Origin of the sequence: Pseudomonas sp. ADAK18 (assembly GCF_012935695.1) — a bacterium.
Taxonomy (GTDB): domain Bacteria; phylum Pseudomonadota; class Gammaproteobacteria; order Pseudomonadales; family Pseudomonadaceae; genus Aquipseudomonas.
In genome coordinates, this window is the sequence record NZ_CP052859.1 from 5,893,707 (window position 1) to 6,009,049 (window position 115,343).

Annotated in this window: 100 protein-coding genes, 1 tRNA gene and 1 pseudogene (1 of these 102 only partly in view); 38 read left to right on the forward strand and 64 right to left on the reverse strand. The window is 59.0% G+C overall.

Translation table 11 applies throughout. The features are described from left to right. Both HKK55_RS26710 and HKK55_RS26715 read left to right on the forward strand, forming a co-directional pair. On the forward strand, positions 1-38 hold the final stretch of the coding sequence (locus HKK55_RS26710) for an amino acid ABC transporter ATP-binding protein (protein ID WP_169357334.1). The gene continues 739 nt to the left of window position 1, outside the view; 38 of the gene's 777 nt are visible here — the last part of the coding sequence; its start codon lies off the left edge, out of view; its stop codon occupies positions 36-38. Beyond that, positions 35-910, forward strand: coding sequence for a transporter substrate-binding domain-containing protein (locus tag HKK55_RS26715; RefSeq protein ID WP_169357335.1), 876 nt, complete (start codon positions 35-37; stop codon positions 908-910). The genes HKK55_RS26710 and HKK55_RS26715 overlap by 4 nt, the downstream gene beginning before the upstream one ends. A 118-nt stretch (positions 911-1,028) precedes the next feature. Here the strand turns inward: HKK55_RS26715 and HKK55_RS26720 are convergent, their stop codons facing one another. After that, on the reverse strand, positions 1,029-2,189 hold the full coding sequence (locus tag HKK55_RS26720) for an AAA family ATPase (protein WP_169357336.1): 1,161 nt from the start codon (positions 2,187-2,189) through the stop codon (positions 1,029-1,031). A gap of 116 nt (positions 2,190-2,305) precedes the next feature. Here HKK55_RS26720 and HKK55_RS26725 point away from each other — a divergent pair, with 116 nt between their 5' ends. The 4 genes from HKK55_RS26725 to HKK55_RS26740 all read left to right on the forward strand — a co-directional run bounded on the left by HKK55_RS26725 (position 2,306) and on the right by HKK55_RS26740 (position 9,862). Then, complete coding sequence (locus tag HKK55_RS26725; RefSeq protein ID WP_169357337.1) at positions 2,306-3,409, forward strand: efflux RND transporter periplasmic adaptor subunit; 1,104 nt, start codon at positions 2,306-2,308, stop codon at positions 3,407-3,409. Next, positions 3,406-4,476, forward strand: a complete 1,071-nt coding sequence (locus tag HKK55_RS26730) for an efflux RND transporter periplasmic adaptor subunit (RefSeq protein ID WP_169357338.1) — start codon at positions 3,406-3,408, stop codon at positions 4,474-4,476. The genes HKK55_RS26725 and HKK55_RS26730 overlap by 4 nt, the downstream gene beginning before the upstream one ends. Continuing rightward, positions 4,473-7,520: an efflux RND transporter permease subunit gene (locus HKK55_RS26735; RefSeq protein WP_169357339.1), complete on the forward strand. Its 3,048-nt coding sequence runs from the start codon at positions 4,473-4,475 to the stop codon at positions 7,518-7,520. Before HKK55_RS26730 ends, HKK55_RS26735 begins: the two co-directional genes overlap by 4 nt. 116 nt (positions 7,521-7,636) lie before the next feature. Beyond that, positions 7,637-9,862 carry a glycoside hydrolase gene (locus HKK55_RS26740; protein ID WP_237151299.1) on the forward strand — a complete coding sequence of 742 codons (2,226 nt, stop codon included), beginning with the start codon at positions 7,637-7,639 and terminating at the stop codon, positions 9,860-9,862. A 123-nt stretch (positions 9,863-9,985) separates the two neighbouring features. On the opposite strand, the gene HKK55_RS26745 is transcribed toward HKK55_RS26740, so the two are convergent. From HKK55_RS26745 to HKK55_RS26800, 12 genes are all read right to left on the reverse strand, one after another. Beyond that, positions 9,986-10,612 (reverse strand): bifunctional 2-polyprenyl-6-hydroxyphenol methylase/3-demethylubiquinol 3-O-methyltransferase UbiG, encoded by a 627-nt coding sequence (locus tag HKK55_RS26745; RefSeq protein ID WP_169357340.1) that lies wholly within the window; start codon positions 10,610-10,612, stop codon positions 9,986-9,988. Between the two features lie 108 nt (positions 10,613-10,720). After that, positions 10,721-11,365 (reverse strand): methionine ABC transporter permease, encoded by a 645-nt coding sequence (locus HKK55_RS26750; RefSeq protein WP_029299545.1) that lies wholly within the window; start codon positions 11,363-11,365, stop codon positions 10,721-10,723. Then, entirely contained in the window at positions 11,355-12,473 is a 1,119-nt protein-coding gene (locus HKK55_RS26755; RefSeq protein WP_169357341.1) for a methionine ABC transporter ATP-binding protein, read from the reverse strand. Before HKK55_RS26755 ends, HKK55_RS26750 begins: the two co-directional genes overlap by 11 nt. Positions 12,474-12,475: 2 nt before the next feature. After that, positions 12,476-13,285, reverse strand: coding sequence for a MetQ/NlpA family ABC transporter substrate-binding protein (locus HKK55_RS26760; protein ID WP_169357342.1), 810 nt, complete (start codon positions 13,283-13,285; stop codon positions 12,476-12,478). 157 nt (positions 13,286-13,442) lie between these two features. Next, positions 13,443-14,810: an LLM class flavin-dependent oxidoreductase gene (locus tag HKK55_RS26765; protein ID WP_272902576.1), complete on the reverse strand. Its 1,368-nt coding sequence runs from the start codon at positions 14,808-14,810 to the stop codon at positions 13,443-13,445. After that, on the reverse strand, positions 14,810-16,003 hold the full coding sequence (locus HKK55_RS26770; RefSeq protein ID WP_169357343.1) for an SfnB family sulfur acquisition oxidoreductase: 1,194 nt from the start codon (positions 16,001-16,003) through the stop codon (positions 14,810-14,812). Before HKK55_RS26770 ends, HKK55_RS26765 begins: the two co-directional genes overlap by 1 nt. A 41-nt stretch (positions 16,004-16,044) precedes the next feature. Continuing rightward, positions 16,045-17,286: an SfnB family sulfur acquisition oxidoreductase gene (locus HKK55_RS26775; protein WP_169357344.1), complete on the reverse strand. Its 1,242-nt coding sequence runs from the start codon at positions 17,284-17,286 to the stop codon at positions 16,045-16,047. A 186-nt stretch (positions 17,287-17,472) separates the two neighbouring features. Continuing rightward, complete coding sequence (locus HKK55_RS26780; RefSeq protein WP_169357345.1) at positions 17,473-18,249, reverse strand: hypothetical protein; 777 nt, start codon at positions 18,247-18,249, stop codon at positions 17,473-17,475. A 359-nt stretch (positions 18,250-18,608) separates the two neighbouring features. After that, a complete protein-coding gene (tcyN, locus tag HKK55_RS26785) occupies positions 18,609-19,355 on the reverse strand; it encodes an L-cystine ABC transporter ATP-binding protein TcyN (protein ID WP_169357346.1) in 747 nt (248 codons plus the stop codon). A 3-nt stretch (positions 19,356-19,358) separates the two neighbouring features. After that, positions 19,359-20,024 carry a cystine ABC transporter permease gene (gene tcyL / locus HKK55_RS26790; RefSeq protein ID WP_169357347.1) on the reverse strand — a complete coding sequence of 222 codons (666 nt, stop codon included), beginning with the start codon at positions 20,022-20,024 and terminating at the stop codon, positions 19,359-19,361. Further along, on the reverse strand, positions 20,024-20,818 hold the full coding sequence (gene tcyJ, locus HKK55_RS26795) for a cystine ABC transporter substrate-binding protein (RefSeq protein ID WP_169357348.1): 795 nt from the start codon (positions 20,816-20,818) through the stop codon (positions 20,024-20,026). Before tcyJ ends, tcyL begins: the two co-directional genes overlap by 1 nt. 172 nt (positions 20,819-20,990) lie before the next feature. Continuing rightward, positions 20,991-21,983 (reverse strand): D-cysteine desulfhydrase, encoded by a 993-nt coding sequence (locus HKK55_RS26800; protein ID WP_169357349.1) that lies wholly within the window; start codon positions 21,981-21,983, stop codon positions 20,991-20,993. 166 nt (positions 21,984-22,149) lie between these two features. Here HKK55_RS26800 and epsC point away from each other — a divergent pair, with 166 nt between their 5' ends. Continuing rightward, positions 22,150-23,076 carry a serine O-acetyltransferase EpsC gene (gene epsC, locus HKK55_RS26805; RefSeq protein WP_169357350.1) on the forward strand — a complete coding sequence of 309 codons (927 nt, stop codon included), beginning with the start codon at positions 22,150-22,152 and terminating at the stop codon, positions 23,074-23,076. Between the two features lie 429 nt (positions 23,077-23,505). Continuing rightward, the gene (gene betT / locus HKK55_RS26810; protein ID WP_169357960.1) at positions 23,506-25,467 is read left to right on the forward strand and encodes a choline transporter BetT; all 1,962 of its coding nucleotides are present in this window, start codon (positions 23,506-23,508) and stop codon (positions 25,465-25,467) included. 3 nt (positions 25,468-25,470) lie between these two features. Here betT and HKK55_RS26815 read toward each other — a convergent pair whose 3' ends face one another. Next, positions 25,471-25,722: a hypothetical protein gene (locus tag HKK55_RS26815; protein WP_169357351.1), complete on the reverse strand. Its 252-nt coding sequence runs from the start codon at positions 25,720-25,722 to the stop codon at positions 25,471-25,473. A 222-nt stretch (positions 25,723-25,944) separates the two neighbouring features. Next, entirely contained in the window at positions 25,945-26,676 is a 732-nt protein-coding gene (locus tag HKK55_RS26820; protein ID WP_169357352.1) for an SDR family oxidoreductase, read from the reverse strand. 125 nt (positions 26,677-26,801) lie between these two features. Between HKK55_RS26820 and HKK55_RS26825 the strand changes: the two genes are divergently transcribed. The 3 genes from HKK55_RS26825 to mgrA all read left to right on the forward strand — a co-directional run bounded on the left by HKK55_RS26825 (position 26,802) and on the right by mgrA (position 30,321). After that, entirely contained in the window at positions 26,802-27,707 is a 906-nt protein-coding gene (locus HKK55_RS26825; RefSeq protein ID WP_169357353.1) for a LysR family transcriptional regulator, read from the forward strand. A gap of 136 nt (positions 27,708-27,843) precedes the next feature. Next, positions 27,844-29,175 (forward strand): OprD family outer membrane porin, encoded by a 1,332-nt coding sequence (locus tag HKK55_RS26830; RefSeq protein ID WP_178128903.1) that lies wholly within the window; start codon positions 27,844-27,846, stop codon positions 29,173-29,175. 108 nt (positions 29,176-29,283) lie between these two features. After that, complete coding sequence (gene mgrA, locus HKK55_RS26835; RefSeq protein WP_169357355.1) at positions 29,284-30,321, forward strand: L-glyceraldehyde 3-phosphate reductase; 1,038 nt, start codon at positions 29,284-29,286, stop codon at positions 30,319-30,321. 66 nt (positions 30,322-30,387) lie between these two features. Here the strand turns inward: mgrA and tauD are convergent, their stop codons facing one another. The 7 genes from tauD to HKK55_RS26870 all read right to left on the reverse strand — a co-directional run bounded on the left by tauD (position 30,388) and on the right by HKK55_RS26870 (position 38,589). Then, positions 30,388-31,224: a taurine dioxygenase gene (gene tauD / locus HKK55_RS26840; RefSeq protein WP_169357356.1), complete on the reverse strand. Its 837-nt coding sequence runs from the start codon at positions 31,222-31,224 to the stop codon at positions 30,388-30,390. Positions 31,225-31,279: 55 nt separating this feature from the next. After that, a complete protein-coding gene (tauC, locus tag HKK55_RS26845; protein WP_169357357.1) occupies positions 31,280-32,116 on the reverse strand; it encodes a taurine ABC transporter permease TauC in 837 nt (278 codons plus the stop codon). Further along, on the reverse strand, positions 32,113-32,892 hold the full coding sequence (gene tauB / locus HKK55_RS26850; RefSeq protein WP_169357358.1) for a taurine ABC transporter ATP-binding subunit: 780 nt from the start codon (positions 32,890-32,892) through the stop codon (positions 32,113-32,115). Before tauB ends, tauC begins: the two co-directional genes overlap by 4 nt. Positions 32,893-32,910: 18 nt before the next feature. Then, on the reverse strand, positions 32,911-33,888 hold the full coding sequence (gene tauA / locus HKK55_RS26855) for a taurine ABC transporter substrate-binding protein (RefSeq protein WP_169357359.1): 978 nt from the start codon (positions 33,886-33,888) through the stop codon (positions 32,911-32,913). A 194-nt stretch (positions 33,889-34,082) separates the two neighbouring features. Beyond that, entirely contained in the window at positions 34,083-35,666 is a 1,584-nt protein-coding gene (gene gshA / locus HKK55_RS26860) for a glutamate--cysteine ligase (RefSeq protein ID WP_169357360.1), read from the reverse strand. Positions 35,667-35,881: 215 nt separating this feature from the next. After that, a complete protein-coding gene (locus tag HKK55_RS26865; RefSeq protein ID WP_169357361.1) occupies positions 35,882-36,265 on the reverse strand; it encodes a PaaI family thioesterase in 384 nt (127 codons plus the stop codon). After that, positions 36,265-38,589: a Tex family protein gene (locus HKK55_RS26870; protein WP_169357362.1), complete on the reverse strand. Its 2,325-nt coding sequence runs from the start codon at positions 38,587-38,589 to the stop codon at positions 36,265-36,267. Before HKK55_RS26870 ends, HKK55_RS26865 begins: the two co-directional genes overlap by 1 nt. A gap of 357 nt (positions 38,590-38,946) precedes the next feature. On the opposite strand from HKK55_RS26870, the gene ompR reads away from it, so the two are divergent. After that, entirely contained in the window at positions 38,947-39,687 is a 741-nt protein-coding gene (gene ompR, locus HKK55_RS26875; protein WP_003213175.1) for a two-component system response regulator OmpR, read from the forward strand. 116 nt (positions 39,688-39,803) lie between these two features. Continuing rightward, a complete protein-coding gene (locus HKK55_RS26880; protein WP_155585492.1) occupies positions 39,804-41,117 on the forward strand; it encodes an ATP-binding protein in 1,314 nt (437 codons plus the stop codon). A 135-nt stretch (positions 41,118-41,252) separates the two neighbouring features. Here the strand turns inward: HKK55_RS26880 and rimK are convergent, their stop codons facing one another. Beyond that, a complete protein-coding gene (rimK, locus tag HKK55_RS26885; protein ID WP_003187674.1) occupies positions 41,253-42,158 on the reverse strand; it encodes a 30S ribosomal protein S6--L-glutamate ligase in 906 nt (301 codons plus the stop codon). Further along, positions 42,155-42,604, reverse strand: a complete 450-nt coding sequence (locus HKK55_RS26890; RefSeq protein ID WP_178128904.1) for an ATP-dependent zinc protease — start codon at positions 42,602-42,604, stop codon at positions 42,155-42,157. The genes rimK and HKK55_RS26890 overlap by 4 nt, the downstream gene beginning before the upstream one ends. A 330-nt stretch (positions 42,605-42,934) precedes the next feature. Here HKK55_RS26890 and HKK55_RS26895 point away from each other — a divergent pair, with 330 nt between their 5' ends. From HKK55_RS26895 to HKK55_RS26905, 3 genes are all read left to right on the forward strand, one after another. Further along, positions 42,935-43,342, forward strand: coding sequence for an RNA-binding S4 domain-containing protein (locus HKK55_RS26895; RefSeq protein ID WP_169357364.1), 408 nt, complete (start codon positions 42,935-42,937; stop codon positions 43,340-43,342). Between the two features lie 108 nt (positions 43,343-43,450). Beyond that, on the forward strand, positions 43,451-44,353 hold the full coding sequence (gene hslO / locus HKK55_RS26900) for an Hsp33 family molecular chaperone HslO (RefSeq protein ID WP_169357365.1): 903 nt from the start codon (positions 43,451-43,453) through the stop codon (positions 44,351-44,353). 179 nt (positions 44,354-44,532) lie between these two features. Continuing rightward, positions 44,533-46,074, forward strand: coding sequence for a phosphoenolpyruvate carboxykinase (locus tag HKK55_RS26905; protein ID WP_169357366.1), 1,542 nt, complete (start codon positions 44,533-44,535; stop codon positions 46,072-46,074). 60 nt (positions 46,075-46,134) lie between these two features. On the opposite strand, the gene HKK55_RS26910 is transcribed toward HKK55_RS26905, so the two are convergent. Both HKK55_RS26910 and HKK55_RS26915 read right to left on the reverse strand, forming a co-directional pair. After that, the gene (locus HKK55_RS26910; protein WP_169357961.1) at positions 46,135-46,986 is read right to left on the reverse strand and encodes a DMT family transporter; all 852 of its coding nucleotides are present in this window, start codon (positions 46,984-46,986) and stop codon (positions 46,135-46,137) included. A gap of 114 nt (positions 46,987-47,100) precedes the next feature. Next, positions 47,101-47,478, reverse strand: coding sequence for a DUF1493 family protein (locus HKK55_RS26915; protein ID WP_169357367.1), 378 nt, complete (start codon positions 47,476-47,478; stop codon positions 47,101-47,103). A gap of 262 nt (positions 47,479-47,740) precedes the next feature. Here HKK55_RS26915 and HKK55_RS26920 point away from each other — a divergent pair, with 262 nt between their 5' ends. Beyond that, a complete protein-coding gene (locus HKK55_RS26920; protein WP_169357368.1) occupies positions 47,741-49,678 on the forward strand; it encodes an ATP-dependent DNA helicase RecQ in 1,938 nt (645 codons plus the stop codon). 23 nt (positions 49,679-49,701) lie between these two features. After that, positions 49,702-50,133 carry a thioesterase family protein gene (locus HKK55_RS26925; protein ID WP_169357369.1) on the forward strand — a complete coding sequence of 144 codons (432 nt, stop codon included), beginning with the start codon at positions 49,702-49,704 and terminating at the stop codon, positions 50,131-50,133. 41 nt (positions 50,134-50,174) lie between these two features. Here HKK55_RS26925 and HKK55_RS26930 read toward each other — a convergent pair whose 3' ends face one another. The 3 genes from HKK55_RS26930 to fdhD form a co-directional block, all read right to left on the reverse strand. After that, positions 50,175-50,651: a glycine zipper domain-containing protein gene (locus tag HKK55_RS26930; RefSeq protein WP_169357370.1), complete on the reverse strand. Its 477-nt coding sequence runs from the start codon at positions 50,649-50,651 to the stop codon at positions 50,175-50,177. Between the two features lie 219 nt (positions 50,652-50,870). Next, on the reverse strand, positions 50,871-53,219 hold the full coding sequence (locus HKK55_RS26935) for an FdhF/YdeP family oxidoreductase (protein WP_169357371.1): 2,349 nt from the start codon (positions 53,217-53,219) through the stop codon (positions 50,871-50,873). Next, entirely contained in the window at positions 53,216-54,055 is an 840-nt protein-coding gene (gene fdhD / locus HKK55_RS26940) for a formate dehydrogenase accessory sulfurtransferase FdhD (protein WP_169357372.1), read from the reverse strand. Before fdhD ends, HKK55_RS26935 begins: the two co-directional genes overlap by 4 nt. Positions 54,056-54,263: 208 nt before the next feature. On the opposite strand from fdhD, the gene lysM reads away from it, so the two are divergent. After that, on the forward strand, positions 54,264-54,704 hold the full coding sequence (gene lysM / locus HKK55_RS26945) for a peptidoglycan-binding protein LysM (RefSeq protein WP_169357373.1): 441 nt from the start codon (positions 54,264-54,266) through the stop codon (positions 54,702-54,704). 48 nt (positions 54,705-54,752) lie between these two features. On the opposite strand, the gene yrfG is transcribed toward lysM, so the two are convergent. Further along, positions 54,753-55,415 carry a GMP/IMP nucleotidase gene (gene yrfG / locus HKK55_RS26950; RefSeq protein WP_169357374.1) on the reverse strand — a complete coding sequence of 221 codons (663 nt, stop codon included), beginning with the start codon at positions 55,413-55,415 and terminating at the stop codon, positions 54,753-54,755. Between the two features lie 101 nt (positions 55,416-55,516). On the opposite strand from yrfG, the gene nudE reads away from it, so the two are divergent. Both nudE and cysQ read left to right on the forward strand, forming a co-directional pair. After that, positions 55,517-56,083 carry an ADP compounds hydrolase NudE gene (gene nudE / locus HKK55_RS26955; RefSeq protein WP_169357375.1) on the forward strand — a complete coding sequence of 189 codons (567 nt, stop codon included), beginning with the start codon at positions 55,517-55,519 and terminating at the stop codon, positions 56,081-56,083. Next, positions 56,080-56,916 carry a 3'(2'),5'-bisphosphate nucleotidase CysQ gene (cysQ, locus tag HKK55_RS26960; protein ID WP_169357376.1) on the forward strand — a complete coding sequence of 279 codons (837 nt, stop codon included), beginning with the start codon at positions 56,080-56,082 and terminating at the stop codon, positions 56,914-56,916. The genes nudE and cysQ overlap by 4 nt, the downstream gene beginning before the upstream one ends. Before the next feature lie 106 nt (positions 56,917-57,022). Here cysQ and HKK55_RS26965 read toward each other — a convergent pair whose 3' ends face one another. From HKK55_RS26965 to rfbB, 7 genes are read right to left on the reverse strand one after another with little or no spacing between them, the layout of a single operon-like run. Continuing rightward, positions 57,023-57,478, reverse strand: a complete 456-nt coding sequence (locus HKK55_RS26965) for a YiiD C-terminal domain-containing protein (protein WP_169357377.1) — start codon at positions 57,476-57,478, stop codon at positions 57,023-57,025. 33 nt (positions 57,479-57,511) lie between these two features. After that, a complete protein-coding gene (locus tag HKK55_RS26970; RefSeq protein ID WP_169357378.1) occupies positions 57,512-58,894 on the reverse strand; it encodes a sigma-54 dependent transcriptional regulator in 1,383 nt (460 codons plus the stop codon). Further along, a complete protein-coding gene (locus HKK55_RS26975) occupies positions 58,891-60,699 on the reverse strand; it encodes an ATP-binding protein (protein WP_169357379.1) in 1,809 nt (602 codons plus the stop codon). Before HKK55_RS26975 ends, HKK55_RS26970 begins: the two co-directional genes overlap by 4 nt. A 36-nt stretch (positions 60,700-60,735) precedes the next feature. Further along, positions 60,736-61,617, reverse strand: coding sequence for a dTDP-4-dehydrorhamnose reductase (gene rfbD / locus HKK55_RS26980; protein WP_169357380.1), 882 nt, complete (start codon positions 61,615-61,617; stop codon positions 60,736-60,738). Beyond that, the gene (rfbC, locus tag HKK55_RS26985) at positions 61,614-62,159 is read right to left on the reverse strand and encodes a dTDP-4-dehydrorhamnose 3,5-epimerase (RefSeq protein ID WP_169357381.1); all 546 of its coding nucleotides are present in this window, start codon (positions 62,157-62,159) and stop codon (positions 61,614-61,616) included. The genes rfbD and rfbC overlap by 4 nt, the downstream gene beginning before the upstream one ends. Then, positions 62,156-63,028, reverse strand: a complete 873-nt coding sequence (rfbA, locus tag HKK55_RS26990; protein ID WP_169357382.1) for a glucose-1-phosphate thymidylyltransferase RfbA — start codon at positions 63,026-63,028, stop codon at positions 62,156-62,158. The genes rfbC and rfbA overlap by 4 nt, the downstream gene beginning before the upstream one ends. Further along, the gene (gene rfbB / locus HKK55_RS26995) at positions 63,025-64,107 is read right to left on the reverse strand and encodes a dTDP-glucose 4,6-dehydratase (protein ID WP_169357383.1); all 1,083 of its coding nucleotides are present in this window, start codon (positions 64,105-64,107) and stop codon (positions 63,025-63,027) included. Before rfbB ends, rfbA begins: the two co-directional genes overlap by 4 nt. Positions 64,108-64,352: 245 nt before the next feature. Between rfbB and HKK55_RS27000 the strand changes: the two genes are divergently transcribed. The 4 genes from HKK55_RS27000 to HKK55_RS27015 all read left to right on the forward strand — a co-directional run bounded on the left by HKK55_RS27000 (position 64,353) and on the right by HKK55_RS27015 (position 70,035). Continuing rightward, on the forward strand, positions 64,353-67,262 hold the full coding sequence (locus tag HKK55_RS27000; RefSeq protein ID WP_169357384.1) for an aminotransferase: 2,910 nt from the start codon (positions 64,353-64,355) through the stop codon (positions 67,260-67,262). A gap of 327 nt (positions 67,263-67,589) precedes the next feature. Continuing rightward, the gene (gene aguB / locus HKK55_RS27005) at positions 67,590-68,468 is read left to right on the forward strand and encodes an N-carbamoylputrescine amidase (protein ID WP_169357385.1); all 879 of its coding nucleotides are present in this window, start codon (positions 67,590-67,592) and stop codon (positions 68,466-68,468) included. Positions 68,469-68,473: 5 nt separating this feature from the next. Continuing rightward, entirely contained in the window at positions 68,474-69,580 is a 1,107-nt protein-coding gene (gene aguA / locus HKK55_RS27010) for an agmatine deiminase (RefSeq protein ID WP_169357386.1), read from the forward strand. Positions 69,581-69,822: 242 nt separating this feature from the next. Further along, complete coding sequence (locus tag HKK55_RS27015; RefSeq protein WP_169357387.1) at positions 69,823-70,035, forward strand: hypothetical protein; 213 nt, start codon at positions 69,823-69,825, stop codon at positions 70,033-70,035. A gap of 133 nt (positions 70,036-70,168) precedes the next feature. Here the strand turns inward: HKK55_RS27015 and HKK55_RS27020 are convergent, their stop codons facing one another. Continuing rightward, positions 70,169-72,241, reverse strand: coding sequence for a TonB-dependent siderophore receptor (locus tag HKK55_RS27020; RefSeq protein WP_169357388.1), 2,073 nt, complete (start codon positions 72,239-72,241; stop codon positions 70,169-70,171). A 231-nt stretch (positions 72,242-72,472) separates the two neighbouring features. Between HKK55_RS27020 and HKK55_RS27025 the strand changes: the two genes are divergently transcribed. Continuing rightward, entirely contained in the window at positions 72,473-73,180 is a 708-nt protein-coding gene (locus HKK55_RS27025; RefSeq protein WP_169357389.1) for a DsbA family protein, read from the forward strand. Positions 73,181-73,460: 280 nt separating this feature from the next. Then, positions 73,461-74,747 carry an OprD family porin gene (locus HKK55_RS27030; RefSeq protein WP_169357390.1) on the forward strand — a complete coding sequence of 429 codons (1,287 nt, stop codon included), beginning with the start codon at positions 73,461-73,463 and terminating at the stop codon, positions 74,745-74,747. Positions 74,748-74,849: 102 nt separating this feature from the next. On the opposite strand, the gene HKK55_RS27035 is transcribed toward HKK55_RS27030, so the two are convergent. Next, positions 74,850-76,985, reverse strand: a complete 2,136-nt coding sequence (locus tag HKK55_RS27035) for a M48 family metallopeptidase (protein ID WP_169357391.1) — start codon at positions 76,983-76,985, stop codon at positions 74,850-74,852. Between the two features lie 213 nt (positions 76,986-77,198). Between HKK55_RS27035 and HKK55_RS27040 the strand changes: the two genes are divergently transcribed. Both HKK55_RS27040 and HKK55_RS27045 read left to right on the forward strand, forming a co-directional pair. Beyond that, positions 77,199-77,408 (forward strand): 4-oxalocrotonate tautomerase family protein, encoded by a 210-nt coding sequence (locus HKK55_RS27040; RefSeq protein WP_169357392.1) that lies wholly within the window; start codon positions 77,199-77,201, stop codon positions 77,406-77,408. A gap of 27 nt (positions 77,409-77,435) precedes the next feature. Beyond that, positions 77,436-78,146 (forward strand): SDR family NAD(P)-dependent oxidoreductase, encoded by a 711-nt coding sequence (locus tag HKK55_RS27045; protein ID WP_169357393.1) that lies wholly within the window; start codon positions 77,436-77,438, stop codon positions 78,144-78,146. Between the two features lie 3 nt (positions 78,147-78,149). Here HKK55_RS27045 and HKK55_RS27050 read toward each other — a convergent pair whose 3' ends face one another. The 11 genes from HKK55_RS27050 to HKK55_RS27100 all read right to left on the reverse strand — a co-directional run bounded on the left by HKK55_RS27050 (position 78,150) and on the right by HKK55_RS27100 (position 88,596). Further along, positions 78,150-79,727 carry a M48 family metallopeptidase gene (locus HKK55_RS27050; protein WP_169357394.1) on the reverse strand — a complete coding sequence of 526 codons (1,578 nt, stop codon included), beginning with the start codon at positions 79,725-79,727 and terminating at the stop codon, positions 78,150-78,152. Positions 79,728-79,742: 15 nt separating this feature from the next. After that, on the reverse strand, positions 79,743-80,108 hold the full coding sequence (locus HKK55_RS27055; protein WP_169357395.1) for a hypothetical protein: 366 nt from the start codon (positions 80,106-80,108) through the stop codon (positions 79,743-79,745). After that, positions 80,105-81,472 carry a CHASE2 domain-containing protein gene (locus HKK55_RS27060; protein WP_169357396.1) on the reverse strand — a complete coding sequence of 456 codons (1,368 nt, stop codon included), beginning with the start codon at positions 81,470-81,472 and terminating at the stop codon, positions 80,105-80,107. Before HKK55_RS27060 ends, HKK55_RS27055 begins: the two co-directional genes overlap by 4 nt. Before the next feature lie 276 nt (positions 81,473-81,748). Then, positions 81,749-81,874, reverse strand: a complete 126-nt coding sequence (locus HKK55_RS27065) for a DUF3077 domain-containing protein (protein ID WP_169357397.1) — start codon at positions 81,872-81,874, stop codon at positions 81,749-81,751. 9 nt (positions 81,875-81,883) lie between these two features. Then, on the reverse strand, positions 81,884-83,041 hold the full coding sequence (locus HKK55_RS27070; RefSeq protein WP_169357398.1) for an ATP-binding protein: 1,158 nt from the start codon (positions 83,039-83,041) through the stop codon (positions 81,884-81,886). A gap of 162 nt (positions 83,042-83,203) precedes the next feature. Beyond that, entirely contained in the window at positions 83,204-83,998 is a 795-nt protein-coding gene (locus tag HKK55_RS27075; RefSeq protein WP_169357399.1) for a hypothetical protein, read from the reverse strand. Between the two features lie 13 nt (positions 83,999-84,011). After that, a complete protein-coding gene (locus HKK55_RS27080) occupies positions 84,012-84,827 on the reverse strand; it encodes a phosphatase PAP2 family protein (RefSeq protein WP_169357400.1) in 816 nt (271 codons plus the stop codon). A gap of 37 nt (positions 84,828-84,864) precedes the next feature. After that, on the reverse strand, positions 84,865-85,707 hold the full coding sequence (locus tag HKK55_RS27085; protein ID WP_169357401.1) for a MipA/OmpV family protein: 843 nt from the start codon (positions 85,705-85,707) through the stop codon (positions 84,865-84,867). 72 nt (positions 85,708-85,779) lie between these two features. Then, the gene (locus HKK55_RS27090) at positions 85,780-86,814 is read right to left on the reverse strand and encodes a DUF1254 domain-containing protein (protein WP_169357402.1); all 1,035 of its coding nucleotides are present in this window, start codon (positions 86,812-86,814) and stop codon (positions 85,780-85,782) included. A gap of 168 nt (positions 86,815-86,982) precedes the next feature. Continuing rightward, positions 86,983-87,969, reverse strand: a complete 987-nt coding sequence (locus HKK55_RS27095; RefSeq protein ID WP_169357403.1) for an AraC family transcriptional regulator — start codon at positions 87,967-87,969, stop codon at positions 86,983-86,985. Positions 87,970-88,314: 345 nt separating this feature from the next. Next, the gene (locus HKK55_RS27100; RefSeq protein WP_169357404.1) at positions 88,315-88,596 is read right to left on the reverse strand and encodes a DUF3077 domain-containing protein; all 282 of its coding nucleotides are present in this window, start codon (positions 88,594-88,596) and stop codon (positions 88,315-88,317) included. Positions 88,597-89,600: 1,004 nt separating this feature from the next. On the opposite strand from HKK55_RS27100, the gene HKK55_RS27105 reads away from it, so the two are divergent. Then, entirely contained in the window at positions 89,601-90,578 is a 978-nt protein-coding gene (locus tag HKK55_RS27105; protein WP_169357405.1) for a hypothetical protein, read from the forward strand. Positions 90,579-90,727: 149 nt separating this feature from the next. Then, positions 90,728-91,036, forward strand: a pseudogene (locus HKK55_RS27110) (transposase); the annotation flags it as partial. Between the two features lie 146 nt (positions 91,037-91,182). On the opposite strand, the gene HKK55_RS27115 reads toward HKK55_RS27110, so the two are convergent. The 5 genes from HKK55_RS27115 to HKK55_RS27135 all read right to left on the reverse strand — a co-directional run bounded on the left by HKK55_RS27115 (position 91,183) and on the right by HKK55_RS27135 (position 95,807). Continuing rightward, positions 91,183-93,555, reverse strand: a complete 2,373-nt coding sequence (locus HKK55_RS27115) for a DEAD/DEAH box helicase family protein (RefSeq protein ID WP_169357406.1) — start codon at positions 93,553-93,555, stop codon at positions 91,183-91,185. 290 nt (positions 93,556-93,845) lie between these two features. After that, positions 93,846-94,160, reverse strand: coding sequence for a type II toxin-antitoxin system YafQ family toxin (locus HKK55_RS27120; RefSeq protein WP_169357407.1), 315 nt, complete (start codon positions 94,158-94,160; stop codon positions 93,846-93,848). Beyond that, on the reverse strand, positions 94,096-94,416 hold the full coding sequence (locus tag HKK55_RS27125; RefSeq protein ID WP_169357408.1) for a type II toxin-antitoxin system RelB/DinJ family antitoxin: 321 nt from the start codon (positions 94,414-94,416) through the stop codon (positions 94,096-94,098). The genes HKK55_RS27120 and HKK55_RS27125 overlap by 65 nt, the downstream gene beginning before the upstream one ends. A gap of 490 nt (positions 94,417-94,906) precedes the next feature. After that, positions 94,907-94,982 (reverse strand) — tRNA-Thr (locus HKK55_RS27130). A 93-nt stretch (positions 94,983-95,075) separates the two neighbouring features. Continuing rightward, complete coding sequence (locus HKK55_RS27135; protein WP_169357409.1) at positions 95,076-95,807, reverse strand: PA1136 family autoinducer-binding transcriptional regulator; 732 nt, start codon at positions 95,805-95,807, stop codon at positions 95,076-95,078. Positions 95,808-95,960: 153 nt separating this feature from the next. Between HKK55_RS27135 and hchA the strand changes: the two genes are divergently transcribed. Beyond that, positions 95,961-96,827 carry a glyoxalase III HchA gene (hchA, locus tag HKK55_RS27140; RefSeq protein ID WP_169357410.1) on the forward strand — a complete coding sequence of 289 codons (867 nt, stop codon included), beginning with the start codon at positions 95,961-95,963 and terminating at the stop codon, positions 96,825-96,827. Positions 96,828-97,175: 348 nt separating this feature from the next. On the opposite strand, the gene HKK55_RS27145 is transcribed toward hchA, so the two are convergent. The 5 genes from HKK55_RS27145 to HKK55_RS27165 all read right to left on the reverse strand — a co-directional run bounded on the left by HKK55_RS27145 (position 97,176) and on the right by HKK55_RS27165 (position 101,414). Next, the gene (locus tag HKK55_RS27145; RefSeq protein ID WP_169357411.1) at positions 97,176-98,399 is read right to left on the reverse strand and encodes a methyltransferase; all 1,224 of its coding nucleotides are present in this window, start codon (positions 98,397-98,399) and stop codon (positions 97,176-97,178) included. Then, the gene (locus HKK55_RS27150) at positions 98,380-99,069 is read right to left on the reverse strand and encodes an ABC transporter permease (protein WP_169357962.1); all 690 of its coding nucleotides are present in this window, start codon (positions 99,067-99,069) and stop codon (positions 98,380-98,382) included. Before HKK55_RS27150 ends, HKK55_RS27145 begins: the two co-directional genes overlap by 20 nt. A 38-nt stretch (positions 99,070-99,107) precedes the next feature. Further along, a complete protein-coding gene (locus HKK55_RS27155) occupies positions 99,108-99,803 on the reverse strand; it encodes an ABC transporter permease (RefSeq protein WP_155582971.1) in 696 nt (231 codons plus the stop codon). Positions 99,804-99,874: 71 nt separating this feature from the next. Continuing rightward, on the reverse strand, positions 99,875-100,627 hold the full coding sequence (locus HKK55_RS27160) for an ABC transporter substrate-binding protein (RefSeq protein WP_169357412.1): 753 nt from the start codon (positions 100,625-100,627) through the stop codon (positions 99,875-99,877). Between the two features lie 13 nt (positions 100,628-100,640). After that, a complete protein-coding gene (locus HKK55_RS27165) occupies positions 100,641-101,414 on the reverse strand; it encodes an ABC transporter ATP-binding protein (RefSeq protein ID WP_017738342.1) in 774 nt (257 codons plus the stop codon). A 555-nt stretch (positions 101,415-101,969) separates the two neighbouring features. On the opposite strand from HKK55_RS27165, the gene gabP reads away from it, so the two are divergent. After that, positions 101,970-103,361, forward strand: a complete 1,392-nt coding sequence (gene gabP / locus HKK55_RS27170; protein WP_169357413.1) for a GABA permease — start codon at positions 101,970-101,972, stop codon at positions 103,359-103,361. 150 nt (positions 103,362-103,511) lie between these two features. Here gabP and HKK55_RS27175 read toward each other — a convergent pair whose 3' ends face one another. Both HKK55_RS27175 and HKK55_RS27180 read right to left on the reverse strand, forming a co-directional pair. Continuing rightward, entirely contained in the window at positions 103,512-103,925 is a 414-nt protein-coding gene (locus HKK55_RS27175) for a hypothetical protein (protein WP_169357414.1), read from the reverse strand. A gap of 70 nt (positions 103,926-103,995) precedes the next feature. Further along, entirely contained in the window at positions 103,996-104,916 is a 921-nt protein-coding gene (locus HKK55_RS27180) for an alpha/beta fold hydrolase (protein ID WP_169357415.1), read from the reverse strand. 173 nt (positions 104,917-105,089) lie between these two features. Here HKK55_RS27180 and HKK55_RS27185 point away from each other — a divergent pair, with 173 nt between their 5' ends. Both HKK55_RS27185 and HKK55_RS27190 read left to right on the forward strand, forming a co-directional pair. After that, positions 105,090-106,055 carry an arsenic resistance protein gene (locus HKK55_RS27185; protein WP_169357416.1) on the forward strand — a complete coding sequence of 322 codons (966 nt, stop codon included), beginning with the start codon at positions 105,090-105,092 and terminating at the stop codon, positions 106,053-106,055. Positions 106,056-106,141: 86 nt separating this feature from the next. Beyond that, on the forward strand, positions 106,142-107,782 hold the full coding sequence (locus HKK55_RS27190) for a glycosyltransferase family 39 protein (RefSeq protein ID WP_169357417.1): 1,641 nt from the start codon (positions 106,142-106,144) through the stop codon (positions 107,780-107,782). Here HKK55_RS27190 and HKK55_RS27195 read toward each other — a convergent pair whose 3' ends face one another. After that, complete coding sequence (locus tag HKK55_RS27195) at positions 107,783-108,466, reverse strand: DUF899 domain-containing protein (RefSeq protein WP_169357418.1); 684 nt, start codon at positions 108,464-108,466, stop codon at positions 107,783-107,785. A 191-nt stretch (positions 108,467-108,657) separates the two neighbouring features. Then, positions 108,658-109,329 carry a hypothetical protein gene (locus tag HKK55_RS27200; RefSeq protein ID WP_169357419.1) on the reverse strand — a complete coding sequence of 224 codons (672 nt, stop codon included), beginning with the start codon at positions 109,327-109,329 and terminating at the stop codon, positions 108,658-108,660. Positions 109,330-110,057: 728 nt separating this feature from the next. On the opposite strand from HKK55_RS27200, the gene HKK55_RS27205 reads away from it, so the two are divergent. The 3 genes from HKK55_RS27205 to HKK55_RS27215 all read left to right on the forward strand — a co-directional run bounded on the left by HKK55_RS27205 (position 110,058) and on the right by HKK55_RS27215 (position 115,339). Next, positions 110,058-111,461 (forward strand): TolC family outer membrane protein, encoded by a 1,404-nt coding sequence (locus HKK55_RS27205; protein ID WP_169357420.1) that lies wholly within the window; start codon positions 110,058-110,060, stop codon positions 111,459-111,461. A 211-nt stretch (positions 111,462-111,672) separates the two neighbouring features. Then, positions 111,673-113,832, forward strand: a complete 2,160-nt coding sequence (locus tag HKK55_RS27210; RefSeq protein ID WP_272902577.1) for a type I secretion system permease/ATPase — start codon at positions 111,673-111,675, stop codon at positions 113,830-113,832. Positions 113,833-113,923: 91 nt separating this feature from the next. Then, the gene (locus tag HKK55_RS27215) at positions 113,924-115,339 is read left to right on the forward strand and encodes an HlyD family type I secretion periplasmic adaptor subunit (protein ID WP_169357421.1); all 1,416 of its coding nucleotides are present in this window, start codon (positions 113,924-113,926) and stop codon (positions 115,337-115,339) included. Positions 115,340-115,343: the final 4 nt, after the last annotated feature.

A 115,343-nucleotide genomic window follows, 5' to 3' on the forward strand; every position in this document is an offset into this window, starting at 1 on the left:
CACTGCCCAAAAAAACCAAGGAACTGGAGCTGTTATGAAAACTGCCAAGTCTTCACTGCTGTTACTGCCGCTGTTCGGCCTCGCGTTGCTGGCCGGATGCAACAAGCCTGACGAGCCTGCCAAACCTGCGGCTGCCGCACCAACTGCGGTGAGCTATATCGACAAGATCAAGGCCCGGGACAAGCTGATTGTCGGCGTGTTCACCGACAAGCCTCCATTCGGCTTTGTCGACGAAGCTGGCCGCTACGTTGGCTTTGATACCGACATCGGCCGTCGTTTTGCCAAGGATTTGCTGGGCGATGAGAACAAGGTCGAATTCGTTGCCGTGGAACCGGCCAGCCGTATTCCATTCCTGCAAAGCGATAAGGTCGACCTGATCCTCGCCAACATGACCGTGACCCCGGAGCGCAAGGAAGCGGTGGAGTTCACCAACCCCAACCTGAAAGTCGCGGTGCAGGCGCTGGTGCCCCAAGGCAGCGAAGTAAAAAGCCTGGACGACCTGGCCAGCCGTACCACCATCGTCACCACCGGTACCACCGCCGATATCTGGCTGACCAAGAACCACCCGGACTGGAAACTGCTCAAGTTCGAAAAAAATTCCGAGTCCCTGCAAGCCTTGGCCGGTGGCCGTGGCGATGCTTACGCGCAAGACAACCTGGTGCTGTTCAGCTGGGCCAAGCAGAACCCGGGCTACCGTGTGCTGGAGCAGAAGTTGGGCGATGAGGCGCCGATTGCGCCAGCGGTGAAGAAGGGCAATATCGAGCTGCGCGATTGGGTGAATACCGAGTTGGCGAAGTTGGGTGAGGAGAAGTATCTGCTCAAGCTGTATGACCAGTATGTGCGCAAGGAGTTGAGCGATGACACTAAGCCTGAGAGTGTGATTGTGGAAGGGGGTAAGTGGCAGGGTTGATCCCTTGTTTCTGCGCTGAATGTTACACCGCTTTCGCGAGCAAGCCCGCTCCCACATTTGGAATGCATTCCAAATGTGGGAGCGGGCTTGCTCGCGAAGAGGCCCTGTCAGGCGCCGCTTAACTCGGCCAGTGCCAGGCCGGTTGATCCAACACCTTCTGCCCAACAATCTGTGTCTGCCCCATCACCTTCTCCAGCACGATCGAGTTGCACCCTTCATCCTGCTGCAACGCCGCAATCAAGCGGCTGGCGTGGGACACCACCCACACCTGGCACTGCTCGGATGCCTTGATGATCAACCGTGCCAGCGCCGGCAACAGGTCTGGATGCAGGCTGGTTTCCGGTTCGTTCAGCACCATCATCGTTGGTGGCCGTGGCGTCAGCAGCGCCGCCACCAGCAGCAAGTAGCGCAAGGTCCCATCCGACAACTCCGCCGCCGACAATGGCCGCAACAAACCTTCCTGATAAAACTCTATGGCAAAACGTCCGCCTTGCAGCGGCTCGATATTCAGCCGTGCGCCTGGAAACGCATCACTGACGGCCTGCTGCAAGGCTTCGGGATCACCTATCTCGCGGATGGTCTGCAACGCCGCCGCCAGGTCGCGCCCATCGTGATGCAACACCGGCGTGCGTGTCCCCAGTTGCGGTTGGCGCACGGGCGCGTCGATGTCGCTGCGAAAGTGATCGTAGAAGCGCCAGCCACGAATGCTCTCGCGCAACAGCAACACCTCCGGCGAACCGCGCAGGCTGCCGACTTGATCGAACAGGCTGTTGTAGTTCGGTGTGTGCTGGGCCAGCACATCCCAGCCGCGACCGTCACGGGCACGCACCATTGGCCCCGAACGCTGCACCAGCAGGCTTGCCGGGCGATACACGTGGCCGGCCCAGATGCATTCCTTTTTGACTTCGGGGTCCAGGGAGAAAAATGACTCGCTGGGTTCGGGTAATCCCAGGGAAATGGCATAGCTGAAATCCTCTGCGGCAAAACCCAGGCGCAAGCGCTTGACGCCCTTGCGCACGGTCGGCTCTACCTCCACCTCGCCACTGAGCATGCGCCGGCTGATATTTTCCGGCCCGGCCCAGAAGGTCGAGTCCAGCCCGCCCTCACGGGCCAGCGCGTTGATCACCCCGCCCTGAGCTGTTTCCGCCAGCAGGCGCAGGGCGCGATAGAGGTTGGATTTACCGCTGCCGTTGGGGCCGGTGATCAGGTTCAAACGATCCAGCGGCACCACCAATTTATTGATCGAGCGGTAATTGGCCACCGCGAGGGTCTTGAGCATGGTCATCTTGTCTACTTGGGAACCCTCGGAGTATGGGATCCTTAATGCAGATAAGGAACCCTGATCTAAGCTCACAGTCGCATGATCACCGACGCGCAACCAAGCAAGGAGCCTGCATGGGCGGTCCCACCTCGACATTCATTTTCAGCCTTGCCCTCCTGGCATTGCTGACCGGTTGCGGCCAGGAAAAGGCTGTGCCCAAGGAGCATTCCCGGGTCTTTGTGCAAACCGTGAAATCAGCCGATTTTGCCGCCGCCGTGACCTTGACCGGTGACATCCAGGCGCGGGTGCAGACCGACCTGTCGTTCCGCGTCGGGGGCAAGATCATCCAGCGCATGGTCGATGTCGGCGACCGGGTGACAGCAAAGCAAGTGCTGGCCAAGCTTGATCCCAAGGATTTGCAGACCAACGTCGATTCCGCCCAGGCCCAGGTGGTGGCCGAACAGGCTCGGGTCAAACAGACCGCCGCCGCCTTTGTGCGCCAGGAAAAACTTCTACCGAAGGGTTACACCAGCCGCAGTGAGTACGATGCAGCCCAGGCTGCCCTGCACAGCAGCCAGAGCGCGTTGACCGCTGCCCAGGCACAGTTGGCCAACGCACGCGAGCAATTGAGCTACACCGCATTGGTCGCTGACGCACCGGGGGTGATCACCGCACGCCAGGCCGAAGTCGGGCAAGTGGTGCAGGCCACGGTGCCGATTTTCAGCCTGGCCCGGGATGGCGAGCGCGATGCGGTGTTCAACGTCTATGAATCCTTGCTGGTGGAGCCGCCGCCCGACGCAGCGATCACCGTCAGCTTGCTGGACAATCCGAACATCAAGGCCGTGGGCAAGGTCCGTGAAGTCACGCCGGCCGTGGCCGCCAACAGCGGCACTGTGCAAGTGAAGATCGCCCTGAGCGCCTTGCCGGCAGGCATGCAACTGGGCTCGGTGGTCAGCGCTACGGCCAATGCACCAGCCAAGGCCAGCGTCGAGTTGCCTTGGGCGGCGTTGACCAAAGACCTCGACGAGCCGGCCGTGTGGCTGGTGGACGACGACGGCAAGGTGCAGTTGCACAAGGTCACGGTCGCCCGTTATCTCACGGGCAAGGTGATCATCGGCGACGGCCTCAAGGGCGGCGAAAAAGTCGTGGTGGCCGGCGGGCAGTTGTTGCACCCCGGCATGATCGTGGAAATCGCCCAACCGCCGGATCAGGCCCAGGCGCAGGGAGTCCAACCATGAAGCGGTTGACGGTATTAGTGGCGTCCAGCGTGTTGCTGATGGCTTGTTCCAAGGAAGAACCGGCGCCCGAACCGGTACGTCCGGTGCTGTCGATTGAAGTGAAATCCGAGAATCAGGAAAACCTCGGCCGATTCGCCGGCACCGTCCAGGCGCGCTACGAAAGCAATCTGGGCTTTCGCGTGCCTGGCCGCATCGCGCGGCGCGCCGTTGACGTCGGCAGTGAAGTGGAGAAGGGCGCGCTGCTGGCTGTTCTCGATCCTACTGATCAACAGAACCAGTTGCGCGCTGCCCAAGGTGATCTGGCTCGGGTTGAGGCCCAGTGGATCAACGCCCAAGCCAACGCGCGGCGCCAACAGGAACTGTTCAACCGTGGCGTCGGCGCGCAGGCGCAACTGGACGTCGCCCAGACCGACCTGAAAACCACCCAGGCTTCTCTCGACCAGGCCAAGGCTTCGGTCAACCAGGCCAAGGACCAGCTCAACTACAGCGAGTTACGCACCGACCACGCCGGCATTGTCACCGCCTGGAACGCCGAGGCCGGCCAAGTGGTCAGCGCCGGCCAGCAAGTGGTGACGCTGGCCCGTCCCGACATCAAGGAAGCGGTGATCGACCTGCCAGCCGGCCTGGCCGAGCGCTTGCCGCCCGACGTGGTGTTTCGCGTCGCCGGGCAACTGGACCTGAACGTCAACACCACCGCCACCGTGCGCGAAATCGAACCCCAGGCCCAAAGCGCCACCCGCACCCGCCGCGCGCGCCTGACCCTGGCTGAGACACCCGCGGCCTTTCGCCTGGGCACCGCCATCAGCGTGACCTTGAGTTCGGCCATTGCCCCGCGTATCGAACTGCCCCTGAGTGCCTTACAGGAAACCGACGGCAAAACCCGCATCTGGGTGATCGATACCCAAAGCCAGACCGTGCAACCCCGAGACGTGACCCTCATCAGCCGTAACGCCGACAGCGCGTTGCTCAACGGCGGCGTCAAACCCGGCGAACGGGTGGTCAGTGCCGGCGTCAACAGCCTGAAGCCTGGGCAAAAAGTCAAAATCGACGAGGACAGCCCGCGATGAAAGGGAGTTTCAACTTATCCGACTGGGCCCTCAAGCATCAGTCCTTCGTCTGGTACCTGATGTTCGTTGCGCTGCTGATGGGCGTGTTCTCGTACATGAACCTCGGCCGGGAAGAGGACCCTTCGTTCACCATCAAGACCATGGTGATCCAGACCCGTTGGCCCGGTGCGACCCAGGAAGAAACCCTCAAGCAGGTCACCGACCGCATCGAGAAAAAACTCGAAGAGCTCGACTCCCTCGACTACGTGAAAAGCTACACCCGGCCCGGTGAGTCCACGGTGTTTGTGTTCCTGCGGGACACCACCAGTGCCAAGGACATCCCCGAGATCTGGTACCAGGTGCGCAAGAAGATCGATGACATTCGCGGCAGCTTCCCCCAAGGGTTGCAGGGACCGGCGTTCAACGACGAGTTCGGTGATGTGTTCGGTTCAATCTACGCGTTTACTGCCGATGGTTTATCGATGCGCCAACTGCGTGATTACGTCGAGCAAGTGCGGGCAGAGGTTCGTTCGGTGCCGGGGCTGGGCAAGGTCGAGATGATCGGCCAGCAGGACGAAGTGATGTACCTGAATTTCTCCACCCGCAAACTGGCCGCCCTGGGCATCGATCAGCGGCAAGTGGTGCAGAGCCTGCAATCGCAGAATGCGGTGACCCCGGCGGGGGTGATCGAGGCGGGGCCAGAGCGGATCTCTGTGCGTACTTCCGGGCAGTTCGCGTCGGAAAAGGACTTGGCCAACGTCAACCTGCGGCTCAACGACCGGTTCTATCGGTTGGCGGACGTGGCTGAAATCAGCCGCGGCTATGTCGACCCGTCGACGCCGATGTTTCGTTTCAACGGCAAGCCGGCGATTGGTTTGGCTATCGCCATGCAGAAGGGCGGCAATATCCAGTCCTTCGGCAAGGCCCTGCACCAGCGTATGGATGACCTGACTGCCGACTTGCCGGTGGGCGTCGGCGTGCACAAGGTGTCCGACCAGGCCGAGGTGGTGGAAGAGGCCGTCGGCGGCTTCACCAGCGCGCTGTTCGAAGCGGTGATCATCGTGTTGGTGGTGAGCTTTATCAGCCTGGGCATGCGCGCCGGGCTGGTGGTGGCGTGCTCGATTCCGCTGGTGCTGGCGCTGGTGTTTGTGTTCATGGAATACAGCGGTATCACCATGCAGCGGGTGTCGCTGGGCGCGCTGATTATCGCCCTCGGCCTGTTGGTGGATGACGCGATGATCACCGTGGAGATGATGATCACGCGGCTGGAAAAAGGTGAGACCAAGGAACAGGCGGCGACCTACGCCTACACCTCCACGGCGTTCCCGATGTTGACCGGCACCCTGGTGACCGTGGCCGGCTTCGTGCCCATTGGCCTCAACGCCAGTTCGGCGGGTGAGTACACCTTCACCTTGTTCGCGGTGATTGCCGTGGCAATGCTGGTGTCGTGGGTGGTGGCGGTGCTGTTCGCGCCGGTGATCGGCGTACATATCCTCAGCAGCAACGTCAAACCTCACAGCGCCGAGCCTGGGCGCATTGGCCGTGTGTTCAATGGTGGGATGCTCTGGGCCATGCGCAATCGCTGGTGGGCCATCGGCATCACGGTGGCGCTGTTCGTGGCCTCGGTGTTTTCCATGCAGTTTGTGCAGAACCAGTTTTTCCCGTCTTCGGACCGCCCGGAAATTCTCGTTGACCTCAACCTGCCGCAAAACGCTTCGATCAATGAGACCCGCAAGGCCGTGGATCGTCTGGAAGCGATCATCAAGGACGACCCGGACATTGCCCGCTGGAGCACTTACATCGGCCAGGGCGCCATTCGTTTCTACCTGCCGCTGGATCAACAGTTGGAGAATCCGTACTACGCGCAGCTTGTCATCGTGAGTAAGGGCCTGAAGGAGCGGGGCGCGTTGATTGCGCAGCTGCAGAAGCGCCTGCGGGAAGATTTTGTCGGTGTGGGCAGCTTCGTGCAGCCGCTGGAAATGGGCCCGCCCGTGGGTCGTCCGATTCAGTATCGAGTGTCCGGCAAGGACATCGACCAAGTGCGTAAACACACCATCGAACTGGCGACGATGCTCGACAAAAACACTCACCTCGGCGAAATCATCTACGACTGGAACGAGCCGGGCAAAGTCCTGCGCATCGATATCGCCCAGGACAAGGCGCGCCAGTTGGGCCTGTCTTCCGAAGACGTAGCGCAGTTGATGAACAGCGTGGTCAGCGGTGCCTCGGTGACTCAGGTGCATGACGATATCTACCTGATCAACGTGGTCGGCCGCGCCGAAGATGCCGAGCGCGGTACGCCTGAGACCTTGCAGAACCTGCAGATTGTCACGCCCAGTGGCACCTCGATTCCGCTGCTGGCGTTTGCCACGGTGCGTTACGAGCTGGAGCAACCGCTGGTGTGGCGTCGGGACCGAAAACCGACCATCACCATCAAGGCGGCGGTGCGCGATGAGATGCAGCCGACGGATCTGGTCAAGCAACTGGCACCTGAAATCGAAAAATTCAGCGCCAACTTGCCGGTGGGCTACAAGGTCGCCACCGGCGGCACCGTGGAGGAAAGCGGCAAGGCCCAAGGCCCGATTGCCAAGGTGGTGCCGCTGATGCTGTTCTTGATGGCGACCTTCTTGATGATCCAGTTGCACAGCGTGCAGAAGATGTTCCTGGTAGTCAGCGTCGCGCCGCTGGGGCTGATTGGCGTGGTGCTGGCGCTGATTCCCACGGGCACGCCCATGGGCTTTGTGGCAATCCTTGGGATCCTGGCGCTGATCGGCATCATCATCCGTAACTCGGTGATCCTGGTGACCCAGATCGACGCCTACGAGCGCGACGGCTACACGCCGTGGGACGCGGTGGTGGAAGCCACCGAACACCGGCGCCGGCCGATCCTGCTCACGGCGGCGGCCGCCAGCCTGGGCATGATCCCCATCGCCCGGGAAGTGTTCTGGGGGCCGATGGCCTACGCGATGATCGGCGGGATCATCATCGCCACCTTGCTGACGCTGCTGTTCCTGCCGGCGCTGTACGTGGCCTGGTACAAGATTCGCGAGCCGAAGAAAGAATAGGCCTGAGGTGTTCCCACAGGGATGTGGGAATACTCCTGAGAATGCCGGTTTGCGCCAGGCTTCGGATCAATTGGGTTAACCTCCGAGCCTGATCCTACTTGCCAAAGGCCCGCGTCATGATCCACTGCCTGCGCCACTCCCTGTTGGTTTGCGCTCTGTTGCTGTCGTCGATGGCCCACGCAGGGGCCGTGCTGGAGAACGCCCTCTGGCGCGTCGAGCTTGACCCGGCAACCCTGGCGATCCGTGTGGTCCCCGCGGATAAGCAGCCTGTGCAGGCCTCCATGGGCGTCGCCGCTCACCCTGTCAGCCAACTCACTCAAAGCGCCCAGCAGGCCTCTTGGCAATGGAGTGACGGTGTCTATCGCCTGAGCGCCAGCCTCGACCAACGTGACCTGGTCCTGACCATCACTGCCCGGGAAGCGGGTGAGCTGGATATCCTCCAGCAACCGGCCAGCGCCATGGGCCAAGGCCTGATCTGGCCCTTGGCCGAGGGGCATTACGTGCCCGCTGGCAACATGCTTTGGCAGGACTTCCTGCTGGAGCAGGGCGATGTGAACACCACCCAGGACCTCAGCCTGCCGCTGTGGGGTGTCGATCACGGCACGTTCACGCTCAATTGGCTGCTGACCAACCCCTACAACAATCGCCTGCACTGGCAAGCCGAGGGGCAGCGGCTGGCGCTGTCTGCTCGTCACGAGTTCACGGCGCTGGACCCCACTGCACCGATGACACTGCGCTTACACCTGGGCGATGCCGATCCGTTAGCCGGGGCCAAACGCTACCGGCAATGGTTGGTGGAGCAAGGGCATTACGAGCCACTGGCGGACAAGCTGCGACAGACGCCGGACGCAGAGAAGTTGCTGGGCGCGAGCCATATCTACCTGTGGGGCAATGACTTGCTGAGTGTTGGTGATGTGCGCGACTGGTCGCAATTACGCAAAGTGCTGCGCAGCGATCACGGCCTGGCGGGGGAGCTGCGAAGCCTGCTGGACAAGGAGTCGCTACAGGTCCTGCAGGTGACCCAACCGTTTCTTGATCGCTACCAGCAAACCACCCTGTTGCGTGGCTTGAACGCGGCGATCAATAAAAAGGCGCGTCAGGGTTGGCAAGCCGTTGCCGAACCGGACATGGAAAAACTCGCCGACGGCTACGGTGTGTTACGCGGTGAATTGGCTGCGGCGTTTTCCAGTGCCCTGACCGCAACTCCGCAAACGTGGGGCAGCACCTTGTCTGCAACCACCGTCAGCGCCTTGCAGGACGCCGGGCTCAAACGCCTGTTGCTGACCCTGGGCGAAGGCTGGGAGGGCGGGCTCTGGCACCCAGAGGCGGTACGGGCTGGCGTTGATGCCGGTTACTTGATGGCGCCTTATGACTCCTATGAAACGGCGTTATCCGCCAAGGAAAATCCGGACTGGACCACCGCGCACCTCGGCAGCAAGGTCCATCGTGACTGTGGAATCCTGCTGAAAAACGGCCAGCTCAAAACCGGCTTCCAGAAGTCCGGTTACTACACCGACCCGCGCTGCGTGCGACCACTGTTGGAGGCGCGGGTGAAGGCGGTACAGGCCAAGGCCGGCTTCAATGCCTGGTTCCTCGATGCCTACGCCACCGGCATGCTGTTCGACAGCTACGGCTCCGTCCTCAACATGACCCAGGCGCAGAACGCCGAAGGCAACATCGATGCCGCTCGTTGGATCAACAACGTACTCAAAGTGCCGGCAGGTTCAGAAGACGGTAACGCCGTCACTGCCCAAGGCGTTCTGTTTGCCCATGGCATGCAGACACCTGTGATGGGCTGGGGCGATCGGGACATGACCCAGGACAAGCAATCGCCCTACTACGTGGGCGCCTGGTACCCGCCGGAACAGCCTGCAGTGTTCTTCAAATCTGTGCCCTTGAAAGAGCCGTTTCGCACGGTCTACTTCGCCCCGTCGATGCGTCTGCCGTTGTACCAGGCGGTGTTCCATGGCTCGGTTATCACCACCCATCACTGGTTGTTCGATAGCCTGAAACTGAGCAATGTGCAGGCCGAAAATGAACTGACCCAACTGCTGTACAACGTGCCGCCGCTGTATCACTTGAGTGCGGCGACGCTTAAGCAACGCTTGCCGCTGATCCAGCGCCAGGACGGGTTTTTCCGGCCGTTGCACCAGCGTTTGGCGACCCAGGCCATGACGGATTTTCGCTGGCTGACGGTGGATCGGCAGGTGCAGCAGACCACGTTTGCCGATGGCACGCGGTTGGTGGCTAACTTTGCCGGGCAGGCGCGAGAGGGTTATGCGGCGCGCAGTGTGACGGCGTTGGTGGCGGGGGAGGAGCCGGTGGTGTATCAGGTGGATTAGCGGTGGCTTTGAGTCCTTCGCGAGCAAGCCCGCTCCCACACTCGACCGCGTCCCCTCAGGAGAAATGCGGTCGAATGTGGGAGCGGGCTTGCTCGCGAAGGCGTCAGTCCAGACAACAAAGACCTAAACCTTGCGCCACACACTCGCCAACCAAGGCTGCTGTTCCCGAGGCAACCCAGCCGGACGGTAGTAATGCTCCAGCTCCACAAAGCCCGCCGCCGCCAGTAACGCCTGCCAGGTTTCAAGATCATGGTAGGAACCATAACGAGGCCCATTCCAGCCTTCCTGGTTTTCACCCCGTGGATTGGAGCTGAACAACACACCACCTGCCTTCAGCGCGCCATGCAACTGCCCGAGAATGCGCGGCAGCTCTTGCTTGGGGATATGGAACAGCACCGCATTGGCGAAGATCCCGTCAAAGCGTTCGGCGGGTAGCTCGAGCTTCAAGAAGTCCTGCTGCAACACCTCGCAGCCGCTGTCGTCCCGGGCCATTTGGGCGAAGCGCTCCGAGCCATCGAGCCCGACGGCGATGTGGCCCCTGCGGGTAAAGGTCTGCAAATCCCGCCCCGGCCCGCAGCCGAAATCCAGCACGGTGAACGGAGCTTCCCCCTGGATATGCCGCAACAGCGCGTCGATGTTCTGGCTGACATCATGGTCGCGGGTGCCTTCACGGAAGTCCTCGGCCACCTGGTTGTAATGGCCGAGAGTGGTGGAGGTGATCTGGTCGAGGTCGTCGGGGGCGAGTTTCATGGCAAGCGGCACCGCAAAGAGAGATTGCCCGACTATACCCCACACTGATCATTCCCTGTGGCGAGGGGGCTTGCCCCCGTTGGGCTGCGCAGCAGCCCCGCTTCTTCTTCAGCGCTTATTCAACCCTCGCGCCAACCGATCCCCGCCCAACTGAATCACCGCCACCAGAATCACCAACAGCACGATCACCGTCAGCATGATCTGGCTGTCAAAACGCTGATACCCATACCGATAGGCAATATCCCCCAACCCCCCAGCGCCAATCGCCCCGGCCATGGCTGAAGAGTTGATCATCGTCACCAGGGTAATGGTGAACCCGCCGACAATCCCCGGCAGCGCCTCAGGCAACAACACATGCCAGACGATATGCCAGCGCCGGCAGCCCATGGCCTGTGCAGCCTCAATCAACCCATGGTCGACCTCACGCAGGCTGACTTCGGCTATTCGCGCAAAGAATGGCGTAGCGGCGATGGTCAGCGGCACCACGGCGGCCCACACACCGTAAGTGGTACCGACGATCAGCCGCGTGAACGGAATCAACGCCACCATCAAAATCAGAAACGGTATGGAGCGGAACAGATTGACGAACGCCCCCAGCACCCGGTTCAACGCCGGCGCCTGGTAGATGCCGCCTTTGTCGCTGGTCACCAGGAACACCGCCAGCGGAATGCCCACCAGCAGCGCGATCAACGACGACACACCGACCATCAACAACGTGTCGATGGCGCCCTGCAATAAACGATCAAACCACATAACCCAGCACCTCCACCTGTTGTGCCCAACGCCCGGCGCGGGTGCGCAATTCTTCAGCGCCCAGGGATGAACCGGTCACTGCCAACAGCAATTGCCCAAGGGCATGGCCCTGGATTCTTTCTACCCCACCTTGCAGCAGCCGCACCCGGCCACCGAGGGCGCTGAACAACGCGGCCAGGTCCGGTTCATCGTGGCTGGCACCGGTAAATTGCAGGCGCAACACCAGCGCCGCCTCTGCGGACGCGGGCTTGGCCTGCAAACGGCTTTGCAGCTCTTCCGGCAGCCCGTGTTGCAAGGGCGCCAGCAAGGTTTTGCTGACCTCGTGCTGCGGGTTGCCAAACACTTCCCACACCGGGCCTTGCTCGACGATCTTGCCGTGTTCCAGTACCACTACCCGGTCGCAAATTTCGCGGATCACTGCCATTTCATGGGTGATCAAAACGATGGTCAGACCCAGGCGTTTGTTGATATCGCGCAGCAGGCCGAGGATCGATTGCGTGGTCTCCGGGTCGAGGGCTGAGGTGGCCTCGTCGCACAGCAGGATCTGCGGGTCATGCACCAAAGAACGGGCGATGCCCACCCGCTGCTTTTGCCCTCCGGACAGCTGCGCCGGATAGGCTTTGTGCTTGTCTTGCAGACCCACCAGTTCCAGCAGTTCACGCACCTTTTTTTCGCGCTGCAGCTTGGGTACGCCAGCGACTTTCAGCGGTAGCTCGACGTTCTGCCACACGGTCTTGGCCGACATCAGGTTGAAGTGCTGGAAGATCATGCCGATGCGCCGACGCAGCGCCACCAGGTGGTCTTCGTCGAAGCCACCGATGTCCACCTGATCAATCAACACCCGGCCGCTGCTGGGCTGCTCCAGACGGTTGATGGTACGGATCAGCGACGACTTGCCAGCACCGCTGCGGCCGATGATGCCGAACACTTCACCACGCTGGATCGCCAGGTCGATGCCTTGCAGTGCTGGTACGGTTTGACCGTCGTAGGTCTTGCCCAGGTTGATAAACCGCACATGGGCGCGATTCAGGTCGGGGTGCAACTCGGTCTGTTCGGCGTCCTTGGGCGGCGTATCGAGGTCGCGCAATTGGGCATTGGCGGCACTCATGTTCAGCCTTCCCAGCCAGCTTGGTACAGCTTGCCGTGAGCCTTATCCAGGGCGGCGCGTACGACGGGCGAGTGTTGGTAGATGTCGACGAATTTGATCAGGCGCGGGTCGGTTTTGCTTTTCGGCTGGATCACAAACTGAATCACGTACTCCTTGTGGTCGAGGCCGTCGAACAGCAGCGCTGACTCGGCATCGAAGGTCTTGGACAGGCGAATATAGGCCGGGTAACCCTGCACCAGGTCGGCATCGTCATAGGCACGCACCAGTTGCACGGCTTCCACTTGCAGGATCTTCAGCTTCTTCGGGTTGGCGATGATGTCTTCTTCGGTGGCCTTGTAACCGACGCCTGGCTTGAGAGTAATCAGGCCGGCCTTGGCCAGCAGTTGCAGGCCACGACCGCTGTTGATCGGGTCATTGGCAATCGCCACGGTTGCGCCCTGAGGCAGCGCGTCGAAGCTTTTGTATTTTTTCGAGTAAAGACCGACGTTGTTGATGATTCCCGGGGCGAACGGCACCAAGTCAAATCCGGCGGCGGCCTTGGCGTTTTCCAGGAACGGGATGTGCTGGAAGTAATTCACGTCGATGTCGCCGGCGGCGAGGCTGACGTTGGGGGCGATCCAGTCGGTGAATTCCACCAGTTCGACTTTCAGGCCTTGTTTGCCGGCTTCCTCGACGGCAGCTTCCAGGGGAATGGCGAAGGCGGCGGTGGTGCCGACTTTCAGCGGTGCATCGGCGGCGAACACGGCCGAGCTAAACAACCCGAGGGCGAGAGCCAGTGCTTTGACTGGGTGGGTGAGGTGTGTGGTTTTCATATCGAATTTCCAGTCAGAAGTATTGGGTTGAGCGACGAAAATTAATGTGGGAGCGGGCTTGTGTGTGCGGGCTTGCTCGCGAATGCTGAGTGTCAGTTGATACATCGGGTGACTGATACACCGTATTCGCGAGCAAGCCCGCTCCCACATTTTTGGTTCAGTGGCGGTAGGTCGAACCGGTGTGCTGCTCAGGTAGATGCGCCGAGCCATGGAAAACCTTCTCTCGCAGCGTCCCTTGCTCATACGCGGTCTTGTACGACCCGCGCCGCTGCAACTCCGGAATCACCAGTTCGATGAAGTCCACATAGCTTTCCGGCGTGACGATGCGTGTCAGGTTGAAACCGTCCAGGCCGGTTTCGCTGATCCACGATTCCAGTTCATCGGCCACCTGCGCAGGCGAGCCCACCAGGGTGATGTAGCGACCGCCGAGGGCGTGTTGCTCCAGCAACTTGCGGCGGGTCCAGTCGTTGTTTTGCAGGTTCTTGGTGGCCGACTGGATGGCGTTGCTCTTCACGTACTGGATCGGCTCATCCAGTTCATATTGGGAAAAATCAATCGCCGTGGACGCCGAAAAATGCGCCACGCCGGCTTCGGCACTGGCGTAACTCAGGTACTCGGCGTGCTTGTCCCACGCGGCTTCTTCGGTGGCACCGACGATCACGTTCAGGCCCATGAACACCTTGATGTCATCGGGATTGCGTCCGGCTTCCACGGCGCTGGCACGCACCTTGTCCACCTGAACCTTGGTCGAGGCCTTGTTCTGCCCGCTGATAAACACGCACTCGGCATGGCGCCCGGCAAACAGCAAACCACGATCCGAACTGCCGGCCTGGAACAGCACCGGCGTACGTTGTGGCGACGGTTCGCAGAGGTGATAACCCTCCACCTGATAGAACTCGCCCTGATGCTCGACCTTGTGCACCTTGCCCGGCTGGGCATAGACCCGCGTCTTTGGATCGTTGAGCACCGCGTCGTCTTCCCAGCTGCCTTCCCAGAGTTTGTAGAGCACTTCCAGGTATTCGTCGGCCTGGTCATAGCGGCGGTCGTGTTCGACTTGCTCGCGCAGGCCCATGGCCTTGGCGGCGCTGTCCAAGTAGCCGGTGACGATGTTCCAGCCCACCCGACCACGGCTCAGGTGGTCGAGCGTGGACATGCGCCGGGCGAACAGGTACGGCGGTTCGTAGGTGAGGTTGGCGGTCAGGCCGAAACCGAGATTCTTGGTCACGGCGGCCATGGCCGAGACCAGCAGCAACGGGTCATTGACCGGCAGCTGGATCGACTCTTTGAGGGGCACGTCTACCGAGTTCTGATAGACGTCGTACACCCCGACGATGTCAGCGATGAACAAACCGTCGAACAGCCCGCGCTCCAGCAGTTGTGCCAGTTCGGTCCAGTATTCGATGGTTTTGTATTGAGTCGAATTATCCCGTGGATGAGTCCACAGGCCATGGTTGATATGCCCGATGCAGTTCATGTTGAAGGCATTGAGCAGGATTTTCTTTCTGACTTTTTCAAGAGCGGGCACTAGATAGTCCCCCGTAGCGGCGGGTTTTCATCGTTGAGGTAGTAGTTGCCCACCGCGTGGTACTTCCAGCGCACCGGGTCGTGCAGGGTATGCACCCGGGCGTTGCGCCAGTGACGGTCCAGGCCATGCTCGGCCAGGGTCGCCTGGCTGCCGGCCAGTTCAAACAGCACGCTGCCGGCGGCGAGGGAAATCTCGGTACTCAGGGCGCGCACTTCGGCGACCGCAATGGAGGCTGCCGCGACGGTCTCGGCAGTGCTGTTGGCCTGGGCGCGGTCGAGGAATTCGCCGGAACGTTCCAGCAAAGCCTCGGTGGCGTGCAGGCGAATACTCAAGTGGCCGAAGCTTTTGAGTGTCAGCGGATCTTCGGTGGCCTTGTCGCTGCCGGAATCAATCCACGGCCGGGTCTTGGTGCGTACAAAGTGCAGCGCATCTTCGAAGGCGGCGCGGGCGATACCTGTGTCGATGGCGGCGTGTAGGATCTGCGCCAGCGGGCCAACGGTGGTTGGGCGTTCAAAGGCGCTTTGAAACGGCAGTACGTCTTGAGCGGCGACCCACACGTTATCGAACACTACCGAACCACTGCCGGTGGTGCGTTGGCCGAAGCCGCTCCAGTCGTCGATCACCGTCAGACCCTCGCTGTCCCGAGGGACGAAGGCCAGTTGCTGAACGCCATTTTCATCCACGACCGAGGTAGGGATGCGTCGGGCGTAGATCGCGCCAGTCGAGTAAAACTTGCGGCCGGTGATGCGAAATCCGTCGCCGTCGCGGGTCAGTTTAGTGATGCGGTCATGGGCTGTCTTGGTGCCCAGTTCCGCTAGGGCATTGCCGAAGCGTTGGCCGTCCAGTACTTCGGCGTAGAGACGTTTTTGCTGCTCCTGACTGCCATTTACCCGCAGGACTTCCAGGGCGTAAAAATGGTTTTGCGGGATCTGGCCTAACGAAGCGTCAGCCTGGGCAATCAGTGCTGTGACCTTGGCCAGGGTGACATTGGAAACCCCCGCACCGCCGTATTCCTTGGGCACGCTGATGCCCCACAAACCGGAGCGGGAAAACACGTCGAGCTCAGGCAAAGGCAGGCGGCGCTCGCGGTCGCGCTGGGCGCTGTCACGGCGGAAGTCTTCAGCCAGATCGCTGGCGACAATAAGGGCTTGTTCGTCGCTGGTGATAACCGCGACGTGGTGAGAAAGGGTCATGAGTTTCTCCAGAAGCTTGTTCGAAAAAGTGTTCTGGTCGGTTAAATCCAGGAGTGTCGGGCCGGCAAAGTGCCGTTCAAGTGATAGGCGCCCACCGCGTGATACTTCCAGCGCACCGGGTCGTGCAGGGTGTGCACCCGGGCGTTGCGCCAGTGGCGGTCGAGGTTGAATTCGGCGAGGGTGGCGCGGCTGCCTGCGAGTTCGAACAGTTTCTCGCTGGCCAGCAGTGAGATCTCGGTGGTCAACACCTTGGCTTCGGCCACGGCAATCGAGGCCCGAGCGGCGGATTGCGCGGTGATCGGCGCGGCGCTGACTTGATCCAGCACTTGGCCGGCCTTGCGCAGCAGTGCTTCGGCCGCGTGCAGTTCGATTTTCAGTTTGCCGATATCGGCGATCACGTAGAGGTCGTCGCTGGCCCGTTCGACCTTGGCGTCGATCCACGGCCGCGAGCGTTCGCGCACAAAGCTGATGGTGTCGTCGAGGGCGCCACGGGCAATGCCGGCGTCGATGGCCGCCTGGATCAATTGCGAGACCGCACCCTGAACATTCGGGGTTTCTCCCAGACGCCAGTTCTCCACCACCAGTTCGGCGTCGACCGGGACGTGGTTCAGCAGCAAGGTGCCGCTGGCCGTGGTGCGTTGGCCGAAGCCTGACCAGTCATCAACGATGCGCAGCCCCGGCGTGCCGCGACGCACGAAGGCCATGACTTGTTGGCCGTTATCGTTCAGCGCCTTGACCGCCACCCAATGGGCAAACAGTGCACCGGTGGAATAGAACTTCTGGCCGCTGATGACGAAGCCGTCACCGTGGGCGGTGAGACGGGCCTTGAGTTCCAGCGTGTTTTTAGTACCGCGCTCGGGGCCGCCATTACCGATGCGCCAGCCGTCCAGCACGCTTTGGAACAGCTGTTTTTTCTGCTGTTCGCTGGCGACGCCTTGCAGCAGGTGCAAGATGCCGAAGTGGTTCTGAGGGATTTGCCCCAGGGCTGGGTCTGCGGCGCTGATGATTGCGAATACTTCGGCGAGGGTCTCGAAGGACACTTGCGGGCCGCCGTACTCGCGAGGAATGGAAATACTGCCCAAGCCGCTGGCAGTGAACTGCTCGATCTCGGCCCAGGGTAATTTGCGTTGCTGATCACGCCGCGCTGCTTGCAGGCGTGCCGCCTGAGCCAGCGTGTGGGCAGCATCGAGGGCCTCGGCGTTGTTGCGCAGCACCTTGGCGGGCAACAACAGCGGGGCAATGTCCAGATCACTCTGGAAGGGTGTTTCTGCCAAGTTAGACATCAGCGCCGCTCCTTGGCTGCACGCAATGCCCTGGCGTTACGCACCGGGGTAATTCTGACCATACCGACCTCGCATCCGTTGAAAAAATAAAAAAGAATCAGGAATGTCCGGTGGTCCGGTGCATATACCCTAAGCGTGTTTATTTTTTAAATAAACTAACTTTTAGGAATATGCATAGAAGGTCTGTTATCCAGGCTCACAAGGCGAGCCTGGGCGACGTGGTTGATAGGTCAATACGGTTCGGATTGATGCCTGAGGATTGGCGGCGGCGATCCGCAATGTTCGGGCGGGTGCCCAGCGTGAGTTGTTGCCGACCCGGTCGAGGATGCAATAGGTGACTTCCAGACGGTGATCGTCCCCAGCCTCCTGAATCAGCGTGGAGGGCACCCAGACCTGTATCGGTTGGCCGATGTCGCACGCGTGGATCGCCGGCAGGTCCAGACGTGCATCGCCCCAGCGCAGGGTAATTTCATCATCGGCCGCCATGTTCAGATACGGCTCGATGGCCAGCGGTACGCCGCGCCGGATCTGGCTGCTGTTGACGCCGTAACGACGGATCGTTTCAGGCAGGCTCACCGGTGCCAGGTTCTGGTTTTCATCGCTGCACAAGGCAGTGGGCTCTCCGCCCGGACAGTCGGTCTTTACTAGCACGCGAGCGGTGACTGATCGAGCGGGGCCATGTCCGATCTGCATGACTTGATAATGGATGCGCGCCGTCCCGCTGTGGATAAAGCTTTCCGGTACCCGCAAGCGAGTCGGCGTGCCGATTTTGCCGGCGGTTATGCGCCGGGAGGCGACAAAGCATTCGTTCCAGAACAGTTCGATCAGGTCGCCCTCGTCCATGCCGGGGTAGGGCGCGATATCGACCTGCAACTGCGTGGCGGCAAGGGCATTGATGCCTTGTCGATGTGCCTGGGGCAAGGTCGGGGCGGCGAGTGTGGCCCGGTTTGAAATACACGTCATAAGTACTCTCCTTGATGCAGCCAGCAGCCAACGTTCCGAACGTTAAGCGCGGGTGGGCGCGGTAGTCCGAAAGGAACGATTTAATGAAAAGCCAGGATAGGATCCAATCCTCTTGGCGTTAGATAAGAGGGTTGGTTAGTTGGCGTCAAGGGGGTGAAACGGCTAAAGGAGAAGTTACGATTTATTCAGAAGAATCTTACTGGGGGTGCGCTTGTTTGGGGGGGGTTATGGCGACTTTTACCCAATGAATATTGGGTATTTCCCAAAGGAGGCTTTGGCTGGAAGTTATCGAGCGAGAACTTTATAAAGCGAAATTTCTTACGAAATGCAGGAGCGAGAAATCTCGCTCCTGCAGGGTGTTAGTTGTTACGGAACTTGCTGAGAAACTGCCGTGTGCGTTCTTCCTTGGGGTTGGCAAACAATGCCTTGGCTTCGCCTTGCTCGACGATGATGCCTTTGTCGAAAAAGACCACCCGGTTGGCCACATCCCGGGCAAAACTCATCTCGTGGGTGACGATCACCATGGTGCGGTTTTCTTCCGCCAGGCTGCGGATGGTCGCGAGTACTTCACCCACCAGTTCCGGGTCCAGGGCTGAAGTGGGTTCGTCGAACAGGATTACTTCCGGCTCCATGGCCAGCGCCCGGGCAATCGCCACCCGTTGCTGCTGCCCACCGGACAGACGCCGTGGGTAGGCGTCTTCCTTGCCTGCCAGGCCGACCTTGGCCAACAACTTGCGCCCGAGGGCGTCAGCCGCTTCCCTGGGCATCTTCTTGACCACCAGCGGGCCTTCGATGACGTTTTCCAGCGCGGTGCGGTGGGGGAACAGGTTGAAGTTCTGGAACACAAAACCGACGTGTTGGCGCAGGCGCCGTACCAGGCTCTGTTGTTGGTTGAGCGGGCGGCTGCTGTCGATCTCGATATCACCGACCTTGATACGGCCGCTGGTGGGTTCTTCGAGGAAGTTCAGGCAGCGCAGGAAGGTGGTCTTGCCAGAACCGCTGGGGCCGATGATGGCGACGACTTCGCCTTCCTTGACCTCCAGGTCGATACCATTGAGCACCACCTGACCCTTGAATTGTTTGGTCAGTTTTTCAACCACGATCATGCTTCAAGACTCCTGGTCATGCCGATTGACCCGCGCTTCCATACGGTTCTGCACGTGTGCGAGGACACTGGCAAGAATCCAGTAGATCAATGCGGCGGACAGATACATGGTGAAAATTTCGAAGGTGCGGGCAGAGACCAATTGCGCCTGACGGAAGAGCTCGGGCACCTGGATGGTGGCGGCCAGCGCGGTGTCCTTGACCAGCGAAATAAAGCTGTTGCCCAACGGCGGCAAGGCCGTGCGCATGGCTTGCGGCAGGATGGCCCGGCGTAGGGTTTGCGCGCGGGTCATACCGATACTGGCGGCGGCTTCCCACTGGCCACGCTCGATTGAACTGATGGCAGCGCGCAGGATTTCACACGCGTAGGCCGCCATGTTCAGCGAAAAGCCGATCATGGCAGCCGGGATCGGGTCCAGCTCGATGCCCACTTGCGGCAAGCCGTAATAGATCAGGAACAGCTGCACCAGCAGTGGCGTGCCGCGAAAGAATGACACATAGACTCGGGCAAGGAAGCTCACCAGCTTGAAGCGCGAAAGGCGCATCAAGGCCAGGCCGAAGCCCAGCAGCGAACCGAAAAACATCCCGCCGAGGCTAAGAATCACCGTGTAGTACGCGCCCTTGAGCAGAAAGGGCGCGGAGTCCAGCGCGAGTTGGAAACCTGCTTCCATTATTGAGTGACGTCAGCGTTGAAGTACTTTTCGGACAGCTTCTTCAAGGTGCCGTCGGCGCGCAGCTTGTCGAGGGCCTTGTTCACGGCAGCCAGCAGTTCAGGCTCGCCTTTGCGCAGGGCAACACCGGCTTCCTGGCGGGAGAAGGCTTCGCCGGCTGCGGCGGTGTCCTTGGCTTTCTTGGCGTATTCCAGAGCAGCCAGGCGGTCGATCAGAATGGCGTCGACGCGGCCGATGCGCAGGTCCTGGAACTTGGTAGGGTCATCGTTGTAGGTTTTGACGATGGCTTTGGGTTGGTTTTCCTTGAGCCATTGTTCGTAGTTGGTGCCCAGGCCCACACCGATTTTCTTGCCGGCCAGGTCGTCGGCGGTCTTGATGGTGTCGACGTTTTTTGCCAGGGTCAGCGCCTGGATACCGGAGATAGTGTACGGCGTGGAGAAGTCGTACTTTGCCTTGCGCGCGTCGGAGATGGTCACCTGGTTGATCACTGCATCCAGGCGCTTGGACTCCAGCGCTGCGAGGATGCCGTCCCACGGGGTTGCCTGCAACTTGACCGTCACGCCCAGCTCTTTGGCCAGGGCTTCGGAGAGCTCCACTTCAAAACCGGTGAGCTTGCCACTCTCATCAACAAAGCTGAACGGCGGGTAGGTACCTTCCACACCGACTTTGAGCACGCCGGCTTTCTTGATATCAGCCAGCTGCTCGCCGGCAACCGCCTGGCTCAGCCAGCCAGCCCCCAGTGCCAGCCCCAATGTGCCGACCAGTAACGTGCGACGGAATACAGAAATAGTCATGACAAGCCCCTGTGTTTTTTATGTGAGCAAAGCAGGTGACAGCAGTAAACGTATCCTGCCTTAAAGCACCGTGTGCGTCTGCGCCTGTGGCGTGACTATAAAACGGGTTTTTAAGACTTGAAAATAATATAAAAGAATCCTGTTATTCCTTTATGGAATACCAAGGAGATATTCAAAACATCGAGTCATAAGCAAACAACGCCGGCGCGCCGCCGGTGTGCAGGAATATGATCGGCCCATCCTCGAAACGCTGGCGGCCAATGCCATCCAGCAGTCCGGCCATGGCCTTGCCGGTGTAGACAGGATCCAGCAACAGGCCTTCCTGGCTCGCCAGCAGTTTGATCGCCGCCAGGGTACCGGCGTTTGGCTCGCCATAGCGGGGGGCGAAGTACTCGTCCCACAAGGTCACCTTGAAGCTTGGCGGGATAGCCACGCCGAGCAGTTCGGCGGTGCGTTCGGCGAGGCCTTGCACCTTGGGTCGCTGGGCCTCGTCGGTGCGCGAGACGGTGACGCCGATTACCGGCAAGTCCGGCAGTACTTCACTCAGCGCCAATGCCAGGCCGCTGTGGGTGCCGGCGCTGCCGGACGCCAGGACCACGGCGGCGAATTGAATGCCACTGTCTTCAATCTGCCCGGCCAGCTCCAGCCCGGCGCGCACATAGCCCAGGGCGCCGAGGGCGTTGGAGCCGCCAATCGGTACCAGGTATGGCTTCTTGCCGTTGCTGCGCAGGCGGTCGGCCAGGGCGTTGAGTTGCAGGTCGACGTTATCCAGGTTTTCCACCAACTCGACCTTGGCGTCGAATAGGTCCAGCAACAGACGGTTGCCATTGCCCAGGTAGTTGGGGTCTTCGGTGCCGGTGGGGTTTTCCAGCAGGGCCACGCAGCCCAGGCCCAGCTTGGCCGCTAAAGCTGCGGTCTGGCGTACATGGTTGGACTGGATGGCGCCGGCGGTCACTAGGGTATCGGCCCCTTGGGCGAGGGCATCGGCTGCCAGGTATTCGAGTTTGCGCAGCTTGTTGCCGCCCATGGCCAGCGGCGTGGTGTCGTCGCGTTTGACGTAGATATCACGGCCCAGCCAGGCCGACAGGCGCTCGAGTTTTTCCAGGGCGGTGGCGCCGCCCAGCAGTTCCAGGCGGTTAAAACGGTCGAGCTGTTGTTTGATCATGGCTACGCACGGATGGTCAGAGATTAAGGGACTATAGGCAGGCACTTTTCATCGGGCAACCGTCAATCGCTTATGCCGAATAGTTCTTATCATCGCACTATTGGTTCTTAAGGACGCTCAGGTTTCATGCCGTAAAGTGATGGCCATTTCGTCAGGAGTGAAGACCGTGAGTGATCGTTCCAGTCATTGGCAGTTACAGACTATTGTCAGCCAGTTGCGCAGCGCCCGGGACCAGTGGCGTACCCGCAACGGCCGAGTCAGCGGTGAGCAAGGCGGGCGCGAACTGCCGTCGCGAGATGCCGTGGCGCAGATTCTCGAAGCCTTGTGTGGGGCGCTGTTCCCGATGCGCCTGGGGCCGGTGGATTTGCGTGAGGAGAGTGAAGACTTCTACGTCGGCCATACCCTGGATGTGGCGTTGAACGCTCTGTTGGCCCAGGCGCGGTTGGAGCTGCGTTACGCGGCACGGCAAGGCGGGCAACAGGACATCGAGGTTGATGCCAAGGCCATCCGCCTGATCCAGGATTTCGCCCTCGCATTGCCCGCGCTGCGCAGCCTCTTGGACACCGATGTGCTGGCCGCGTATCACGGTGATCCGGCGGCGCGCAGTGTTGATGAGGTACTGCTGTGCTACCCGGGGATCCTGGCGGTGATTCACCATCGCCTGGCTCACCATCTGTATCGTGCCGGGCTGCCGCTGCTGGCGCGGATCAGCGCGGAAATCGCCCACTCGGCCACGGGCATCGATATCCACCCGGGCGCGCAGATTGGCCCCAGTTTCTTTATCGACCACGGGACGGGTGTGGTGATCGGCGAGACGGCAATCATCGGTGAGCGGGTGCGCATCTACCAGGCCGTGACCCTGGGGGCCAAGCGCTTCCCGGCGGATGAGGACGGGCAATTGCAGAAAGGCCACCCGCGTCATCCGATCGTCGAGGATGACGTGGTGATCTACGCCGGTGCGACAATTTTGGGGCGGATTACCATCGGCAAGGGCTCGACCATTGGCGGTAATGTGTGGCTGACCCGCAGCGTGCCGGCGGGGGCGAACCTGACCCAGGCGAACTTGCAGCATGATGATGGGACGCAGAAGTAGGTTGCGAAACTGAGTATCAAGACAACACAGATCAAATGTGGGCGCTGGCTGCCTGCGATAGCGGTGTATCAGCAAACAGATGTACTGGCTGACTCACCGCTATCGCAGGCAAGCCAGCTCCCACAAGGGATCGCATTCCAAATTTAGCCACTTTTTCGTTCAATCATCGCTGAACGTTTTGCCATCCTCACCCCTCATACCTTTCCTTGAGCTAGTGTAGGAACAACCTACCGCTCGGCCCTGCGATTAGTCCAAAAACGCCTATCCATGTTTAACTTGACTGTTCGTTCAAGTTAAACCGGTGGTTCGCTGCCCGCTCACAACAGGAGGCTTACCTTTGCTGAGTCCGTTTTTTACAGCCACATCCCACACCCTTGAGGTGCGCCCTTCATGAGTGCATCGTCCACACCTTCCAGCGGTCTGGTCCGCATGAACCCGCCGGTGTTTTACTTCGCCGCGAGCTTCATTCTGCTGTTCGGCCTGACCGTTATCGCTATTCCCGAACAAGCCGGCGCCTGGCTATTGGCTGCGCAAAACTGGGCGGCCAATACGGTCGGCTGGTACTACATGCTGGCGATGACCCTGTATCTGGTCTTCGTGGTGGTCACCGCGTTATCTGGCTACGGCAAGATCAAACTCGGTGCCGACCACGACGAGCCCGAATTCAGTTACCTGTCCTGGGCCGGCATGCTGTTCGCTGCCGGGATCAGCATCACGCTGTTTTTCTTTTGCGTCTCGGAGCCGTTGACGCACCTGGTGCAACCGCCCCAAGGTGAAGCTGGTACTGCAGAGGCTGCGCGCCAGGCCATGCAGATCCTGTTTCTGCACTGGGGCCTGCACGGTTGGGGCGTGTTCGCCTTTGTCGGCATGGCCCTGGCGTATTTCGCCTACCGGCATAACCTGCCGCTGGCATTGCGCTCGGCGCTGTACCCATTGATCGGCAAGCGCATCAACGGCCCCATCGGCTACGCGGTGGACGGCTTCGGCATCATCGCCACGGTGTTTGGCCTCGGTGCCGACATGGGCTTTGGCGTGCTGCACCTCAACTCCGGGCTCGATTATTTGTTCGGCGTGGCTCACACCCAGTGGGTCCAGGTCGGCCTGATCACCCTGATGATGGGCGCGGCGATCCTGGTGGCCGTGGCCGGCGTCGACAAGGGCGTGCGGGTGATGTCCGATATCAACATGCTGCTGGCCTGTGCGCTGTTGTTGTTCGTGTTGTTCGCCGGTCCCACCCAGCACTTGCTCAACACCCTGATCCAGAATGTCGGCGACTACCTCGGTGCCTTGCCGACCAAGAGTTTCGACCTATACGCCTATGACAAACCCAGTGACTGGCTGGGCGGCTGGACTGTGTTCTATTGGGCGTGGTGGATCGCATGGTCGCCGTTCGTGGGCCTGTTCATCGCGCGTATTTCCCGTGGCCGCACCATCCGCGAATTCGTCTTCGGCGTGCTGTTGATCCCGTTGGGTTTTACCCTCGCCTGGATGTCTATCTTCGGCAACAGTGCCATCGACCAAGTGCTCAACCATGGAATGGTGGCCCTCGGTCAGTCGGCCATCGATGACCCGTCGATGAGCCTCTACCTGCTGCTGGAAACCTACCCGTGGAGCAAGACGGTTATCGCGGTCACGGTGTTTATCAGCTTCGTGTTCTTCGTTACCTCCGCCGACTCCGGCACCGTGGTGCTGTCCACCCTGTCGGCCAAAGGCGGCAACGCCGATGAAGACGGGCCGAAATGGCTGCGAGTGTTCTGGGGCGCGATGACCGCACTGGTGACCAGCGCCTTGCTGTTTGCCGGCAGTATTGATTCGCTGAAGTCAGCGGTCGTGCTGACCTCGCTACCGTTCTCGATGATCCTGCTGCTGATGATGTGGGGGCTGCACAAGGCCTTCCACCTCGAATCCCAGAAGCAGATCGCGCAACTGCATTCCTTGGCGCCGGTCTCGGCCTCACGCAAGGGGCGTGGCGGTTGGCGTCAGCGCTTGAGCCAGGCCGTGCACTTCCCGTCACGGGATGAGGTGTACCGCTTCCTCGAAACCACCGTGCGTCCGGCGATTGAAGAAGTGACGGCGGTGTTCGTCGAGAAGGGCCTGAACGTCGTCACCCAGCCTGACCCGGTCAACGACAGCGTCAGCCTGGAAATCGGCCATGGCGAAGAACATCCGTTTATCTATCAGGTGCAGATGCGCGGCTACTTCACGCCGTCGTTTGCCCGCGGTGGCATGGGTTCCAAAGAGATCAACAACCGTCGCTATTACCGGGCGGAAGTGCACTTGAGTGAAGGTAGCCAGGATTACGACCTGGTGGGCTATACCAAGGAGCAGATCATCAACGACATCCTCGACCAGTACGAGCGGCACCTGCAGTTCTTGCACCTGGTTCGCTAAGGCTCAGGCCCTGCTGATAAACAGGGCCATTGCCACCACTGGCGCACCGAACACCACACTGCCGATCACCAGCTCCGACATCAGGGGCTGGCCGGCGGTGATCACGCCGATTGCACCGTTAATCACCGATAACACCAGCCAGATCCCGACAAAACTGTAGGCGAGGATGTGCCGGCTGGCGCCCAGCTTTTGGCCGATAAACAGCATCAGTGCCAGCAGGACGAGGCCGAAGGTGATGATTAGGGCTGTATGCATGTTTGAAATGTCCACCTGTATGAAAGCTGGATTCAGCGTAGCAGCGGTCGAGTAGAACGAGGCCGCGTCCGAGGACGAAGTCCTCTTAAAACCTGACACAGCACGGTGGCTGATTCACGACTGCTGCGCAGTCGAACGCGGCCTCGTTCTACTCGACCGCTGCTACGTTAGAGGGGCCGCGGCGTCAGCAGATCTTGCAGGCCAACACCTGGCGCGGGTGTTTCAGACCAGCCCACCATTGGCCCGCAGGATTTGCCCGTTGACCCAGGCGCCCGCCGGGCTCACCAGGAACGACACCACGCGGGCGATATCTTCTGGTTGACCGAGACGTTCCAGGGGCGGCATTTTGGCGAGGGTCTGAATCTGCTCTTCGCTCTTGCCATGCAGGAACAGTTCGGTGGCAACCGGGCCCGGTGCGACGGCATTAACGGTGATACGCCGACCGCGCATTTCCTTGGCGAACACTTGGGTCAGGGATTCCACGGCCGCCTTGCTGGCGATGTACACCGCATAGCCCGGGAAGTTGAGGCCAACCGTGCTGCTGGAGAAGTTGACAATGCGCCCGCCGTCGTTCATGCGGGTGGCGGCTTCACGCAGGGCGTTGAAGGTGCCACGGGTGTGGATGTTGAACGTCTGGTCGTACAGCTCATCACTGTGCTGGGCCAATGGCAGCATCTTGAGAATCCCGGCGTTGTTGATCAACACATCGACCTTGCCCAGTTGCGCTTCGGTCTCGTCGAACAGGCGCTTGATGTCGGCGGGGCTGGCGACGTCGCCCTGGATCGCTATGGCTTGGTGTCCGGCCTGGCGAAGTTCGTCTACCAGTTTCGCGGCTTCGGTGGCGCTGCTGGCATAGTTGACGGCAACGGCATAACCGTCAGCGGCCAGCTGTCGGGCGATGACTGCACCGATGCCACGGGAGGCGCCGGTAACGATGGCAACTTGAGTCGTCATGTGGGGTTTCCTTGGGGAGTGATTGGGTGTGACGGCAGATTCACATGTTTACCAAGGTCGATAAATGGGCCAGAGTTGGCTTGACTGTTCAATAATCTCCAACAATTGGTGCCCAGGAGTGCTGCGTGGATCAAGTCAAAGCGATGCGGGTTTTCGTACGAATCTACGAGCGCAGCAGCTTCACCCAGGCCGCCGATGACTTGAATTTGCCTCGGGCAACCCTGACTCACACCCTCAACCAGTTCGAAGCCTGGCTAGGCACCCGCTTGCTGGAGCGCAGCACCCGTCGGGTCCGCCCGACCCTGGATGGCGAAGCCTATTACCTGCGTTGTGTGCAACTGCTGGCGGAGCTGGAAGAGGCAGAGTTGGCCTTTCGTTCAGTGGCACCCAAGGGGCGCTTGCGGGTGGACTTGCACGGCACCTTGGGCAAGTACTTTGTGGTCCCGGCGTTGCCGCAGTTCATGGCGCGCTATCCGGAGATCGAGCTGTCCATCAGTGAGGCGGACCGCTTTGTCGACCTGATCGCCGAGGGTGTGGATTGCGTGCTGCGGGCTGGCAACCTGGGAGACTCTGCACTGATCGGCAGGCGGGTCGCGACGTTACGCCAGGTGACCTGTGCGAGCCCCGCTTATTTGCGCAAATATGGCGAGCCGAAAACCCTTGCCGACCTGCGTGAACACCGTGCGGTGAATTACATTTCCCGTGCCACCAACAAGTTGTGCCCCTTCGAATTCATGGTTGATGGGCAGTTACAGGAAGTGCCCATCGAAGGAGCGCTATCGGTGTTTGGTGCAGAAATTTATTCCGCCAGCGCGGTGGCGGGATTGGGGATCATCCAGTGCCCGCATTACCGAATGGCTGAGCTGATTGCCCAAGGCGTGATGCAGGAAATTCTCACCGATACGCCACCGCCGCCGATGCCGGTTTCGGTGCTCTATCCGCACAACCGGCACATGTCGCCGAGGGTGCGAGTGTTTGTCGATTGGCTGGCCGAAGTGTTCGCCGAGGCCTCTGAACCGGGGCTTTCTTAAATTTAATTTCATCCGCCAAACCCCCGGTTTGACGCGTAACTGTCATCTGGCCACTCCCTAATTGTGTGAAGCGTTTGACGCTTTCATTTCAGAACAGTGACGGAGACCGGTACCAATGAAGACGTTATTAAGCCCCATGGTGGGTGCCGCCATGGCGAGCTTTATGCTGTCCGCCCATGCCGATTTTATCGACGACAGCCACGCCGACGTGACCCTGCTCAACCGCTATCTCAACCAGCAGGGGCGGGATGTGGCTGGCAGCACTGCCAAGGCCAAGAGCTATCGCGATTGGGGCCAGGGTTTTGAGTTCAACTTCAAGTCTGGCTACACCGAAGGCACCGTGGGTTTGGGCCTGGACCTGCAGGCGTTCTACGGTTTGAAGCTGGATTCCGGCGGCGACCTCAACGACAAAGATCACCAAGGCCGCTACCCCGGCAGCATGTTCCCGTTGGATAACGGTAAGTCCGCCGATCAGTTTGGCGTGCTCAGCCCAACCTTCAAGATGCGTTTTCTCAAGGACGAACTGCGGGTCGGCACCCTCTACGGGAACAACCCGGTATTGGCCAACACCGACGGGCGTCTGTACCAGCAAACCAACACTGGCGTGCAACTGGTCTCCAAGGACCTGACCGATTTCACCTTCACCGCTGGCGATATTTTCAAGACCAAGATCCGCAACGAAACCGCCGACACCGGCATGATCACCGCCGGCGGCACCAAAGAAAGCGATCGCTTCCTCTTCGGCGGCGCCGACTACACCGGTTTGCCGAACACCACCGTCAGCCTGTGGTACTCCAACCTTGAGGATTACTACCAGCAGGCCTTCCTTGGCGCCAAGCGTCATGACAGCTTGACGGTGGGCGCGATAGACAGTGACCTGCGCATGTTTCGCAGCCTCGGAACTGGCGAAAACACCGACGGCAACAAGGACTTTGCGGCGTCCGGTTTCTACGGTGACGGCGGCACCAAGGGCCGGATCAACCAGTCGACCATCAGCCTGATGGAAAGCTACAGCCTTGACGGCCACACCGTTGGCATCGGCGCGCAGAAGAACAGCGGCAACAGCGACTTCCCGTACCTCGACTCCGGCCTCAACAGCGGCGACGCTCGCCAAGGCCCGGGCTCGGGTGCCGACTCGCCGGCGCTGACTAACTTGCAGCTGAACAAATTCCAACACGCGGGCGAGCGCACCTGGCTGGCGCAGTACAAATATGACTTCGGCAAGGTTGGTCTCGACGGCCTGAAATTCGCCGCCACCTATGCCCATGGTGATCAGATCCGCACCCCGCAAGACAGCAACGCCAAGGAATGGGAACGTGACGTTTCCCTGGCCTACGAAGTGCCCACCGGCAAACTCAAGGGCCTGGGCGTTACCTGGAAAAACGCCCACGCCAGCCCGGACATCACCGGTGCGACCGTCCAAGATGAAAATCGCTTCTATGTGAGCTATGTCGTTCCACTCTGGTAGGTCTTTGCTGTAAAAAGAACGGGCACACTTAAGCGATTCAGCTGGTTAAAAGGCTTGGGAATATCGTTATTCCCAAGCCTTATTTGCCCCAAGCCCAGAGAGGATTCGATGACTTACATTGCTGCCGAAAACCGCTATGAATCTATTCCTTATCGCCGCGTAGGCCGCAGCGGATTGGTGCTGCCAGCACTGTCCCTGGGGCTGTGGCACAACTTTGGCGACAGCACCCCTATCGACACCCAGCGCGCCTTGCTGCGCACGGCGTTCGACCTTGGGATCAACCACTTCGACCTGGCCAACAACTATGGCCCGCCCTATGGCAGCGCCGAGATCAATTTCGGTCGTTTGCTGCGTGAAGACTTCAAGCACTACCGCGACGAGCTGATCATCTCCAGCAAGGCCGGTTGGGACATGTGGCCGGGCCCTTATGGCCAGGGTGGTGGTTCGCGCAAATATGTATTGGCGAGTCTCGACCAAAGCCTGCAACGCCTGGGCGTCGACTATGTGGATATCTTCTACTCCCACCGTTTTGATGCCGACACCCCGCTGGAAGAAACCGCCAGTGCTCTCGCCACTGCCGTGCAACAAGGCAAGGCGTTGTACATCGGCATCTCGTCCTACTCCGGGGCCAAGACTCGGGAAATGGCTGCGCTGCTCAAAGAGTGGAAAGTCCCTCTGCTGATCCACCAACCGGCCTATAACCTGCTCAATCGCTGGGTGGAAAAAGACTTGCTGGACGCCACCGACGAACTCGGTGCCGGGGTGATTGCGTTCACGCCGCTGGCCCAGGGTTTGCTGACCGACAAATACCTTAACGGTGTGCCGGCTGATGCGCGGGTGAATCGTCCGGGAGGTGGTTCGTTGCAGGCAAAGCATTTGTCCGACGCTAACATCGACCACGCGCGCGCCCTTAATGAGATCGCCAAGCGTCGTGGCCAGAGCCTGGCGCAAATGGCCCTGGCTTGGACGCTACGCGACCCACGGGTGACTAGTGCGCTGATCGGTGCGAGCCGGCCGGAGCAGATCATTGAAAACGTCGGGGCGTTGAAGAACTTGAGTTTCAGTGCCCAGGAACTGGCGGAGATTGATCGGTTTGCCCAGGAGGGCGGGATCAACTTGTGGGAGAAGCCTTCGACGGCGGAATAACCTGTCACCATTCGGTCAATGTGGGAGCGAGCAAGCCAGCTCCCACATTTGTTTTGCGGTGTTCAATCAGAAAGGCACATCCCCCAGTATCGTCGCTCGATGCATCACTCGCCTTTGCGGCCGGTAATCGTCGACGGCGTAGTGCTGGGTCACACGGTTATCCCAGAACGCCACGTCGTTTGCCTGCCAGCGCCAGCGAATGGTGAACTCGGGGCGGGTAGCGTGGGCAAACAACAGCTTGAGAATGGCCTCGCTTTCGGCAGGTTCCAGCTCATTAATTTTGGTAGTGAAACCGTCGCTGACGAACAGTGATTTGCGCCCGCTCACCGGGTGAGTGCGGATCACCGGATGGGACAGTGGCGGATTCTTCCGGCGGGCTTCCTCCCAGCGTGCCAGGTCTTCAGGCGTATTGCCAAAACGTTCCAGTGGGAAGGATTTGGTGAAGTCGTGTGTGGCGGTCAAACCGTTGAGCAGGGCTTTCAAGGGTTCCGACAACGCTTCATACGCCGCAATGCCGCTGGCCCACAACGTATCGCCGCCAAACTCCGGCAACAGCTTGGCGCTGAGTATCGCGCCGAGGGCAGGTGTGGGCAGGAAGGTCACGTCGGTGTGCCAGATCGCGTTGTCACGTACGTCGGTGACGGCGGTGTCGAGGATCAGCACTTCAGGCTGTTCCGGCACGTTGGGATAGATGGGGTGAATGTGCAGGTCGCCGAAGTTCGCCGCAAACCGCGCTTGTTGCTGTGGGGTAATCGGCTGGCCACGAAAGAACAGCACCGAATGCTTGAGCAACGCTTGTTCGATGGCGTCGCGTTGTTCGATGTTCAGCGGTTGGGTGATGTCGACGCCGCTGATCTGGGCGCCAAGGGCGGTGCTGAGGGGCGTTACGGTCAGGCTGCTCATGCTGTTCTCGCGAGTGTTGGGCGCCGAGCTGTCGGCGTGGTCAGTGCTGTTGTGCTTAGTGCGCCTGGCCGTGCCACGGGACCAGTTTGCGTTGCAGGGCGCGCAGGCCCATTTCCATAGCGAAGGCGATCAGAGCGATGACCAGGATCCCCAGTACCACCACATCGGTGACCAGGAATTGCGCGGCCGACTGCACCATGAAGCCCAGGCCGCTGGTGGCGGCGATCAGTTCGGCGGCCACCAGGGTCGACCAGCCGACACCCAGGCCAATCCGCACGCCGGTGAGGATGTCTGGCAGGGCGCTCGGCAAAATCACATGGCGAATCAGTTGTGCCCGGGTCGCGCCGAGGGACTGTGCCGCGCGCAATTTGGCCGGGTCGACCGTGCGCACGCCGGTGGCGGTAGCAATGGCAATCGGCGCGAAAATCGCCAGGTAGATCAGCAACACCTTGGACAGCTCGCCGATGCCGCACCAGATCACGATCAGCGGCAGGTAAGCCAGCGGTGGAATCGGGCGGTAGAACTCGATCAGCGGATCGAGAATTCCACGGGCGATGCGATTGGAGCCAATAGCGATGCCCACCGGTACCGCCGTCAGCACTGCAAAACCGAGGCCCAGGCCGATCCGGCTGAGGCTCGCGCCCAAGTGCTGCCACAGAGTGGAATCCATATAGCCGGTGGTCGCCAGCAGCCAGCCTTTTTGCAGCACGGCGGAGGGCGGTGGCAGGAATAGCGGTTCGATCAGCCCGCTGGCGGTGACGGCCCACCAGATGGCCAGCAAGGTAACCAGGGTCAGCACGCTGATCCAACGGGTGCTCAAGCTGCGGCGCACGGGCGCTGGGGTGTTGGCGACCGGCTTAGTGGCCGTCGCTGGTAATTCATAGCTGCTCATGCAGACACCTGCCGTTGGGAGAACACCTTGCCCAGCACGTGTTCGCGGGTTTCGATGAAGCGTGGGTCAGACTTGATCGCCCGCGCCGACTCACCGGCGGCATAGCGCTGGCCGAAGTCCAGGCTCAGGCGTTCGACGATCTGGCCGGGGTTGGGCGCCAGCAGGATCAAGTCGGTGGCGAGAAATACCGCTTCTTCGATGTCGTGGGTAATCAGGAATACCGGCTTGGCCGTGCGCCGCCAGACTTGCAGCAGCAACTCCTGCATCTGTTCGCGGGTGAACGCATCGAGGGCGCCGAAGGGTTCGTCCATCAGCAGTACGCGAGGGTCTGCGGCCAATGCACGGGCCAGGCCGACACGTTGCTTCTGGCCACCGGACAGTTGCCAGATGCGGCGGCTGTCAAAGCCTGCCAGGTCCACCAGCGCGAGCATCTCTTTTGCGCGGATTTCGCGCTTGGCCTTGGGTACGCCAGCCAACTCCAGACCGAAGCCGACGTTGGCCAACACGTCCTGCCAGGGCAGCAGGGCGTCGTCCTGGAACACCACGCCGCGTTCGGCACTCGGTCCCTTGACCGGCACGCCGTCGAGGGTGATGCGCCCCGCGCTGGGCTCGACGAAACCGGCAATCAGGTTCAACAGCGAGGTCTTGCCACTGCCGGAAGGGCCGAGGGCGACCAACAATTGCTGGGGTCCAAGGCTCAAGGAAATATCCGCCAGCACGGGCGTTGTGGCGCCTGGGTACTGTGCGCTGATGCGCTCCAGTTGTAGCAAGGCCATCGCGGTTAACTCCTGATATCAGTTAGTGATGAACTTGGGGCTGACATACGGGGCGTAATCCGGCAGCACCGCATCGACCTTGCCTTGTTCCTTGAGGAACGCAGCGGTGTCGGTCACGGCTTTGGTGGTCGGTGCGCCCAAGAGGGTGACCTGGTCCGCCGCCAACGGGTAGACGTTGCCTTGCAGCAGCAAAGGAATATCGCTGGCCTTGGCGCCGGAGAGCTTCACGAGCTTGTCGACGTTGCCTTTGTCGGCGAGCCAGGCTTGTGGGTCTTTGCGGTAAGCGGCGTAGGCGTCGAGGGTGACTTTGGCGAACGCGGTGACGATCTTCGGGTGTTTTTCCGCGAAGTCTTTACGCACGATCCACGCATCGAAGGTCGGCGCGCCGAACTTGGCCAGTTCGCCGGAGGTGATCAGCACCTTGCCGTTTTCCTTGGCCACGCCCAGGGCTGGATCCCACACGTAGGTGGCATCGATATCGCCGCGTTTCCAGGCGGCAATGATGGCCGGTGGCGCGAGGTTGAGGACGGTGACTTTCGAGGGGTCGATGTTCCAGTGCTTCAACGCCGCCAGCAGGCTGTAGTGGCCGGTGGAGACAAAGGGCACGGCGATTTTCTTGCCGATCAGGTCCTGCGGGCTGTTGATCCCGGAACCGTTACGCGCCACCAGGGCTTCGGCGCCGCCGATCTGGGTCGCGATCAGGAAGGTTTCAACTGGAACTTTACGAGTGACGGCAGCGGTCAGCGGACTTGAACCGAGGTAGCCGATCTGCACGTCGCCGGAAGCGATGGCGGCGATGATGTCGGCACCGTTGTCGAATTTGCGCCAGTCGATCTTGGCGTTGGTGGCTTTCTCATAAGCGCCGTCGGCTTGGGCGACTTTCGCCGGGTCAACGGTGGTCTGGTAGGCGATGGTGACATCGGCAGCCTGGGCAAATAGGCTCGCGCCGGCCAGGGAAAGTGCCGCCAGGAGGCGTAGGGGGAAATGCAGTTTCAAGGGAAAGCTCCTCATCAGGCGGCCGAGGGTCGGCGTGTGAGGAGACTAAATGATCTAAGAATACGAAAATAAATAACATTTTCGCATTAGCTTATGAGGAGAAGTGAACGTGAACTTTGAATGCACGCAGATCTAAATGTGGGAGCGGGCTTGTGTGGGAGCGGGCCCGCTCCCACAGGGGACCGAGTGAGGGGTTAGTTACTGATCGCCAGAATACTCGCCTGGTACGACCCGACAAACACATCGAAATCCCCCACTTCGTTCTGCTCCAGCTCCGCCTGTTGCACCAGCGAGTGGCGTGCCAGTTCCTCAAAGCGTGCTTGCTCGTCAGCCGCCAACGGCTCGCTGCGGAAGAACTCGGCGTGCACCTGGCTCTGACGCAGGGAGAACTGCGCAAAACTCTCCTTGCGCTCGCTCATGGCCGCCAACACCTGGGCCGACGGCGTCAGGGACGGATCCTTGATCTTCGCCAGTTGGGCGTCCAGCGCGTGGCTATGTTCGGTGATGCCGTGGCTCTGGTCCAGCAGTACCGCCAACGGAGCAATCTTCTCCAGCAACTCGGCCGCCCATTCCTTCATGTCCACTGACTCACCGCGTCGCTGCAATGTCAGGCCCGGACGGCGACCTTCCTTGACCACGCTGAGGAAGTTGGAAGTGGCGTTGCCGCATTCGTTGTTTTCGAACAGCGGGCTGTCGTTCAACGCGCAATACAGCAGGAACGCGTCGAGGAAGCGCGACTCTGGCAAGTCGATGCCCATCGGCAGGAACGGGTTGATGTCCAGGCAACGTACTTCGATGTACTGGATGCCACGGGCCATCAGCGCCTGGATCGGCCGTTCGCCGGTGTAGGTCACACGCTTGGGGCGAATGTTGGAGTAGTACTCGTTTTCGATCTGCAGGATGTTGGTGTTGAGCTGTACCCACTCACCGTCCTTATGGGTGCCGACCTCGACGTAAGGAGCGTAAGGCGTTGCTACCGCTTCGCGCAGGCTGTCGGTGTAGCTGGCCAGATCGTTGTAGCAAGGGGTCAGGCCGGCCTGGGCGTTACTCTGGTAACCCAGGTCGCTCATGCGCAGGCTGGTGGCGTAAGGCAGGTACAGGGTGTCGGCGTCCAGTTGTTCCAACTGGTGGGAGCGGCCGCGCAGGAAGCCCGCGTCCAGGGCTGGGGAGGCACCGAACAGGTACATCAGCAGCCAGCTGTAGCGGCGGAAGTTACGGATCAGTGCGATATAGGCCGTGGACTGATAGTCACGGTCAGTACCCACAAAGCCTTCACTTTCCTTGAGCAGCGGCCACAGCGCTTCCGGCAGGGAAAAGTTGTAGTGGATGCCGGCGATGCACTGCATGGTCTTGCCGTAACGCAGGGCCAGGCCCTTGCGGTACACGTACTTGAGCTGACCGATGTTGGAGGTGCCGTAGTAGGCGATCGGGATATCTTCCTCGGCCGGCAACGGGCACGGCATCGATGGACTCCACAGGTACTCGTTGCCGAGCTTGCTGTAGGCAAAACGATGGATCTTGTCGAGGCTGCCCAGGGTATCTGCCGGGTTGGGCAGGGCCGGAGTGATGAACTCCAGCAGCGACTCGGAGTAATCGGTGGTGATCTGTTCATTGGTCAGCGCGGAGCCCAATGCTTCGGGGTGCGGCGTTTGTGCCAGTCGGCCCTCATCGGTGACACGCAGGCATTCACGCTCGATGCCATGCAGGCACTGCTCCAGCAGGGAGAGGTGTTCGCGCTTGCCAAGCAGAGCCAGGCGGCGGTTGAGAAGTTCGCTCAAGTTGGATTCCTTCACGCGTCAGTCGCCCCAATATGGGGGTGGGCAGGACGGTCTACAAGGGTGAAGTTGAAACTGGCGTTATCGCCTGGTTTTCGAGCCGAATTGACCCGCTCTGAAAGTGCCGACTTCAGTCCTTGAATCTGGCTATCGCGCAGGAAGAAAACTCCGACGCCGCTTTCGCAGCGCCGAAATTAACTCAATTTGATGATGGGGAGCTATAGGACAGCGAAGGTCCCTTGTGCTTTTGCGACGAGTTTTTCGTCCTGGTACACGTCCGCCTCGACTACCAGGGTGCGCCGGCCTGGGTGAATCACCCGGGCGGTGCACAGTACGTCACCGTCTGAAACGGCACGGATGTAGTTGATTTTGCACTCGATGGTCGCGCTCTGCTGGTCGAAACCATGGGAACTGGAGCACGCCAGGCCCATGGTGATGTCCACCAGGCTGAAGATCGCCCCGCCGTGGAGCTTGCCAGCGCGGTTACGCAACGGCGGTTCCAGGGTCAGGGCTACTTCGGCAACGCCTTGTTCAAGGCTTTGCAGGCGGCAGCCAATCAGGTCGCTGAAAGCACTGCGGGTCAAGCCGGCTGGCAGTTCCATTAGCGCTTCTTCAGTTGTTTGGCGTTGGCGAACAGCGAAGCCATGGCGTTATTGGCCGGGGCTGCGGCGGTGGTTTCCTTGCGCGGTGCGGTGTTCTGCGACTGGCGTGGCGCCGAGCCTGGACGTGCGCCGCGGGCACCGTCGATTTTCTCGCCGGGGGTGTCGCTCATGCGCATTGACAGGCCAACGCGTTTGCGCGGGATGTCGATTTCCATGACCTTGACCTTGACCACGTCACCGGCTTTCACCGCTTCGCGCGGATCTTTGATGAACTTCTCCGAAAGCGCAGAGATGTGCACCAAACCGTCCTGATGCACGCCGATGTCCACAAACGCGCCGAAGTTGGTCACGTTGGTCACCACACCTTCGAGAATCATCCCCAGCTGCAGGTCCTTGAGGTCTTCGACGCCCTCCTGGAACTCGGCGGTCTTGAACTCGGGACGTGGGTCGCGGCCAGGTTTTTCCAGCTCTTGCAGGATGTCGGTGATGGTCGGTACACCGAAGGTTTCGTCAGTGTACTTTTTCGGATCCAGGCGCTTGAGGAACGTGGCGTCGCCGATCAGCGAACGGATGTCGCGGTCGGTTTCAGCGGCAATACGTTGCACCAGCGGATAGGCTTCCGGGTGAACCGCCGAGGCATCCAGCGGGTTGTCGCCGTTCATGACCCGCAGGAAGCCAGCGGCTTGCTCGAAGGTTTTTTCGCCAAGACGTGCGACTTTTTTCAGCGCTGCACGGGTCTTGAACGCGCCGTTTTCGTCACGGTGGGTCACGATGTTCTGCGCCAGGGTAGCGTTGAGGCCGGAGATCCGGGCCAGCAGTGCGACCGAGGCGGTGTTCACGTCGACACCGACCTTGTTCACGCAGTCTTCCACCACCGCGTCCAGGCCGCGAGCCAGTTTCAGCTGCGAAACGTCGTGCTGGTACTGGCCGACACCGATGGATTTCGGGTCGATCTTCACCAGTTCGGCCAGTGGATCCTGCAGGCGACGTGCGATGGAGACCGCGCCACGGATCGACACGTCGAGGTCAGGGAATTCCTTGGAGGCCAGCTCCGACGCCGAGTACACCGAAGCACCGGCTTCGGAGACCATGACCTTGGTCATCTGCATGCCTGGGTACTTTTTGATCAGTTCGGCAGCCAACTTGTCGGTTTCGCGGCTGGCGGTACCGTTGCCGATGGCGATCAGGTCCACGGAGTGCTTGGCACACAGGGCGGCCAGGATGGCGATGGTCTGGTCCCATTTATTGTGGGGCACGTGGGGGTAAACCGTGGCGTGATCGAGCATCTTGCCGGTGGCATCGACCACCGCAACCTTGCAACCGGTGCGCAAGCCCGGGTCTAGGCCCAAGGTAGCGCGCGGGCCTGCGGGTGCGGCCAGCAGCAAGTCGTGCAGGTTGTGGGCGAAGACGTTGATGGCCTCGGTCTCGGCACCGTCGCGCAACTCGCCCAGCAGATCGGTTTCCAGGTGAGTGTAGAGCTTGACCTTCCAGGTCCAGCGCACGACTTCACCGAGCCACTTGTCCGCAGCACGGTTCTGGTTCTGGATACCGAATTGTTGACCGATCATGCCTTCGCACGGGTGCATGGTGCCTGGCAGTTCGTCGCCGACTTTCAGTGCGGAGCTGAGAATGCCTTCGTTGCGCCCGCGGAAAATCGCCAGGGCACGGTGGGACGGCATGCTCTTGAGCGGTTCGTCGTGTTCGAAATAGTCGCGGAATTTGGCGCCTTCCTCTTCTTTGCCGGCGATTACGCGGGCACTGAGGGTGGCTTCCTGTTTCAGGTAGTTGCGCAGTTTTTCCAGCAGGTTGGCGTCTTCGGCAAAACGCTCCATGAGGATGTACTTGGCGCCTTCGAGGGCGGCCTTGACGTCGGCAACGCCTTTTTCGGCATCGACAAAGCGTGCAGCTTCACCTTCCGGGGCCAGGGACGGGTCGTTGAACAGACCGTCGGCCAACTCGCCGAGGCCGGCTTCCAGGGCGATCTGGCCCTTGGTGCGGCGCTTCTGCTTGTACGGCAGGTACAAGTCTTCGAGGCGGGTCTTGGTGTCGGCGAGTTTGATGTCGCGTTCAAGTTGTGGAGTCAACTTGCCCTGTTCCTCGATGCTGGCGAGGATGCTGATGCGCCGTTCGTCGAGTTCTCGCAGGTAGCGCAGACGCTCTTCCAGATGTCGCAACTGGATGTCGTCGAGGCTGCCGGTCACTTCTTTTCGGTAACGGGCGATGAAGGGCACCGTGGAGCCTTCATCCAGAAGGGCGACGGCCGCTTCGACCTGTTGTGGGCGTACACCGAGTTCCTCGGCGATGCGGCTGTTGATGCTGTCCATAAAACCACCTGAAATTCTGAAAGCAGCTCGCGGGCCCGGAAAACAAGGCCCTGCGAGGCTGGTTGAGCGGCCCGACTGGCGCCGCTACCTGGGTCAAGAGGCTGCCTATTGACCCTCGAAATCGGAAAATCACTGCAAGAGCGTGAAAAAAAGACGTCCTGCAGTAAACAGTAATGATCTGACGTTGCCCTGCACAAAGGCGGCGCATTATAACCAGCGTTCTACTCTTGGGGGGATTGCGCCGGTGGTTGTAAGGCTCGGGTTCGCTGGCGGTAGAGGAAAAATCTGCTAACAATGCACTCGGTGCGTATAACGGCAGCTACGCCATAATGCGCACCGAGATAAGAGGAGCATCTAATGAGCAGCACTGCACAAACTGCTGAAGGCGAAAAAATTCTCATCGTTGACGACGATCCGGGGCTGAGCAGCCTGCTGGAGCGTTTTTTCAACTCCAAGGGCTATCGTGCCCGCGCCGTACCGAACACCGAACAAATGGACCGCCTTCTGGGGCGCGAAGTATTCAATCTGGTCGTACTCGACTTGATGCTGCCCGGCGAAGACGGCCTGACTGCCTGCAAGCGTCTGCGTGGCGCGAACAATCAGATTCCAATCATCATGCTGACCGCCAAGGGTGATGAGCTGAGTCGCATCAAGGGGCTCGAGCTGGGCGCCGACGATTACCTGGCCAAGCCGTTCAACCCCGATGAGCTGATGGCTCGGGTCAAGGCGGTGCTGCGTCGCCAGGCTGCTCCGGTGCCGGGCGCCCCGGGTAGTGAAGACGAAAGCGTGACCTTCGGCGACTACGAGCTGTCGTTGGCGACCCGTGAGTTGAAACGTGGTGATGAAGTCCACATGCTGACCACCGGCGAATTTGCGGTGCTCAAGGCCTTGGTGATGAACGCTCGCCAGCCGTTGACCCGTGACAAGTTGATGAATCTGGCCCGTGGTCGCGAATGGGACGCTCTGGAGCGCTCCATCGATGTGCAGATATCCCGTCTGCGCCGGATGATCGAGCCGGATCCATCCAAGCCGCGCTATATCCAGACGGTGTGGGGTGTGGGTTATGTATTTGTGCCGGATGGCACTGCGACCAAGTGATCGATGATTTGCAGACGCGGGCATTCTGAAGTTCGTCCCCTTTGGGACGACTGGATGCCCGGCGTCTGCAATTCTGCGAGCGCCGCTCGCTCCTGCAAGGTGTCTAGCTGTCTTCTATGAAAACCCCGCTCTGGTTCCCGCAAAGCTTCTTCTCCCGCACCCTTTGGCTGGTGCTGATCGTCGTTCTTTTTTCCAAGGCACTGACCCTGGTTTATCTATTGATGAACGAGGACGTGCTGGTAGATCGACAGTACAGCCACGGCGTCGCCCTGACGTTACGCGCCTATTGGGCTGCGGACCCCGAGAATCGCGAGAAGATCGCCAAGGCTGCGACGCTTGTCCGGGTGGTGGGTGCTGGTGTGCCCGAAGGCGAACAGCATTGGCCCTACAGTGAGATTTACCAGCGCCAGATGCAGGCCGAACTGGGTGACGACACCGAAGTACGCCTGCGCATGCATGTGTCGCCGGCACTGTGGGTCCGAGCACCAAGCCTGGGGGATGGCTGGCTGAAAGTGCCACTGTATCCGCATCCGTTGCGTGGGCAGAAAATCTGGAACGTGTTGGGTTGGTTCCTGGCCATTGGTTTGCTTTCAACCGCGTCCGCCTGGATCTTCGTGCGCCAGCTCAATCAGCCGCTCAAGCGCTTGGTGTTTGCGGCTCGCCAATTGGGTCAGGGTCGCAGTGTGCGCCTGCCCATCAGTGACACACCGAGCGAAATGACCGAGGTGTACAGCGCGTTCAACCAGATGGCCGAGGATGTCGAACAGGCAGGCCGCGAGCGCGAGCTGATGCTCGCGGGCGTGTCCCATGACCTGCGCACACCGCTGACGCGCCTGCGCCTTTCCCTGGAGCTGATGGGTAACCACACTGACCTTACCGACGACATGGTTCGTGATATCGAAGACATGGACGCGATCCTCGACCAGTTCCTGGCCTTTATCCGCGATGGCCGTGACGAGGTTGTGGAGGAGGTCGACCTGACGGATCTGGTGCGCGAAGTGGTGGCACCCTACAACCAGAACGGTGAGCAGGTGCGCATGCGTCTGGAGCCAATCCAGCCGTTCGCGTTGCGTCGGGTGTCGATGAAACGGCTGCTTAACAACCTGATCGGCAATGCCTTGCACCATGCCGGTTCTGACGTGGAAGTGGCGGCTTACGTGTCGGGAGACCCTAGCGCGCCTTATGTGGTGCTGAGTGTCATGGACCGTGGCGCCGGCATTGATCCCGATGAGTTGGAAGGCATCTTCAACCCCTTCACTCGTGGCGACCGTGCCCGGGGTGGCAAAGGGACAGGCCTGGGTTTGGCCATTGTGCGGCGGATTGCTTCGATGCACGGTGGCAATGTTGAATTGCGTAACCGTACCGAGGGCGGTCTGGAAGCGCGGGTGCGCTTGCCGTTGGGGCTGATGTTGCCAAGGGATGCGGTCTAATGTGGGAGCGGCGGTGCGACGATTCGACTTGCTCGCGAATGCGGTGTTTCAGTCACTGTTATGTCGACTGATCCACCGCATTCGCGAGCAAGCCCGCTCCCACACTCGTTCTGCGTTGCTTTGATGCTTGTGTTTCTAGCCCTTGCCTTTGGTTCGGGTCATGTTCGGTCCACCATTCTTCTCCAGATGCTGAATGATGATCCCGGCCACATCCTTGCCGGTAGTGGTCTCAATCCCCTCCAGACCCGGTGATGAGTTCACTTCCATCACCAATGGCCCGTGATTCGACCGCAAGATATCTACCCCGGCCACACTCAACCCCATCACCTTGGCTGCTCGCAGCGCGGTCATGCGTTCTTCGGGGGTGATCTTGATCAAGCTGGCGCTGCCGCCTCGGTGCAGGTTGGAGCGAAACTCTCCTGGCTTGGCCTGGCGCTTCATCGCAGCAATCACCTTGTCGCCCACCACGAAGCAGCGGATATCCGCGCCACCGGCTTCCTTGATGTATTCCTGGACCATGATGTTCTGCTTGAGGCCCATGAACGCTTCGATCACCGATTCGGCCGCCGTGGCGGTTTCGCAGAGCACCACGCCGATACCTTGGGTGCCTTCCAGTACCTTGATCACCAGCGGCGCACCGTTGACCATCTCGATCAGGTCGGGAATGTCATCGGGGGAGTGGGCAAAACCTGTTACCGGCAAGCCAATACCGCGCCGCGACAGTAATTGCAGCGAGCGCAGCTTGTCTCGGGAGCGGGCGATAGCCACTGACTCGTTGAGCGGAAACACCCCCATCATTTCAAACTGGCGTAACACGGCGCAGCCATAGAAGGTCACCGAGGCGCCGATTCGCGGGATCACCGCATCGAAGCCCTCCAGCGGTTTTCCTCGGTAGTGGATCTGCGGCTTATGACTGGCAATGTTCATATAGGCGCGCAACGTATCGATCACCACCATCTCATGGCCACGTTCGGTGCCGGCCTCGACCAGGCGACGGGTGGAATACAGACGCGGGTTACGCGACAGCACAGCGATCTTCATGCAACACCTGTGGCAGAAATAGTAGAGACCGGGAACACCGGCTTGTCTTGAACGTATTTGAGCCCGGGATTGACCACCAACTGGCCGTCAATCAGGGCTTTGGAACCGAGCAACAGGCGATAGCGCATGGCTTTGCGGCAGGCGAGGGTGAACTCCACCCGCCATACGCGATCGCCCAGGGCCAGGGTGGTGCTGATGACATAGCGCACCTGCGCCTGGCCGTTGGAGCTTTTGATGGTTTTCATCGCCACTAGTGGCGCTTCGCAGCGCCGGTGGCGCAGTTGCACCACGCTGCCCAGGTGCGCGGTGAAGCGCACCCACTTCTTACCGTCGCGCTCGAACGGCTCGATCTCGGTGGCATGCAGGCTGGAGGTACTGGCACCGGTGTCGATTTTTGCGCGCAGGCCCGCTACTCCCAACTCGGGTAGTGCCACCCACTCACGCAGACCGACAACGGTCAAATGGTCAAATGTCTTCAATATGGATAACCGGCAATCAGAAATATTTCGTAGTCGTCGAGGACAGTAACGTCCAACTGCTCAAGGATTGTGACAATCCCAGAGCTGTCACTGAGGGTGACGCGCCGATTTCGCGGTATTCACGCAGAATATTCGGCAAATGGCGACAGTTATCTATCGGGCTTCGCAAATCAGTGGGTTCAAGGGAAACTCACGAAAACAGCGTGATGTCTGGCGTATCTTAGGTGAGCCCAAGGGTTTATGCGTCGTAGGGTTTCAACGTTAAAGTTGCGGCATTTTTCAGAGCGAGGAATTCAAGTGGCCCAGAAGCAGGAAGAGGACGAAAAAGTCCGTTTGGACAAGTGGCTGTGGGCGGCGCGCTTCTACAAGACACGTGCCCTGGCCAAGGCGGCTATTGAGAGTGGCAAGGTGCATTGCCGGGGGGAGCGCTGCAAGCCGGGCAAGGAGCCGCGTTTGGGTGATGAGTTCCAGATCCGTGCCGGTTTTGATGAGCGGACCGTGGTGGTTCAGGCGCTGTCCATCGTTCGTCGTGGGGCGCCTGAAGCCCAGGCGCTGTACACCGAAACCGAAGCCAGCATCGCCAAGCGCGAAAAGGCGGCGGCGATGCGTAAGGCGGGATCTCTTGGCGTCAGCACCGATGGCAAGCCGAGCAAGAAGCAACGACGGGACCTGTTCAAGTTCCGTGGCAGTGGCAACGACGATTGAGGTCAACCGGTAATCGCCCAAGACATCACTTGGCTTGGAACAAACCCGGATTGTTCATAAACTGTTGCATCTTCGCGTTAAAACTCTTCAATTCAGATACCCAGACCTATGACTGATCTACCGGATACCGACTTCACCCAACGCTTCATCTTCGACGACAGCGACGCCCGCGGCGAACTGGTTGCCCTGGAGCGTAGCTATGCCGAAGTCCTCGCCAAGCATCCCTATCCGGAGCCGGTCGCGCAACTGCTCGGTGAGCTGATGGCCGCCGCTGCGCTGCTGGTCGGTACAATGAAATTCGATGGTTTGCTGATCCTTCAGGCCCGTTCCGAAGGCCCGATTCCATTGCTGATGATCGAGTGCTCCAGCGAGCGGGAAATCCGTGGCCTGGCCCGTTACGACGCCGACCAGATCACCCCGGATGCCACCCTGGCCGACCTGATGCCCAACGGTGTGCTGGCGCTTACCGTCGACCCGACCGAAGGCCAGCGTTATCAGGGCATCGTCGACCTCGACGGCGATACCCTGTCCGACTGTTTCACCAACTATTTCGTGATGTCCCAGCAAATCGGCACCCGGTTCTGGCTCAACGCCGACGGCAAGCGCGCCCGTGGCCTGCTGTTGCAGCAATTGCCCAAGGACCGCATCAAGGACGACGATGATCGCGCCGAAAGCTGGCGTAACCTCACCGCGCTGGCCGGTACTCTGACAGCCGAAGAGTTGCTGGGCCTGGACAACGAAACCATCCTGCACCGCCTTTACCACGAAGAGGCCGTGCGCCTGTTCGACGTGCAGTCCCTGCGTTTTCACTGCAGTTGCTCCCGCGAGCGCTCGGCCAACGCCCTGGTGAGCCTGGGTCTGGAAGATGCTCAGAATCTTGTGGTGGAGCACGGCGGCCACATCGAAATCGACTGCCAGTTCTGCAACCAGCGCTACTTGTTCGACGCCGCTGATATCGCTCAATTGTTCGCCGGGGCCGGTGTCGACACCCCTTCGGGCACCCGCCACTAAAACGTTTAAGCACAGGTAATTCACCTGACAAACGCCGGATTAGCGCAGTTCTGACGGGAGGGCCCTACTCTTTTTGGGCTTTTCTGGCATAATCCGGCCCACTTTTTTCGCGGTAGTAGTGCGCAACTTTCTACTACAAAACGTTTGGAGCACTCGGCCACTGGCCGACGGGGAACCTCATGACGCAAGCCAATAACGCCGTATACACCGATCTGAGTGTTGACGATCTGGTCAAAGAAGCCCTGCAGCGCGGTGAAGGCGAGCTTGCCGATACTGGCGCGCTGGTCGTACGTACCGGTCACCGTACCGGCCGTTCGCCGGTCGACCGTTTCATCGTTGAAGAGCCTTCCACCCAGGCAGCCATTGCCTGGGGCCCGATCAACCGCAAGTTCCCGGCCGACAAGTTCGATGCTCTGTGGGCTCGTGTCGAGGCATTCAACAACGCGCAAGAGCATTTCGTTTCCCACGTTCACGTAGGTGCTGCCGAAGACCACTACCTGGCCGTGAAGATGACCACTCAGACTGCCTGGCAGAATTTGTTCGGTCGTTGCCTGTTCATCAACCCGGCCCAGTACAACCCGGCCGGTCGTCAAGAATGGCAGGTGCTCAACGTTGCTAACTTCGAGTGCGTGCCAGAGCGTGACGGCACCAACTCCGATGGTTGCGTGATCCTCAACTTTGCCCAGAAAAAAGTGCTGATCGCCGGTATGCGTTACGCCGGTGAGATGAAAAAAGCCATGTTCTCGGTGCAGAACTTCCTGTTGCCGGCCGCTGACGTACTGCCGATGCACTGCGCCGCCAACATTGGCGAAGCGGGCGACGTGACCCTGTTCTTCGGCCTGTCCGGCACCGGTAAGACCACCCTGTCCGCCGACGAAAGCCGTTACCTGATCGGTGACGACGAACACGGTTGGGGCGAGGGCGTGGTGTTCAACATCGAAGGCGGTTGCTATGCCAAGTGCATCGACCTGTCCGAGAAGAACGAGCCGGTTATCTGGAAAGCCATCAAGCATGGTGCTGTGCTGGAAAACGTTGTAATCGACGATGCCAAGCACGCCGACTACGCCGATGTCAGCCTGACCCAGAACAGCCGCGCCGCTTACCCGCTGGAGCACGTTGCCAAGCGTTCCGAGAAAAACCTCGGTGGCGAGCCGAACGCTGTGATCTTCCTGACCTGCGACCTGACCGGAGTGCTACCGCCCGTGTCGATCCTCAGCGAAGAGCAAGCGGCCTACCACTTCCTGTCCGGCTACACCGCGCTGGTGGGTTCGACTGAAATGGGTTCGGGCAGCGGCATCAAGTCGACCTTCTCCACCTGCTTCGGCGCACCGTTCTTCCCGCGTCCGGCTGGCGAATACGCAGAGCTGCTGATCAAGCGCATCCGCGGCTTCGGCTCCAAGGTCTACCTGGTCAACACCGGCTGGACCGGCGGCGGCTACGGCGTGGGCAAACGCTTCAACATCCCGACCACCCGTGGTGTGATTGCAGCGATCCAGAGCGGCGCGTTGATCGGTGCTGAAACAGAACACCTGGACACCATTAACCTGGACGTGCCATTGACCGTACCGGGCGTTGAGACGGGCCTGTTGAACCCGCGTAACACCTGGGCTGACAAGGCTGCCTACGACGAGTCTGCGAAGGCGCTGGCAGGTCTGTTCATTGAGAACTTCAAGAAGTTTGAAGTGAGCGATGCGATCAAGGCGGCGGGTCCGAAGTTGTAATATTCGGCAGTTGTTGAGAAAAAGCCGCCCCTTGTGGGCGGCTTTTTTGTGGGCGAAGGATTAGTCGACGAGGTGCAAAACCACGGCTGCGACTAACACCAGCACAACACCTATTACCTGCACTGCCGACAGGCGCTCCTTGAAGAATACAAACCCCAGAATTGCGGCGACTGCGCCGGATAAGGTACTGATCACGGTCACCACCGAAACCGACCCGGCTATCGCACCCCAAGAAAATGCCGAAAAGCCTCCGAGGTTCATCAAGCTCGCGCCGGTCAGCGTTGCGCAGTTTTTCAACGGTGGGATTTTCAGGCCGTCTTTGACGTTAAGCACCATCAACACCAACACGCACAGGCCCACCAGATATCCGACCCAAAGCATCGTGACCGGGCCGAGCGTCGGCAGGGTGTAACGGCCTTGCACCCAAAAACTTGTGCCATAGAGCAGTGCTGCGAGCATCGCGTAGGCAATGGAGCGATTGGGGCTGTTATGCGGTACGCCATTGTCTTTGTGGATGCTGGATAGGATCACGCCGACCACACACAAGGCGATGCAACCGAGTTGGATCAGGCTGATGTGCTCGCCACTGGCCCAGGACAGCAGGGTGGTGACGACACCGTATGAGGTCACCAGAGGCGCGACAATGGCAGCTTTTCCCAGGGCGAAGGCCTTGGACAGGGCGAGGGCTCCAGAGACGGTTAGCAGGGCGGCTGCGGCGCCTAGTAGCCAGACACTCATGGGGGCCGCGAGAGACTTGATGAGAAACGCCGGGAATATGATCAGCAGCAGAGTCATGATCAGGAAACCCAAAGCTTGGCCGAAGTACACCGCGCGTTTGACGCCGACGGCTCGGGCGTTGAGGCCTACGAGGAAGTCAGTGCCGCCCCAGAGCAGGGCGGCCAGCAGGCCCATTAGTACGTCCATGTAAGGTCCTTATTTTTTTAGGGCAGCGGTGTATCAGTTTATAGATGTGGCAACTGTTCTGGCCTCATCGCGGGCAAGCCCGGCTCCCACAGTTATTGATCTTTATTGTGGTTGAGTGCTTTGTGCGCTCGGGTTTTCCAGTGTTTGTGTGTCCCAGCGTTGAGTCTTGATAGCCAGGTAGAGCATGCCGATGGTCAGCGGGATTTTATCGCCACGGCCTTTGGCTCGGCGTTTCAGGAAGACGTCGAAGACGGGAGGTTGGAAGTAACGATAGGCGTCGTAGTCGTTCAAGTCGACAGCGAAGTCCTGTTCCAATACCTCCATGAATTGATTGGCCTCGGCGCCGTCGCAGCCCAGGTCGAGGTTGATGGCGGTTTCAAGGCGTAGCGCCTTGTGCTCGGGAAGTCCGATTTCTTCGTGCAGCAATTGCAGGAGCTGTTGCATGACGGTGTCTTCGGGGAGGTCGGGGGCCAGGTTCATGGTGGGGTTGCACCGGAGTAGGTGGAAGGGGCAACTGACTTTATTCGAAGGCACTTGTTCCGGTCCACCAACCGGCTTGTCCAGGTTAGGAATATGTTTGTGGCTGCGTCCTGCATAAGGTTAAAACGTTTCCTACAGGTACCTGCTCCATCGCTCAGCCTGTGTATCATCCTGTCTCTTTTCTCCTTATGACCTTTCTCGATTCGCCGAACGTGCTGGTCTATGTTTTGAGCTCGTTCAGCGGTCAATGGAGTGACAGCTTATGCACAACACCCTCCAACAGGTCTTTGGTTATCCACAGTTTCGTTTGGGCCAGGAGGCAGCCGTCAGCGCCGTGCTGGCTGGCCGTTCGGCAGCGGCGATTTTCCCCACCGGTTCAGGCAAGTCCCTTTGTTACCAGCTGTCTGCTGTGTTGTTGCCGCACCTGACGCTGGTGGTGTCGCCGTTGCTGGCCTTGATGCAGGACCAGCTTGGCTTCCTGCAGCGCCATGGTATCTCTGCGGGCAGTATTGATTCGGCCCAGAGCCGCGATGATGCAAATGATGTAATGGCTCGGGCGCGCTCCGGGGAGTTGAAGATCCTGATGATTTCCGTGGAGCGCCTGAAGAACGAGCGCTTCCGCAATTTCCTGCAAACGGTTCCGATCTCATTGTTGGTGGTGGATGAGGCTCACTGTATTTCCGAATGGGGCCACAACTTTCGACCGGATTACCTGAAACTGCCCGACTACCAGCGTCAGTTTCGTATCCCTCAGGCGCTGTTGTTGACTGCCACGGCCACGCCCAAGGTGATCGCCGACATGCAGGCCAAGTTCGCCATTGCGCCTGAAGACGTGATCACGACGGGCTTCTACCGGCCCAATCTCAACTTGCTGGTGGAACCGGTCAGCGGCCAGGACAAGCGTCGGCGGCTGGTGGCCTGGATGAACGAGCGGGCCAATCAGCCAAGCATCGTCTACGTCACCTTGCAGAAAACCGCGGAGCATATTGCCGAGCATTTGAATCGTAATGGCATCCAGGCAGAGGCCTATCACGCCGGCTTGCCCCACGATAAGCGCGAAGGCATTCAAAAACGGTTTATGGGTGGCCAGTCCAATTGCATCGTTGCCACCATTGCCTTCGGCATGGGCATCGATAAGAGCGATATCCGCAACGTTGTGCATTTTGACCTGCCCAAATCCATCGAGAACTATAGCCAGGAAATCGGCCGCGCCGGGCGTGACGGGCAGCCGTCCGATTGCCTGGTCCTGGCCAACCGCGACAGCCTCAATGTGCTGGAAAACTTTGTGTACGGTGACACACCGGAGCAGGAAGGTATTCGGCGTGTCCTGGAGGAAATACTGGCAGCCCGTGACGACGGGCAGTGGGAGTTTTTGCTTCGGTCGTTGTCGGACCACAGCAACATCCGCGAACTACCGCTCAAGACCTTGCTGGTGCAACTGGAGCTCAAGGCTGTGATCGCGCCACGCTATGCTTTCTACGCCGAATATCGCTTCAAGTACCTGGTGGAGCCCGAGGTATTGCTGACGCGTTTTTCCGGCGAGCGGCAGCAGTTTGTCTCGGCGATTATCCAGGTGTGCAAAAGGGCGAAAACCTGGGCGACGGTGGACTTCGATGCGCTCTATCAACAGCATCAAGCCGAGCGCAGCCGGGTGGTGAAGGCCTTGGATTACTTCCAGGAGCAGGGCCTGATCGAGTTGGAAAGCAAGCAGATGACCGAGGTCTACAGTCTTCTGAATACCGATTTTGATCCCCAGACCCTGAGCATCGAGTTGCATGCGGGCTTCAAGCAGCATGAGGTGACGGAGGTTGCTCGGATCCACGCCATGTTGGACCTGTTCGCGACTGATCGCTGCCTGGGTTATCGCCTGGCGCATTATTTCGGCGACGAAAACGCACCCCAACAATGCGGGCATTGCTCGATCTGCCACGGTAATGTCGCGCATTTGCCGTCGCCGCCAAGCTTGTCGGCGCTTGTGGATAAAAACTTCCAGGGGCTGTGCGGTGACTTTATCCACAGGCACCATGAACACAGCGGCAGGTTGCCCGGCGCTGAACGGCTTACGCGGTTTTTATGCGGTATCAGCGTGCCGCTGTTTACCAAGCTGAAGGCACGAGGGGTTCCAGGCTTCGGCGTGCTGGAGGAGTATCCCTATGCCGAGGTGCGTGAATGGGCCGAAGCTCATTTGAACAGTCTGTAAACCCACTTTAACGGGACTTGCCCATGTCTGACTCGATGCCCCAGCGTGCCGATTACCGTCACTTCCAGCCGATCATTACCCGCTGGCACGACAACGATGTGTATGGCCATGTGAATAACGTCACCTACTACAGCTTCTTCGACACGGCCGTAAATACCTACCTGATCGAAGAGGGTGGCCTGGATATCCATGACGGTGAAGTGGTGGGGTTTGTGGTGAGTTCGGCTTGCGACTACTTCGCTTCTATTGCCTTTCCCGAGCGCATCGAAATCGGTTTGCGCGTGGGCAAGTTGGGAAACAGTTCAGTGCAGTATGAATTGGCAGTGTTCAAGGCTGGCGAAGAGGACGCCTGTGCAGCGGGAAGGTTTGTGCATGTGTTTGTGGATCGGGGGTCGAATCAGCCGGTGACGATTCCGGAGCACTTGCGTGAGGCTCTGCAACGACTGGTGCTGTGACTTGAGGCGCTGCCGCAGACTGCGGCAGCGCCTTCAAAGGATCAATCGTCGTGATGATGACGATGTTTGCGATGGCCATAGGCGTGGCCCCGACCACGATGATCATCACGGTCATAACGGCGGTTATCACGTCCACGATAACGACGGTCGTCGTCATTGCTCTTGTTGCCCATGTAGTTGCCCAGCGCGCCACCGGCGCCACCGCCGGCTGCTGCGCCGATCAGGCTGCCGGTGCTACCGCCGACACTGCGGCCTACCACGTTACCGCCCGCTGCGCCCAGCGCACCACCGATAGCGGCTTCACCACGGCTGTGTTTGTTCGCGCCAACCGCACTACCGCCCGCGCCGCCGAGGGCCGCGCCGATTGTCGAACCAGTGTTGCCGCCCAACTGTTGACCAACGACCGAACCTAGAACCCCGCCCAATGCGCCGCCCACACCGGCTTCGGCGGTGCCACCGGCCATGGCTGCGCCACTGACCAGTCCAAGGGACAACAAGAGAATCGAGGAGAACTTCATAGGGGAACCTCAAGAGGATGACGGCGCGATCCTGAGGCTGTATCGGGATTGTGACAATGGAAATCCGACCAATGACACGGGTTGTATACAATTTGCTAAGTTGCTGTTTTATATCGGGAACTTAAGTTGATTTTGCGAGTCTTTAGTTACTTCGGAACAGCCGCTTTTATGCAAAAGCGGCCTTTTTTTGCCTGAAATCCAGCCTCGCGTAGCGTTGCCTTATGCGGATCTGGCCATGATCAATCCGCTGTCACTGGCCTTTTCCAGACGAATCGCCACGAATTTCGACGTCGGCGTATGGCTGCCATCCCCGGTGCTTTCCAGCGGCACCAGCGGGTTCACTTCCGGGTAGTACGCCGCCGCTTGCCCGGCAGGAATATCAAACGCCAACAAGGTGAAACCCTTGACCCGCCGCTCACGTCCGTCATCCCAGATCGACACGATGTCGGCCTTCTGCCCTGGCTTGAAGCCCAGGCGAATGATGTCGGCTTCGTTGACGAACAGCACATCCCGCTGGCCCTTGACCCCACGATAACGATCGTCCAGGCCATAGATAGTGGTGTTGTACTGATCGTGGGAGCGCATCGACTGCATGATCAGGTCCGGCAACTGCCCGGTAGCGCGGGTGCGTTCGTGCACCAGGTCCTTGGGCAGGGCGTTGGCGCGGAAGTTGGCGCGACCTGTTGGTGTATTCCAGCGACGGGCACCAGCAGCGTTGCCGAGGTAGAAACCACCCGGATTTTTCACCCGCGCGTTGAAGTCCTTGAAGCCCGCAATGGTGTCGGCGATCAGGTCGCGGATGCGGTCGTAATCGGCTACCAGCCAGTTCCAGTCCACCGGCTTGCTGCCTAGCGTCGCGGCAGCGATACCGGCAAGGATTGCAGGCTCGGACTTCATCTGTTTCGACAGCGGCTGCAGTTGGCCATTGGAGGCGTGGACCATGCTGAAGGAGTCTTCCACCGTCACCGCTTGCGGGCCTTCAGTTTGCAGGTCGATGTCGGTACGGCCCAGGCACGGCAGGATCAGCGCTTCTTTACCGTGCGCCAGGTGGCTGCGGTTGAGTTTGGTGCTGATCTGCACGGTCAGGTCGCAATTGCCCAAGGCTTCGAAAGTGCGCGGGCTGTCCGGCGTGGCTTGGGCGAAGTTGCCGCCCAGGCCGATAAACACTTTGGAGCGGCCTTCCAGCATGGCGTGAATCGCTTCCACCACGTTGTGGCCGTTTTCGCGAGGCACCTTGAACTGGAAGCGACGTTCCAGGGAGTCGAGGAACGCCACCGGTGGTCGTTCGTTGATGCCCATAGTGCGGTCGCCCTGCACGTTACTGTGGCCGCGCACCGGGCACAGGCCGGCGCCCGGCCGGCCGATGTTGCCGCGCAACATCATCAGGTTGGCGATTTCCTGGATGGTCGGCACCGAGTGGCGGTGCTGGGTGATGCCCATGGCCCAGCACATGATCACGTTCTTGCCTTTGGCGTACATGCGCGCCGCTTGCTCGATTTCCACCAGGGTCAGGCCGGATTGCTCGACGATCTCATCCCAAGTGGTGTCATCGATGCGGCCCAGGTATTCCAGGACGTTGGCGGTGTGTTCGTTAAGGAAGTTGTGGTCGAACACGGCCTCCTTGCCTTCTGCCTGGGCCTGGCGTTCCCACAGCAGCAGGAACTTGGCCATGCCCCGCAGGATGGCCATGTCGCCACCCAACGCCGGGCGGAAATACGCGGTATTGGTTGGCTTGTCGCCGTTGGTCAGCATTTCCAGCGGATGTTGTGGATGCTGGAAGCGTTCCAGGCCGCGCTCTTTCAGCGGGTTGATGCACACCACTTGGGCGCCGCGCTTTACCGCTTCGCGCAGGGGTTCGAGCATCCGTGGGTGGTTGGTGCCAGGGTTCTGGCCAAGGACGAAAATGGCGTCGGCGTGTTCGAAGTCGTCAAAGGTCACAGTGCCTTTGCCGACGCCCACGCTTTGCGCCAGGGCCACGCCGCTGGCCTCGTGGCACATGTTTGAACAATCCGGGAAGTTGTTGGTGCCGTAGGCGCGCACGAACAGCTGATACAGATACGCCGCTTCGTTGCTGGCCCGGCCCGAGGTGTAGAACTCGGCCATGTCCGGGTTCGGCAGCGTGTTGAGGTGTTTTCCGATCAGGTCGAAGGCCGACTCCCAGCTGATGGGTTTGTAACGGTCGGATTCGGCGTCGTAGCTCATGGGCTCGGTCAGGCGGCCCTGATACTCCAGCCAGTAATCGCTCTGCTCCAGCAGCGAGCTGACGCTGTGCTTGGCGAAGAATGCAGCGTCCACCCGGCGTTTGGTGGCTTCCCAGTTGACCGCCTTGGCGCCGTTTTCGCAGAACTTGACCATGCCGCTTTCCGGCGAGTCGCCCCAGGCGCAGCCCGGGCAGTCAAAACCGCCGTTCTGGTTGGTCTTGAGCATCATGCGGATGTTTTTCAGCGCGTTGTCACTGGTCAGCCAGGCTTGTGCCACGCTGATCAACGCGCCCCAGCCACCGGCCGGTCCTTTGTAGGGCTTGTAGCGCGGGGTGGGTTTATCGTCGGCTTGATGATGAGTGCTCACGCTTGATTCTCCATCGCAGGGCTGTAGACCCGCGGCGCACTTTTCTGCGGCAGGTGGATGAGATTGAGGTTGTGCCGACGGGCCCATTGCAAGGCCAAGCCGGTGGGCGACGACAGGCTGACCAGGGTCTGGATACCGGCGCGCAGGACTTTCTGGATCAGTTCGAGACTGCAGCGACTGGTGACAATCGCCAGGCCGCCGTCGGTCGGAATCTGTTGGCGGATCAGCGCACCGATCAGTTTGTCGAGAGCGTTGTGCCGGCCGATGTCTTCACGGCCCAGCAGCAACTCGCCCTGGCCGTTCATGAACACCGCCGCATGGACCGCGCCGCTGTATTGGCCCAATGGCTGGAAGGCGCTGATGCGTTGGCGCAGGCCATCAAGCCATTCGGCTGGGGGCAAAGGGGCGCCTGGCAGGACCTTGAGGTCGGGTAATGCCTGTTCCACAGCCTCCACGCCACACAAGCCGCAGCCACTGGTGCCGGCCAGTTGCCGGCGTTGCTGTTTGAGGTTCCAGAAGGCGCGGCTGGAGATTTCTACCTGAGCGTACTGGGTCGAGCCCGCTCCGCTGAGGTTCAGGTCATAAATGTCGCTAACGTCGGTGATAATGCCGCTACCGATACTAAAGCCGACAATGAAGTCTTCAAGGTCGGTTGGCGTCACCAGCATCACTGCCTGGCTGATGTCGTTATAGGCAATCGCCAACGCCACTTCCTCGGCCAACGCGGTGCTGGCGAATTCCGTGTGTTCAAGATTGCAATACTGGTAGCTGTGGCTGGCGGCGGGCGCGGGCGTTTCGAGGGCGGGCGCCGCGCAGGCTGGGCGCTTGGCGTTCATGGGGCATTACCACCGGCGGAGTATTCAGCTCTAAGACTAGGCGCGACAAAGAGTCGCGTCTAATCGGCTGTACTGATCTATTGATAGATGGCGTCGATCACTCCTGCGGCAGCTGGCCTCACAAGGTTATTTATTGAACTGGAACCAAGATCTGTAGGACTGGTCTAGTCTTGGGCATCTGGAAATCAAATCCCAAGGAGAGCGCACCATGAGTATTTTTAGCTTTGTTAAAGAAGCAGGCGAAAAGCTGATTGATCTGTTGACGCCGGGTAATGCGAACGCGAGTGAAGAGCTGAAGAAGCACATTCAGGATGTTGGGTTAGGTAACCCGAATGTGACCGCTACCGTTGATGGCGATAAGGTCACGATTACTGGTGAGGTTGGCACCCAGGAAGAGAAAGAAAAAATCCTCTTGGCGGCAGGTAATATCGCTGGCGTTGCCAGCGTTGATGACCAGATTACCGTTACCGGTGCTGCGACCGCCGCGGCCCGCTTTGTGGTTGTGAAAAGCGGTGACACCCTGAGTGCCATCTCCCTGGCGGTCTACGGCAACGCCAACCAGTACAACAAAATCTTTGAGGCCAACAAGCCGATGCTCAAGGATGTGAACAAGATTTACCCAGGGCAGACACTGCGTATTCCTGAGTAAACGTCAGCTTGTTGTAGGAGCGAGGGGACGCCTAGTTTTCTCTCGCTCCTACAGTCCCACGATCAACTCTCTGTAATCCCCTACCGCCGCAAACTCCGCCGTATCTTTCGGCCCCTTCCGGCTGTCCGGCTCTTTTACCGCCAGCAAATGCCCCACGCCAAAATCCCGAGCGCTGCGCAAGATAGGCAAGGTGTCGTCGATAAACAGGCTGCGGGCCGGGTCGAAATCGATATCCGTTTGCAGCGCATCCCAGAACTGCGGGTTCTCTTTGGCAAAGCCATAGTCGTGAGAACTGATCAGCCGTTCGAAATAAGGCGCCAATTCGATACGTTCCAGCTTCAGCGACAATGAGTCGCGGTGGGCGTTGGTGATCAAGATCACTCGCTTGCCAGCCTGCTTGATTGCCGCCAGAAAAGTATCGGCATCCGGACGCAGTGCGATTAGGTGAGCGGTCTCCAGCTTGAGTTCGCGCACGGGGATCTTGAGTTCGTTGCTCCAGAAGTCCAGGCAATACCATTGCAACTGACCGGCGTTACGCTCGAATAACGGCTGCAATTCCATCTCGGCCATGGCGCGGCTCACGCCATGCAGGTCGGCATAGCGCTGGGGCAGGTGCTCCATCCAGAAATGGTTGTCGAAATGCAGGTCGAGCAAGGTGCCATCCATGTCCAGCAGGACAGTGTCGATGGCATGCCAGGGTATTGAAGGCATGGATGACTCCCAGGTAAGTCTCTTTAAGTAAGTAAAAATATCCGACACAGACAATCGGAAAAGCCACGGTATAGTAACCCGATCATGCCAAGGAGCCGCTTATGCGCCAGAAACCCACCGTCCTCGCCCGAGAAATAGTCGCCAGTAGCCGTTTGTTCCGCGTGGAGGAAGTGCAATTGCGCTTTTCCAATGGCGTAGAGCGGACCTACGAGCGCCTGGTCGGCAGAGGTGCGGGTTATGGCGCGGTGATGATCGTGGCGATGATCGACGCGGATCACGCGCTGTTGATTGAAGAGTACTGCGGTGGCACCGACGCGTATGAGCTGTCTTTGCCCAAGGGCTTGATCGAGCCCGGCGAGGATGTGCTGGCGGCAGCGGACCGTGAGCTCAAGGAGGAGGCGGGTTACGGCGCGCGCCAGTTGGAACACTTGACCGAGCTGTCGCTATCCCCTGGCTACATGAGCCAGAAAATCCAGGTGGTGCTGGCCACGGATCTCTATGAGGAGCGTCTGGAAGGCGACGAACCCGAGCCCATGCGTGTGGAACGGGTCAACCTGCGAGAGCTGTCGCAGCTGGCGCAGAACGAGCAGTTCAGTGAGGGCCGTGCCTTGGCGGCGCTTTATCTGGTGCGGGACTTGTTGACCCAGCGGGGGGCGTTCCAGCCATGAGCGAACTGTTCCTGGGTCACCCGTTGATTGCTCCTGTGATTGAACTGGCGCGCCAGGCCGGAGAAGTCATCCTGCCGTATTGGCGTGCCGATGTGGCCGTGACGACCAAGTCGGATGAGTCACCGGTCACTGCCGCCGACCTGGCGGCCCACCATCTGATTCTTGCCGGGCTGACCGCATTGGACCCGAGCATTCCTGTGCTTTCGGAAGAGGACGCCGATATCGACCAGAGCGTGCGCGCCGGTTGGCAGCGCTGGTGGTTGGTAGACCCGCTGGATGGCACCAAGGAATTCATCTCCGGCAGCGAGGAGTTCACTGTCAACGTCGCGTTGATCGAACAAGGCCGAGTGGTATTTGGTGTGGTGTCGATGCCCACCAGCGGCCGTTGCTACTTCGGTGGCGCGGGTCTTGGGGCATGGCGCTCGGATGTGAATGAAGCGCCCAAGCAGATCCAGGTGCGTGAGAAGCCTGCTGCGGGAGAAGCTTTTACCGTGGTCGCCAGTCGCCGTCATTCCAGCCCCGAGCAGGAGCGCCTGTTGGCCGGGTTGAGAGAAGGGTTGGGCGAGTTGAAACTGGCCAATATCGGCAGCTCGCTGAAGTTTTGCCTGTTGGCCGAGGGTAGCGCCGATTGCTATCCGCGCCTGGCGCCGACGTCACAGTGGGACACTGCTGCGGCCCAGGGCGTGTTGGAAGGCGCGGGTGGCGAAGTGCTGGAGTTGAATGGCAAACCGTTCAGCTATCCGGCGCGGGAGTCCTTGTTGAACCCGTTTTTCCTGGCGTTGCCGGCCAAGGCGGCGTGGCGTGAGCGGTTGCTGAACCTGGCCAGGTCTTAGGTACACAGCAGGCCAAATGTGGGAGCGGGCTTGCTCGCGAAGGAGGTGTGTCAGTTGATGTATTCGGTGACTGACACACCGCCTTCGCGAGCAAGCCCACCACCTTTTATCGGTGCAGGACATACTGCCCGGTAAACGCCACGGCCCGTTCTTCACTGCCGTCATTGACGATCCAAGTCTCCAGGGTCAACCGTGCCCGTCCATACCGCCGATACGTCGCCAAAAACCGTTTCCAGACCTTATCTTCCGGTGCCTGGCAAACCACCGTCGCATCCTGGGTGACGGGCAAGGGATAACTGATCTGCCCTTCCTGGATCAGGATGTGCCCGTCTTCTATCCCTTCTTCACGCAGTTGCAAGTGAAGCCAGCCCCAACCCCCCAGCACCGCGCCGCAGTAGAGACTGCCGCCGAACATCGTGCTTTTGTGGTTGATATTGGCTTGCAACGGCAAGTGCAGGCGCAGCTGCCGGTCCTGCCAGTCGAGTACCTTGAGGCCCATGTCCCGGGTGAGGGGAATGTCGTGGTGAAGAATCGATTCCAGGTAACGGCTATCGCGGCTCATGGCGGCCTCTTGGCAGCGTGAAAGGGGCGGGCGTCATTCGTCGTCCGAGTTGTTGTTGCCACTGTCGGCGAAGTTCAGCCCGTGCTTGCGCAGTTTGTCGTGCAGGGTTTTGCGTGGCAGGCCCAGGGCTTCAGCGAGGCTGCGCATGGAGCTATGGGGGCGGGCCAGCTCGGCAGCGATCAGGCTCTTTTCAAAATGCTCGACCTGTTCGCTCAAGCCGCCGGTGGACACTGGGGCGCCAGCCGAGGGGTCATCCGACATGTTGTCCAGCGCCAGTTCCAGGCCCAGGGCGAAGCGCTCGGCGGCGTTTTGCAGTTCCCGCACATTGCCCGGCCAGCGGTGGCGTAACAGCAAAGCGCGTTGGCCCGGTTGCAACTCATGGAGCGGCAAGCCATGGCGAGTGCTGGCCTCGTCGGCGAAATGCTGGAACAGCATCAGCGCATCTTCACCTCGTTCACGCAGGGGTGGAATACGCAGCGGCGCGACGTTGAGGCGGTAGTACAAGTCGGCCCGGAAGCGCCCCTGGTCGGCGGACTGGCGCAGGTCTTCCTTGGTGGCGGCGATGATGCGGATGTCCAGCGGGATCAACTGATTGCCCCCCAGGCGCTCCACCACCCGCTCTTGCAGCAGACGCAGTAATTTGACCTGCACATCCAGGCTCATGCTTTCGATTTCATCGAGGAATAGCGTGCCGCCGTTGGCAAACTCGAACTTGCCGATCCGTCGTTTCTGCGCTCCGGTAAAGGCCCCTGGCTCGTGGCCGAACAACTCGCTTTCCACCACGGACTCCGCCAACGCACCGGCGTTGATCGCGACGAACGGGCCTGTGCGGCGGTTCGACAAGTCGTGCAGGGCACGAGCTACCACTTCCTTGCCGGCGCCGGTCTCACCGAGGATCAGCACGTCGGCCTTGGTCGCGGCCAAGGCACCAATCTGTTCACGCAGGCGCAGCATCGGTGCGGATTGCCCCACCAGGCGCGTGCTCAGTTGCTGACGATCACTCAGGGCCAAGCGCAGGCTGCGGTTGTCCAGCACCAGGCGGCGCAAGGCCAGGGCACGTCGCACGCTGTCGAGCAGGGCATCGCTGGCGAAGGGTTTTTCCAGGAAGTCATAGGCTCCGGCACGCATCGCCTGCACCGCCAGCGGCACATCGCCGTGGCCGGTGATCAGCAGTACTGGCAACTCCGGGTCCTGGCCATGAAGTTCAGCCAGCAGCTCCAGGCCGTCCATGCCCGGCATGCGGATATCGCTGACCACCACCCCCGGCCAATCCCGGGACAGGCGCGCGGTCAGGCCCTGGGCTTCGCCGAGGGTGAGGACTTTCAGCCCGGCCAGGTCCAGGGTCTGGCACAGGGCCTGACGCAGGTGTGGATCGTCGTCGATCAACACCACCTGAATCTGGTTATCGATACTCATACACTGCGGTCCTCGGACGGTTGCAGACTGACGCCCGGTGCTCCGGCGCGCAGTTTCAAGGTTAACAGCGCGCCGCCTTCGCGGTGGTTGGAGAACAGCAGTTCACCGCCAAAGGCGCGCATCAAGGTGTCGCAGATCGCCAGGCCCAACCCCAGGCCCTGGGTGCGGGTCTTGGTGGTGTAGAACGGCTCGCTGGCACGGCCCAGGGCCTCCATGCAAAAGCCTGGGCCGTTGTCGCGGATGTACAGGTTGACGCCTTGTTCGGTGGTTTCGGCACTCAGCCAGAGTTTGCGCGGTGGGCCTTTCTCGGTCAGCGCGTCGAGGGCGTTGGCCAGCAGGTTCCCCAGCACCTGGCGCAGACGGGTCTCGCCGGCGGCCACCCACAAGGTCGCCTCCGGCAAGTCGCGGATCAACTCGACTTCCATGGCCTGCCGACGTTTGGCCAGCAGGGCCAGGGCATCGTCCAGGGCCGGTTGCAGGGCGACACTTTCCGGTGCATGACGGTCGCGCCGGGCGAAGGCGCGCAAGTGGGCGATGATCGATGCCATGCGCCCGGTCAATTCGCTGATCAGCTTGAGGTTGCCCCGAGCGTCGTCGGTGCGTTGGTGGTCGAGGAGAATTTCGGCGTTTTCCGCGTAGCTGCGAATCGCGGCCAGCGGTTGATTGAGTTCGTGGCTGATGCTCGCTGACATGGTACCCAGGGCGGACAGTTTGCCCGCTTGCACCAGGTCGTCCTGTGCTCGCACCAATTCCTGCTGGGCCGTTTCGCGCTCCAGCACTTCCTGTTTAAGGCGGCGGTTGAGGCCTTCCAGGTCGCTGGTCCGTTCGGCCACGCGCATTTCCAGTTCGCGCCGGGCCTTGGCTTCGAAGGCGATGCGTTCCAGGTAGTGGCGACGGCGCTGCATCATCAGGCCAAGCAACAGCATCACTACCAGCAGGGCTGCGCCGCCGACCGCGACTACAGTGCGCACCGGGCGGTTGATCAAGGTGCGTGGTGCGAGAATTTCGACATTCCAGCCGGTTTCCGCAATTTCACTGGATTGGCGCAGCCAGGCCGTGGTGCTGAGATTCAGCGGCTGCGGATCGCGGGTCGGGTAGGGCTGGATGGCGATGATGGCCTGGCGTTCTTCTTCGGTCAGCGGCCGGGTGGCGCGGAACCGCCATTGCGGCCGCGAGGTCAGGATCACCACCCCGTTATGGTCGGTCACCAGCAACTGTTCCGGGGTTTTGCCCCACAGGCTTTCGGTGTGATCCAGGTCGACCTTGACCACCAGCACCCCGATGATCGTGTCGCCGTCACGTACGGCGGCGGCGAAGAAGTAACCGCGTTTGGCCGAGGTGGTGCCCAGGCCAAAGAAACGCCCAAGGCGTCCGGCCATGGCTTCGCTGAAATAGGGGCGAAAGGAGAAATTGCGGCCGACGAAACTGTCTTGTTTATCCCAGTTGGACGCGGCCAGGGTCTTGCCGGTGGTGTCCATCAGGTACATCACTTCCACGCCGGCCTGGGCGGCAACGTCCTTGAGCAACAGGTTGGCGTTGGCCAGATTGGTGCTGACCTGAGGTGCATCCAGGGCGGTACGCAGCGCCGGCAGATCCCCAAGGATTTGTGGCAGCACTTCGTAGCGATGCAGCGTGCCCAGCAGGTTGGCGACGTACAGGTCGAGGGTCTGGCGGTTCTGCCCGGCCAGTTCGCTGCGGTAATAACGCTCGGCCAGATGCTCCAGCGGCCATAGCAGCGGCGCCAGGCACAGGGCCAGCAAGGCCAGACTGCGCCAGCGAGGTCTTCGCGGAAGGGGTGGAGTCATTGGAGTCATGCGCCTGTGGGTACAGGCGCATTATGCCTAGTGCTGCTTCGCAAGACACTCGCGCAATGCGTCGTGCCACTGGGGCTGGGAGACCTGCCAGTGCTGTTGCAGACGGCTGCAGTCCAGGCGCGAGTTCAAGGGCCGTTTGGCCGGTGTCGGGTACGCGCTGGAGGGAATGGCTTCCAGCTCGGCGCAGGCCTTGCCTTCGGCCTGTAATTGCTCGCCAATGGCCTGGGCAAAGCCAAACCAGGAGGTCTCTCCCTGCGCGGTCAGGTGATAGGTGCCCCAATCCCCGGCCTGTCCCGCCTGCCAGCGCTCAATCAGGGCGCGAGTGCTGTTGGCAATGGTTCCAGCCCAGGTCGGCGCACCGATCTGGTCGGCGACGATGCGCATCTGCGGCTTTTCTTGCAGCAGGCGCTGCATGGTCAGCAGGAAATTCTTGCCGTGGGTCGAGTAAACCCAGCTGGTACGCAGGATCAGGTGTTCACCGTCCACGGCCGCGATGGCCTGTTCGCCAGCCAGTTTGCTCTTGCCATAGACGCCGAGGGGGTTGGGCGCGTCGTCTTCGGTGTAGGGCGCGGACTTGCTGCCGTCGAACACGTAGTCGGTGGAGTAGTGAATCAGTGGTATACCGAGGGCCTTGGCCTCTTCGGCGAAGATGCCCGGGGCGGTGGCGTTGATCGCGAATGCCAGGTCTGGCTCGCTTTCGGCTTGATCCACGGCAGTATGGGCCGCCGCGTTGATGATCAGCCCGGGACGGTGGCTGCGTACTTGTTGGCGGATTTGCTCGGGGTGTGCCAGGTCAAGCTGGTCGCGGCCCAATACCACCAATTCGCCCAAGCCCTGGAGGCGCTGTTGCAGCTCCTGGGAGACTTGGCCGTGTTGGCCGCTGATGAGAATTTTCAGAGAGGCAGTCATGGGAATACATCGGCCTCTTGCAGGCTTTTACCGTTTTGGTCCTTGGCGGACAGGGTGGGCTGGCCACTCAGTTGCCAATCGATGGCCAGGGTCGGATCGTCCCAGCGAATACAGCGCTCGGCCGATGGGGTGTAATAGTCCGTGGTCTTGTAGAGAAACTCAGCGTAGTCGCTGAGTACGACAAACCCATGGGCGAAACCGGGTGGAATCCACAGCTGCCGATTGTTCTCGGCAGACAGCCGGATGCTGGCCCATTGGCCGAAGGTCGGGGAAGTGCGGCGGATATCCACCGCTACGTCCAGAACTTCGCCAGCCGTTACGCGCACCAGTTTTCCCTGGGGATTCTCCAACTGGTAGTGCAGGCCGCGCAGCACGCCTTTTTGTGAGCGTGAATGGTTGTCTTGTACAAATTGCAATTGCAACCCGGTCGCTTGCGCGAAGGCGCGGGCATTGAAACTCTCGTAAAAGAAACCGCGTTCGTCACCAAAAACCTTGGGTTCGATGATCAAAACATCGGGCAACGTAGTCGCGGTTACATTCATTGAGCTTCCCCGGCGACAGTGAACAGATACTGGCCATAGCCGGTTTTGCCAAAATACTTAGCACGTTCCAGCAAATGGTCACGCTCGATCCAGCCGTTCTCGTAGGCGATCTCTTCCAGGCAAGCTACTTTCAGACCCTGGCGGTGTTCGATGGTCTGCACGTATTGCGAGGCTTCCAGCAGGCTGTCATGAGTGCCGGTATCAAGCCAGGCAAAACCACGGCCAAAGCGTTCGACGTGCAAGTCGCCGCGCTTGAGGTAGGCGTTGTTGACGTCGGTAATTTCCAGCTCGCCGCGGGGTGAGGGCTGGACCGCCTTGGCGATCTTGATGACATCATTGTCATAGAAGTACAGCCCAGTGACCGCATAGCTCGACTTGGGCTTGGACGGTTTTTCTTCGATAGACAGCGCGCGACCTTCGTTATCGAAATCGATCACGCCGAAACGTTCCGGATCCTTGACCCAATAGCCAAATACCGTGGCACCGGATGGACGTTTGGCCGCACTGCGCAGTTGCTCGCCGAAATGTTGGCCATGGAAGATATTGTCCCCCAGGATCAGGCAAACGGGATCGTCGCCGATAAACTCTTCACCAATCAGGAACGCTTGGGCCAGGCCATCCGGAGACGGTTGTTCGGCGTAGGTGAAGCGCACACCAAACTGGCTGCCGTCGCCCAGCAGGTTGCGATACTGCGGCAAGTCCACTGGGGTGGAGATCAGCAGAATATCCTTAATACCCGCTAGCATCAGCACCGAGATCGGGTAGTAGATCATCGGTTTGTCATAGACAGGCAACAGCTGCTTGGAGACACCCAGGGTAATGGGGTGTAAACGGGTACCGGAGCCACCGGCCAATACAATTCCCTTCATGCAATCAGATCCTTAGCGTCGGTGTTGCCTAGTCGTTCACCTTGATAACTGCCGTCCTGGACCCTGCGGCACCATTCCAGGTTATCGAGGTACCACTGCACGGTTTTGCGCAGGCCGGTCTCAAAGGTTTCTTCAGGCACCCAGCCCAGCTCGCGCTCGATCTTGCTGGCGTCGATCGCATAGCGCTGATCGTGGCCTGGGCGGTCCTTGACGAAGGTGATCAGGTCGGTGAATTGCGCAACGCCCGCCGGGCGTTTTGGTGCCAGCTCTTCCAGCAGGCCGCAGATCCCGCGGACCACGTCGATGTTCTTCTGCTCGTTGTGGCCGCCGATGTTGTAGGTCTCGCCCACTACACCTTCGGTCACGACTTTCAGCAGCGCCCGAGCGTGGTCTTCGACGAACAGCCAGTCACGCACTTGCAGGCCATCACCGTAGACCGGCAGCGGTTTGCCCGCCAGGGCGTTGAGGATCACCAGGGGAATCAGCTTCTCTGGGAAGTGGAACGGCCCGTAGTTGTTCGAGCAGTTGGTCAGCAGCACCGGCAGGCCGTAGGTGCGTTGCCAGGCGCGGACCAGGTGGTCGGACGCCGCCTTGCTGGCAGAGTACGGAGAGCTTGGCGCGTAGGGCGTGGTTTCGGTGAACAGGTCGTCAACGCCGTGCAGGTCGCCGTACACCTCATCTGTGGAGATGTGGTGGAAACGGAACGCGCTTTTCGCCGGTTCTTCCAGTTTCTGCCAGTAGGCACGGGTGGCCTCCAGCAGGCTGTAGGTGCCCACGATGTTGGTCTGGATGAAGTCCGATGGACCGTCAATCGAGCGGTCGACATGGGATTCTGCCGCCAGGTGCATGATCGCCTGGGGCTCGAAGCGTGCCAGGACTGCACTGACTGTCGCCTGGTCGATGATATCGGCCTGGACGAACTCATAGCGGCTGTTGGTCGCGATGCTGGCCAGCGACTCCAGGTTGCCGGCATAGGTCAGCTTGTCGAGGTTGAGAACTTCATGTTCAGTGTTTTGAATCAGATGACGGATCAGCGCGGAGCCAATAAAACCTGCACCACCAGTGACAATAATACGCATGTCGAGAGGCCTTTTCCTTAGACGGACATTGAGCGAATGGTGCATAGCTTGCGGGCTTGCGGGGTGCGGTGCAAGGGGCGGTGGTCAGATAGCGGTGAGGAAAGAGCGCGTGCCTTTTGGCGATGGTCATGGTGAAAGTGGTTTCAGCACACGATTGTGGGTGGTTAACAGGGGCGACAGGGGTTGCGTAACCTTTGGCGCAGTGGCGATATAAGCGCCTGATAAAAACACCAAGGGGTCGTTACATGTTGCTCACCACGTTGATTCACCGCGCCAGTCTGCCCTGCCCAAAAATCGGGCCAACGCCGGCGTTGCAGTTGCTTGAGCAGCATTACGACCTCACTGGGGCGTTGCAGTCTTTGGGGAGCCAGCAAGACCTCAATTATCGGGTGGACAGTGACCGCGGCCGGTTTGTCCTGAAGATCTGCCGAGGCGACTACGCTGCGGTCGAACTTCAGGCCCAGCACGCTGCCCTCAAACACCTGCAAGGGCAGCCGGGTGTGCGGGTGCCCAAGGTGATGCGCGCCCTCAACGGTGAAGAACTGCTGACGGTGACGGTCGACGGGCAAACCGTGCACCTGCGGTTGCTGGACTATATCGACGGCCAGCCGCTGACCCACTTGCCGCATCTGGGGCGTGAGGTGCTCGCGGGTTTTGGGCGGCTCTGCGGGCAAATGAATCTGGCGCTGGCCAACTTCACCCATCCGGGCCTTGAACGCACTCTGCAATGGGACCCGCGCCACGCTAACGAGTTGATCCACTACTTATTGTCGACCCTCGAAAACCTGCCGCATCGGGCATTGATCGAGCAGATGGCGACGCAGGCCGAGCAGCGGGTACGGCCCTTGTCCGAGCGCCTGCCCCGACAGGCGGTGCACATGGACATCACCGACGACAACGTGGTCTGGCAGCGTGACGAGCAGCGCCACTGGCAGATCCGGGGCGTGATCGACTTCGGTGACCTGGTACACACCTGGCGGATTGCCGACTTGTCGGTGACGTGCGCCGCGCTGCTGCACCATGCCGAAGGTGACCCATTTGCGATCTTGCCGGCGATCCAGGCCTATCACGCCGTCAATCCGCTGCAACCGGAGGAGTTGCAGGTGCTGTGGCCGTTGATTGTCGCCCGGGCGGTGGTGCTAGTGCTCAGCAGCGAACAGCAGCAGCGCCTGGATCCTGCCAGCCCGTACCTGCTGAAAAACGCCGAGCATGAGTGGGAAATTTTCCACGTCGCGACCTCCGTTCCCTTTGAGTTGATGGAAGCCGCGATCCAGGCCTGCGTCGGTGGCAGTTTGCCAGCTATCGCGAGCGATGGCTTTGCGCCTCTATTGCCGGGCTTGGTGGGGCGCGAGTTTGCATTGATCGACCTGGGAGTATTGAGCCCGCATTTCGAAGCGGGCAACTGGGAGCAGGCCGGTATCGATCAGCAGTTGTTACAGGACGCGGCAGCGGCCCATGGGCTGGCGGCCAGTCGGTATGGGCAATATCGCTTGTCGCGTACCCGTGCGGACAGTTTTGAAGAGCCCGAGACGTTCCCCTTGCATGTGGAACTGCGGGTGCCTCAAGGCACTACGGTTGAAGCGCCTTTCGCCGGTACGTTGCGTACCGAGGCCGACGGTGCGTTAAGCCTGCACAGTGCTCAGTTGAGTGTGCGGTTGTGGGGCGTGAAAGGTGTGTTGCAGCCGGGTGCTGCCGTGCTCAAAGGTCAGGTACTGGGCGAGGCCGGTGGCGCACTGACGGTGCAACTGTGTCGCACTGATGTAACGCCGCCATTGTTCTGCACGCCGTCCCGGGCGTTGGCGTGGCAGGCGCTGTGTCCGTCGCCGGCGGCGTTGTTGGGGTTGGCCTGCGATGCGGAGCCCGAGTTGGACCCCAAAGCCTTGCTGGCCCGGCGCGACGCCAGCTTCGCCCGTTCGCAGAAACACTATTACATCGACCCGCCGCGTATCGAACGCGGCTGGCGCAATCACCTGATCGACATGCAGGGCCGTTCCTACCTGGACATGCTCAACAACGTCGCGGTGCTTGGCCATGGCCATCCACGCATGGCGGCGGTGGCAGCGCGGCAATGGTCGTTGCTCAACACCAACTCGCGTTTCCACTATGCGGCGATTGCCGAGTTTTCCGAGCGGCTTCTGGCGCTGGCGCCGAGCTCCATGGATCGGGTTTTCCTGGTCAACAGCGGCACCGAGGCCAATGATTTGGCGATCCGCCTGGCCTGGGCCTACAGCGGCGGGCGCGACATGCTCAGTGTGCTGGAGGCGTATCACGGCTGGTCGGTGGCCGCCGATGCAGTCTCCACCTCGATTGCCGACAACCCCCAGGCCTTGAGCAGCCGCCCGGACTGGGTGCATCCGGTGACGGCGCCCAATACCTATCGCGGTGAGTTCCGTGGCCCGGACAGCACACCGGACTACGTGCGCAGCGTCGAGCACAACCTGGCAAAAATTGCCGCGCAGAACCGCCCGCTGGCGGGCTTCATCTGCGAGCCGGTGTATGGCAATGCCGGCGGAATTTCCCTGCCGCGGGGCTATTTGCAGCAGGTGTATGGCCTGGTTCGGGCGCAAGGCGGAGTGTGTATCGCCGATGAGGTGCAAGTCGGTTACGGGCGTATGGGCCACTTCTTCTGGGGTTTTGAAGAGCAAGGAGTGGTGCCGGACATCATCACCATGGCCAAGGGCATGGGTAACGGCCAGCCGTTGGGTGCGGTGATCACCCGCCGGGAGATCGCCGAGGCACTGGAGGCCGAGGGTTACTTCTTCTCCTCATCAGGTGGCAGCCCGGTCAGTTGCCGGATTGGCATGGCGGTGCTGGATGTCATGGAGGAAGAAAAACTCTGGGAAAACGCCCAGGTGGTAGGCGGGCATTTCAAGGCGCGACTGGAGGCGCTGGTCGAACGTCATCCACTGGTGGGTGCGGTGCACGGTTCCGGGTTTTACCTGGGGTTGGAGCTGATCCGTAACCACGAAACCCTGGAGCCCGCGACTGAAGAAACCACATTGTTGTGTGATCGCCTACGGGAGCTGGGGATTTTCATGCAGCCGACCGGCGATTACCTGAACATCCTCAAGATCAAGCCGCCGATGGTCACCTCCAGGCTGAGTGTGGATTTCTTTGTCGACATGCTGTCGAAGGTGTTGGAGGAGGAGCTCTAACCCCAATCCTGGAATTGAAAGACCGCCAGTGTGGAAGCGGGCTTGCTCGCGAAGGCGGTGTATCAGCCTACGGATGCGTCAACTGAAAGACCGCCTTCGCGAGCAAGCCCGCTCCCACAGGGGGATGGTGTTTCAGATTTAAACTCGATTGTTATCGGTGTTTTTTGATTGTTTATAGACGAATGGATAGAAATGTACTTCTAAAGCCGATTTTTATCCGTTATAAAGTCGCCCACGTTCCGGACGCGATACACTGAGTCCAGCATTCCCTTTTCTGTCATCGGTCACGGCTATCCTGACCGCTGACCACCGCCCAGGAGATGATTCATGAGCCGTATCGTTACCGTCGCCGCTACCCAGATGGCCTGTTCCTGGGACCTCGAAGCCAACATCGAGACCGCCGAAAAGCTGGTCCGGGAGGCCGCCGCCAAAGGCGCGCAGATCATTCTGATCCAGGAACTGTTCGAGAGCCCGTACTTCTGCCAGAAGCCAAACCCGGATTACCTGCAACTGGCCACGCCGGTTGAAGACAACGTCGCCATCAAGCACTTCCAGAAAATCGCCAAGGAGCTGCAGGTGGTTCTGCCGATCAGCTTCTTTGAGCTGGCGGGCCGTGCACGTTTCAACAGCATCGCGATCATCGATGCCGACGGCTCCAACCTCGGGACTTATCGTAAAAGCCACATCCCGGACGGTCCTGGCTACCACGAAAAGTACTACTTCAACCCGGGCGACACCGGCTTCAAGGTGTGGAACACCCGCTACGCGAAAATCGGCGTAGGCATCTGCTGGGACCAGTGGTTCCCGGAATGCGCCCGCAGCATGGCGTTGCAAGGCGCAGAAATCCTGTTCTACCCGACCGCCATCGGCAGCGAGCCACACGACAAGACCATCTCGTCCCGTGACCACTGGCAACGCGTGCAACAAGGCCATGCGGGCGCCAACCTGATGCCGCTGATCGCCAGCAACCGTATCGGTAACGAAGAGCAGGACGGCTACGACATCGACTTCTATGGCTCCTCGTTCATCGCCAACCAGTTCGGAGAGAAGGTGGCAGAACTCAACGAAACCGAAGAAGGCATCCTGGTCCACAGCTTCGACCTCGACGAACTGGAGCACATCCGCAGCGCCTGGGGTTCGTTCCGTGACCGCCGCCCGAACCTGTACGGCGCGCTGAAGACCCTCGACGGTTCCCTGGAGTCCTGATCGCCATGACCACCTTGCACAGCACGCCTCGCGCCGACGGTTTCTACATGCCGGCCGAGTGGGCGCCACAGACCCAGGCCTGGATGGTCTGGCCCGAGCGTCCGGACAACTGGCGCCTGGGTGGCAAGCCGGCGCAGGCTGCTCACGTAGCGGTGGCCAAGGCCATCGCGCGTTTTGAACCGGTGACGGTGGCGGTTTCGGCGGGGCAGTACGAAAACGCGCGGGCGCGTCTGGACATGCCGAATATTCGCTTGGTCGAGATGTCCAGCGACGATGCGTGGGTACGTGACACCGGGCCGACCTTCGTGATCAATAACAGCGGTGAAGTCCGTGGTGTGAACTGGGACTTCAACGCCTGGGGCGGTTTTGACGGTGGCCTGTATTCACCGTGGAACCGTGATGCCCAGGTGGGCGGCAAGATCCTTGAGATCGAGCGCAGCCCGCGTTATCGCACAGAGGGTTTTGTACTGGAAGGCGGCTCGATTCACGTCGATGGCGAAGGCACCCTGATCACCACCGAAGAATGCCTGCTTAACCGCAATCGCAACCCGCACCTGAATCGCGGCGAGATTGAAGCCGTGCTCAGCGCCAATCTGGCTGTGGATAAGATCATCTGGCTGCCGGACGGTCTGTTCAACGACGAAACTGATGGTCATGTGGATAACTTCTGCTGCTACGTGCGCCCCGGTGTTGTGTTGCTGGCCTGGACCGACGATCCGCAAGACCCGAACTACGCTCGTTGCCACGCTGCCATGGACGTCCTGCAAAGCAGCACCGACGCCCAGGGCCGCTCGTTCACAGTGCATAAAATGCCGATCCCGGGGCCGCTGTACGCCACCGAGGAAGAGTGTGCCGGTGTCGATCCGGTGGACGGCACCCAGGAGCGCAACCCGACCGTGCGGTTGGCCGGTTCCTACGTCAACTTCCTGATCGTCAACGGCGGCATCATTGCGCCGAGTTTCGACGACCCGCTGGACAGCCGTGCCAAGGAAATCCTCCAGGGCCTGTTCCCGCAGCACGAAGTGGTGATGGTGCCTGGCCGTGAGCTGTTACTGGGGGGCGGCAATATTCATTGCCTGACCCAACAACAGCCGGCACCGCACAAAAACTGAGTGCAGTTGTAACAGCCGTAGGCTGGATTAAACGGCTATCGAGAGTCATTCAGTTTTAGCGCTCGCAACAAGCCCATGGCCCGCAAGGGTCTTGGGCTTTTTTGTGTCCGCACGCCTATAACCCGGGACATTGGCACAGCTCTTGTATCAGCGCTGTAACGGTTGGCAAGGCGCAGAGCGGCGATGTTCTGTCATAAACCTTGAGTAAGTTAGCCGCTCACGCAGCAGGAGAGAGCGCTGAAATGAACGCCGATATCAACATGATCTACAAGCGTACGTCGCACCCCATGATGGTGAACGGCGACGCGATTCATGCGCTGGCACTCTGGCTGAAGAGCAACGGTTCGCGGCAGATCAGGACGCCTGATCCGCGGCAGGTGATGAGTGAGCGTTACCCGGCGGGATTGCTCAGTGAGGATGAGTTACAGGTGTTGTGTGAGCTAATCCAACGCTAAAGAGTGGGAGCTGGCTTGTGTGGGAGCGGGCTTGCTCGCGAATGCGGTGTGTCAGTCACCAGATGCAGTGGCTGATACACCGCATTCGCGAGCAAGCCCGCTCCCACATTGGATCTTCGTTGTTCAGAGGGTGTTAGAAACTATAAGTCCCCGTCACCACCAAACTACGCGGCTCGCCTACTTGAATCTGTGCAGCACTGGTTGCCGACGCGTAGTACGTCTTGTCGTTGATATTGTTCAGCGCTGCCCGTACATCCCATTCCTTCTGCCGGAACCCGGCCAGCGCGTCCCAGCGGCCATAACCGGGTAGCACCACGGTATTGGCGTTATCGGCATAACGATCGCCTACCAGGGTCAGCCCGGTTTCTGCGTACCAGCCCATTTCCGGTTTCCAGGTGACGAACAGGCTGGCGTTGCGCTTGGCCACATCATTGATGCGTTTGCCTTCAAAACCGTTGTTGTCTTTTACGACCTTGGCGTCCTGCAGGCCAATGCCACCGCGCATGTACCAGTTGCCAACGATTTTCCCGGTGGCGGTCAGTTCTACACCGCGAGAACGTTGCTCACCGCTGAGCAGGGTGATGGTCGGGTCCAGCGGATCGCGGGTGCGACGGTTGTAGAGTTCCAGTTCGTACACCGCCAGGGTGGTGCTGAAACGGTCATCAAGCCAGTCGCTTTTTACGCCGATTTCTTTCTGCCGGGTCAGCTCGGGGCTCAGGTCATTGGCGTTGCCGCTGGCGTTGGGGGTGATGCCGATCAAGCCGCCGCCGGTAGGGGAAAAGGTCTTGCTCCAGGAGGCGTAGAACGAGTGATGTTCCAGTGGGGTCCAGACCACGCCCACCCGTGGGCTGGTGCTGTGGCTGACCACTTGCTCCGACGCGTTGATCAGCTTGTTGGTGGACTCCACGTCGAAGCGGTCATAACGCAAACCGGCGAGCAGTTGCCACTGGTCATTGAGGCGCAGTTGGTCCTGCACATACAGGCCCTGGCTTTTCGCTTCGGTGTGGCTGTTGCTGAACGCGGGCAGGCGACCGGTGTGGCGCAAATTCCGGTCGGGGTTGTACGCATCCAGGCTCGGCACGGCATTGAGCGGCGCGCGATAGAGTTTTGGGTCGCGGCGCTGGTCGCCCAGCTCCACGCCGGTCAACAGACGGTGTTCCAGGCCAAAGGTGCTGAAGCTGCCTTCCAGCTCGACGTTGTTGAAGAGGTTGCGGGTGGTCAGGTCCTGCTGCCAGCGTTGGCGCCCGACCTTGTTGGTCTTGGGATCGAAGCTGACCACGTAGGTGTTGTCGAAATCGCTGTCGAGCTTGAACACGCTGAGGGTGTGGCGCAGTTGCCAGTTGTCATTGAGCTCGTAGGCGAGTTTGGAGCGCAGGGACTGGGACTTGTCGTCGATATAGTCGCGCTTGTCGCCATAGGTAGTGTCGCGCCCGACATCTCCAGGCCGGCCGTTGATCCCGGGAATGCCGCGGTCCGGTGTGCGGTTGTAGCGACTGTATTCGTACTGCACCAACCAGTTCAGGTCCGGGGTCAGCTGCCAGCTCATGGACGGTGCGAACAGTTGGCGGTTACCGCTGACGCCATCGCGAAAGCTGTTGTTGTCCTGGTTGCCCATGTTCAGGCGCAGGCTGATGTTATCGGTGGGATCGGTGCTGAGGTCGGCGTACAGGCTGCGCAAATCATTGCTGCCGCCTTGGGCTTCGATGCTGGAAGCGTGGCCGGCCTGAGGCAGTTTGCTCACGCGATTGACGATACCGCCTTGGCCGCCGCGCCCGTACAGCACGGCTGCCGGGCCTTTGAGCACTTCGATGCGTTCGATGTTATGCAGGTCGCGCACGTACTGGCTGTCGTCGCGCACGCCGTCCAGATAGAAGTCGTTGCTGGCGTCGAAGCCGCGGATACGCAGGCTGTCGAAGCGCGTGTCGGCGCCGCTGCTGACGTTGGGAATGCCGCTCAAGGCCTGGCCAAGGTCATTGGTACCGTAGGAACTGAGGTTTTCGGTTTTCACCGAGTCGATCGCTTGAGGCACATAGCGCACGGGCGTCGCGGTGCGGGTGGCGGTGGTGGTGTCCTTGACGCGTGGATCGTCTTCATCGGCTTCGGCGCTGATGGAGGTTTCGGGCAATGTGGTCGCCGCGCTGGCAAATCCGGCGGACAGCAGAACAGAAAGCCCAAGGGTGATGGGCGTCAGGCGAAGGGCAGGCATCAGGGAGTACATCCGAAGGGTTTGAAGGAGGATAAGTGGCGCTAATGATAATGCTTGCTATTTGCGTGCGTTATCCATTCCTACAAATGTGTGCTGATGAAATGTTACGTCATGTGTTTTTCAGGGGTATTCGACCTATTCGCGAAACAGTCTGAAAGCCAATCCAGCGTTTTTCCCCGAGGCTTGTGTGGGAATAATCTGCATCTATCGCGTTTTCATCTGGAGTTATTCATGTCGGCCGTCACACTGCATTACATCTACGACCCACTGTGCGGCTGGTGCTACGGCGCCAAGCCGCTGCTGCACGCTGCGCAACAGGTATTACCGGTCCAATTGCATGGCGGCGGCATGATGACCGGCAACAATCGCCAGGCGGTGTCGCCGCAACTGCGCGACTATGTAATACCCCACGACCGACGCATTGCCGAGTACACCGGCCAGCCTTTTGGCGAGGCTTATTTTGAAGGCTTGCTGCGCGACCACACTGCTGTTTTCGACTCGGCTCCGCCCACCGCTGCCGTCTTGGCAGCAGAACAACTGGAGGGTCGCGGCCTGGAATTGCTGGGGCGTTTACAAACCGCTCACTACGTCGAAGGCCAGCGGATCGCGGATCAGGACGTGCTGTGGGCACTGGCCGAATCCATCGGCTTTGAACCCCAGGCGTTCGAAACAGCCTTCACACAAAACTTCGGCCCACAGACTGACGCTCACATAAAGGACAGCCGCCAATGGTTGGCCAAAGTCGGCGGCCAGGGCTTTCCCACTTTGGCCCTTGAGCAGGACGGCCACCTCACTCTGCTGGACATCAGCCCTTGGCTCGGCAAGCCTGAAGCGTTTGCCGCATGGCTGGGTCAAACGGTCGCTGGTTCGGCCAGGAGTGGTGCGTCGAGCCCTCTGTCCTGCGATGTGAACGGCTGTGCAGGTCCGGCGATTCCGTGAGTGCAGTAGGAGAAAACTCCTACAGGGTGATGGCCACTTAATACCCTTTAGACTTTTTTAGCCTAAATACAGACGATTCACGAAATTGACACACTGTCAAAGGCGCGGCTAGGATTCGCCCCAACGCCTGTGGCTGACCGCCATGACTCTCCATAAAAAAAGGCCCGCGGCATGTTCAGTCGTCCGCGGGCTTTTCTTTTTCCGGGGGAAGCCACCACCAGAAAGTTTGTAGGAGCCTGGTGTTACAGCGCGTACTCAACCAGTAATAAGGAATAAGAAAATGTTGAATAAACGGATGGGTCTGATCGCTCTGGGGATTTTGAGCGCAACTCAGGCAATGGCTGACGATCAAGCAGACTCCAAGGGTTTTGTTGAAGACAGTCACCTGAACATCGCGGCGCGTAATGCTTACATCAGCCGCGACTACAAAAATGGCAAGCAAGACAAAGCCGAATGGGGCCAGGGCTTCATCGGTAAATTCGAATCCGGCTTCACCCAAGGCACTGTCGGTGTAGGTGTGGACGTGATCGGCCAATACGCTATTCGTCTGGATGGCGGTAAAGGTAAAAGCGGCGCTGGCGGTATCGACTTCTTCAAGCAAGGCGACAGCGGCGAAGCAGCCAGCGACTTGGCCAAGGGCGGCGCAGCCGTCAAGTTCCGCCTCTCCAACACCGTGCTCAAGTACGGTGAGCAGATGCCAGCCGTGCCGGTCCTGCAGTACGACAACTCCCGTCTGTTGTCGGAAACCTACACCGGTACCTCGATCGTTTCCAAAGAGATCGCCGGCCTGCAACTGGACGCTGGTCACTTCACCAAGGAAGCGCGCAAGAGCGCCGAAGGTTCTGACAGCGGCGGCCTGAAAAGCATCGACTACATTGGTGGTAGCTACAAATTCACCGAAAGCCTGTCGGCTGCGCTCTACGCCTCCAACATGCAGGACGTGCTGAAGAAGCAATACGTCAACGTCAACTACGTACTGGCCCTGCCAGAGAAACAATCGTTGACCTTTGACTTCAACGGCTACAAAACCAAACTGGACCGCAGCTTCGCCCTGGAAAACCAAGGTGATGCCGACGCCCGTGACAACAAGATCTGGAGCCTGGCCGCCACATGGGCCTTCGGTCCACACAGCCTGACCCTGGCCCACCAGCGCAGTACCGGTGACACCGGTTACCTGTACGGTGGCTACCGCAACGCTGGCGGTGTTGGTGACGGTGGTAACACCATCCTGTTGGCCAACTCCTACTGGTCTGACTTCAACGGCAAGGACGAGCGCTCCTGGCAGGCAGGTTACGGCCTGGACTTCGGCGCCTTCGGTGTACCTGGCCTGACGTACAACATCGCTTACGTGCGCGGCACCAACATTGACGACGGCAGCGGCCGCGGCGATGGCACCGAGCGTGAGATCTTCAACCAGTTCAAATACGTGGTACAGAGCGGCCCGGCCAAAGACCTGAGCCTGCGTGCCCGTGCGTCTTGGTTGCGCGTCTCCAACAACGCCAGCAACTACAACGTTGGCGGTAACGAAATCCGTCTGTTCGCGGACTACCCGATCAACGTTTTCTAATTGATCGAGCATTACGCTTCGGCCTGATATCAGGTTGAAAAAAACGCCCCGTGGCCTTTGGTTCCGGGGCGTTTTTTATGGGTGCTACAAAACGCCGACAGGCTATTCGTGGCGCGCCTGCAAAGCGTTTCGGGCATGGGCCGCGTTCAGGTAGTCGTAGATCAGCTCCAGCGTCGCGTGTGACGTGAGGCGCTTGTTGTCGATGCAGAACTGCGCCATGAACAACAACACCTGATGCTTCTTCTTGTTGAGCCTGGCGCCGGGCACACCGAACGCGCTTTTACGCAGTGCGGGCAAAGGCGCCTCCGGTGTCAATTGCACGATCACCCACAGGCCATTGATGGCTTGCAGCCCGACACTGGCGATGTGCTCGATGGGCAACGGTTGCGCCAGGTTGGCAAACACAAAATGCTCCGGCGTTAGGCGCAGCGCGGTCTGCGGCGCACGCTTGAATCGCCGGATGGCGAGCCACAGAAAGATCAACGCGAAACCTGCGATGGCCGCACCTGCACCCAGTGTGGATAACGGCGTGCCCTTCACTTTTTCCGGGGCCAACCAGGGACGAGTCATCATCCACAGCCCCAGCACAATAAACGGCAACGCCAGTACGCCCGTAACGATCGCACGTCGGCGCCCACCTTCATGCAAGGACTGTTCGCCTTTGACCGACTCCGCCAAGGACTCAAGGACTTGAGAGTGTGCTTCCTCCTGCCACGCCACCTCAGCCTTCAGGTCACGGGACAGTTGCTGACGCAGCGCCAGGGGGGCGGAGAAATACGCATCCAATGCCACACCAGCGGCCAAGGCGTCCACCGGCCGGGTGCCACTGCGTACTGCATCTTCCGGCGCCACGTACAGCGCTCGTATCCGCTCGCCGTTGGACGGATGCGAGTCGGTAGGATGTGGCAGGTGAATCTCCAGCGCTTCAGGTGGCAGTTCCAGTTCGCACCGTTGCAGTTCATTGAGTACCGCTGCCGGCAGGTCGTCGATGGCAGCGTGGGTTGCATCAAGGTGCGCCCGCAACAAACGATCCACCTGTGGATTAATCGCCGACACTCGCACCAGCGCCGAAGCGGCCGCCGCGTTGCCCGCCAACCGGCTACCCGTGGCATCGGCGAGCAGCTCGCGTTGGCGGCTCCAGTGGCTGACCGTATGATGGAAGCGCTCCATGAAAAACACGCCGAACAGGAAGGAAGGCCTCATCAGCCGGCCCTGAATCGCATCGCTGGCCAGCATGGCTTGGGCCAGCGCGCCGAGGCTGCGGTTGACCCCGTCGTAGATCGGCAGAAAACGCAGGCTGTACTCGGTGTCTTCGCCCACAAAATGCGCCAGCTCATGGCCAATCACCGCGACGATTTCCTCCCGGCTCAACACCCCCAGATACAGCAGCGGCAGATGCAAGGTTCGGCCGCGCAAGGCGGTTTCGGCTGGCAGGACGGTGGCGTCGCTGGAGGTCACGTAAAAGCCTTCTGTCAGGCTCACCACGATATGGTCCGGTGGCAATGCACCGAGTGTGTTCGCCAGTTCGTTCACATGGCGCCACAGACCAGGCGCCTGTTGTGGCGTCACCACTTGGCCAAACATCGAGATTGGCGTCGGCTCGAACATCGTCAGCATCCAGCGCAACTGCCGCAGCAGTAACCACATCGAGTACAGGCAAAAGGCCGCGATCACCCCGGCCACCGCCATGATCTTGACCTCGCCATTGGACAGCCGACCGATGTGCCAAAACCCCAGGCCTTCGTAGGCCAGCAACAGGGCAACCGTCGCAGCCAGGGCGATCGCCTGGCCGACCAGCACGTAGGGCAGCAAGCGGCTGCCCAGGGAAAAAACCTGCAACAACGCTTGCCGGGATTTGCGCGCCTGCGCACCGGCCCAGTGGGTTGCGCCCAGTGCCGCCGCGCCAATCAAGGCTGCCAGCAAACCCATACCGATCACCCACTTGGCGAGGAGCTGCAAGGCGCTGTTGACGCGGTGCGCGGTGCCGGTCTCATCGGCGGCCTTGTCCATGCGCGACAACACCAACTGCGCACTGAGCTTTTCGCCATTGACCGTGATCGGGGTCATCGGGTTTTGCGCCACTAACGCCCGCAACTGTGGCCTGGCTATTTCCAGGTTGGCCTCGAACTCGCTGAGTTTGAGCGCCCTGTCGACGGCACGCTGCCACTCCCAGCCACCGGTGGCGGCCAGCAGCAATGGAAAGACGATCAGCAGGAGGATCAACTTGAGGGCGTTCATCGAAGTCCATTCTCGACGCAGGGATTACGCCGTTTATACCTAAAACCCTGGGGCCGGGATACAGACAGAAGTGAAGACCTGTAGCCCACCAAACTTATTACATCACGTCACTAATGATGTACTTGAAACCCCATTTATCCCTCCCTGGCAACCTCATACATTGACCCCACTGCCTGCCCATCATGCCGATGGCCAGGTCACTGGAGCCTTGTCATGCCCTTTGTCAGCCTGCGCATTACCCGCGACGGCGTTACCCCGGAGCAGAAAGCCCAGGTGATCGCCGAGTTCACCGAAACCCTGGAGCGGGTCCTCAACAAACGCCCGGACCTGACCCACATCGTGATCGAAGAAGTCGACACCGATAACTGGGGCTACGCCGGCATCACCACCACCGAATACCGCAAACAGATCGCCCAAGACTGACCTCACCCTTTCAGCAGAGGATTCATCATGAGCCACTCAAACAAAGTCGTCGTGATTACCGGCGCATCCCAAGGTATCGGCGCGGCGCTGGTGCGGGCCTACCGTGAGCTGGATTACCGGGTGGTCGCCACCTCCCGTTCGATCAAACTGTCCACTGACCCGGACATCCTCACCGTCGCCGGTGATATCGCCGACCCAGCCACCGCCGAGCGTGTGATCCGCGAAGGTGTGGCCCGTTTTGGGCGCATCGACAGCCTGGTCAACAACGCCGGGATCTTCCTGGCCAAGCCGTTCACTGCCTATACCCACGAGGACTACGTCAACGTGCTGGCGGTGAATTTGAACGGGTTTTTCTACATCACCCAGCGGGCGATTACCGAGATGGAAAAGGTGGGCGCCGGCCACATCGTCAACATCACCACCAGCCTGGTGGACCACGCCATTGAGGGTGTGCCGTCGGTGCTGGCGTCGTTGACCAAGGGCGGGCTGAACGCCGCAACCAAATCCCTGGCGATTGAATACGCCAAGCGCGGGATTCGGGTGAATGCGGTCAGCCCCGGGATTATCAAGACGCCGATGCATGGCGAAGAAACTCATGCGGCGCTGGGACAGTTACACCCGGTTGGGCACATGGGCGAAGTCAGTGATATCGCCCAGGCGATTGTGTACCTGGAGTCCGCCGGCTTTGTCACCGGCGAAATTCTCCATGTGGACGGCGGCCAAAGCGCGGGGCACTAAGCCTCAGGCTTTTACCGGTGCGAGCTTTTGGCAGTTTGCCTTGCGCGTGGGGTATTGCTCGCACTTGCGCAGCACGGTTTGCACCTGCTGCGCATTTTTCATTTGCTGGTTGGCCAGCAACTTGTCGGTGATGAACAGTTCTTCCGAACCCAGGTGGCGCTCGGCCTTGTCGATCATCGCCAGCGCGGCCTCGCCATCACCGCGTTTGAGGTGATAACTGATCATCAAGTCGTAGGTCGCGGGCCCGGCCAAGGACCAGTCCTTGATCGACTGCAACTCCTTCAACGCCTCCGCGCTTTTACCCTGGGCCAGACGCACGGTATAGGCGACGCTGCGAATGCCCGGTTGATCCTTGACCGGAGAGCTCAGGGCGCGACGCAGAAACGCGTCAGCCTCGGGCACCTTCTTCTTCTCCAAGGCATCGGTGGCGAAGTACGCATCCTTGTAACCCTGAATAGCCTTGGCCACCTGAGGCGTGTCGCGCACCTTCGGCCAGCTTTGAGTGTTGACCCGGGCGCGGCGCTCCTGACGGTATTCCCGTTGCAGGTACTCGCGCAGCTCCTCGTCACGGTCCAGGGTCGACATATGCGAGCGGTTGAAATACTGGGTGGTGGCGGCAATGCTGGTGGTCAGGCCGTCCTTGACCAGTACGTCCAGCTCCTTGGTAAAACGGTTGAGATTGAACTGCTGCAACGAGTCCTGCATGGCGTTTTTGCGAGCGGTGAGAAAACCGGTGAGTAACGGCTTCTGCTTACCCTGAAAGTCACTGAGCCGCTCCAGGCTGTGAGTGGCTGCACGCGGCGCATAACCGGCGCGGATCATCAGGTCGGTGCCCAGCAAGTCGGCCTGGTCCTCCTGCGTCCGGCCCCAAGCGGTGCTCCACACCTGATCGGAAAAGGTGTTGGCCAAGGCGGTGTACAACACCGTGTTGCCGATGGTTTTCTGGGTGCCCGCCGGGTCCTTGCTGAACAGCTTCATGGTGCCGGAACTGCGGTCCACACCGGTGTCGGCGGCCATCGTTGCCAGCGCCACCGTGGAAGCCACCGTGGTGAACATTTCTTTCTGCTGCTGGAAGGCAGCCATGCGGTCATGGTGATGCAGCAACACATGGCTCATCTCGTGGCCGAGCATCGCGGCGATCTCGTCTTCGCTGCCGACGTTATCCATCATGCCCAGCGGCACGAAGATAGTGCCGTATGGATCCGCCGACGGCCCGAAGCTGCGGCTGTCGGTGATCTTCACCTGCAACGTGGGCAACTCACCCGGCCAGCCCTTGGACAAGCGCGTGACGATGCCCTGCAAGTACACCTGCAACATCGGGATATCCACCAGGTTCTGCTGGCGCGCCTCGGCGGCGGGTACGGCGTGGCCGTCATAGCTCAAGCGTTGCTGGCTCTGGCGTTGCGGGTCGAGCTTGTAGTATTGGCGCACGTCGGTGTTGTCGACGTAATGGCCCTTGACCCGAGACTGAGTCGACGGCCCCACCAGATTCATGAACGCCTGATCGGCACCCTTCAAGGTGGCGCACCCGCTGAGCACCGCACAGACCAGAAGGCTGGCCGCCAATCGATATCCCTTCACCACGACGCTCCTTTTTTATTGATTACAGCCCGCACCAAAACCGATGGTGGAGTTGTTGTGACTGTCCTTGGTCTGGCTCTTGGTCAGCTTGTCGCACGGCAACTCCGTGATGTTCAGCGGCGGCTCGATACGCACGTCCATGGTGTCCAGCCAGACCTTCTGCCCCGCCAGTTCCACCTGCACCAGGTCCAGGGCCTTGTTGTACTGCAACACCGGTACCGGCTGAGTTGGCGCGTCTTTGCGCGGCAGATCGCGTTGCTGCTTGCCTCGCTCGTCCAGCACCGCCACCGGGTCGGCGAGGAACGCCTTGATGCTGTGAGTGTCTGCCCACGCGGCCTGGCTGAAGAAGGCGACGAGCAGCACGATAAGGGTTTTGTTCATCCTTGAGTTCCTTGAGTAAGACGAGAAGGCTGGTTGAAAAAGGCGTCGAACCGATCGCTGAGCAGCAGCAATGAGAGCAACGTAATGCCCAGTACGTTGACGGCGGTGTAGTGGTTGTATCGCAGTATCCAGCACACCGCCCCCAGCACGAGCAGGGTCAGTAGCCACGAGGGATACGCTGAAGAAAAAAGGCGACGCTCCCAGGATGGCCAGCGCGTCCACGCGGGTTGCTTGGCCAACTGCCGGGCGTGCAACGCCTTGAACACTGCAATCAACACCAGCAGCCCAAGCGTCAACCCATCCAGCCAACTGATATTGACCAGAGCCAGGCTGCCCGGCTCGCGGTCATAGCCCATGCCCCAGGTGATCAGGTTATCCAGGGCCATCGCATGCAGATAAACCCCGGGAATCTGCCCATGAACCGGAGACTGCACCAGATCACCAGTGGAGGTGATATTCGCCCCGACCAACACCAGGCGATCGCGCAGCAACTCCGCAATCAAAGCCTGATTCTCGGGCGAGCTGACCTCCAGATCCGTGGCCGACAGCTTCAAGCTATAGGCACAGCGCGACTGGGACGAGTCGTCAAACCTCCAGAACACCGCCTGGCCCAACTGCATCAGCCAGTCCGGTAGAAAATGTGACGGCGAGGCGCAATCACTGAGGTCCTTGATGCGCGCCTGCTCCGGCGCCAACTTGAGCCCCCACTGCACTGCAATCGGCGGCGACGCCACGGCGGCCTGCGCATCCGCAGGCAATGATCCACACGCCTGCGTCTTGCAGTACTCGCGATAAAGCGCCATGGCCGGCGTCTCCATCACTCCCAACGGCGCCTTGAACGCCAGCGGATAGGCATCCTCCACCCCATCCCAAACCACCACCGCCGGCCGACTGACCCCGGCAAACGGCGCCAGGGTATTGGCCTGCCCATCCACCCCCCGCGCCATACCGGTATTGGCCAGGAACAACGGAATACCCTGCCGCTGATACCGCTCAAACACATTCGCCAACAACTGACTGCCCCGGGCCGGATCACCCTGGGAGTGATCGTGGCTGTACAACAAATCCACAAACACCGCCTTGGGTTTGTAGGCCAGCAAACGCTTGAACAACTTGCTCTGCTCGCCGTAGGGCATTGGCCACGAAGTGTTGTTGCGCATCAGATAGGCGTCATCGATCAACACCACCGCCACCTGCTGCTGGCCGGTGCTCGGGTAGCTGCTGGAAAGCATGCGGTTAAACCACTCGGCGGACGCCTTGTCGCTGGAACTGGCCAGGCCGAAGGGGTCGAGGATTGCCAGCAGCCCGATCAGAAGGGCGAGGCAACAGCGGCGGCGGGTGAAAAGAGGGGGCTTCTTAGACATCCATGTCTCAATAAAGGAAAACAGGCTTTAGCGGCTTTTCTGTGGGAGCGGCGGTGCGACGATTCGACTTGCCCGCGATGGTCTTCAACGAAAACGCTGGGCTACTGGATAAACACAGCACCCACGAATCCATCGACCCCTAAGCCAACAGCCATAAATAAGGAGCGTGGGTTTTAAAGGACCGGGGAAGGGGTGTCAATTAGAAATATGGCTAAGTGCTATCAACTTTGCTACTGATGCAGGGGACAGTCGCGCAAGGCGAAGCCATACGCGACCTCAAGGAAAGCTATTCGCAGATGCCATAGTCAGCACCTTCACCACATCGTCGATCACCGCTTTGCTCATCTCTGGCAGGCAATGTGAGGCATAGGAGGAGCGGTTTACGTCATAGCGGATTCTCAAGTTGAGTGCCTAACTAGCCTCAATCAACGCCCGCTCTTCCAGCCAAATTTCCTGAACAAACTGATCGGTAATCGCATAAATCCCATGCCCGCGTCGCATGATGATGTTCTCTGCAACCAGCGCAATCACCACAGGCTGAATTTCTTCAACACGTACTTCTCGGCCCACAGTTTTTGAATATTCTGCCGCAGCATCGGTGGAGAAAATTCCTCGGGCATCTCCCTCCGTGGACGCGATTTTGTTGAAGATAGCCTGAGCCAGGCTGCCTAATAGCTCTACTTTTTCAAGCGCAATACTCGCCGCTGCCGAGCGTAATGTGCTGGCAATAACCGGAAGGAAAACGTCGGGATCGCCTTCTTGCTGCATGAGCTGGCGCAGCGCCTTGAGCATTTCCTCCGGTCGATTACCCAAGGTGTTGAACGCCTCGATGGCGACTTCGCGGGACGGTAACTTTTCCTTCTTTACTGTCATTGCAAGTCGGTTGAGTAGGTACCCAACGTAATCACCTTTCAGTACTGGGTAGGCGGCGGAGGTAGCACCTGAAAACGCTTGGTTGCGTTTTGCTGTCAGCTCGCTCACTTGCGCCCTGTGAGATCCGGTTCCAATGAACAGGAAATAGCCCGGTGTATTCGGGCGCGGGTTGATTGCATCACGAGCGGCTTTGAGTGCCAACAGCAACTGATTGCCGTCGTCGGAGGAAATAGCGTGCTGCACTTCATCAATGATCAGAACCAAATTGGTCTTCGCTTGATCGACGACCTCTGTCAGTGCCTGCGCCAACGTTGGGCCGCCGGTATTGCCAATGCTGTCGAGTTTGAAGCCGAATTTGAATCCCGCGGCCCCTACATCTGCACTGCTAACCCGCTTGAGCATTTCAAGCAGGGGAGAGCCCGGTGTTTGGAGCTCTTTTAAGGTTTTGCGTATCGCGTTATGCACCAGCGTCGCCGGGTTGGCCAGCGTATCGCTCCAGAGGTCGACGTAAATGACCAGAGCACCGGCTTCTTCCAGAGCCGGAATGAGGTCATTTCTCAGGAATGTCGTTTTACCTGTCCTGCGCAGGCCAGACAGAAACAGACCTGAGCGCAGTCCCTCATCGAGCACGCCCGGATTGAGAAGCTGGTTCGCCATCTCTTCAGCCAGTTCAGGGCGCTGGAATATGCTGCTCATGCAATTACCTCTTTTTATGGGTACGCCATAATTATTGGCAATCCATAATTTAGCATAAAGCTTGGAATATGAGCTTTTGGTACATGAATCGGTGCTTTCCATCCTGTTTACAATAAGGAATGACAGCCCATTGAACTGTGTGGGCGCTTTACGATGAGCGCCTCAGAATCGCCCACTAATACCCAACAGTGGTCCCTTCTGGACAATGTCGTAGACAAAACCATCATGGCGATAATTCACCCCCATGGCCCGGTAACCGGCCACCGCCGAGAAACCGGGCAAGAACTCCCAGCCCGCCAGCGCGGCCAGATCCCAGTCTTCCCGGGACTGCCCCGCGCCTGCCATCCCCCAGGCTGACAACCAGAGTCGGTCATTCACGGCATAGTGCCCACGCAGCCCCGCCATGGCGTCCGCCCAGGTAGCCTGGTCGGAGCCGGACAGGCCGCCAGCGGGCCCACCATGCAGGCTGATGGTGGTGCTGCTGTACCAGACACGCACTCCGCCAGCGATGTCCAACCGATGATTGTCATCACCCAACACGGTGTACCCGCCCCCCAGGAATCCGGAAGCCGTCTTGCTTTCCACCTCGAGCTTGGATGCGGGGGCGCCCGCTGGCAGACGGTTGCGGGTGTCGGTGTCGATATACATCAGGTCAGTGAGCACGCTGTACGGCCCCCGCCGAGCCTCGCCCATCAGCATCACCGACATATCGACCGTACGCGCGATGTCCGAGAAGTCGGACTTTATAAACTGGGTCCCGGTGCTACGGTGGCCCACGTGCCCACGGATCCCGGCACCCCACACATAAGGCCCGCCGTTGAACGTCCAGCCATCGCCGTCTGCCGCCATGACCACCATCGGCAGGCTGGATCCGGCGATCGTAAAGGCGCTAACCAGCAGAGCCAGGCGGGCGCGTTTACGCCGCAACGGCGAGTGTGGGTTGTCACTGTGGATCATGGTGTTTCTCCGATCAGTGCTGGGTCAGCGAGAGCGCCACGCCCTCGGCCGCACAGTCTTCTGTAGGCTTAAGGCCCGCTTTTTGAGCCGCCTTGACCTCCTCTTTCGCGGCCGCGAGGTCCGCCAGGAACGTCGGATTACTATGCAAGCTCGCCACAGTCGCCGCCCCCATGATGCGGCCTGCATCCACATCGCTCTGCCAATGGGCATCGCAGATGACCCGGCTCTGGCCGAATGACAACCCGCGGGTCATCAATTCAGTGGCGCGTGCTGGTTGAATCTCGGCCAGCAACAGCCCCCAGGCCCAACCGGCAGCGGAGTGGCCGGACGGCCAGGAGCCATCCGTGCGCAGCAGCGGTTCCATGTCTTTGCGACAGGTCCCTTCGTTGTGCACCACGAATGGGCGTGTACGGTTGTAGGCATTCTTCCCGGCATAGGTGGAACCGCCCGCATCCGTCAGGGTGCGCTGCATCAAGGTATAAAGATGCGGTGTGCTTTTCTCGGTGATCGGCGTGCCCATCGCGCAGGAGAATGCTTTCGCCGGGCCTGGGAATGACAGCTCCGCGTCCGCTGCCGCGAGTTTCTCCCGGGCTGTGCCACGTAGCGACAGCGCCACACGTCGTGCTTCCTCATCCCGTGCAAGCGCCGCAGAGTCGGGCTTTGGTGGGGCGCCAAGCAACGCCAGGCGCAGTGGCAAGTCCGCCGAGTCAAGATAGCCTGGGGCTAGTTTGAAGTGAGGGTCCGTGACCTTGGTGGCAGCATCGTCGGCAAGCACCAGCCCCGACCAGAGCAGGCTGGCCAGCCCCAACTGCTTATGTACTGTTTTCATCGAGTGATCCCTTATCTAGCCCGGTATTGCCGGCTGATCAAAACCGGTAGAGGGCATTCAGATAGGCGCCTGCGCCCACTTTTTCACCCGTCAGCGGGCTGTTGCGGGCATCGCCGACCAGCGCGTAGGTCTTGATGCCGCCTTCCAGTGCCAGTTGTGGTTGCCATTGCCAAGTGAGGCCCAGTTTTAAGGTCACGTCGCGCATCCCGCCACTTGGGTGGTACTCGTCGAACCGAGTGCGTGCAGCCTGTTGGGCGGTGACACCGAAGCGCGCCATCATGTCGTTCTCATTGCTCCAGGTGCCGTACAGGGTCGAGTCCAGGGTCAATGTCGAAGACAGTGCGTATGCCGTGGCAACCCCAGCCTCCAGGTACGCCGTACGCCCCAGGCTTTCGCCACCGTAATCGCGGCTCTGGCTCGATTGCAGGCCGCGAACAAACAGGCGGCCGGCCGGCAGGATCCAGTACGCTTCGGCCCCGACCAGGGCAGTGCTGTCCAGATTGCCCATTCCCCTCAGGTAGTCATCACGACCGTCCAGGGTATGAATTCTTTCCTTGCGGCCCTGGTCATAACCGATCAGCAGAGCCACCCCGAAAGGTGACAGCCCCGGCAAGTCCCAACGCAGCCCATCCGGGAAGGCTGCGGTAAACGTGCCCCAGTCTTCGGTAGGCAAGACCGCTTTGAGTTTCAGTGAAGGGAACGCGGCATAGTGTGAAGAGCCTTCGTACAACGGGCCGACGGCAACCCCGCCGCCGACGGTCACGGAGGGCTCACTTGAATCGTCGGCGTGTGCAGGCGACACCATCGCAAGTGCGAGAGTCGCACCTGTAATGAGCATCACCGGATGCTTAAGAAAGTTTGAACCACCGATGGCTGTCATTGCTTCTTTCCTATGGTGTAACACCAAACGTATTGGCGTTTGTGCGTAGTTATAAAAGTCGCAGATTTTTAATTAGAGCGTGACTGGCTGCGGCTTCGGGAAGCTCCATTGGCCATTCAGTATTTGTTCGCTCGGCTGATAAAGCCTGACCGTGTAGTTCCAGCCGGGTGTAGTCGGTAGGCAATTCGCGGTCTTTGCGTCGCAACCACCGAACTGGATGACAATCGAGCCATCCTCACTTTTCTGAGCGGTGAGGTTGTTCAACGAGTAAGCGTCATAGGGGTTCTTCTGAAAGTAACCGTCTGCGTTATAAACACTCACGGACCAGAAACTATTCACCGGAACATCCCCAACTTTGAGCCGGTACACCGTTTTGCCATCGTTCTGCGCGATCATCCCGCCCAGGTAGATAGCGTCCTTGGCCGGGTTCCCGCCCCACCCCGTCGCAGTGCCGATCAAGTGATGGATCGGATTGACCTTGCCCTTGGGCCCAAAGGACTGGTTGTAGTCGGGAATGGTCGAGCCCAGGACCTCCAACGCCTCACGTACCTTGGCCTGGCTGGCCGGGTCCCACTTCGGTACGACGAACTCCCCAACCTGGGCTTGGCTGACCGTGATTGCGTCCTGCAGTGCATGCACTTTTTCAAGGTCTTTGCGATCGGTGGGATCGAAGAACGTGCGCACAGCCACAAACACATAGCGTGTGCCGACAGCCTCTTTCGTCAGCGTCCGGCGACCGGCGCCGTAAGTGACGATGGGTACGTAGTGATCTTCATTGATCACCGCCATCGACATGAACCGTCCTTCGGCCTCAGGCAAGGTGAGCGTGACGGGGCCTGCGTCGAGATCGAACACCGCTGACGAATAGAGCGTGTCCCGATTCATCCGAACCACATTCTGGGCGTCGATGGGCACTGCTTCGCGGCTATGAACAAACCGGCCCAAACTGCCGGTCGCCACCATTTTTCCCAAGTAGAGATCAGACTCGGCACGAACGAAGTTATCGACACCCACCGGTATTGCCGCGTCCGGGGACGACTGAGCGTTCGCACTTCCAAAAGCTGCCAGCGCCATGGCGAAGATGCGGGCCGTGGATGAATGGGACATTTAAACCTCTTGGTTTTATAAGTTGGCGTTAATTTTTTGACTGTATAAGAACGCCTTGGCACAAACTTGCCATTTGGTGCCAAAAGCAAAGCGAGCGCGCACGTGAAGGCCGTCCCTGCAAGGGGCTAAAGGGATGGGCAAAAAGAGGTGAGGGGGCAGATGGGGAGGTTAACGATCTTGTTTCAACAAGATGGCGCGATAGCGCGACGGCGGGCTCCCGGTCCAGCGCTTGAAGGCACGCGTAAAGTGCGCGGGATCGCTGTAGCCGACCATATAGGCAATCTCGGTCGCGGTGTATTTACCGCTGGCCAGTAACTGAAATGCCTCGCTGCGACGCGTCTCGTCACGTAACGCGTCGAAGTCAATGCCACAATGTTCGAGGCGCCGCTGCAGCGTTCGAACAGACAGTCCTATCTTTCTTGAAATAGTGGCAAGTCTGGACAGTTCCTGATCCGCGATCTGCTCGGCAAGTGCGTCCGCTGTTGCAGCGGTCGACTTCAACGCTTGAGTGGTTTTCCAGACAACATCCCGAACAGGCTGCAAGGGGATTTCGAGCAACTCACGATCGAATTCGATCATGTTGTACTCAGCGTTCATGACCAGGTTCGGCCCCAGGTATTCCTCAAGCGCCTCATCGCCTCTTTCCCGCGAGTTTTTCAGATGTACCCGAATGGCGCCAGGCGCGCCGGACAGGAGAGGCACTTTTCTAAGCACCGCCAGGGTGCCGAAAATGACTTGTTTGGGGTCAACTTCGTGCTGCCCGGTAAAGTGCTGGATCAGTTTCGTCGTACGGCCTTCGGTGATGATCTTTACTTCGCTTCCCTGATGCAGCAAATCCGTATGAACCGCCGCCGTCGCACACGCCTGAGCGAGACTGGTCGAGCCCAATATCAACTCGCCCCATACACCGGTTGAGCGCACATCCGTCAGATGCCCCACCATCCCACCTCCGAAGGGATCCTGCGCAGCCGCAGCCATTTCGTTGGCGATATGAAAGCAGGCCGCTCGCGGCACCCATGCTTCAGGGTATTGAAAAACATGAGGGGAAATACCAAAACGCCGAAAGAATTCCAGCGGCGACACCCCTCGCATGCTCAGATAGGGGGCTACTTGCCGAAGAGTACTGAGTCTGATGGATGGCGTCGCATGCGTCATAAACGTTCGCACCTGTTTTTAAGGGCAATACACGTGAAAACCGTCTTGGTACGCGGGGAAACACTCAAGCAAACTTTTGCCAAAGTCGCGTTATTGACAGCACAGTAAACCACTATGGTCGATTCAGCGACAAGGCCATCGGTTTTGAAAAACGCAGGAGGGCAGGGTTGCACCTGCTGCGCATTTTTCATTGCCTCAATATAGGAAAACAGGCTTTAACCGCTCTTCTGTGGGAGCGGGCTTGCTCGCGAAGATCGTCAACGAAAACGCAGGGCTACTGGACAAACGCAGCGCCCACGACCCCATCGGCCCCCAAGCCAGCCCCCTATGTGACCAGAAGGAAGTCTATTCGCAGACGCTATTGCCCGGCGAAGTCAGCACCTTCACCACATCATCGATCACCGCCTTGCTCATCTCCTGCAAGAAATGCGAAGCCCAGGCATAGCGATCGGTGTGTTTAGTCATGGCCGCGTCTTCGGCGAGCAGCTTGGCGACGTGGAGCAAGTCGGAAACGTGAGTCAGGGCAGTGGAAATGGGAACGCCACTGTTAACGCGGAACAAGGGTTGATCAGCGTGGAAGGAGAACGGCGTGAGGCCAAGGGTGGTAAGGCTTTCGAGGTTAGTCATTGGGCGCCACCCCTGTTGCGGGTTGGGCAGCTATCGGACAGATCTGGAGCGCGCATCGGTAAAACTCCCATATCAGGTGAGAGCTACCACGTTCGTTATCAGGCGAATGGGTGGCAGCTGTGCGCAGGCTGATAAACCGGAGATACAGGAACCCGGCAGACCCGAAGGTCTCCCACGCACAGCCGCCATTGCACGAAACTACCGGCATAAAAAAACGCCTGCAAATCGTGATTGGGGGCGCTGGTGCGCCTGCATCTTGTCGGGTTATCAGGCCCGGTCGCTGAATTGGCAGCGACGAGGGGAGGTTAGCGTGGTGGGGGGAGGGGTGCAACTTGAGAAAATGGATCCGGCGCCTTTTCCTGAGCAGGACATATCTGCACTTTGTGTAGGCGCTAAAAGTCACCTACCTTGATGGCACGTTTTTGTATTTGTGCCATCACTCGAGAGCAATGGATATGCGCAAGAAGTCTCAGTCTTGGTTTGTTCCACTTATCATCCTGGTCGCAATCTTTTGGCTGTTCGGCAAAAAGACACCCACTGCGCCGGAACCTGCAGCCAGTGTGGCTACGTCTTCTCAAGGGCTTCTTTCAACTCCAGCTCCCGCTGTGGCCAAACCCGTGGTGCCTTCGCCTCAGCCTGAGACCTACCAATTCGTAAACGCAGATAAGCTCAACCAGCGCGACCGGCCAGCCGGCAAAGTGGTCTCTAGTCTGAAGCGTGGAGAAGAAATTCATGTATACGAGAGACAGAATGCGTGGGTTCGAGTAAGCGCTGACGGGCAACCGGCGAGGTGGCTTTCGTCTAAGAATCTTTGTAATGGTGCGGCTTGCTACATTGCCTCGAAACGTTCTACAACTCCACCTACAAGCGCGCCTAAAAAATATCGGCAGGCAGCATCCAGCTATGGCTCACTACACTATAAGCGCGAGGTTAACCTGAGTGGTTGCTCATAAAATTAATGCTTCTATATTCCACCAGATTGCCTGAGCCTCAAAGGGGAGTGAATGCCGAGTACGAATGATGTCTTTCAGAAAAACATTGACGATATTGCATTAATACTGATTCGGAAGTTTGGTCTAAGGTTTAAGCGAGAAGAGGAGAAGCTGAACTGTCCGCTAAATAGATGGCTGGACTTCAGATGTCGTTACGTAGATCCTTTACCGCGCAAGATTGCATTGTCTAATGCATTCCCAAAGGCCAGTCTTTCGCCGAGCGCGCAACGCGGGTTGTCAAGTTTGCTAAGAAAATTCAATGCTGGAGAGAATGTCAATCCCTATCAAGGGCGAGGACTGATTATCCGCAACGATACCAGCGGGTCAAAAAAGCACACTCGAACTGACTTGCTGTATGCAGACTGGAACATGCTGCACTTCCACCTAAGCGACGAAATTATCCCGTCAGGACAATTCTTCTCCAAGCCAGCAGACTACCTTGCCTTTTGCCTGGTAGGGGGAGATATAGTGGCCGTGGTAGATGTGCTCCCTCACCCAGATCGAGCGGGATTCGCTAATACTGACCTCTTTGCAACGCTGGCTAACTCCTGGCCTCAATACATCGCGCAATATGAACTTAATGGACTACTTGCGGGGAATACCTTTTCTTCCTCAGATATCAGTCAATTGCGCGAGGCAGGAGTCACTACTTTTATTGAACATGACGGCAAGGTGTATATGGGTCCGGGCGGTGGGATAACTTCAGCTGGAACCTCTCTGCGGGTTGGGCGCAGTTCTGATTACCTCAGGGATACCGTGAATATGCTCGCTAATATGGTGGATGATCCTCATGGCCAATTTCAGGTGCATCCCGTAATCAAGGAGATTTCGGAGCCTGATTTCATGCTTGCCTTGGACTGTCGCGGGCTTTGTGTAAGAGAAAACACGAGTCAAACCCACTTCCTAATTAAGCGGCCCGTGGCTAATCAAGAGCCTACCCGCTTTGAGGCAATGAGCGATATGTTAGTCCCCGAGTGGGCCATTAGTTAATTTTTAATCTTGCTCAGTCCGTTACGCAAGTCCCCTCACTGGAAGGCGACCACACGTTTCCCAAGAGGTGACTCATGCAAAAGCAATCCGACGACTACACCAAAGATCAAGGCCGAGGGCAGGCCTTTTGACGCCTTGATTCGATTACCAAAGCCTTGGATTACCGCCTCAAACGTGGGGTAGCGTTGAGCCGTTATCTGGACGACGGCGCGGTGCCGATGGGCAACAACCATATTGAGCAGCAAATTCGACCTTGGGCTCTTGGAAGAAAAAATTGGCTGTTCGCCGGATCACTACGCAGTGGCCAACGCGCTGCTGCGCTAATGAGTTTGATCCAGTCGGCCAAGCTCAACGGGCACGATGCGTATATCTATCTGAAGGACGTCCTCACTCGCCTGCCGACACAGCGTGCGAGTGAAATTGGGAAGTTGTCGCCACATCGTTGGCAACCGACTTAGTAACGCAAGACGGGATGCCTGACCGCTTACCGTGAAGATCTTGCTTGACGTGACTAACGGCGAAGGGTTGGAGTCGACCCCACAGCGGTCGGTCATTCGTCCATGAAGTGGGGACGTTGATGTGTCAACTGTCAACCACGTTAGAGTTAGAGTAGGTCCATGGTGGCCATGGAATCAGCCATGCGGTAGCCCATCGCTTTGTAACCCGCCTGGCGCTTATCCCACATCCTCAGCAGCGTGACATTACCCTCGTCAATGAAGTCGATCACTCTCACGTCGGCCTTATCGGCATGCGATCGATGTAATCGTCCCGCATATTGCTGAAGGATACCCTTCCATGAGATGGGCATTGCCAGCACCAGCGTGTCCAACGGCGGATGATCGAAGCCTTCACCTACTAGTTTTCCTGTTGCCAACAGCACTCGTGGAGCATCAGGGGGAAGGGACTCAAGCTCATGCATACGGGAAATCCGCTGTTTCTTAGGCACTCGCCCATGAAGCGTGAAAAGGTTATGCACACGCTGCTTCAATTCTAATTCAAGGGCATCCACATGTTCCGTCCGCTCCGTTAGCACTAGAATTTTTCTACCCTCGTTGTACGCCAGCTCAATCTCCGAGACGATTTTGGCTGTCCGCTCGGAGTCGTCGGCTAGACGCCGAAAAACGTCCTGAATCCCAAAGCCGTCGGGGACCACTATTGGTTTGGGCAGCAATCGAGGCACGACAGATAGGTCATGGGGCGCACTCGCTGGCCGAGCAGCAGAATGTCGGATCGGTCCGCACTGCATGAAAATAATAGGCTGCTGCCCATCTCGGCGCACTGGGGTTGCTGTGAGTCCCAGTACGTACCGCGCGGGCGCGCTCCTCAGTAGTGCCTCGAATGAAACTGCTGACAGGTGATGACACTCATCAACGATGATTTGGCCGTAGTTTTTTACCTGATCGCTGATCTCGCCTTTTCGCGATAACGACTGCATTACGGCAATGTCGATGATGCCTGTAAGCTTCGCTTTTCCGCCCCCTAGAGTACCAACGACACCATTCCCGACTCCCAAGAACGCCTGCAAGCGCTCTTGCCACTGCCTTAACAGTTCCGTCCGATGCACAAGCACCAACGTGTTAATGCCACGTGCGGCAATCAACGCAGCAGCACTGACAGTTTTACCGAAAGCAGTCGGTGCGCAGAGGATACCGGTGTCATGACTTAGCATTGCGCTGACAGCAGCCTCTTGGTCAGAACGCAGGGTCCCGAGAAAGGTCACGTCGATGGGGACGCCCGCGAAGCGTTCGTCTTTAAGAATAGGGATAACCCCGTTTTCCTCTAAAAGCTCCAGCGCAGCATCCAAACAGCCACGTGGTAACGCAATATGTTTGGGGAAGTTCTGGGCACAGCCGATAATCCTTGGCTTGTTCCACACTGACATGCGCATGGCCTGAGCTTTGTAGAACTCAGGATTTTGAAAGGCAGCGAGCCGGACAAGCTGGTTTGCCAATGGCTGTGGCAATTCCGACTTTTCAAAGTAAATTAGGTTAGCCAGCGTGATGTTGACAGCAGCAGGCAATGGACATGTCAATTTACGTGATCTCGATTCACGATCTTTCCAAGGTTCTGCATCACCTTCGTCATCGACATAGGCGACCCCTAGAGGGTCCCGATTACCCATCGCCTGGATAATAACGGGCTGGATATCTTCTGGACTCATGCGCTGAATCGATGCCAGGAAGGCCCATTGATCAGGATGAGGCTCAAGCGAGTCGTCTACAAAAACGCTATTGTTTTGGGGCCTGGCCCGCTTTTGTAAAGGGAGCGCGATGAGATTCCCAAAGCCGCCTTTGGGCATATAGTCCTGGTTTGGAAACAGTCGATCATAGGAGCTGAGCGCCAACTGCCGGGTGCGCTCACAGGCATGACTGATGATTGCGGCACCGAGGCGGCGCGCATCGCAGGCAGGAACATTACGCTTAAAGAAAATCCAGCCATGAGCCCCTTGGCCTGAGCGCGATATTTCCAGCGCCACCGGGACGTTCAGCTCATGGCATGACTGCACAAAAGCTTTGGAATCATCACGCCATTCGGCCTCATCGAAGTCGACCGCCAAAAAATAACAAGTGTCATCAGAGAGTAGGGGGTAGATACCAGCGACCACTTCGCCCGCCAGATGGCGATAGACCACTTCATCGGTCAGCGGAAGCAGCTGGCGGTTACCGCAATCGCCACATTTAATTCGGGGCTTCTCGCAAACGCCAGGCCTCCATTCGTTTGCGCAAGCGGGTGCGTAGCCTGATTTGCCTGCCTTGCTTTCCCAGCGGAGGGGATAAACGTCCGTCCTACCGCGAAACAAGCTTCGGAATAGGGCAAGCTTTCCATCAGTATCGAGTTGCTGTGATTGTTCTGTTTGGACAATCGCTATCTTGACTGGCTCAACAGGCGGGCGCCATTCGATACCATGAGCATCCAGCAAGGCAACCAATCTTGCATTCTCAGCCCTTAGCTTCGCCACCAGACTAGTGTCTATCACCGCCTTCAGCCTCTACGTCTCAGGTGAAGCCTGTAGCCTCGAGCTACAAACCCTCGGTCCATCAGTAAAACATAGAGGTTATCAAATCACAGAGGTTAGGTTCAGGGGCTCAAGAGGTCCGCCAAAATCCGAATCAAATCGTTGGCTGCTGCTGGCTCAATCTGCGGGGGGGCTTCCACTCAACGTATTTTGAGATCTATACCAACAAGATTTGTTGATTGAAGCCTTTCGTGCTCACCTAAACAGACAACAGAAACCCGCCAAGTGGCGGGTTTCTGTTGTCTGTTTAGCTATTTGAACAACTCAGCATGGCTGCCGAGATCGACAAAGGTCACCAGGCCAGCGCGGGCCACATCATAAATAAGAAGAAAATCTCCCCCGATATGACATTCCCGGAAACCCGCCCATTCACCTTTCAGTTCATGATCCAGATATTCCGCGGGTAGCTGCTGCCCAAGGAACAGCATCACCATCACATCGCGTACTTCGTTCATATCGCGAAGCCCGGCGCGCTTGTACCGCTCCCAAGACTTCTTAAATTCAGATGTCTGCGTGCACTGCTTTGGCAGGTCGGCGCGCTTTTGCTTCTTTTCCGGCTTCGCCATCAGCGTCCCTTAGCATGTCATCGATCGAATCGAACTGGCGACGAATCTCACGTGCTTGTGTCATAGCACGGGCGGTCTTTTCCGAAGGCACACGCACCTCGAAAGGCAGGCCCTGCGTTGTCACTACCTGACGGAGGAAAAGACGCATAGCGTCACTGAGGCTCAGCCCGCAGGCTTTCAACACGGTAGTGGCACGATCCTTCAAATCCTCGTCGATGCGGCAACGCACGTCAGTGGTTTTCAGTAATGCGGACATATTATCACTCCCTCACAAAAATGTAGCTACGTTGTGGCTACATTCAAAGTATGGTTCACCCCATCAAATTTGATCAAGCACTTTTTGTCCTGAACAGGACGTTAGGCAATCCACGCGTCGGAAACTGCAAGACAGGCCAAAAAGTGCGGGCACAAGAAAAAACGAGAGGAAAAGCACTTGTCTCCCTCCTTCCGACGGGGTTTGCGTCCTTTTTTTGTGCAAAGCCGGAGGTAGTGAAAACGAACCCGCAGCCCAAGCAGGCGACGGGGCTCCGCAGGCGATTGGTAATTCCACAGATTGCAAGATTTGGAGGAGAAATCGAAAAAAGGGGAAAGTTTTATTTTTCGCTCTGAAAAGAACGTCTGAAAAAGAAATTCATAGAGCGCGCAATTGAATTGCCACGCGGGGCGGTGCTGCGCGGAGGGGGTCGCAACAACGCACACCCAGAAACAACAAAGCCCCCGCATTTCTGCGGGGGCTTCGTTTTGTATGGTGCCGGCACCAGGAGTCGAACCCGGGACCTACTGATTACAAGTCAGTTGCTCTACCAACTGAGCTATACCGGCGTGTTAGGGCGACGATTATAGCGATTGGCAAGCTTCTGTAAACCCCTGAATTCAGACTATTTTTCGTATCCCCGACTTTTTCCCCACCAGCCCTCAGATTTCGATATCCCCCAGCCTCATCGCCCGTGCCACTGCATGCGCCGTAGACGCCGCGCCCAAGCGCTTTCTGGCGGAGCGCAGGTGGTTTTCCACGGTGCGTTCGGAAATCATCAAAATCGCCGCGACCTCCGCCTGTTGTTTACCCAAGGCCACCCACTGCAATACCTCCCGCTCGCGCTCGGTCAGCGAGGGCGCTGCGGGATGGGCGCCGGGATAGCGATGGTGTCTCAACGCAAAGAACGCCGCCGAGCAGAAGGCCTGTGCGGCCAGTTTGAGGCCGGGGCTTAAGTCGAGGGTATCGGCGCCGAAGGAAACCGCGCCTTCCAGCCCAGTACGGCCGAATACCGGCACCTGGATGCCATTGATCTCTCCCAAATCGCGAATGCCTCGGACGATCCGATAGCTCATGCGCCTGGCATTGCTCGATGGGTTTTTCGACCAGAAAAACGGTTCTTCCATTTCGAGAATATGTCGGGTGATGGGGCAGTGCAGCAGGTAGGCGTCTCGCTCTTCGGCGCTGCGGCCTTCGGCCCAGTCTCCGTGGACGAAGAACAGTTCATCAATGATGTCGTCATCGGTCGGCCGGGATGAAACGCTGCAGACGATAACGCGGTCGAAACCCAGCCTGGCCGAGAAATCGACAATGGCCTGGCACACGCCGTGGGCATCCGCCGCTTTGCGCACGCGAGCAACGCTGTCGAACAGGATGTTGGCAAAGTCTGTCATCGCTCCTCCACTGCAGTTGTGCGGATGATCCATGAATGCCCGCTGCTGGCCCATGAGGGATATCCCTCATACCCAGACCTGATCTTGCGCTTTAGTGTTTCAACGGTGGCGGCAAATCGTCGTCAGCTCAATCTCTGATGTAAGGAAGCCTTGATGACTCAGTCCCTTGATGCAGATAGAAAGCCGACTCCGGACCCTGCCGAGCAGAATGCATTTTTCCCGTCTGCGTATTCCCTCAGCCAATACACTTCATCAAAAACCGATTTTGCTGGGGCGGATTATCCGAAACCCTACACCGGTAAGGGCAAGGTGTTGGTGATTGCTACCGATGAACGCTACCTCCTGATGCAGAACGGCACGATGTTTTCGACGGGCAATCACCCGGTGGAGATGCTTCTGCCGATGTATCACCTGGATAAAGCCGGCTTTGGCATGGAGGTGGTGACGCTGTCCGGCAACCCGGCGAAGCTGGAGATGTGGGCCATGCCCGGTGAGGATGAGGCGGTCCGGTCGATTTATCACAAGTACCTGCCTGCCCTGAAGCAGCCGAAAAAGCTCGCGGATGTGTTGCCCACTCTTGAGCAGGACTATGTCGCTGTGTTTATTCCAGGCGGGCATGGGGCGCTGTCGGGGATTCCTCATAGCAAGGAGGTCAAGCAGGTGTTGCAGTGGGCGATGGGGAACGACAAATTTGTCATCACTCTTTGCCATGGTCCTGCGTCATTGCTGGCGGCCGCTGTTGATGAACAGGACGGGGATTTTCTGTTCAAGGGCTACAAGATTTGTGTGTTCCCGGACTCGCTGGACACCGGCGCCAATATCAACATCGGCTACATGCCTGGCCCGCTGCCTTGGCTGGTGGGTGAGAACCTGCAAAAGCTCGGGGTCGAGATTCTGAATACGGGTATCACCGGGCAATGTCATCAGGACCGTCGGTTGATCACCGGAGACAGCCCGCTGGCCTCCAACAACCTTGGAAAGCTGGCCGCCGAGGCGCTTCTGAAAGAGCTTAACCATTAAACAGGCTGTTTCCCGCTCGCCCGAAGAGCGGCCCGCTGGATAACAACGCTACCTGCATGCCCTGTGATGATATCCATGAGCTTTTCCACCGCTGATGGAGCCATCACAGGCCTGCTTATACTCCTAGCTACGGATGCTTATGCACAATCCGTTGGTTGGACATGTCATGAAACGGAAATTTTGTGAAGCTGCTCTCATCACGCTGCAACTGCCTGTTTTCCGTGCGTTTTATTTTGTGAACAAAAAATGACCAGCCTGCCTTTTAGCCTGTAGCGCTTGCTCTTACGGCCTTCGATGAAAAACCATCAACAGAGTTATCCACAGGGCGCGGGTGCGGCATTTTGCCCTTTAATCGCGCTCGGCAAGCACCATCAAGTTGCGTGGGGTCAGGGAGGTTTCGCAGAAGGTGCCTAGCCGTACGTTGTAGCCTTTTTCCACCAGAAAAAGTGCCCGATCCAGCACCAGCCACATCTCCAGCGGGCGCCGAAACAGACCACGCAGCAATTCCAGGTTTCGCACTTGGGCCAAGCGTTTCCAGCCTTGGGCCTCCAGCGCCTGCCAATCCTGTTCGCCTGTGGATAAACCTTTGAGCGCCGCCAGTTCATGGCAGTAATCCGCGAAGGGTTTGTCCAGCCAATGGCTGGGCAGGGAGGGCGTCGGCAAGTACTCGTCGCACTCGCGCAGTTGCCGTTGCAGCCCATCAAACCCCAAGCGCCTGGCCATGGAGATATCCCGCTGATGGCGTACGCGAGCGCCGGCGGTGACGGTTTCACTCAGGGGCAGGCCGAGGTCTTCTATTGATAGGCGTAGGGCAGACGCACGGGCGCCGCCGGACAGCGCCTGATAGTGGTTGGCACTGGTGCGGTTATAACAGCAAGGCGCTACCGCCAATTGTTTGCAGCCGGCGGCGCTGGCCAGTTGCATCAGGCGCACATGCAGGTCGCCGCAGGCATGCAGGGCGACGGGTGTGTGTTCGTGGTCGAGTTGCAACGCCGCATCGGCCGCCATTACATCCTGCTGACGGTGAGTGACCGGCAATCGGTGATGGTCGCTAAGGGCTTGGCCCGAGGTGATCAGGACCGGGTCGTATTCCAGGCAGGTCAGTTGTTGCCCCGGTTGCAGCAGGCGGCGGCCGAGATGGCCTTTGCCGGAGCACCAGTCCAGCCAGTGGCGAGGTGCTTCGGCGAATTGCAGGGCGGCGCCGAAGGCTTCGATTTGTTGCCACTTACGGCCAGGTACGTCGACGTTCAAACGATGCCGGGCGGCATCAAGGGGATGGGCCGGTAACTTATCCACAGCACTGAGACGAACAGCTTGCTCGGCCAGTTGAGGAAAAGGCGCTGGCGCCGGTAGGTCATGGGGTTGGTTATGGCTGCTTTCGGCCTGCGCCAGCGAGCGCTGACGTAACCATCGGGCCATTTCGGGATGCTGCGCTTCCCATGGTAATTGCAGGTGGGTAAAGGGCCGTGGTCGCCACAGCCCTTGGTGTTCGACCAGGAATGCGTCCAGTGCCTGGAAGCGGGCGAGCAGGTGCTCACCCGTCACCAAGGTTTCAGCGTCCCTGGCAGGCATCGACCCGCAACCAGCGTTCCAGCAGTTTGAAGCCACGCACCAGCACATAGGCCATCAGCAGGTAGAACAAACCGGCGGCGAAGAAGATCTCCACCGGCAGGTAAGTCCGGGCAATGATGGTACGGGCCATGCCGGTCAGTTCCAGCAAGGTCACGGTACTGGCCAGGGCGCTGGCCTTGAGCATCAGGATCACTTCGTTGCTGTAGGCCGGCAGGCCGATGCGCGCCGCACGCGGCAGGATGATGTAGAACAGCGCCTTGGGTTTGGACATGCCCAAGGCCCGCGCGGCTTCGATTTCACCCGGCGGAATGGCCTGGATTGCGCCCCGCAGGATCTCGGCGATATAGGCGGCGGTGTGCAGGGTCATGGTGGCGGTGGCGCACCAGAACGGGTCCCGCAGGTACGGCCACATCGCGCTTTCGCGCACGGCGTCGAACTGCGCCAGGCCGTAATAGACCAGGAACAGTTGCACCAACAGCGGCGTGCCACGGAAGAAGAAGATGTAGCAGTAGGGCAGGGTGCGCACGTACCACAGGCGCGATGAGCGCGCGATGCCCAGTGGAATCGCCAGCAGTAGGCCTGCGATGACCGCGATGGCCACCAGCTCCATGGTCAGGGTCGCGCCCTGGGCCAGTTTCGGCAGCCATTTGATAATGACCGCCCAGTTCAGGCCGAGGTCGAAATGCGACAGCCAGCTGTAGTCGCCACTCATTGCGTGCTCCTCGCAAAGCCGCGAGCGGCGCGTTTTTCCAGGAAGTACATGCCGGTCATGGCCAGGACGGTGAGGCCCAGGTACATGAAGGCCGCGACCATGAAGAAGGTGAACGGCTGCTTGGTAACGGTCACGCCGATCTGCGCGTGGCGCATGATTTCTTCCAGGCCGATCACCGAAACCAGCGCGGTGTCCTTCATCAAAATCATGAACAGGTTGCCCAGGCCCGGCAGGGCGATGCGCCACATCTGCGGCATGATAAGCCGAGTGAAGATGCGAAACTTCGACAGGCCCAGTGCGACACCGGCTTCACGGTGGCCCTTGGGAATGGCCAGGATCGCGCCGCGGAACACTTCCGTGGCATAGGCGCCAAAGCACAGGCCCAGGGCGATCACGCCGGCGGCGAAAGCGCTGAGGGAAAGGTCGGGGTTGCCGAAAAACTCCCCGAGGGCCCGCATCAGGTTGACGGTGCCGAAGTAAATCAACAGCACCCACAGCAGTTCCGGGATGCCGCGAACCACTGTCGAATAAGCGCCGCCAAGCCATTGCAACGGCTTGTACGGAGAAGTCTTGGCCAAGGCACCGGCCAGGCCCAACACCAGCCCCAGGCACAAAGCCGTGAGCGCCAGTTTGACGGTCATCAGCGCGCCGGCTGCGAGCGCCGGGCCGAATCCGTAGAGATCGAAATTCATGATTAGTCGTTTCGCAAGGCAAAGCTCAGGACCGGCGCGCTCAAGCGAGCGCGCCAGACAGGCAATTCAGATCATTCGATGCTGAAAGGGAAGTACTTGTCGTTGATCTTCTTATAGGTGCCGTCGGCCTTGATTTCGGCCAGGGCTTTGTTCAGACGCTCGCGCAGCGGGTCGCCTTTACGCACGGCAATACCGATTTTGTCGCTTTCCACCACCGGGTCGCCCTTGAACTCGTAGGCAGAGCCGTCTTTGCTCTTGAGCCATTCGTACTGCACGTACTTGTCGGCAAGGATCCCGTCCAGACGGCCGGAAGTCAGGTCGAGGTAGGCGTTTTCCTGGGTGTCATAGAGCTTGGAGGTGGTGTCAGGCAGCTTGTCTTCCAGGTAGGTACCGGCCAGCGTCGCACGTTGTGCACCGATGATCTTGCCCTTCAGGTAAGTGGCGTCGGTCTTGAAGTCTTTGGTGGCTTTAGGTGCGATGAACTGCAGCTTGTTGGAGTAGTACGGGTCGGTGAAGTCGACGGCCTGCTTGCGTTCATCGGTGATGGACAGCGAGGAGACCAGGAAGTCGAACTTCTTGGCGTTCAGGGCCGGGATGATGCCGTCCCAATCCGAGACATACACTTCGCACTTCTCGACTTTCATCTTGGCGCACAGGGCGTCGCCGATGTCTTTGTCGAAGCCCACGACGTTGCCGCTGGCATCTTTATTGTTGAACGGCGGGTAAGCCGCTTCGATCCCCATTTTCAGGGTCTCAGCCATGGCCGAGGCGCTGAACGCCATCGATACGGCCGCGGCCAGGAGGAATTTTTTATAGTTCTGCATGCATGTTGCTCCGTTAGCGGTTGCTGGACATGAATTGTTTGCAGCGCGCCGAAAGCGGGTTCTCGAACACCTGCTGTGGCGATCCTTGCTCTTCGACCAGGCCCTGGTGGAGGAACACCACTTCACTGGACACCTGACGGGCAAAGCCCATTTCATGGGTGACCAGCAGCATGGTGCGGCCTTCTTCGGCCAGTGCGCGGATCACATTAAGTACTTCCTGAACCATTTCCGGGTCAAGGGCCGAGGTCGGCTCATCGAACAAAATGACTTTGGGCTGCATGGCCAGGGTGCGGGCAATCGCGGCGCGTTGTTGCTGGCCGCCGGACAGTTGCGCGGGGTAGGCGTGGCGCTTGTCGCTGATGCCGACCTTGGCCAGCAAGGCTTCGGCCACTTCGATGGCTTCGGCCTTGCTCTGGCCGAGCACCCGGCGCGGGGCCTCGATGATGTTGTCGAGGATGCTCATGTGCGGCCACAGGTTAAAGTTTTGAAACACAAAACCGATTTCGCTGCGCAGGCGGTTGATCTGTTTGCCGTCGGCGGCCATCAGCTCACCGTTTTTTGCGGCCTTGAGCTTGAGTTCTTCGCCGGCCACCAGGATTTGCCCCTGGTGCGGGTTTTCCAGCAGGTTGATGCAACGCAGGAACGTGGACTTGCCGGAACCGGAGGAACCCAGGATCGAGATCACATCGCCGTCGCGGGCGGTCAGCGAGATACCTTTAAGCACCTCCAGCTCACCGTAGCGTTTATGCAAGTTGCGGATTTCAAGCGCGGGCGTGGCCTCAGCCATGTGCGGTCCTCATTGTGTTCATTGCGCTCCTGCTGTTGGGCCGCCTTCCTGGCGAGGCGCCAAGCTAGCATAGCGTTTGGATGACAGCCAACAGCGGTACGGGAGGTTACTGGGTGGCATGTAGCAGGTTGTCGCATCGGCACAGGAGTGTGTCGCGCCATCAACAACCGAACAGCCGTTTGAACCAGAAAACCCGTGTGCTTCGCGTAAAAAAGGGCGCGATGTTGCCAGCTTTGGCCGGGTGTTGGAAGGGTTAACCGGGCAAACGGTCCATATCAGCCCTTTTATGGAGCGTTACTTACTTTTCGTGTGTGTTTTTGGTGCGTTTTTTCTTTGTGAAAGTGAGTCGGTCGGTAACGCTATAGCGGAATGCCATTAATTCCAATGACTTGCGATTGCTATCAGATGCCGCTACAGCCCCCGTCAATCGTGACTCTGTAACATTTTGGCGCAAATCTTGCGTAAAAAATAAAGAACGCCCTGTTGGATTCTTTTCACGAGGAAGGATGCCAGGCCGGGTGGACCGTATTCGCAATTCCTCGCAAAGGTGTGTCAATGAGTAGTACGCAAAGCTCCAATGACCTCGAACAGGGGCTCAAACCGCGTCACGTCACCATGCTGTCGATTGCTGGCGTCATCGGCGCCGGTTTGTTTGTCGGCTCCGGCCACGCGATTGCTGCGGCAGGCCCGGCGGTACTGTTGGCCTACGCGGCGGCCGGTACGTTGGTGGTGTTGGTGATGCGCATGCTGGCCGAGATGGCCGTCGCTTCTCCGGACACGGGTTCGTTTTCTACTTATGCCGACCGGGCGATCGGTCACTGGGCCGGCTTCACTATTGGCTGGCTGTACTGGTGGTTCTGGGTGCTGGTCATTCCCCTGGAAGCCAACGCCGCCGCGACCATCCTCCATGCCTGGTTCCCCGATGTGGCCATCTGGGCGTTTACCCTGTTCATTACCTTGCTGCTGACCGCGACCAACCTGTTCAGCGTGAAGAACTACGGTGAGTTCGAGTTCTGGTTTGCGCTGATCAAGGTTATCGCGATCATCGGGTTTGTGATCCTCGGGCTTCTGGCGATTTTCGGTTTCCTGCCGGGGAGCCAAGTCAGCGGCGTTTCGCACCTGTTCGACACCCAGGGTTTCCTGCCTAACGGCATGGGCGCGGTGTTGGCGGCGATCCTGACCACCATGTTCTCGTTCATGGGCACCGAGATCGTCACCATTGCGGCTGCCGAATCGAAGAATCCGGGCCAGCAAATCACCAAGGCCACCAACTCGGTGATCTGGCGGATTGGTTTGTTCTACCTGGTGTCGATCTTCATCGTGGTCGCACTGGTACCGTGGAATGATCCGGCCCTGGCTGCCGTCGGTTCCTACCAGACCGTGCTGGAACGCATGGGCATCCCGAATGCCAAGCTGATCGTCGACCTGGTGGTATTGGTGGCTGTGACCAGTTGCTTGAACTCGGCGCTGTACACCGCCTCGCGTATGCTGTTTTCCCTGGGCCGTCGCGGTGATGCACCGGCTGTGGCCAAGCGCACCAACAAAAGCGGCACGCCTTACTGGGCGGTGTGGATGTCTACGGGCGCGGCGTTCCTGGCGGTGTTTGCCAACTACGTGGCGCCGGCGGCGGTGTTTGAATTCCTGCTGGCCAGCTCCGGGGCTATCGCGTTGCTGGTGTACTTGGTGATTGCGGTTTCGCAACTGCGCATGCGTCAGAAACGTATGGCGGCGGGGGAGAAAATCGCCTTCAAGATGTGGCTGTTCCCAGGCCTGACCTACGCGGTGATCGTGTTTATCGTGGGCACGCTGACCATCATGCTGTTCCAGGAAGCGCACCGGGTGGAGATTATCGCTACCGGGATTTTGAGCGTGCTGGTGATTGTGGCGGGGTTGGTTGTGGCCAGTCGGCGCAAGGCTCGGAAGGTGGGAGCGGCTGTGCTTAATTGATGGCGTATGCCCTCTAGAGCACAGCCAAACTCATGTGGGAGCGGGCTTGCTCGCGAATGCGGTGGGTCAGTCAAATATGTATCAACTGACACTTCGCATTCGCGAGCAAGCCCGCTCCCACACAAGCCCGGCTCCCACATTTGTTCTGTGTCAGTCTTGCGAGCTGACCAACGCCTGGGACGCCGCGACGTAATCAGCTTGAAACGCCGGCGATTCAATCCACGCCAGCGCTGCTGCTTCATCATCGCTATCGGTGGCCCACTGCCGATACTCGATCAGCGCCGCCAGGATAAAGTCGGTCGCGTCTTCTTCGCCTTCCTGCTCCAGCACCAGTGCCAGCAGCGGATGCGCGAGGAACACCGCACACAGCGCCTGTTGGCTGGTTTCGCCAGCGGTGCGCATCTCTACAAACAGCTCGGTCAAATCCACCGATTCAAGATCGATACGGCTGTCATCGCCCTCAAAGGCATCTTTCTTCGGCGCAACCGCCCGTTGGCTACGGTTCTGCTTGGCCTTGGCCTTTGCCCGGTGGGCGCGTTTTTGCTGCTTGTTCGGCGAGGCCATGGGCTCACGTCCTTGGGTCAGGATCTGGGTGGGCTATTGAAGCGCAGCTGTGGGGAAATCCCAAGGGTTTCTACGTGCGATCCGTCACCCGGCGGCCCGGTGTGTCGGCGGCGAGCTCTCCTTGTTGCAACCATGCCAAGGCAACCGGCCACAGCCGATCCTGATATTGGCTGCGAAAAAACGCGAAATGCCCGACTTCTTTTTCGCCGATATCCTCGGGCGTGATCCGTAGGTGGGTACGTTCGCTGTTCTCGAAGTAATTCAGCAGGCGTTCAATCGCCACCACTGTCCCGAACGGATCATCAGTAATGCTGATCGCCAATACCTGCGCCTTTACCCGATAAAACGGCAACTCGCCCAAGGCTCGCCCGCTGGGGCGCGTCTCGTAAGTCGGCGTTGGTGTCTTCCAGTCCCGCACCACACCCGCCGGCGTATCCTCAAGCCAGCCCATGCGTTTGCCGGGAAAGTACCCACAAACCGCTGTCACCAGCGGCATCACCACATGCCATTTACCGAACATCCGCCAGCGCCCGCTCGCCTCATAGTCACGCCAGTAGGCAAACTGCGCGCCCACTGTGACCAGACGCCGAATCACCGCCCCCGAGGCCCCGAGCCCCGCCGCGCAACCGCCAAAGCTGTGGCCGACCACATCAATCGGTTGCCCGGGAAACTCGCGCTGCACCCGCTGCAGCATGGCTTCGAAATCCAGCACGCCCCAGTCCGACCAGGACGCCTTGAACCCACGCAACGAGCCGCTGCGGGACTCACCGATGCCGCGATAGTCGTAGGTGATTACGTCAAAGCCATTGGCAAACAGGTAGTCGGCAAAGCGCGAGTAGTGACGGCAGCGCACCGACGTGGCGGCGTTGATGATCACCACCGGGCGCTCGATGTCGGTGCGGATATGCCGCCAGGTGAAGCCTCCAATCGGGTAGCCGTCGGCGGCGGGCTCGCTGAATGCCTCGGGTTGAGGCTGGGTGGGCAGGTTCATGGGCAGGCTCGGTCTTTGCGCTTTCGGTGGGGCTTCAGAGGCCCGTGCGCAGTTTTATAGGAGGTCGAAGCTAACAAATTTTACCCACTAAAGGCGCGGAGATTTTTCCACGGCTCGACCTGCGCCCTGCAGATGCATAGGCTTACGGTCTTTCGACCGATCAGAGTCAGTCCATGACCCGCGACACCCTTGAGCAAAACCAAATCCCGGTGTACTTCGCCACGGTACTGCTGGCTGTCGCATTGGGCCTGCTGGCGCCTTCATTGGCCCAAGGCCTGGGCGCGTTGGTCACGCCGGCCATCGCGGTATTGATGTATGCGATGTTCCTGCAAATCCCGTTTCTGGACCTGCGCCAAGGCTTGAGCAATAAGCGCTTTATGGCGGCGTTGCTGCTGGCCAACTTCATCTTGATCCCGTTGTTGGTGTGGGCGCTGACCCGTGGGCTGGTGGAGCATCCGGCGATCCTGGTGGGCGCCTTGCTGGTGTTGCTCACGCCGTGCATCGACTACGTGGTGGTGTTCACCCATATCGGCAAGGGCGATTCGCGGTTGATGCTGGCTGCCACGCCGATTCTGTTGTTGCTGCAATTGGTGTTGTTGCCGGTGTATCTGGGGTTGATGCTGGGGGCGCAATCGGGCGTGGTTGTTTCGGTCGGGCCGTTTATTGAGGCGTTCGTGTTCTTGATCGTTGTGCCGATGATTCTGGCGGTGCTGACGACGTCCTTGTCCCGGCGATCAACCGTCATCAGCGCCTGGAATGACGGCTGGGCCTGGCTGCCAGTTCCGGCCATGGCGCTGGTGTTGTTGGTGGTGATCGGTTCGCAGATCACCTCGGTGGTGCGTGATATCGACCTGCTGGCGCCGGTGATCCCGGTGTATATCGGCTTCCTGCTATTGGCGCCCTTGATGGGGATGTTGGCTTCTCGACTGTTCAAATTGCCGACCACGACTGCCCGGGCGGTGACGTTCAGCGCATCGACACGCAACTCGCTGGTGGTGCTGCCTTTGGCGTTGGCGCTACCTGAAGGTATCCGTGGTCTGGCTGCCGCAGCGGTCATCACCCAGACGCTGGTCGAATTGGTCGGGGAGTTGATCTACATTCGTTTGATCCCGGCGCTGGTGAAGTCCGCAGTTCGGTAGCCTGATGAATGTTTGATTTTGTTCAGGCGTTATTCAGGGATGAGTTAGGCAACATGAGGCGCTACACCCACCTGACAGGTTAAACAATGGATCAACACAATCGCTTTCGAATGGAATCGCTGGGTATTTTTCTGATCGCCTTGCTGCTGTTTACGCTGGGCATCTGGGATCAACAGCCTCAAGGCTTCGATGGGCGCTGGGCTGTGTTCATGCAAGAGATGTTTCGCCACGGCGCGAGCCTCTTTCCTAGTACCTACGGTGAGCCTTATCCGGACTATCCGGGCACTGCGACCTATTTCAGCCTGCTCTTTGCCCGGTTGTTCGGTGCGCCTAACGACCTGGCTAATGTCATGCCCACCGCTTTGGCTTCGGCGGGCGTCATGGCGCTGGTCTACCGTTTGTTGGTGCCGTCCGGTCGGGCATGGGCGCTGCTGACGGTATTGCTGACGGCATTGACCGCTCAGTTGTTGGAGAAGTCGCGTTCGGTCTGCCTGGACCAGATGGTTTCCTTGCTGTGCCTGGCGTGTTTCTACCTGCTGCACACCGGCGAGCGCTCAGGCTCGCGGCTAAGGCAATACGCAATCTTTCCCTTGTTCGTGGTGGCGTTTGCCATTCGGGGGCCGTTGGGGCTGATCGAAGTCTGTGGTGTTGCCTGCGTTTATTGGGCGCTGGGTACCGCTCGCTCGCGAGAAGACAAGATTCGCTTGCTGAAAAAGGTGATTGCCCACGGTGTGATCGGCCTGATCCTGCTCTTTGCCTGTTGGTGGGTGCTGCTGAAGCTGGCGCGGATCAGTGGCGGCGATGCCTTTGCCGATGAGGTGCTGAAGATGCAGGTGGCCGGTCGCCTTGATGAAAGTGGCGAGCCGTTTTACTTCTACTTCAAGCTGAGCCTGTACCGCTATTTCCCGGTGATACCGCTGGCGCTGGCGGCATTGATTGCCCTGCGTCACAAATGGTCGGCCCGTAATGACGACGCCGACGTGCAGTTGATGCTGCGCCTGGCTGGCTGCGGCTTGATGATTCTGTTGGGGTTGTCGGTGCCGCACTTCAAGCGCGCCTATTACATTCTGCCCATGGTCCCGATGTTTGCTGCGGTGGCTGCTTATGGTTTGCTTCAGGCGCAAGGCTGGCTGCTTCGGGTGCGTTGCGGTTATGAGTGGCTGGTGGGGGTTCTGCCTGCCCTGGGTATCGTGGTGATAGTCGTTTTGCGCCAGTCATGGCACAAGCACGGTTATTGGCCCGACGTTTCAGTGCCGGCATTGATTGCTGTGCTGGTCGTCCTGCAACTGGCGGCGGTCGTTGCCTGGCGCCGTCTGCGGGGCAACATGGCGCAGCGGTTGGTGGTGCTCAGCCTGATCGCGCTGGCGACCCAATGGCTGGTGCTGGTGAGGGTCGTGGAGCCGGCCAAGGACCTGCAATTCGACACCAAGAACTTCGTCGGTGCGGTGGAAGCTCTGCGGGCCGAGAACCCCGGCCCGCTGGTGTTTCTCAACCTCGGCAAGGACACCTGGGCCATTCGCTACATCATGAACCTGGATCATGATGAGCAGCCGCTGTTTGTCAGGGACAACGACCTTGCACCGTTGCAGACGCTGCCGCGCCCGTCCTGGGTCATCGTGGCGCGCAAGGAAACCGAGTTGCTGCGTGGCACGCCACTGGAGCATCTGGCGCCGGCGTTCAATGGGCGGCTCAATGACAATCCGCTGCTGGTTTTCCTGGTGAAGTGATCAGTCGCCGTATTCATCGTGGCGATGCATCCAACTGTAGGGCTCGGTCTGTGGCCAGCCCTTCGGCGAGTCTTCCCAGGTTTCCTGGCGTCCCCAGGGCGTCAGGTCCAGATAGGTCCAGTGGCTGCCCAGATGCTCGACGCCACGGGCACCGGTGAAGTAGCTGCGGTAGATACTGTCGCCATCGCGTAGCAGGATGCTGACCCCGTGCTTTTCGCCCTGGCTGGTGGTGACGCCGAAGTCGGCATTGAAATCGCTGCCAAACGACGAATACCAAGGCAGGTCCCAGCCCATGCGTTTCTTATAACCTTTAAGCTTCTCCAAAGGCGCCCTGGACACCAGCACCAGCGACGTATTGCGCGCATGCAGGTGGGCGAGGTGCGGCATCGCTTCCACGACCCAGGAGCAGCCAGGGCAGCCTTGTGTCCAATCCGGCGCGAACATGAAGTGGTAGACGATGAGTTGTCGGCGGCCGTCGAACAGATCCAGCAGGCTGACCTGACCGGTCTCGCCGTCGAAGAGGTAGTTGTTTTCGATCTTGACCATGGGCAGTCGCCGGCGCTCGGCGTTCAGGGCGTCCTGGGCGCGGGTCAGGGCTTTTTCCTTGATCAGCAATTGGCTGAGTGCGGTGTCCCATTGTTCGGTCGAGACGATGTCGGGTAGAGCGGGTGTTGAGGTTGTCATGGGGAATCCTCGTTCTTGGTGTCGAAGAGGCGCGAGTAGCGGCCACTACTGGTTTCAGGATAGATCAAGGATGTTCGGGGGAGGTTAGGCCGGCCGTCACCAGATTCCTGGCCATAAAAAACCCCAAGGAATCATCTTCGCTTGGGGTTTTTCGGTAGGAGGGTGCCCGGAGACGGATCCAGGGTCATGCGCTATTTACAGCGGTAACCCTCGGGCATCGTGACGGAGTAGTTGCGCTGCACACGGTCCTGGAAGTTCAGGTTCTGCAGGCCTTGCGTCACCAGAAAGGCTTCGACTTTGGAGGCTTGGCAATCTTCGTTATAGGACGACGCCCGAAGCAGGTATACCGCACGCTTGCTCACTTCATCCCGGGCAGTGGCCGTGAAGGTGGTGAGGGTGGTGTAGCCGGTTCGCTCCGAGGTGCCTACCGGGCCATAGGTGGTGTTGGGCGTACTGGTGCAGGTCAGTCGGTCGTCTTTTTTCTTGTTTTTCTTGCAGTCGGTGGTGGTGCTGGTTGCCACCTGACCATACTCGGTCGCGGTATAGCGGTAAGTCACCTTCCTGCTGTCGATATCGAGGGTGATGGTCATCTTGATGGGGGCGTGGTTCTTGGGCAGGGTGGTATCGGTAAACACTTCCCGGAAGCCTTGGTCCTTCATGGCGTTGACCATGTCTCGCAGGTAGTAGCGGGCATTAAGCGCGTTTTCATCGCTGCCGCCGGTCGACGTCACCAGCACCGTTGCCTGTCGGTCAAAGCGATAATCCGGGTCAGGTGTGGCGTTGATCGCCACGTCCATTTGTGTGGCGCATCCACTGAGCAACGCCGTCAGCAGTAACAGCGTGCAGAACAAGTACCGGGTCATGAAATAACTACCTTGCAACTGAGAATTTAGTAACAGCTAAACGATTGAACCTAACGATAAATAACCCTCAGGCGTACTCCGGCGATTACTAAATCGCAGGCAATAAAAAACCCCAAGGAATTATCTTCACTTGGGGTTTTTCGGTATTAGTGGTGCCCAGAGACGGAATCGAACCGCCGACACGGGGATTTTCAAAACCTGTGAAGCTCCTTCCGTATTCGAGAAGCGGCTGGTTATCCTTACCCTATCTCAAATTCACCACCGTAACATCGGGCCAGAAACGGGCCAGATGGTTTCAAAACCTTCCGGACGGACCGGAGGAGTTCCGGAACGAGGGAGGGCGATTAACGCTGTTTTTGTACCGCGCGTACTGCGTGACATTTGAATTCAGCGAATTTTAACTGAGTTTTTAAGATAGGCAAGAATCGGGTAATTGCACAGACTTGCCCGCCCGCGTGCCTTCAGTTGGCGATGCTTGCCGTGATCAACTTTTGCGTGGGGAAGGCTCGGAGTACCTTGCTTTGACGTCCAAAAACGATCCAGTCCTGCAAGGGCAAATTCAGATGGGAGGATCACCAATTCGATATCAGGGAAAATTCCTACAGACATTGCTATTTGTCGGGTAGAAGATCCGGTCAGCTCTAGTGCGATTCGGTTGATTTCGCAGCAGGCCGAGAAGATTTTGGGCAACGCTTTAAGGGAAATCAGACTGAGTCACAGGGAATGTCATGTTTTTTATAAAGATCGCTAATGGTGTTCTTATAGCCTTTGCCGCTAGTGCTGGCGCGGTCGAGTTTGATGCACGAGCAGATCTTCTGAGTGTTTATCAGGCGGCGGTTCTCAACGATGTCAAGCTCTCAGCCGCTCGCCATGACTATCAGGCCCTTCGCGAAGCGGTTCCACAGGCTAGAGCCGGATTGTTGCCAACACTCAGCGCTGGTGGGTCCGTGGAGTCCGTTCGTTTGCAGCGTGATGAGCCAAGCTTGACGCGAACGCGAAGCCAGTCTGTCTTTCAAGCCAATCTGAACCAGCCGCTGTTTCGTCTTGATCGCTGGTTTCAGCTCGAAGCAGCACAGGCTAGTACGACACAAGCAGCGTTGGAGCTGTCTGCTAAGGAGCAGTCGCTGATTCTCGGTGCCGCGCAAGCCTATTTCGAAACGTTGCGTGCACTGGATTTGCTGGCGGCCTCTAAGGCTGAGGAGGCAGCGTTGAAGCGCCAGCAGCAGCAAGCTCAGGGGCGCCTTGAAAATGGTGCCTCCAGTATAACGGATGTGCTGGATGCTCAAGCCGCTTACGATAATGCTAATGCCAACCGCAAGTTGGCCGAGCGCAAGGTTGATGATGCTTATGAAGCCCTTGCTCGCCTCACCAAACAGGACTATTCGTCGATCGAGGGCATTCGGCATCAATTGCCAGTCGAAGCACCCGTACCCAACGATGCAAAAGCCTGGGTAAGCCAGGCAGTACAACAAAACCTCTCATTGCTTGCCAGCAATTTTGCGGTGACAGCCGCCGAGAAAACTAATCATCAACGCAAGGCTGGTTTTGCTCCCACCTTGGATGCAGTTGCATCCTATCGTAAGGGGGATAACGACAACTTTGGATATAGCAACCCCACCGACTTTGGCCGCTCTGGATATCGGGGAGATGTTGCGCAGCGAAGCATTGGACTGGAACTCAATATTCCACTGTATTCGGGAGGTATAACGCGCTCACAAGTACGCGAGGCTACTGAGCGCCTAGCTCAGAGTGAGGATGAGCGAGAGGATCGGCTTCGTGAAGTGGTACAAAACACTCGAAATTTTCATCGGGCTGTTAATTCTGATGTCGAGCAAGTGAGTGCTCGACGACAAACGATTCTCTCCAGCCAAGCGTCCGTCAAAGCAAACACGGTAGGTCGAGAGTTGGGGACTCGAAACACTGCTGATGTGCTCAATGCTCAGCGGCAACTCTACAGCGCTGTGCGGGAATACAACAACGCTCGTTACGATTATATCATCGACACACTCAAGCTAAAGGAGGCTGCTGGCACGTTAAACCCTGCTGATCTGGCAGATCTGGCGGTGTATCTAACCAAAAATTACGATCCAGACCGTGATTTTCTTCCCCCTGACGCCCGTAAGCCGACATGAATGTAGCTCAAGCTATGACTGGAGAATCTATAGGTGATTCGCTTATGTCTTCTGATGCGTTAATGGCGTCGAATTTCGACAGTCGGGGTGCTTTTATTATGCGTTTCCACCTTAGCTGGAATGGCGCAATGTATATCATGGTGTGTTATAACATACCGAATCTGGCGTATTAATTTCTCCTTGTAAAGGGGAGCAAGGATGCAACGGCAATATGAGTACACATGCTCCGGGCGCCGAGCCGCCTGCACAACCCTCTCTTTCTCCCATTATGGATACTGGCTTAGCCTGTTTGATCATGCTGGCTCGGTTTCACAATCTCGCCGCGTCTGCTGAACAACTTTCTCATGAGTTTTCAGTTGATAAACAAGTCTTTGCTCAGGCTGAGTTGCTGCTCGCCGCAAGAAAACTTGGCCTGAAAGCAAAAGTGGTGAGGACCTCGCTAACTCGCCTTGGAAGTACCCCTCTACCTGCCATAGCTATTGATCGCGAAGGACGATTTTTTATTATCGCCAGGCTTGATCAGGGCAAGGCTCTTATCCAAGATCCGCGTGTTGAACGAGCGGAAATCATTAGCGACGAAGCGTTGCAAGCACGATGGAATGGTCAATTGATTTTGGTTCGTTCTGAAACCGGAAGTCTGGGTGAAACCTCTCGCTTCGACTTCACCTGGTTCATTCCTGCCATCGTGAAGTACAGAAAGCTGTTGGGCGAAGTTCTGCTGGTTTCCTTTGTGCTGCAAATATTTGCCCTGCTGACACCACTGTTTTTTCAAGTGGTCATGGATAAGGTGCTTGTGCACCACGGCCTGACAACGCTGGACGTTGTCGCCATTGGCCTCTTGGGGATCATGCTGTTCGAGTCTGCACTGAGCGGCTTGCGAACCTATGTTTTCGCCCATACCGCCAGTCGTATCGATGTGGAACTGGGGTCGCGGCTCTTTCGGCATTTAGTGAATCTGCCCTTGGCTTACTTCCAGGCTCGCAGAGTTGGGGATTCGGTTGCACGCGTCCGAGAGCTGGAAAACATCCGCAGCTTCTTGACCGGTAATGCAATCACCCTCGTGCTGGACGTTATGTTCTCCGTCGTCTTTATCGCTGTGATGTTTTACTACAGCGCTTGGTTGACCCTTATTGTATTGCTGTCATTACCCCTCTACGTGTTGGTTTCAGCGCTTATCACGCCCCTGCTGCGAGCCCGGCTACAAGACAGTTTTTCCCGGGGTGCCGAGAACCAGGCATTCCTTGTCGAAACGGTGAACGGCATTGATACGGTCAAGTCCATGGCCGTTGAGCCGCAAGCCATTCGTAAGTGGGACAACCAAATAGCCGCTTACGTTGCTGCTGGCTTCAAGACACAAAACCTCTCGACGATCGCTAACGAAAGTGTCGGCCTTATCGGTAAGCTGGTGACTGTCGCAACACTGTGGATGGGCGCCCGACTAGTGATTGACGGCAGTCTTACAGTCGGTCAGTTAATTGCCTTTAACATGCTGGCTGGAAGAGTCTCACAGCCCATAATGCGCCTGGCTCAACTCTGGACCAGCTTTCAGCAAACCGGGGTGTCTGTTCAACGCTTAGGCGACATCCTCAATACTCGAACTGAATTGTCCCAGGCCAACAGAAGCGCCTTGCCGCCACTGAAGGGGCATATTGAATTTGACCAGGTGCACTTTCGCTATCGCACCGATGGCTCTGAAGTGCTCCGTGGTATTAGCGTGCAAATGATGGCGGGAGAAGTCATCGGCGTCGTAGGTCGTTCTGGTTCAGGAAAAAGCACACTCACAAGGCTGCTTCAGCGACTGTACGTCCCAGAACGAGGACGGGTTCTGGTGGATGGCATGGACTTGGCGTTGGCTGACGTTTCATCGCTGCGCCGCCAGATTGGTGTAGTGCTCCAGGACAACATGTTGTTCAACCGCAGTATCCGCGAAAACATTGCGTTGGCTGATCCCGGTACCCCCCTTGATGCAGTTATGCACGCGGCGCAAATGGCTGGAGCCCACGAATTTATTCTGGAATTACCAGAGGGCTACGACACGATAGTCGGTGAGCACGGATCCTCTTTATCGGGAGGCCAGCGTCAACGCGTAGCGATCGCTCGTGCTTTGATCGGAAATCCACGGATTCTTATTTTCGATGAAGCGACTAGTGCTCTGGATTATGAGTCCGAACGGATCATTCAACAAAACATGCAGAGCATTTGCCAGGGCCGCACGGTGATTATCATTGCTCACCGGTTATCAGCGGTAAGGGATGCCAACCGTATTTTGGTCATCGATCGCGGACAAATAGTTGAGCAAGGCACCCATTCGGAGTTATTGGCCCACCAAGCGGGACACTACTCGCGATTGCATCGAATGCAGCAGGGCTGAGCCGTTTAGTAGCGTGATTTGTGAGACCGGTCTCGCTTCATTTTGAGAGGCGACACGGACGTGAATTGGCTTTTTCTAGGATGATAATCGTATGAGCGCTCGCTCCGATTTGTTTCAACGCTACCGTCATGCCTGGCGTGAGTCATGGCGTCGCCGAAAAACCATGGATGCCCCCAAGCGCCTTCCCCATGAGGTTCAATTCTTACCTGCCGCATTAGAGTTGCAGGATAAACCTGTACACCCCGCACCCCGTATTTTTATGTGGGGCATTCTCGCTTTCGCAACGTTGGCTTTGCTCTGGGCTTTCCTCGGTAAGATCGAAGTGGTTGCCGTGGCTCCGGGTAAAATTGTTCCCAGCGGCAAAACCAAGTTGATTCAATCCAGCGAAACTGCTGTCGTCACGGCGATTCATGTCTCTGATGGTCAGCTGGTCAAAGCTGGAGATGTTTTGGTCGAGTTAGATCCGACCTCGGCAGATGCAGAAGTTCGGCGCATTCAGAGCGACCTTTTAGCAGCTCGGATTGACAGTGTTCGTGGTGGGGCAATGCTGGATGCGATCAATCATCAAAAAGAACCTCAACCTCTAAGTGGGTTGATTCAGGGAGCTACTCCCGACCAGGTACTGACTGCACAACGCTGGCTACAGGGGCAATATCAGGAATATCGGAGCAGCCTCGATCTTGTCGAGGCAGAAATCTTTCAACGGGACGCAGATATACAAGCTGCTAGGGCCCAAGTTTCCAGCTTGTTGAAAACCTTACCGATTGCCACCCAATTAGCTGAAGATTACCAACGATTGCTGGCTCAGCAGTACGTTGCCCGGCACGAATACTTGGAAAAAGAGCAAGCTCGTCTAGATCTTCAGCGCCAACTCAGCGTCCAGCAAGCGAGCGTGTTGCAATCAGCTGCTGCTCAGAGTGAAGCCAAACGCCGGCGCGAAGGTGTGGTGGCCCAAACCCGCCGAACAATGCTTGATTTGCAGCAAGAAGCCAATAAGAAAGAAGCCAGCTTGGTTCAAGAACTGGCTAAAGCCCAGTACCAAGAAACCTTAACCCTTCTTCGGGCCTCGGTGGATGGCACGGTTCAACAGCTAGCCATCCATACAGTCGGCGGAGTTGTGACGCCAGCGCAACAACTCATGGTCATTGTGCCTAGCGATCAGCCCGTAGAGGTTGAAGCGATGCTAGAAAACAAGGACGTGGGGTTTGTTCGAACCGGCCAATCGGTCACGGTCAAAGTAGAAACCTTCACGTTTACCAAATACGGCACGGTTGAAGGTGAGGTTGTCAGTATTTCAAATGATGCGATTGAGGATGAAAAGCGAGGCCCCATTTACAGCAGCCGTATTCGGCTTAAGTCCGACAGCCTAATGATCAAAGGGCAACGTGTTGCGCTAACACCAGGAATGTCTGTCACGGCTGAAGTTAAAACCGATCAGCGCCGAGTTATTGATTACTTTTTGAGCCCGCTGCAGCAGCATATCGATGAGAGTTTGAGGGAGCGATGAGGCT

Bases quoted from the DNA above. Each gene is read 5' to 3' on its own strand.
- tauD (WP_169357356.1), bottom strand. From the start codon at position 31,224: ATGAGCAGCCTGACCGTAACGCCCCTCAGCACCGCCCTTGGCGCCCAG.
- HKK55_RS26715 (WP_169357335.1), top strand. From the start codon at position 35: ATGAAAACTGCCAAGTCTTCACTGCTGTTACTGCCGCTGTTCGGCCTC.
- HKK55_RS26755 (WP_169357341.1), bottom strand. From the start codon at position 12,473: ATGAGTGCCGCCAATGCCCAATTGCGCGACCTCGATACGCCGCCCAAG.
- HKK55_RS27085 (WP_169357401.1), bottom strand. From the start codon at position 85,707: ATGACAGCCATCGGTGGTTCAAACTTTCTTAAGCATCCGGTGATGCTC.
- HKK55_RS27105 (WP_169357405.1), top strand. From the start codon at position 89,601: ATGCCGAGTACGAATGATGTCTTTCAGAAAAACATTGACGATATTGCA.
- HKK55_RS27095 (WP_169357403.1), bottom strand. From the start codon at position 87,969: ATGACGCATGCGACGCCATCCATCAGACTCAGTACTCTTCGGCAAGTA.
- HKK55_RS27030 (WP_169357390.1), top strand. From the start codon at position 73,461: ATGTTGAATAAACGGATGGGTCTGATCGCTCTGGGGATTTTGAGCGCA.
- HKK55_RS27075 (WP_169357399.1), bottom strand. From the start codon at position 83,998: ATGATCCACAGTGACAACCCACACTCGCCGTTGCGGCGTAAACGCGCC.
- HKK55_RS26815 (WP_169357351.1), bottom strand. From the start codon at position 25,722: ATGCATACAGCCCTAATCATCACCTTCGGCCTCGTCCTGCTGGCACTG.
- tauC (WP_169357357.1), bottom strand. From the start codon at position 32,116: ATGAGCAGCTATGAATTACCAGCGACGGCCACTAAGCCGGTCGCCAAC.
- cysQ (WP_169357376.1), top strand. From the start codon at position 56,080: ATGAGCGAACTGTTCCTGGGTCACCCGTTGATTGCTCCTGTGATTGAA.
- rfbA (WP_169357382.1), bottom strand. From the start codon at position 63,028: ATGAAGGGAATTGTATTGGCCGGTGGCTCCGGTACCCGTTTACACCCC.
- HKK55_RS27015 (WP_169357387.1), top strand. From the start codon at position 69,823: ATGAACGCCGATATCAACATGATCTACAAGCGTACGTCGCACCCCATG.
- HKK55_RS27060 (WP_169357396.1), bottom strand. From the start codon at position 81,472: ATGTCTAAGAAGCCCCCTCTTTTCACCCGCCGCCGCTGTTGCCTCGCC.
- rfbD (WP_169357380.1), bottom strand. From the start codon at position 61,617: ATGACTGCCTCTCTGAAAATTCTCATCAGCGGCCAACACGGCCAAGTC.
- HKK55_RS26750 (WP_029299545.1), bottom strand. From the start codon at position 11,365: ATGTGGTTTGATCGTTTATTGCAGGGCGCCATCGACACGTTGTTGATG.
- hslO (WP_169357365.1), top strand. From the start codon at position 43,451: ATGACTGATCTACCGGATACCGACTTCACCCAACGCTTCATCTTCGAC.
- HKK55_RS27145 (WP_169357411.1), bottom strand. From the start codon at position 98,399: ATGCCTGCCAGGGACGCTGAAACCTTGGTGACGGGTGAGCACCTGCTC.
- HKK55_RS26915 (WP_169357367.1), bottom strand. From the start codon at position 47,478: ATGAACCTGGCCCCCGACCTCCCCGAAGACACCGTCATGCAACAGCTC.
- HKK55_RS27100 (WP_169357404.1), bottom strand. From the start codon at position 88,596: ATGACTAACCTCGAAAGCCTTACCACCCTTGGCCTCACGCCGTTCTCC.
- HKK55_RS26730 (WP_169357338.1), top strand. From the start codon at position 3,406: ATGAAGCGGTTGACGGTATTAGTGGCGTCCAGCGTGTTGCTGATGGCT.
- HKK55_RS27165 (WP_017738342.1), bottom strand. From the start codon at position 101,414: ATGGCTGAGGCCACGCCCGCGCTTGAAATCCGCAACTTGCATAAACGC.
- tcyJ (WP_169357348.1), bottom strand. From the start codon at position 20,818: ATGACTATTTCTGTATTCCGTCGCACGTTACTGGTCGGCACATTGGGG.
- HKK55_RS27185 (WP_169357416.1), top strand. From the start codon at position 105,090: ATGACCCGCGACACCCTTGAGCAAAACCAAATCCCGGTGTACTTCGCC.
- HKK55_RS26800 (WP_169357349.1), bottom strand. From the start codon at position 21,983: ATGATCAAACAACAGCTCGACCGTTTTAACCGCCTGGAACTGCTGGGC.
- HKK55_RS26720 (WP_169357336.1), bottom strand. From the start codon at position 2,189: ATGCTCAAGACCCTCGCGGTGGCCAATTACCGCTCGATCAATAAATTG.
- HKK55_RS27090 (WP_169357402.1), bottom strand. From the start codon at position 86,814: ATGTCCCATTCATCCACGGCCCGCATCTTCGCCATGGCGCTGGCAGCT.
- HKK55_RS26820 (WP_169357352.1), bottom strand. From the start codon at position 26,676: ATGACGACTCAAGTTGCCATCGTTACCGGCGCCTCCCGTGGCATCGGT.
- rfbB (WP_169357383.1), bottom strand. From the start codon at position 64,107: ATGCGTATTATTGTCACTGGTGGTGCAGGTTTTATTGGCTCCGCGCTG.
- HKK55_RS27180 (WP_169357415.1), bottom strand. From the start codon at position 104,916: ATGAACCTGCCCACCCAGCCTCAACCCGAGGCATTCAGCGAGCCCGCC.
- HKK55_RS27215 (WP_169357421.1), top strand. From the start codon at position 113,924: ATGAGCGCTCGCTCCGATTTGTTTCAACGCTACCGTCATGCCTGGCGT.
- HKK55_RS26770 (WP_169357343.1), bottom strand. From the start codon at position 16,003: ATGACCCTTTCTCACCACGTCGCGGTTATCACCAGCGACGAACAAGCC.
- ompR (WP_003213175.1), top strand. From the start codon at position 38,947: ATGAGCAGCACTGCACAAACTGCTGAAGGCGAAAAAATTCTCATCGTT.
- HKK55_RS27210 (WP_272902577.1), top strand. From the start codon at position 111,673: ATGAGTACACATGCTCCGGGCGCCGAGCCGCCTGCACAACCCTCTCTT.
- gabP (WP_169357413.1), top strand. From the start codon at position 101,970: ATGAGTAGTACGCAAAGCTCCAATGACCTCGAACAGGGGCTCAAACCG.
- HKK55_RS26870 (WP_169357362.1), bottom strand. From the start codon at position 38,589: ATGGACAGCATCAACAGCCGCATCGCCGAGGAACTCGGTGTACGCCCA.
- fdhD (WP_169357372.1), bottom strand. From the start codon at position 54,055: ATGAACGCCAAGCGCCCAGCCTGCGCGGCGCCCGCCCTCGAAACGCCC.
- HKK55_RS27205 (WP_169357420.1), top strand. From the start codon at position 110,058: ATGTTTTTTATAAAGATCGCTAATGGTGTTCTTATAGCCTTTGCCGCT.
- HKK55_RS27195 (WP_169357418.1), bottom strand. From the start codon at position 108,466: ATGACAACCTCAACACCCGCTCTACCCGACATCGTCTCGACCGAACAA.
- HKK55_RS26920 (WP_169357368.1), top strand. From the start codon at position 47,741: ATGCACAACACCCTCCAACAGGTCTTTGGTTATCCACAGTTTCGTTTG.
- yrfG (WP_169357374.1), bottom strand. From the start codon at position 55,415: ATGCCTTCAATACCCTGGCATGCCATCGACACTGTCCTGCTGGACATG.
- HKK55_RS26740 (WP_237151299.1), top strand. From the start codon at position 7,637: ATGATCCACTGCCTGCGCCACTCCCTGTTGGTTTGCGCTCTGTTGCTG.
- aguA (WP_169357386.1), top strand. From the start codon at position 68,474: ATGACCACCTTGCACAGCACGCCTCGCGCCGACGGTTTCTACATGCCG.
- HKK55_RS26735 (WP_169357339.1), top strand. From the start codon at position 4,473: ATGAAAGGGAGTTTCAACTTATCCGACTGGGCCCTCAAGCATCAGTCC.
- rfbC (WP_169357381.1), bottom strand. From the start codon at position 62,159: ATGAATGTAACCGCGACTACGTTGCCCGATGTTTTGATCATCGAACCC.
- HKK55_RS26760 (WP_169357342.1), bottom strand. From the start codon at position 13,285: ATGAAAACCACACACCTCACCCACCCAGTCAAAGCACTGGCTCTCGCC.
- hchA (WP_169357410.1), top strand. From the start codon at position 95,961: ATGACTCAGTCCCTTGATGCAGATAGAAAGCCGACTCCGGACCCTGCC.
- HKK55_RS26865 (WP_169357361.1), bottom strand. From the start codon at position 36,265: ATGGAACTGCCAGCCGGCTTGACCCGCAGTGCTTTCAGCGACCTGATT.
- rimK (WP_003187674.1), bottom strand. From the start codon at position 42,158: ATGAAGATCGCTGTGCTGTCGCGTAACCCGCGTCTGTATTCCACCCGT.
- HKK55_RS26925 (WP_169357369.1), top strand. From the start codon at position 49,702: ATGTCTGACTCGATGCCCCAGCGTGCCGATTACCGTCACTTCCAGCCG.
- HKK55_RS26975 (WP_169357379.1), bottom strand. From the start codon at position 60,699: ATGACTCCACCCCTTCCGCGAAGACCTCGCTGGCGCAGTCTGGCCTTG.
- HKK55_RS27190 (WP_169357417.1), top strand. From the start codon at position 106,142: ATGGATCAACACAATCGCTTTCGAATGGAATCGCTGGGTATTTTTCTG.
- HKK55_RS27125 (WP_169357408.1), bottom strand. From the start codon at position 94,416: ATGTCCGCATTACTGAAAACCACTGACGTGCGTTGCCGCATCGACGAG.
- tauB (WP_169357358.1), bottom strand. From the start codon at position 32,892: ATGGCCTTGCTACAACTGGAGCGCATCAGCGCACAGTACCCAGGCGCC.
- HKK55_RS27200 (WP_169357419.1), bottom strand. From the start codon at position 109,329: ATGACCCGGTACTTGTTCTGCACGCTGTTACTGCTGACGGCGTTGCTC.
- HKK55_RS26880 (WP_155585492.1), top strand. From the start codon at position 39,804: ATGAAAACCCCGCTCTGGTTCCCGCAAAGCTTCTTCTCCCGCACCCTT.
- HKK55_RS27160 (WP_169357412.1), bottom strand. From the start codon at position 100,627: ATGCAGAACTATAAAAAATTCCTCCTGGCCGCGGCCGTATCGATGGCG.
- HKK55_RS26930 (WP_169357370.1), bottom strand. From the start codon at position 50,651: ATGAAGTTCTCCTCGATTCTCTTGTTGTCCCTTGGACTGGTCAGTGGC.
- HKK55_RS26775 (WP_169357344.1), bottom strand. From the start codon at position 17,286: ATGTCTAACTTGGCAGAAACACCCTTCCAGAGTGATCTGGACATTGCC.
- tcyN (WP_169357346.1), bottom strand. From the start codon at position 19,355: ATGATCGTGGTTGAAAAACTGACCAAACAATTCAAGGGTCAGGTGGTG.
- HKK55_RS27070 (WP_169357398.1), bottom strand. From the start codon at position 83,041: ATGAGCAGCATATTCCAGCGCCCTGAACTGGCTGAAGAGATGGCGAAC.
- lysM (WP_169357373.1), top strand. From the start codon at position 54,264: ATGAGTATTTTTAGCTTTGTTAAAGAAGCAGGCGAAAAGCTGATTGAT.
- HKK55_RS27035 (WP_169357391.1), bottom strand. From the start codon at position 76,985: ATGAACGCCCTCAAGTTGATCCTCCTGCTGATCGTCTTTCCATTGCTG.
- HKK55_RS27120 (WP_169357407.1), bottom strand. From the start codon at position 94,160: ATGGCGAAGCCGGAAAAGAAGCAAAAGCGCGCCGACCTGCCAAAGCAG.
- HKK55_RS26830 (WP_178128903.1), top strand. From the start codon at position 27,844: ATGGTGGGTGCCGCCATGGCGAGCTTTATGCTGTCCGCCCATGCCGAT.
- HKK55_RS27175 (WP_169357414.1), bottom strand. From the start codon at position 103,925: ATGGCCTCGCCGAACAAGCAGCAAAAACGCGCCCACCGGGCAAAGGCC.
- HKK55_RS27020 (WP_169357388.1), bottom strand. From the start codon at position 72,241: ATGCCTGCCCTTCGCCTGACGCCCATCACCCTTGGGCTTTCTGTTCTG.
- HKK55_RS26910 (WP_169357961.1), bottom strand. From the start codon at position 46,986: ATGGGCCTGCTGGCCGCCCTGCTCTGGGGCGGCACTGACTTCCTCGTA.
- HKK55_RS27040 (WP_169357392.1), top strand. From the start codon at position 77,199: ATGCCCTTTGTCAGCCTGCGCATTACCCGCGACGGCGTTACCCCGGAG.
- HKK55_RS27025 (WP_169357389.1), top strand. From the start codon at position 72,473: ATGTCGGCCGTCACACTGCATTACATCTACGACCCACTGTGCGGCTGG.
- HKK55_RS26780 (WP_169357345.1), bottom strand. From the start codon at position 18,249: ATGACGTGTATTTCAAACCGGGCCACACTCGCCGCCCCGACCTTGCCC.
- HKK55_RS27135 (WP_169357409.1), bottom strand. From the start codon at position 95,807: ATGACAGACTTTGCCAACATCCTGTTCGACAGCGTTGCTCGCGTGCGC.
- HKK55_RS27080 (WP_169357400.1), bottom strand. From the start codon at position 84,827: ATGAAAACAGTACATAAGCAGTTGGGGCTGGCCAGCCTGCTCTGGTCG.
- HKK55_RS27000 (WP_169357384.1), top strand. From the start codon at position 64,353: ATGTTGCTCACCACGTTGATTCACCGCGCCAGTCTGCCCTGCCCAAAA.
- nudE (WP_169357375.1), top strand. From the start codon at position 55,517: ATGCGCCAGAAACCCACCGTCCTCGCCCGAGAAATAGTCGCCAGTAGC.
- HKK55_RS27055 (WP_169357395.1), bottom strand. From the start codon at position 80,108: ATGAACAAAACCCTTATCGTGCTGCTCGTCGCCTTCTTCAGCCAGGCC.
- aguB (WP_169357385.1), top strand. From the start codon at position 67,590: ATGAGCCGTATCGTTACCGTCGCCGCTACCCAGATGGCCTGTTCCTGG.
- HKK55_RS26905 (WP_169357366.1), top strand. From the start codon at position 44,533: ATGACGCAAGCCAATAACGCCGTATACACCGATCTGAGTGTTGACGAT.
- HKK55_RS26965 (WP_169357377.1), bottom strand. From the start codon at position 57,478: ATGAGCCGCGATAGCCGTTACCTGGAATCGATTCTTCACCACGACATT.
- mgrA (WP_169357355.1), top strand. From the start codon at position 29,284: ATGACTTACATTGCTGCCGAAAACCGCTATGAATCTATTCCTTATCGC.
- HKK55_RS26970 (WP_169357378.1), bottom strand. From the start codon at position 58,894: ATGAGTATCGATAACCAGATTCAGGTGGTGTTGATCGACGACGATCCA.
- HKK55_RS26725 (WP_169357337.1), top strand. From the start codon at position 2,306: ATGGGCGGTCCCACCTCGACATTCATTTTCAGCCTTGCCCTCCTGGCA.
- HKK55_RS27045 (WP_169357393.1), top strand. From the start codon at position 77,436: ATGAGCCACTCAAACAAAGTCGTCGTGATTACCGGCGCATCCCAAGGT.
- tcyL (WP_169357347.1), bottom strand. From the start codon at position 20,024: ATGGAAGCAGGTTTCCAACTCGCGCTGGACTCCGCGCCCTTTCTGCTC.
- HKK55_RS26745 (WP_169357340.1), bottom strand. From the start codon at position 10,612: ATGAAACTCGCCCCCGACGACCTCGACCAGATCACCTCCACCACTCTC.
- HKK55_RS27155 (WP_155582971.1), bottom strand. From the start codon at position 99,803: ATGAATTTCGATCTCTACGGATTCGGCCCGGCGCTCGCAGCCGGCGCG.
- betT (WP_169357960.1), top strand. From the start codon at position 23,506: ATGAACCCGCCGGTGTTTTACTTCGCCGCGAGCTTCATTCTGCTGTTC.